The following is a 108,564-nucleotide window of genomic DNA, read 5'->3' on the forward strand; positions in this document are numbered from 1 at the left end:
GAATACGCAATCAAACTTATTGATTTAGGAGAAAGGAATGTTCAATTTTTAGTAGATGCAACAGGGTTTAATTCATTTTCATATTTTTCAACAAGTTTCAAGTCATATGTAGGTCTTTCAACGAGAGATTATTTCAAAACTTTATAGATCATTTTGTCAAAAAGTAATAATTGTGAATTCATTTTTAATAATGAGATTGTTGCTTTGAGTTGCTTGTAAAGATTTTAAACGAATAAATTAAGTTATGGGTATTTTTTTTTAAAATATTCGTCTATGCACAGTTTTATTTAATAAAACATCATAATTATATCCTCAAATGTTTAATATTTCTCGCCATTGGACGGCCTGTCAAATTTGTTTTTTGGGTAAATAGGATTCGGATTAATAAGGTAGTTTTAGGCAAGATATAAATGAATATCAAATTCAGGTGAAGGTGAAGGTGAAAATCAAATAAAACTATTTGCTTCGGGGTTCAAACAAAAATCTACAATTTTTTTTAATTCTTTTATTGCAAAAGGTTTTGTAACATAAGCCTTGGCCCCCAACTCAATACCTTTTCTTTGGTTTTCTGACTCAGTTTTTGCAGATAAAAGAATGACCGGAATGTTAGAAAAGTTAGATTTTTGATGCTCTGCAAGAAATTCATATCCATTTAAAAAAGGCATATTTACATCACAAATAATTAAATGAGGAATATTTTCTTTGGCTTTTTGTAGACCTTCTATACCGTTTTTAGCCTCTAAAACCACGTAATTTAGTAAAGAAAAAAAATCAGACATAGTTTCTCGAAGTTTTAATTCATCATCAATTATTAATATTTTTTTCATAACAGTAAATTTAATTTAGATTTTAGGCAATACTACGATTACTTTAGTTCCTTTTCCAAGTTGACTTTCTAATTTAATAATTCCAGAATTTCTCTCTACAAATGTTTTGACGATATAAAGACCTAATCCTGTGCCTACAATTCCATTTGTATTACTTGCTCTAAAGAAAGTATTAAAAAGTTTTGGTTGATCTTTTTCAGGAATTCCAATACCAAAATCTATAATTTCAATTTGAATTTCAGATTCAGTATTAATTAATTTCATTATTACATTTCCACAATCTTGAGAATATTTGAAAGCATTATTTAAAAGGTTAAAAATAGCATATTCTATTAAGTTTTTATCAGCAAAAACTTGAAATTTTTTTCCTTCAAAATAAAATTCCACATTACGATTGTCTTTATTATTGCTGAAACTAGTTTCGATGATGTTTATACAAAGCTCCTTCAAATCAAAAAGTATAGGTTTGTAATTGGTTTTTTTGGAATCATCTTTAGATATGATTAAAACCGCATTCATTAATTCAATAATTCGATCTATTTCGCCTATAATTCTATTTATTTGTTTCCTTAGTTGATTACTATTGCTACAATTTTGATCTTCAATATACATTTCAATCAATTCAGCGCTTGTTCGAATAGTGGTCATTGGTGTTCTAAACTCATGAGAAATAGTAGAAACTAAATTGGTGCGCAATTCATTTAATTCTCGTTCTTGTTTGAGTGTTTTTTCGATTACAGATTCTGCCTCTTTTCTTATTGAAATATCCCTTGTACTAGTTTGAATTTTTACAGGTATTTCATTTTCAAAAACTATTTTGGCTATAGTTTCAAGCCAAACATATTCGCCAGTTGAATTTAAATAACGGTACTGAATTGGGGTAATTAGATTTCCAGAAATAAAATCATGCATATCATTTGTCATTCCTTCAACATCATCAGGATGGGCAAAGTCCGTAGGTGTTTTCCCTATAAAATCCTCAGGATTCAAACCTAGTAATGCTTTTACTGAAGGTGACACATACTCAAATGTCATTTTTAAGTCATGTAAACACACTAAATCTATAGTATTATCAGCTAATAAGCGGTATAGATTTTTAGCTTCATTAAGTTGAATATTCCTATTTCTATTATTCTCTTCTTGCAAAAGACTGTTTTCTTTTTCAACTTTTTTCCTCTCAGTGATATCTATGACTTGTGCAATAAAATAAATAATTTCTCCATTTTTATTTCTAACAGTCGAAGCGGATAAATTTGTCCAAATAATTTTTTTATTTTTATCTAAGTATCTTTTTTCTATTTGAAAAAAAGGTATTTCATTAGCAACTAATCTTTCTTTGTTCAATAAATCATTCTCTATATCATCTGGATGAGTTAATTCCATGAATGTTAATGATTTTAATTCATCTTTAGAATAGCCTAATATATTGCATAATTGCGCATTGGCATCAATCCAAAAACCTTCATTATCTACCAAACCTATACCAATTGAAGAATATTCAAAAGCTCCTTTAAATTTCTCTTCACTACTTAACAGTTCATCTTTTAATTTTTTTTCAAGAGTAATATCACTTAAAGCCCCAATCATACGAATAGCTTTGCCTTTTTTATTTCGTATAATGTGTGCTTTTTCCTTTACATAGGAATAAGATCCATCTGCATTTCTATAGCGATATTCGTCATTCCATTTTTTTGTTGAATCTTCAAGTAAAATTAAATCTAATTTTTTGTTTACTTTTTCTAAATCTTCTGGATGAATATAACTCTCGCATTGTTGAGCTGATAAAATATTATTTTTATTGCTAAACTGATGTCCAAAAAGTTCTGTAAAATTATCCCCCATAAATATCGTATCAGTAATAAAATCCCAGTCCCAAATCACATCAGAAGTAGCTTTAGTAGCATATGTAAAACGCTCATTACTTACTTTTAATTCTTCTTCGGTCTTTTTTTGAGAAGTGATATCGTTGAAAGAACATATTACATAAAGCAGCTGTTGCTGTTCTCCAAAAACAGGTATTGCATCAACCAATAACCAAATCAAATCTTTATGAATTGGTCGATGGACACCCATTACTATGTTATTTATAGGCTTTAAATACTTTATTGCCTGTGGTACTGGGTGGTTTTCAGGTTTAAAATCAGAGCCGTCTTCATTAATAACCGACCAATATTTGTCAAATGAAGTCTTACCTAAAAGTTGATCTTGTGTTAGTCCTAGCATCTCGCATGCAGCAATGTTATTTTCTATTATTTCTGAATTAGGGCCTTGAACTAAAATTCCGACAGCTACATTTTCAATAATACTTTTGGTGAGTTGCCTACTTTTTAAAATTTCATTTTGTGCCTTTTTACTTTCAGTGATGTCCACGCTAAAACCAATCATAATTTTTAGAGTCCCATCCTCATTAAAAACAGGAGTGAATTTTCTATTATGATATGTTACTTCTCCATTAAGTTTCTTTAATTCTTCTTCCCAAGCAATTGTACTTTTATTTTGAAGTGCATTATTGAATTTATTAAACCTATCAGTAGCAAAAGTATTATTTCGATTGGTATGGATAGCATATTCAAAATCATCTTTTCCAATAATAAATTTCCTAAGTTCATTGTTTTGAATAGCTATTGGATTTAAATAAATATACTTATGTTTAGAATCGAATACAGCTACATCTGTTGGCAATCGATCCAGAATGGTTTCATAAAAATCTTTTTGCGTTTTGAGTTTATGTTCTGTTTCGATATATTCAGTAACATCCCTACAATTTCCAATATAAAACTGTTGATTGTTTTTTTCAATCAAATTAACCTTTGTAGAGTGCCAAACATAGTATCCTTTTTTGTGTAAAACTCTATAAATAATCTCTTCGTTGTTTTTTACATTTAATTTAATGTTACTTAAAAAATCATAACATTTTTCAATATCTTCGGGATGAACGAATTCTGAATTGCTTTTACCGATTACCTCATTGACTTCGTGACCTACAGATTGAGTCCAGTTATCAGAAACATAAGTAATTAAACCTTCTAAATTTAATTCATAAATAATTTCATTTGAATTGTCAACAAAAGATTCAAATTGCAATTTTTTTTCAGTTAACTGCATTTTCAATTCTAAATTTTTTAACCACAAATCAAATATTGATTCTAATTGAAGAACAGACTGTTTAATAATTTTTAATTCTTTTGGGCTAAGCTCCTTTTTCTCTTTATTTAGAATACATAGATTAATTGAAACTAGCTTATTTGTTGAGTGTATTAAAAAACGTTCAAAAAACAAAAACTCATTCTTGTAGCCTTCTAATTGAGAGTTGTAATATGAATTTTCTTCACTTGAAACTATAATTTCTTGTTTGTTAATTAATTCCTTATAGAATTCGATATCAATATAGTTATTAAAATTTTCTGCTGTATTTTTTAGTTTATTCAACTCCTCATTTTCTAATTTTATGGAAATGAACACCTCCGATAGTTCGCAAATATTAGCTAGAAAGCATAAAGTAGAATCAAATAAAAATTTAAAAGTATTTTGATTTGAATCGAACAGCTTTACTAAAGCTGAATTAGAGATTTCTTCCGAAGTTTTCATTTTTACTTATAGTTTAGTGAAATATATCCTGAATTTGTATGGCAAATAAAACGAATGATTTTTCATTTAATAAATTTATATAATTAATGTTTATACTCTATTCGCTTATACAATTATTTGAACTATTTTTTAAAATTAGGTTAAATAAATTATTAATCAATTTTTTCAATTTATCAGTCATAGACATCCTTGTATAAAAAATATAATATAATTTAGTTTCTTTTTACGGAAATTAGCATCAGAACAAAATAAGTTAAATTAAGAGTTATGGCAGTACAAGATATAAAAAAATGTTTCAATAAAAATGTACACAAAGTCAATTTCGATGATTCATTATTGAGCATAGATTTAGATAATGTTTCTAATGTTAGAATAATTAAAAAGAGAAACTTTTTTTTAAATTATTTTATAATAATCTCAACATTAACGATTTATTTTTTGATAAATTATTTATTCCTTCTTCAAGATTTAATTCAAAATATTTTGAGATTAGTAACTTCATCAATAATCTGTTCGAGTTTTTTTGTTAGTAAATATTCGTACGAAATTTTGATAAATTTTGTAGGATTGAACTTTAGAAAAATAAAACTTACGAAAAGTGAATTTGATAAATTATCTTATTTATCTTAATTTTTTTAAAAAGTTAAATTTCTAAATAATCACTTTTAATTTGACAGTTTCTTGATTAAATAAAATTAATCTAAAATTCTATTGTGAAGAATTCTTTAAAAATTTAATTTTTGATCTACAATTGTGTTCGACAATTACTGAGTTAAACCAATCTAAAAAAAGTATGAAAGTTGAATAATAATTGAATAAAAAAAAATCAATATCAACATATCAAAAGTCTGATAGAACTGAGCCCAATTTATGGTCAATGGATTATTACTAAATAATCATTTTTATTAATTATTTTGAGTAATTTCTTGAAGCTATTAGACAATTTCTAACGATTATTTCTTTTAGATTAATTCTCATCTATTAGCTATTGCCGATTTCTCTTCAAGTTGATTGTAAATTCCATCCCATAGTACAATTCTTTTTTTTAAGGATTGGATTACAGCATCTTCTACTTCTGTCCATATTTGTTCATTATCTTCACAAAGATTAGAAGTCATTTCAAGAGCAAGATGGCTGTGATTCGCACCATCAACCTCAATATGTCTTTCTATATAGTATTTAAAAATTGAAATTTCATTTGGAAAATTTTTATATACTTCATTTATAACAGATAAAAACATTTCTGGAATTAAATCTTCACGCCCAAAGGTGAATACTGCTGCCTGTAAATATGGCTTATTACTATTAATAATTTTAAATGTAAAATCAACAAATTCAGCCGCTGCCTCTTTTGTCTGAGATTCAACAAAAGCTGTATTAAAATCTAATTTTTTTTCTAATTCTTTAATAAATATATTAATACCTGATGTGTCGGCTCCACACTGTGTCATGGCATCTAAGTACAACTCAAAATGACTGATTCGTTTACCATACATATCCACATCGGATTCTTCACCAACAACAATTTCGTTTATTAAATATCTCGTTTCTGCAGAGCATTTAGGATACCAAGGCACTGATGTGCAGGTCAAGTTATTCTGTAAAGTTTTAAGTAAAGACATAAAATCCCAAACAGCATATATGTGATATTCCATGAATACTTTTAAGTCATGAATATCTTTAATCGATGAGTAAACTTTATGATTAATTATTTCTTTCCTTAAAGGCTCTATTACACTTCGCAAATGTTCTATTCTATTATTCATGTTTTTTTATCGTTTTAGATTTGTCTTGTAAATGAAAAAAATGTAATTAAGTCAGACGTTATTTTTACTTTTTAAAATTCTTGTTAAAATTAAAAGTTATCAACTCAGCCAAACCAAATAAACACAGCAGTTAAAACCATTAGGTTTAACGTCAAATTTTCTAAATTTTCAATCGAAATTATACTATGCATTAAATTATTTCAAGTGTTTTAGCCTTGTTTACTAAATCTATCAAATTGGTAACATTCATTTTTTGCAATAATTTTAATTTATAAGTACTTATTGTTTTTTCATTCAGACCCAAAATTTTAGAAATCTCTTTGTTTCTCTTACCATCACTCAAATAACGTAAAACTTCCACCTCACGATTAGACAGTTTACGATACAAGCGCTCGTTTTTGTTTTGCTTAGCTATTAGAGCAAGATTTTTCTTAACCGTTTCGTCAATAATTATCTTTCCTTCATTGACTTTCACAATTGCTTGACCCAAAGTTTCTAATTTCTCTTTCTGAGAAACATATCCTGAAACTCCTGCTTTTATTGCATTTGGCGCATATATTTGTTCTGATAAATTGCTAAAAATAACAACCCTAGTTTTAGGAAAATTCTTTAAAATATTTTTAACGTCAAAAATACTTGCTAGACCCTCTAATTCTAGATCTAAGATCAACACATCAATCTCCTTTGTAAGAAGAATATCTCTTACCATCAAAAAATTTCCAACATTGGCTACAATTGAAATATCATCTTGATCTTTAAAATATGATTTTACTCCAAAATGTACTACCGGATGGTTATTTGCGATACAAACTTTTACCATTTTTCAGATGTTTAATTATTTATAAAGTATAAACCTATTTAAAATTCCCGTAATGTCTATGATAGTTATGATAGAGTTAAAAAATATGACGTTTGCCATAAAATTTTCATTTAAGTATTAGTATTAAAAAAAACTGAAAACTAAATTAAATTTATGCTTTCAACAAAATAGATTGCTCGTTCACCTTGTTTCCAGAAAAATAAAAAACTCTCATAATCAGAATTAAATTCTGATTAGAGAGTCAATTTATTGAAAATGTATCTATTTTTAAATATAAAAAGCCATCTTAAAATCTACACAATCTCAAGTGTTTTAGCCTTGTTTACTAAATCTATCAAATTGGTAACATTCAATTTTTGCAATAATCTTAATTTATAAGTACTTATTGTTTTTTCATTCAGACCCAAAATTTTAGAAATCTCGTTGTTTTTCTTACCATCGCTCAAATAGCGTAAAACTTCCACCTCACGATTAGACAGTTTACGATACAAGCGTTCGTTTTTGTTTTGCTTAGCTATTAGAGCAAGATTTTTCTTAACCGTTTCGTCAATAATTATCTTTCCTTGATTGACCTTCACAATTGCTTGACCCAAGGTTTCTAATTTCTCTTTCTGAGAAACATATCCTGAAACCCCTGCTTTTATGGCATTTGGTGCATATACTTGTTCTGATAAATTGCTAAAAATAATAATCCTAGTCTTAGGAAAATTCTTTAAAATGTTTTTGACCTCAAAAATACTTGCTAGACCTTCTAATTCTAGATCTATGATCAACACATCAATCTCCTTTGTAAGAAGAATATCTCTTACCATCAAAAAATTTCCAACATTGGCTACAATTGAAATATCATCGTGATCTTTAAAATATGATTTTACTCCAAAATGCACTACCGGATGGTTATTTGCTATACAAACTTTTATCATTTTTTCAGATATTTAAATTATTTATAAAGTATAAACTTATTTAAAATTCCCGTAATGTCTATGATAGTTATGATAGAGTTAAAAAAAATGACGTATGCCATAAAATTTTCATTTAAGTATTATGTTTATAAAAAACTAGAAAACTAAATTTAATTAATACTTTCAACAAAATAGATTCCTCGTTCACCTTGTTTCCAGAAAATAAAAAACTCTCTAATCAGAATTAAATTCTGATTAGAGAGTCAATTTATTGAATAGTATCTTTATTAAATATAAAAAGCTATCTTAAAATCTACACAATCTCCAGTGTTTTGGCCTTGTTTACCAAATCTACTAAATTGGTAACATTCAATTTTTGCAATAATCTTAATTTATAAGTACTTATTGTTTTTTCATTAAGTCCCAAAATTTTAGAAATCTCATTGTTTTTCTTACCATCGCTCAAATAGCGTAAAACCTCTACCTCGCGATTAGACAGTTTACGATACAAGCGCTCACTTTTATTTTGCTTAGCAATTAGAGCAAGATTTTTCTTAACCGTTTCATCGATAATTATCTTTCCTTGATTGACCTTCACAATTGCTTGACCCAAAGTTTCTAATTTCTCTTTCTGAGAAACATATCCTGAAACTCCTGCTTTAATAGCATTTGGCGCATATATTTGTTCTGATAAATCGCTAAAAATGATAATCTTAGTTTTAGGAAAATTCTTTAAAATATTTTTGACCTCAAAAATACTTGCTAGACCCTCTAATTCTAGATCTAAGATCAACACATCAATCTCCTTTGTAAGAAGAATGTCTCTTACCATTAAAAAATTCCCAACGTTGGCTACAATCGAAATATCATCGTGATCTTTAAAGTACGATTTTACCCCAAAATGCACTACGGGATGATTATTTGCTAAACAAACTTTTATCATAATATTAAATTTTAGAATTGCAGTACTTACTAATGAGTAAAGTTAATAAAAAATTCTTTACTTTTTTACTAATCAATAGAAAAATACTACTTAAAATCTTTTGGAATGCAACAAACTGGTATTTCAGTCATTTTATGTTGATTTATTGTATTCAATTTCTTATAAATATCAAATACTTCTTTTTCTCGTCCAGAAAAATCATCAGAAACATTTCCTTTATCGTCTTCGAGCATGGCCCACTCTAGTTCGTCATAACTAGCTCCAAGCTGATCTTCATCTGTTCGATCATCTCCAAACAATCCATCGGTTGGTGAAGCTTGCAAAATTGAATTTGGAATTTTTAAATAACTTCCCAAAGCATAAACATCCGATTTCATTAAATCGGCAATTGGACTCAAATCGACTCCGCCATCTCCATATTTGGTATAAAAACCAACTCCAAAATCTTCTACTTTATTTCCTGTTCCAGCCACCAAAAGTCCGTGAATTCCAGCAAAATAATACAAAGTTGTCATTCGGATTCGGGCACGTGTGTTAGCCAAAGACAAATTTACTATATCCAAATTATCAACTTGAGGAACAATAGTTTTAAAAGTATCAAAAACAGCAGTCAAATCAGCCTCAACATTAGTCACATTTGAGAATCTTTTTTTCAATTGCTCAATATGTTCACGACCACGACTCACTTGACTTGGCGCTTGATGAATAGGCATTTCTACACACAAAGTAGCCAAACCAGTCTGTGCACAAAGTGTAGATGTCACTGCCGAATCAACTCCGCCAGAAATTCCAATAACAAAACCATTTACTTTTGCATTTTCAGCATAGGTTTTTAACCAATTCACAATATATGCGTTTGCATTTTCAACCTGAAGCGTACTTATTTTAGACATAATAGTTTGGGTTTTTAAAATGTAGGTATTGTATATTTGCAAAAATAATAATTTTCGGGAGCTATTATCGTTATCCTTTTTATTCTTTTCTTTTTTGTGAAAAGAAACCCATTTACATCGATATAGTTGCCAAAAAAAATAAAAATGAAAAAATTAATTATACTAATTGCACTAACATTCGCTTTCGTTTCTTGCGACAAGAAAACAAAAATCGAAAAAAAGGTCGCAGAAATCCCTTTAGAAATTAAGGTAGAACGTTTTGACAAATTGTTTTTCGAGACAAAGCCCGAAAATTTGGGACAATTAAAAAAACAATACCCTTTCTTTTTTCCGCCAGGGAATGACGATACTGTTTGGCTAGAAAAAATGCAAAATCCTTTGTGGAGAGAATTATACACCGAGGTTCAAAAAAAATATTCTGATTTTGGCCCAGTTACAAAAGAGCTAAATTCGCTTTTCAAACATATTAAATATTATTTCCCTGAGAACAAAACGCCAAAAGTAATCACTGTAATCTCTGAAATGGATTATAATAACAAGGTGATTTACACTGATAGTTTAGTCATCATTTCACTAGAATTATATTTGGGAAAAGACCATAAATTTTACCAATTTCCCAATTATTTGAAACAAAATTTCGAACCAAAACAAATTCTTCCTGATGTTGTTTCGAGTTTTTCGATACAAAAAATCGCACCAATTACCAACAAAAATTTGTTGAGTCAAATGGTTTATTTCGGGAAACAATTGTATCTAAAAGACATACTTTTGCCAGAATATAGCGATGCCGACAAAATAGGATACACGCTCGAACAAAACAAATGGTGTGTAGAAAACGAAGGGTATATGTGGCGGTATTTTCTAGAAAACCAAATGCTGTATAGCGATGATCAAAAACTAAATAATCGCTTCATAAATCCTGCTCCATTTTCTAAATTTTATTTAGAAATTGACAACGAATCTCCAGGAAGAGTTTCCACTTGGATAGGCTGGCAAATGGTGCGTTCTTTTATGAAAAACAATGATGTTCCGTTAGAAAAAATGTTGCAAATGAATGCCAAAGAATTATTTGAAAAATCTAAATACAAACCCAAAAAAGATGGCGAATAAAAACACCTCCGAAATTAAAATAAATGTCGAATTAGACGAAAATCGTGTTCCTGAAAAATTATCATGGGCTGCCGTTGAAGGTGGTGTAGAATTAGAAAGTGCAAAAGCCTTTATGCTTTCGGTTTGGAACAGCGATGAAAGAGCTACAAAATGTATCGAATTGTGGACCAAAGATATGTCGGTCGATGAAATGAAAATATTCTTTCATCAAACCTTGCTTTCTATGACCGAAACGTTTCAGCGAGCAACTGGCGATGAAAAAATGTCGGCTACAATGCAGGATTTTTGCGATTATTTTGCAGAGAAATTGGAGTTGAAGGCGAAATAAAAAAATAAAAAATCCCAAATTTCAATTTATTGTAATTGGAATTTGGGATTCATATCTTTTGGAATTTATCTTTTAAAACTCACTATTATTCTTGAAAACCTCTTGATTTACTTCATCAATAAAAGTCAAAACCTCATCTTTTCCGGTCATTTCTGTTGCTGAAGTAACAAAATATTGAGGCATTTCGGCCCAATTGTTGGCAAACATTTTCTTTTTGTAAGCAGCAATATGCGAATCTATTTTTACCTTACTAATCTTGTCGGCTTTGGTAAAAATAATGCAAAACGGAATTTCGCTTTCGCCCATATATTCCATAAATTCAATATCAATATTTTGGGCTTCGTGACGAATATCAATTAAGACAAAAGCACAAACTAATTGTTCTCTTTTTTCGAAATAATCGGTGATGAATTGCTGAAAAACAGATTTTGTTTTCTTCGAAACCTTAGCATAACCATAACCTGGCAAATCGACCAAAAACCAATTGTTATTGATTTTGAAATGATTTATCAATTGAGTTTTTCCAGGTCTTCCCGATGTTTTGGCCAAATTTTTATGATTGGTCAGCATATTAATCAATGATGATTTCCCAACATTGGATCGACCTATAAAAGCATACTCTGGCAAAAAATCCTTCGGACATTTGTCAACTTCAGAGTTGCTTACAATAAATTCAGCTGTGTTAATTTTCATTATTTGGAGGTACTATTTTTTAATGCGCTTTCAAATGGGTGTGTGTCAACCAATCTTCCAATAAACGATTAAACTCATCAGGATGCTCCATCATAGCAGCATGACCACATTTGTCTATCCAATACAAAGTAGCGTTTGGCAATAATTCGTTAAATTCTTCGGCAACATTTGGCGGCGTTACACTGTCGTTTTTCCCCCAAATCAAACAGGTTTGAACATGCATTTTTGGCAAATCTTTTGCCATGTTATGTCGAATGGCACTTTTGGCAATTGTCAATGTTTTAATCAATTTTATTCTATCATTTACTGATGCATAAACCTCGTCCACCAATTCTTTGGTAGCCATTGCAGGATCATAAAAAACCGCTTCGGCTTTCTTTTTGATGTATTCATAATCCCCTCTTTTTGGATAACTATCGCCCATAGCACTTTCATAAAGACCTGAACTTCCAGTCAATACAAGTCCAGCTACTTTTTCAGGATACATCTTGGTGTGATATAATGCGATATGACCTCCTAGCGAATTTCCCAACAAAATCACTCTATCAAATCCTTTGAAAGTGATAAAATCCTTTACATATCTTGCAAAAGCTTTGACATTGGTTTTCAAAATACTTTGGGTATAAATAGGCAAATCTGGAATGACAATTTTGTATCCTTTTTCAGAAAAATAGCTTGCAACAGCGTCAAAGTTGCTCAAACCTCCCATTAAACCGTGCAAGACCACAATTGGGGTTCCTTCTCCAGCTTCATAATAGCTATATCGACCTTCTTTCTTAAAGTATTTTTCCATACGATTTATCGCAAATTTTGAATTGCTACAAAGATAGTCTTTAAAAAATTAAAAAAAATTCTTGAAATCAAATTTTATCATTTTTTTCTTCCCACTCATCACCCAGTTCTTCTAAAATAACTCAGAACAGAATTGAAAATTAAATACTATTTTAAAGTTTTTACTTATAAAATTTACACATAAATCTATCATTCATAATCAGAGACAAAACCACAGCTAACATCTTGATTGACTAAAAACTAAGGATTCTCGGCTTGAAGTGGTAAAACTTATTAACAATGTGGTAGATAGTGGTAAATTGTGGTAATTATTTTTATATTTTTGCTCATCATCATTATAAACAAATCAATTGAACACAATTGTAGGAACATACGAATGTAAAGTCGATGCCAAAGGAAGGATTTTAATGCCCGCACCTTTGAAAAAGCAATTGGCTACTTCACTTCAAAACGGTTTTGTTTTGAAGCGTTCTGTTTTTCAACCTTGTTTAGAATTGTATCCTATGGAAGAATGGGATTTGATGATGCAAAAAATCAACAAACTCAACCGTTTCGTAAAGAAAAACAACGACTTCATCCGCCGTTTTACCGCTGGTGTAAAAATGGTCGAAATCGATGCTTTAGGAAGATTATTGGTACCGAAAGACTTGGTGGTTTTCGCCAATATTTCAAAAGACGTTGTGTTTTCGTCCGCAGTAAATATCGTTGAGATTTGGGACAAAGAGTTATATGAGAAATCAATAAGCGGCGAAGATGTAGATTTTGCAGATTTAGCCGAAGAAGTAATGGGAAACACAAATGACGACCATGGAATATCATAATCCTGTTTTACTTCATCCAACGGTTGATGGTTTGAATATCAAACCAGACGGCATCTATGTTGACGTAACATTTGGTGGTGGCGGGCATTCGAAAGAAATCATGAAAAGATTGGGACCAAACGGAAAATTATTTGCTTTTGACCAAGACGAAGATGCCTTGGCCAATGCTTTGGCAAACGAAAGATTTACGCTTATTAATGAGAATTTCAGGTTTATAAAAAGGTTTTTGCGCTTTTATGGTGTAAAAAGTGTGGACGGAATTTTGGCCGACCTAGGTGTTTCATCTCATCAATTTGATGTTGCAGAAAGAGGTTTTTCTACTCGTTTTGATGCCGAACTGGACATGAGAATGAGTCAAAAAAACGACCTGAATGCCTATAGAATTGTCAACGAATATGACGACATTAATTTGAAAAGAGTGTTTTTGGATTATGGAGAATTAAAAAATGCTCCTGCTTTGGCAAGAACAATTGTAGAAGCTAGAGAACATCACCCAATTAAAACCACAGACGAACTAAAAGACGTTTTAGCAAAATATTTACCCGAAAGAGTTCGAAATAAAATACTGGCACAAATCTATCAAGCCATTCGAATTGAAGTCAATCAAGAAATGGATGTTTTAAAAGAATTTCTCGAACAATCCTTAGAAATATTAAACCCTGGCGGAAGACTAAGCGTGATTTCTTACCACTCATTAGAAGACCGATTGGTAAAAAGATTTATGAAAAACGGAATGTTTGAAGGAGAACCTGAGCGTGATTTTTTTGGAAATTTTTCGGTTCCATTCAAAACTATTGGAAAATTGATTGTTCCAGATGATGCCGAAATCAAAACCAATAATAGAGCAAGAAGTGCCAAATTAAGAATTGCCGAAAAAATATAAAAGTCAATTTAAGATTCAAGAAAAAATTAAATAACAAAAACAAATTCCCTTTCAGGGTTCAAATTTTCAATGAAAAACGGGGTTTACAGCATATTGAAGGCAAAGTTTCTTATAGAAGATGACTCCATGAAAAACTGGCGTTTCATCATCTTTTTGATTGTTCTTGCCATTATTATGATTGCCAACACGCAACGATTTGAACAAAAAATATTCAAGATTGCTGAACTAAACAACAAGGTAAAAGAACTTCGTTCGGAATTTGTAGATCGCCGTTCAGAATTAATGAAACTAAAAATGGAATCGACAGTTTCAGCTAAAGTAGCCGAAAAACAAATTTTTCCATCGACAGTTCCGCCTACCAAAATAAAGGTTAAAAAAGTAATAGAAGATAAAAATTTCTTTCAAAAAATATGGCAGTAGAAGATAAAAAAATATCCTACAGAATTTATATAATAGCAACCATCATTTTTATGTTGGCACTAGCTATTGCCATAAAATTAACTAATATCCAATGGGTCGAAGGAGATTATTACAGAAAATTAGCCAAAGACAGAACGGTTAAAAATTTTGTGCTTCCAGCCAATAAAGGAAATATATATTCAGCAGACGGAAGCCTTTTGGCAACTTCAATTCCAAATTACGAAATACGATTTGATGCTGTTGCTCCAAAGGCAGAAGCTTTTGATAAAAATGTAAAATCATTGGCAGATTCATTATCTCTCCTATTGAGTAAACCTAGCTATTTCTATTTAAACGAATTACGAAAAGCCAGAGCCAACAAAAACAGATATTATTTAATAGCTCGCGACTTGAGTTATACCGAATTTATGAAAATTAAAGGTTTTCCTCTATTTAAATTGGGACCTTTCAAAGGTGGAATTATTGTAGAACAAGAAACCGTAAGAGAACATCCTATTGGTGAAATAGCAGAAAGAACTATTGGTTACGAAAGAAAAAATCCCAACGGAATGCCCGATGGAAAAGGAATTGAATGGGCATACCGAAAATACTTAAACGGAAAAGACGGAAAGGTTTTAAAACAAAAAATTGCAAAAGGGCAATGGAAACCTATAAGTGATGCGAACCAAATAGACCCACAAGATGGCTATGATGTAATATCAACAATAGACGTTTATATTCAAGACATTGCCCATCATGCCTTGCTAAAGCAATTAGAATTGTACCAAGCAGACCATGGTTGTGTAGTTGTTATGGAAACTAAAACTGGGAAAATTAAAGCTATTTCAAATCTAGGAAGACATGATGATAGATCCTATTTTGAAACCACGAATTATGCCTACACCGAATCACACGAACCTGGTTCTACATTCAAACTTGTGGATCTAATGATTCTTTTAGAAGATAAAAAAATTGACACAAGTACCGTTTTCAATACTTACGGTGGTATTATCAAATATTCTGGAAAATCGGTAAGAGATTCTCATGAGGGTGGATATGGCAAAATTTCATTAGCTCGCGGATTTGAAGTGTCATCGAATACCGTAATGGTTCAAGCGGTTTATAATAATTACAAAAACAATCCATCACAATTTGTAAATCACATTAACTCCTTTGGATTGAATAAAAAATTAGGATTAGAATTCAAAGGCGAAGGCAAACCATTTATACCACAACCTAGTGACAAAAACTGGTCTAACCTTTCACTTCCTTGGATGGCTTTTGGCTATGGAGTTTCTGTAACCCCTTTGCAAACACTCACTTTCTATAATGCTGTTGCCAATAACGGCGAAATGGTTAAGCCTCAAATTGTTTCCGAAATTAAACAATGGGATACATCCATCAAAAAATATGACAAAGTGGTGATGAATCCTAAAATTTGTTCTAAAGAAACCATCTTGAAATTAAAAGCCGTTTTACAAAATGTTGTAAAAAAAGGAACTGGAAAAGGACTTTATTCCAAAGACTTTTCGATGGCAGGAAAAACAGGAACAGCACAAGTAAATTATGCCAAAAATGGAGGTTCTGAAAAATATTATGCTTCATCATTTGTAGGCTATTTTCCAGCAGAAAGCCCAAAATATTCTTGTATAGTGGTGGTTCATAAACCAAGCACAATAAACAACAATTATTATGGTGCCGATGTTGCTGGACCCGTTTTTAAAAGAATTGCACAAAAAATATTTACAGATGCTCCTTCTACAAACGAAATAAAAAATATTGACAGGAAAATTCAAAAACAAGAGAAAGAATATGATGCTTTTTATACAAAATCTCAAAAACAACAACCTTCAAAAATTCCAAATGTAAAAGGAATGTCAGGAATGGATGCTGTTGCTTTATTTGGAAATTTAGGAATGAAAGTAAAAATAATTGGCATTGGTAAAGTAAAAAAACAATCTATTCAAGCCGGAGAGCCCTTAGAAAAAAACACAACTATAACACTAGAATTATCGTGATTGTTTTAAAAGAAATAATATATAAAGTCGCTATCGAAGCTGTAAAAGGTTCGACAGATATCGCTATCAATAAATTGGATTTTGATTCCAGAAAAATGGAAGCGAATGATGTATTTGTAGCCATTAGAGGTAGCATTTCAGACGGTCACGACTATATAGAAAAAGCAATCAATTTGGGGGCTATTGCTGTAGTTTGTGATACTTTTCCAGAAAACCTCATAAGTGGCATAACCTATATTCAAGTAAAAGACACTAATAAAGCATTGGCTTTCATGGCAGCTAATTATTTTGGCAATCCGTCTTCAAACTTGAAATTAGTAGGCATTACTGGAACTAATGGCAAAACAACTATTGCTTCATTATTGTATCAACTATTTAAAAAAGCAGGTTTCAAAGTAGGATTGCTTTCAACCGTAAAAATTTTGGTTGATACTATTGAATATAAAGCAACTCACACCACTCCCGATTCTATCACAATCAATCATTATTTGAAAGAAATGACAGAGGCTGGTGTTGAATATTGTTTTATGGAAGTGAGTTCGCACGGAATTCATCAAAAACGCACCGAGGCCTTGCATTTTGCAGGTGGAATATTCACCAATTTATCACACGATCATTTGGATTACCACCCCACTTTTGCTGAATATCGTGATGTGAAAAAATCTTTTTTCGACAATTTACCAAAAACAGCTTTCGCTTTATCCAATATCGACGACAAAAATGGAGCAGTAATGTTGCAAAACACCGCTGCAAAAAAACTAACATACGCTCTAAAATCATATGCTGACTATAAAGCTCAAATCTTAGAAAACCAATTGTCGGGTTTGTTATTAAAAATAAACGGAAACGAAGTTTGGGTGAAATTAATTGGAACATTCAATGCCTACAATCTTTTGGCAATCTACGGAACAGCCATTGAATTAGGATTGGAAAATTTAGAAGTACTTCGATTATTATCCGATTTAGAAAGTGTTTCGGGACGTTTTCAATTTATAGTTTCTAATTCGAATATTACCGCTATTGTAGATTATGCTCATACACCTGATGCCTTGGAAAATGTGCTAAAAACGATTAATGACATTCGTACTAAAAACGAACAATTAATAACAGTTGTAGGCTGTGGAGGCAACAGAGACAAGGCCAAACGCCCAATAATGGCCAACATCGCTACTGAGCTTAGTGATAAAACCATCCTAACTTCAGACAATCCCAGAAATGAAATTCCGGAGGAAATTATCAACGAAATGGAACAAGGGGTTGCCCCTCAAAATTACAAAAAATCATTATCAATAACCGACAGAAAGCAAGCGATAAAAACAGCTTGTCAATTGGCTCAGCCCAATGATATTATCTTAATTGCAGGAAAAGGGCACGAAACCTATCAAGAAATTAATGGAGTTCGTCATCATTTTGACGATATGGAAACAGTAACGGAACTTTTAGAAAAACTCAACAAATAACTAATTATGCTATACTACTTATTTGAATATTTAGACAAAACTATCGACTTTCCAGGAGCGGGAGTTTTTCAATACATCACCTTTAGATCGGCTTTAGCATTTATGCTTTCCTTGCTTCTATCTACTATTTATGGTAAAAGAGTGGTTGGGTTTTTAAGAAAACAACAAATCGGGGAGTCGGTCCGCGAATTGGGTTTAGCAGGTCAAAACGAAAAAGCAGGAACCCCAACAATGGGTGGATTGATTATTATTTTTGCCACTTTAATACCTGTTTTTCTTTTTGCTAAACTCCAAAACATTTACATAGTGTTGCTAGTTGTAACCACTTTGTGGATGGGAACAATTGGTTTCATAGATGACTATATCAAAATATTCAAAAAAGACAAAGAAGGATTAAAAGGCATTTTCAAAGTTTTTGGACAAGTTGGTTTAGGTTTAATTGTTGGTTCGATACTGTATTTCAACCCTATGGTTACCATAAGAACTGATACTCCAAAAAGTGAAATCTCAAGAACAGTTTCAGAAAATGTTATAAAACAAGCCCCAGTTTACGAAAAATCAACTGCTACAACTATTCCATTTTTCAAGAACAACTCTTTTGACTATGCCGAAATATTAGCCTGGACAGGAGATGGTTATGAAAAATGGGCTTGGTTAATATTTATTCCGATGGTCATTTTTATTATCACAGCGGTATCTAACGGAGCCAATCTAACCGACGGAATAGATGGCCTTGCTGCTGGAACCTCGGCAGTTTCGGTGCTAGCCTTGGGTATTTTCACTTTTGTTTCAGGTAATATGATTTTTTCAAATTACTTAAATATTATGTATATCCCCTATTCTGGTGAAATGACAGTATTTATTTCAGCATTTGTTGGAGCATTAATTGGTTTTCTTTGGTACAATTCCTATCCAGCAACAGTTTTTATGGGTGACACAGGGAGCTTAACCATAGGTGGTGTTATTGCTGTTTTAGCCATTGCAGTTCGAAAAGAATTACTAATTCCGCTATTGTGTGGAATATTTTTAGTCGAAAATTTTTCAGTGGTTTTGCAGGTTGCCTATTTTAAATACACCAAAAAACGCTTTGGCGAAGGACGAAGAGTGTTTTTGATGGCGCCACTGCATCATCATTATCAAAAGAAAGGCTATCACGAAAGTAAAATCGTAACCCGTTTTTGGATTGTAGCCATAATGCTAGCCATTTTATCCATCGTAACCTTAAAGTTAAGATAATGAGATTAGTAGTTTTAGGAGGAGGCGAGAGTGGTGTTGGAACTGCAATTCTTGGTAAGAAAAAAGGATATGACGTTTTTGTATCTGATTTTGGAAAAATAAAAGACAAATACAAAAAAGTTCTTATCGATAACGATATTGCTTGGGAGCAAGAAAAGCACACAGAAGAACTGATTTTGAATGCTAATGTGGTGATGAAAAGCCCTGGTATTCCAGAAAAAAAATCGGCAATTGTAAAAAAATTGATCGAAAAAGGTATCCCAATACTTTCAGAAATTGAGTTTGCAGCACCCTTTACAAAAGCAATCACAATAGGAATAACTGGAAGTAACGGCAAGACAACAACAACAATGCTAACCTATCACTTGCTAAAATCGGCGGGATTGAATGTCGCTTTAGGAGGAAATATCGGAAAGAGTTTTGCTTGGCAAGTTGCCGAAGATAAATTTGATAGTTATGTGCTGGAATTAAGTAGTTTTCAGTTGGACGGAATCATCAATTACAAGCCACATATTGCAATAATTACCAATATCAGTCCAGATCATTTAGACCGATATGATTACAAATATGAAAAATATATTGATTCTAAATTTAGAATCACAATGAACCAAACTGAAGAAGATTATCTCATTTATGACGCAGATGACGAAGCAATCGCAGAATGGTTAAAAAACAATAAAACAAGAGCTCAATTAATTCCTTTTTCGCTAACAAAAACATTCGAAATAGGAGCCTTTATAAAAGAAAAAACAATGGAAGTAAACATCATCAACGAGGAAGAATTCACAATGGAAACCGAAACTATGGCACTTGAAGGAAAGCATAATATGAAAAATGCAATGGCAGCAACTTCTGTAGCAAAATTGATGAAAATTAGAAATGCAACCATTAGAGAAAGTTTATCCAATTTTCAAGGGGTTGAACATCGTTTAGAAAAAGTATTGAAAATTCAAAATGTACAATACATCAACGATTCAAAAGCTACTAATGTAAACGCAACTTTCTTTGCTTTAGACAGTATGAATACCCCAACGGTTTGGATTGTAGGGGGTGTTGACAAAGGAAATGATTACAATGAATTAATGTCATTAGTTCGCGAAAAAGTAAAAGCAATTATCTGTTTGGGTGTTGACAACAGAAAAATTATAGACATTTTTGGAAACGTTGTAGATATGATGATTGAAGTTAACAATATGGAAGATGCCGTGAAAATGGCTCAAAGATTGTCTGAAAAAGGAGATACGGTATTGTTATCCCCAGCCTGCGCCAGCTTCGATTTATTCGAAAACTACGAAGACCGAGGCAATCAATTTAAACAAGCAGTTAAGCATTTGTAAAATAGGTTTTAGGCATTAGGTGTTGGACAATTCTAAAAACCCCAAGACCTAAAACCCAAAACCCAAAACCCAAAACATGAAAGAACTAATAAACAATTTAAAAGGAGACAAAGTAATATGGACATTCGTGGCTTTATTAGCTTTGTTTTCGTTTATGCCTGTTTTTAGTGCGAGTAGTAATTTGGCCTACATCGGACAAGGTACAGGGAACACTATTAGTTATTTACTAAAACATTTAGCCCACATATTTATTGGATTACTAATTATCTTTGGAATTCACAAAGTACCGTTTCATTATTACAGAGGAATCTCTTTATTTCTCCTTCCAGTAGTTTGGATTTTGTTAGCCATTACTATGATAAAAGGAACAGTAATCGCTGGTGCTAACGCCAGTAGATGGATTCAAATACCTTTTATTGGTGTATCATTCCAGACTTCAACTGTAGCAGCAATTGTATTATTTATATTTGTTGCACGCTATTTATCAAAAAAACGAGAAGAAGAAATCGATTTTAAAACATCATTAATCGAACTTTGGCTACCCGTTTTCATAACATTAGCCTTAATTCTACCTGCCAATTTTTCGACTGCGTCCTTGATATTCCTAATGGTTTTGATGCTAACTTTTGTTGGCCAATATCCTTTAAAGTATTTAGCATATATAATCGGTTTTGGAATTGCAGCCTTATTACTTTTCATTTTGCTAGCAAAAGCATTTCCAGAATCCCGATTATTTAGTAGAGTGGAAACATGGAAAAGTAGGGTAGAAAATTTCAGCAAAAACAAACCCGGCGAAGATGATTATCAAATAGAAAAGGCTAAAATAGCAATTGCATCTGGTGGAATTTACGGTCTTGGTCCTGGGAAAAGTGTACAAAAACACTTTTTACCACAATCCTCTTCCGATTTTATTTATGCCATAATCGTCGAAGAATACGGTTTAATAGGTGGTTTTGGCGTCTTGCTTTTGTATTTATTATTGTTTTTTAGATTCGTCATTGCTGCTCACAAAGCCAATACTGTATTCGGAAAACTTTTAGTAGTTGGACTCGGATTTCCAATGATTTTTCAAGCCATGATTAACATGTGTGTTGCAGTAGAATTATTGCCCGTAACAGGTCAAACATTACCCCTAATTAGTAGTGGTGGAAGTTCTATTTGGATGACGTGTATTGCCTTAGGAATCATCATCAATGTAACCAAAAAAGAAGAAGAAATTGCACAAGAAATAAGCGACAAAGCAAAAAGAGATGCTGCCTTGCAAAAATTAATAGACAAACAATTAGAAGACGAAAATAACGAGGAAAACTCCATTAGCACTGATGCAGAAACTGAAAATTATTCTATCGAGGATAATTCAGCAAATCCAATGAATGCCGTTTTGAATAAATAATCATTTTGGGTATTCCCATTAAATTTTAGGAAAAATGAAAAAATTAAAATTCATATTAAGTGGTGGCGGAACCGGTGGACACATCTACCCTGCTGTTGCGATTGCCAATGAACTAAAATCACGATTTCCTACTGCCGAATTTCTTTTTGTAGGTGCCAAAGACAAAATGGAAATGCAAAAAGTTCCTCAAGCTGGTTATGAAATAAAAGGTCTTTGGATTGCAGGTTTACAACGAAAATTGACCTTGCAAAACGCTATGTTTCCATTCAAATTAATAGACAGTTTATGGAAATCTAGAACAATAATCAAAAACTTTAAACCCGATGTAGTAATTGGAACCGGAGGCTTTGCTTCTGGCCCACTTTTGCAAATGGCAAATATGTTGCATATTCCAACACTAATTCAGGAACAAAATTCATACCCCGGAATAACCAATAAATTATTGAGCAAGAAAGCCCATAAAATATGTGTGGCTTACGAAAACTTAGAACATTTTTTTCCAAAAGAGAAAATGATTTTAACAGGAAATCCAGTTCGTCAAGATTTAATTGACATTGAAAGCAAAAAAAATCAAGCCATACAACATTTCAACTTAGATGCCAATAAAAAAACGGTTTTGATTCTCGGTGGANTCGCCGTATCATTAAAAAAATTAACCAATTAATTGAAAAAGAATTAGCTAATTTCAAAACCTTAGATGTTCAAGTAATCTGGCAATGCGGAAAATTATACTTTGAAGATTATAAGAAATACAAATCAAATACCGTTCAAGTTNAAGCCTTGGCGCAAGAAGAATTAACCAATTAATTGAAAAAGAATTAGCTAATTTCAAAACCTTAGATGTTCAAGTAATCTGGCAATGCGGAAAATTATACTTTGAAGATTATAAGAAATACAAATCAAATACCGTTCAAGTTTTAGATTTCATTGATCGAATGGATTTGGTTTATGCCGCTGCCGATATTGTAATTTCTCGAGCTGGAGCCTCATCGGTTTCAGAATTGTGCATCGTTGGAAAACCTGTGATTTTTATTCCATCACCCAATGTTGCCGAGGATCATCAAACCAAAAACGCAAAATCAATTGTTGATCAAAAAGGAGCATTAATGCTAAAGGAATCAGAATTAGAATCGCAATTCAGCATCGTATTTGAAGCCCTTTTGAAAGATAGCGGAAAACAAGAATTGTTGAGCAAAAACATCAAACAATTAGCATTGCCAAACGCAACAAAACAAATTGTTGACGAAATAGTGAAATTGATAAAATAACAATTGCAATGTCAATTTGAATAATAAATAAAAAAGCAATTTCAATTATAAATTTTTAAAATTGAAATTATTATTGAAATAAAATTTTAAATTAAATATGAATCTAAATCAAATACATAACGTCTATTTTATAGGAATTGGAGGAATTGGAATGAGTGCTTTGGCGCGTTATTTCAAAGCCATTGGGAAAAATGTATCTGGTTATGACAAAACAGAAACCGAACTTACAAAAGACCTTTCTCAACTAGGAATTGACATTCATTTTGAAGATAGAATTGATTTAATTCCAACTGATTATTACGCAGAAAACACCCTTGTGATTATCACACCAGCGGTTCCAAAATCACATTCAGAATGGAATTATTTCTTAGAACGAAATTATGAATTGAAAAAAAGAGCCGAAGTTCTTGGTATCATTACAAAAGACACCTTTTGTTTTGCTGTAGCTGGAACTCACGGAAAAACCACTACATCAAGCATTCTTGGACATATATTGTTCGAAAGTGGTGTCGATGTAACGGCTTTTGTTGGTGGAATTGTCGAAAATTATAATTCTAATTTAATTGGAAACGGAAAAACAATAACAGTTGTAGAAGCCGACGAATTTGACCGCTCCTTTTTGCACCTACATCCCGATATTGCTTGTGTAACCTCAATGGATGCAGATCATTTAGATATATATGGCGACAAAACAGCAATCGAAGCTTCGTTTACAGAATTTGCAGATAAAATTGAAGATAAATCCAAACTTTTCATAACAACCGAGTTGCCAATAAAAGGTCTTACTTGTGCAGTAAATGAAGAGGCAAATTTCACCGCTTTCAATATCAGAATTATAAACAGTCAATATGTTTTTGATGTAAAAACACCAACAGAAACATTATACAATATTGAATTTGGTTTGCCAGGAAAACACAATTTAATGAACGCGCTAATGGCATTGGCAATGGCAAAAACCTTTGGCCTCCCAACCGAAGACATTGCTAGTGCTTTGCGTTCTTTTAAAGGAATAAAAAGAAGATTCTCCTATCAAATTAAAAACGAAAGATTAGTTTATATCGATGATTATGCTCATCATCCAACCGAAATAAATGCGGTTCATCAAGCCGTTAGAGAATTGTATCCAAACCAAAAAGTTTTAGCAGTTTTTCAACCTCATTTGTTTAGCAGAACCAAAGATTTTGCCGATGAATTTGCCAAAAGTTTGTCAGCTTTTGATGAAGTGATTTTATTGGATATTTATCCAGCACGAGAACTGCCAATGGAAGGAATTACATCCAGTTGGCTAATCGATAAAGTAGAAAATTTGAACAAGAAATTAACTACAAAAGAAAATTTGATTCCATCAATTTTAGAAAGTAACGCAACCGTTATAGTAACAATTGGTGCAGGAGATATTGGAGAAATGGTAACAACAATTAAAAATTCGTTAAATGAAACTGTTTAATTGGGCAAATATTCGATTAATACTGATGTTTTCATTGGTGATTTTTCTGTATTCGTTTACTTCAAATCGAAATAATAGCAGAAAATTGACAAAATCAACCGTTGTTTTTGTAGGAGATACCGCTCCATATATTACTTCAGAAACGGTTAATAAATTGTTAATAGAAAATAATAAAGACGTAAAAAGTATAGGCAAAGATAAATTAGATTTGAATAAACTGGAAAGAGAGCTAAATGCAAACAAAATGATTGAAAAATCTGATGTGTTTGTGAGCATCGATGGCGAGTTAAAAGCAGTTGTGAAACAAAAAACTCCAATAGCCAGGATTTTTGACGGAGAAAAGTCATTCTATATTGATTATAAAGGAAATACAATGCCTTTATCATCAAATTATACGGCTAGAGTTCCGCTTGTTTCAGGGGAAATAAATAAAAAAAATAGCAAAAAATTAGCCGAATTATTTCGGATTATATATGACGATGAGTTTTTGAAAAAAAACATCATTGGTGTTCAGATTATGCCAAATGGAAGCATTAAAATGATGAACAGGAATTACGACTATCAGATTGATTTTGGTGGGACATTAAGAATGAAAGCAAAATTTAATAATTACAAAGCTTTTTTTCAGAAAGCAGTTTTAGATAGCTCATTAAATAAATACAAAACAATCGACCTAAGATTTGCTCAGCAAGTAGTATGTACTAAATAATAGATAATGGAAAAAGAGAATATTGCAGTAGGTCTAGATATTGGGACGACAAAAATAGTTGCCATGATTGGCAAGAAAAACGAGTACGGAAAATTAGAAATTTTAGGGGTTGGAAAATCCAAAAGTTTAGGTGTGGCAAGAGGAGTTGTAAACAACATTACTCAAACCATTCAATCCATTCAGCAAGCCGTTCTTGAAGCAGAAAACAAATCAGGTTACAAAATAAACGATGTTGTAGTAGGTATTGCTGGTCAACACATTCGAAGCATTCAACACAGTGATTATATTATCAGAACAAATGCTGAAGAAGTAATTAGCAATTATGACATTCAACTTCTAATAGACCAAGTAAACAAATTGGCAATGTTACCTGGAGAAGAAATTATTCATGTTTTGCCACAAGAATATAAAATTGACGGACAAGCAGACATCAAAGAACCGGTAGGAATGTACGGTGGAAGATTAGAATCTAGTTTTCACGTTGTTGTAGGGCAAGCATCTTCAATTCGAAATGTTGCAAGATGCATTCAGAGTTCAGATATCGAATTGTCAGGTCTAACCTTAGAACCTTTAGCATCTGCAAATGCTGTTTTAAGCCAAGAAGAAAAAGAGGCAGGAGTTGCATTGATTGATATTGGCGGAGGAACAACCGATTTAGCCATATTCAAAGACGGTATTATTCGCCACACAGCAGTAATCCCTTTTGGTGGTAATGTAATCACCGATGACATCAAAGAAGGCTGCTCGATTATAGAAAACCAAGCCGAATTATTGAAAGTGAAATTTGGATCAGCTTGGCCTGGAGAAAATAAAGACATTGAAATTGTTTCTATTCCAGGAATAAGAGGAAGAGAACCTAAAGAAATTTCTCTTAAAAATTTATCGAAAATAATTCATGCGCGTGTGAATGAAATTATTGAGCAAGTTTTTTCAGAAATAAAAGATTATGGACATGACGATCCTCGCAAAAAACTAATAGCTGGAATTGTATTAACTGGTGGAGGTGCCCAATTAAAACACATCAAACAATTAGTAGAATACATCACCGGAATGGATACACGAATTGGTTATCCAAACGAACATTTAGCTGGCAACTCTGACGAAGAAATTTCATGCCCATTGTATGCCACAGCAGTAGGTTTAGTAATGAATAGCATCGAAAACAAAACTCAAAGTGCTATCAAAATAGACAAAAACGCTGGACCTAAAATCGTTACACCTCCAGTATTTCAACCTCAAGAAGAGCCAATTGTTACAGAAAAAATTGAGGACTTAAACATCCCAATTGCTACTAAAAAAACAACCGAAGAAACTTCAAACAAAAAAAACTTTTTTGATTTAAGTGGTTACTTAGGAAAAATTAAAGAATTCTTAGACAACGCAGAATAAAGAATAAAAAAAATAAATTAAAAATAATAAAATCCATAAGATGATGAGCAACTCAGAATTTGGCAGCATTTCATTTGATTTACCAAAAAACCAATCAAATGTAATAAAAGTAATAGGTGTTGGCGGCGGCGGAAGCAACGCTATAAACCACATGTTCAAACAAGGTATTAAAGGCGTAGATTTTATCGTTTGTAATACTGATTCACAAGCTTTGGACAACAGTGCTGTGCCCAACAAAATTCAATTAGGAGTAAACCTAACCGAGGGACTTGGCGCAGGTGCAAATCCAGATGTAGGACAACAATCTGCTATAGAAAGCATTTCTGATATTGAAAAAATGCTTGATAGTAACACCAAAATGGTTTTTATCACCGCTGGAATGGGTGGAGGAACCGGTACAGGTGCAGCGCCAGTAATTGCTCAATTGGCCAAAGAAAGAGACATCTTAACGGTTGGAATCGTAACTTTACCATTCTCATTTGAAGGGAAAGTTCGTTTAGAACAAGCTCATATTGGAATAAAAAAATTACGCAAACAAGTCGATTCACTAATTGTTATCAACAATAACAAATTGAGAGAAGTGTATGGTAATCTAGGTTTTAAAGCTGGATTCTCAAAAGCTGACGAAGTATTAGCAACTGCCTCAAGAGGAATTGCAGAAGTAATTACACATCACTACACGCAAAATATCGATTTAAAAGATGCCAAAACAGTATTAGCCAACAGCGGAACTGCTATTATGGGATCGGCTGTCGCTACTGGAGCCAACAGAGCTAAAGAAGGAATAATTTCTGCCTTGGATTCTCCTTTATTGAACGACAATAAAATTACTGGAGCTAAAAACGTATTGTTGCTCATCGTTTCTGGTTCAGATGAAATTACAATTGATGAAATTGGAGAAATCAACGATTATATTCAAGCCGAAGCGGGACATAATGCCAATATTATTATGGGAGTTGGTGAAGATGAATCGCTTGGAGAATCTATTTCAGTAACCATTATTGCTACCGGATTTGATATCGAACAACAACACGAAATTGTAAATGTTGAGCCAACAAAAATCATTCACACTCTTGATGACGAACAAAAAAGTAATGCGTTTGATTTGACAAAAAACACAGTTACATCTTTCAATAATCCTATCGATTCACCAATTGCAAAGACAGAAGAAAGAATCGTTTTTGAATTATTAGAAGAAGATGAAATCGTTGAAGAAATCGTTGAAGAACCTGCAAAAGTTGTACTCAAAAGTGAAGAACTTATGGGTATGAATGAATTCATCAAAAACTTAGATGTTACATTCGAAATAGTTTCTCCTATAAAAGACCTTGATTTTGTTGTTTCGTCGCCAGAAGTAAAACAAATAGAGGTTGTTGAGCCAAAATTTTTCCACAAAGAAGAACAAGCTTCATTTTCATTTGATTTACCTCTTTTTAAATCAGAACCTATAAAATCAGAACCTGTACAATTAGAAGAGACCAAAACGCTTTTCGAATTAAGTAAAGAAACGCGCGACATCAAAGTGAATGAGGCTGTGCAATTTGTTCCAGTAACAGAATTGACCGACAATGGAATTATTAGACATACTCTTGAAGAATATACTGAAATAGAAAATACTTTTATGAACTCTAAACCAACTCCTGCAGTTGTTGAGGAAGTAATTCCAGAGGAATTGAACATCACAATGAAAAAAATTGATGTAATTGAAAACGCTACTTCAACACTAGAAAGTATTTCTCCAATGGACATGACCATTCAAGAATCGATGAAATTAAGAACTGAAGAAAGAAGAAAAAAATTAAAAGAATTCAACTATAAATTTCACAATAACGTTTCAAGAATTGACGAACTAGAAAGAGAACCAGCCTACAAAAGACACGGAATAGATCTTTCAAAATCACAACTATCTAGTACAAATTCTAGGATTTCAGTTGGAACAGACAGCAATGATGATCTACAATTAAGATCAAATAATTCATTTTTGCACGATAATGTTGACTAACTAATTCAAACCAAAGTTGCCTAACCCGAAAATTTATTCAATTTTCGGGTTATTTTTTGGTATCAGAACAAGGAACGCTACTATAATCAGTTGCTAATTCGATTAAATTACTATAAATTTGTGCTCCCGAATGCAACCCAATATTTGGGGTTTAAACATTCTAAAATCATAAATCTAAATCATAAATTATTATGAGCTTATCTACACAAATCATGGAGGAAATAAAAACCGCCATGAGAGCCAAAGATACCGTTGCATTAGAAGCTTTAAGAGCCATTAAATCAGAAATTCTTTTAGCTCAAACTTCATCTGGATCAAAAGAAGAAATCACCGAAGCAGACGAAATAAAATTACTTCAAAAATTGGTTAAAACCCGTAAGGACAGTGCCAAGATTTTTATCGAGCAAAATCGTATGGATTTGGCAGAACCAGAATTGGCTCAAATCGCTGTAATCGAAAAATTCTTGCCAGCACAACTATCCGAAGCCGAAGTAGAAGCCGTAATTGCAAAAATCATTGCTGAAACTGGTGCGTCAGGAATAGCCTCTATGGGAAAAGTAATGGGAATAGCCTCAGCGCAATTAGGAGGAACAGCTGAAGGAAAAACCATCTCTTCTATAGTAAAAAAATTATTGACTTAATATAATTTAGAGTTCAGATTGAATCTACAATCTGAACTCTACAATCATAAATCTACAATAAAAAGGCTTCGTAGTTCAACTGGATAGAATTTCAGATTTCGGCTCTGAAGGTTGCAGGTTCGAACCCTGCCGAGGTCACCAAAGAATCCTATTTCCTTGTGGAATAGGATTTTTTATATCCAATTCTTAATAATTCATCTAACTTTTTTGAACACTTATTTTTCTATATATTTGTGTCATGGATAAAAAAGTAGCTCTTAAAAATATTATTAAATGCTGCGAAACACGTTTTAATCGTGGTGCTTCAGACGATTGGAAACATAGCGATTTTATTGATTTTAGTCGTGAAATTCAAAAAGAAACCAAAATCAATATAAGCACCAATACACTCAAACGAGTATTCGGAAAAATAGCCGTTGAAGATGATTATTTACCACAGTATGCTACTATTGATGCACTTAAAAAATACAGCGGACATCTTCCTTGTGACAAAAATGACAATGAGTTGATTAAATCAAAATCTGATTCTAATATCTTTTTGAAATTTGGTTTTGTATGGAGCTTTTCAATTGGCTTATTGGTAGTTATTAGTTTGTATTTCTTAAGTAAGAATGAAGATATTAATTCAGGAACAATTAAAGTTTCCAATACAGAAGGTCTTTTACCCAAAACCGCTTTTTTTGATTTGCAAATACCAAAATCTGAGGATAGTATTTTCATGGATTTTGGCGATAAATCACCCCTAATTTATCTAGAGCCAGAACAAACAAAAATAACTCACGTTTATCTGTTTCCAGGGGTTTTCAAAGTTAATTTCAAAAGCGGAGCTACTGTTCTTGCCGAATCAAAAATATCAGTTTCTTTAAACAAATGGTTGGGTTTAGGATTCCTTCGCCAACGAGATATTCCAAATAATTATTATGCTTTTCCTGTTTTAAAAAATGACAAAGACAGTCTTTTTTACATTTCCAATGAACAATTGCATAAATCAGGATTAGACACTTTGAAGCCCTACTTTACCCGACTTTGTAATTTTACACCATTAAAAAATCATTCGGATAATTTTATTTTTGAAACTACTTTTAAAAAAACACTACAAAAAAAAGGGATTTCGTGTACTAGTGTACAATTTCAAATTTCGGGAATTGATAATATAATTAGGTTCAATTTTGTGAATTCAGGATGTAGTTCAAGGGTAATAAACATCGTCAGTGAGCAGATTTTTTTGGGTACAAAAAACGATTTGTCAAGATTTGTTCTTGATTTAAACCAATGGAATACCGTAAAATTAATCAACCGAAATAAAAATTTGGACTTGTTTGTAAATGGTAAATTATTGTTTCGGGGAACTTACAAACAGTCTATCGGAGATTTAAGAGGGGTTTTTGTTGAATTTAGAGGCAACGGATATGTTAAAAAACTCAGTTTGAAATCTTTAAACGAAGAAAATCTATATAGTTTTTAATTTACTGAAATACAATTAGTTATCATGTCCATAGTTTTGGATGTGTTTTGAATAAGTCAATAATTCATTCGTTATGTTAAATTCGATTAATTTTGATGCTCTATTAATACAATCGGATTTTAATTATGAACCTTCGTCCTTTTCTAGTAATTACAGTACTACTAATTAGTTTTCAAATTTTCTCTCAAGAGCAAATCAACCTGAATGGAGATTGGCGTTTTGCGCTAGCAAAAACCGAAAAAGAAGCAGAGGCGTTATCAAAATTTTACAATGACAAATTTGATAGCGGTAGTTTTAGGTTAATACCAGTACCCTCAAACTGGGCTGTTCTTGGATTTGAAGAACCCGTTTATCGTGGATTTGAAAATGATAAAGCCAGCGAAGGATTTTATTTGCTAGATTTTAAAGTACCAGCCAACTGGAGCGAAAAAAACATACAACTTCATTTTGGTGGAGTATGGTCATCAGCAGAAGTTTGGCTCAACGGAAATTTGATTGGCACTCACCACGGAGGGTACACCTCTTTTTCTTTTAGTGTAACAAACAAAATCAAAGCAGGAGAATCTAATCGACTTGCTGTTCGAGTGCGTCAAGTAAATCGAGATTACAAATTTGATGTTTATGACGACTGGACGTTAGGAGGTATTTATCGCGATGTTACACTAGAAGCAGTGCCAAAAAACAGGTGGCTCGATCATATTGTTGTAAAGACAATATTTGACAATTTATTCGAAGATGCCGATTTAAAGCTACATATAATGGTGGGTGATAGGAACAAAGAAACACTACCGGGCAATTATCCGAGCCCGGGCGAATCATACAATTTGCGAGCTACTTTATTTACAAAAGAAGGAAAAAAAGTAGATTCTCAAGAAATTTTAGTATCTGGACATACGGCTACAAATCGAGAAGTATTGATGACTATGCGTATAAAAAAACCTCAACACTGGACGGCCGAAACTCCTTATTTGTACAATCTTCAAATTGAGCTTTTGGAAAAAAATGTGGTGACACACTCTCGAACTGAACGCATCGGATTTCGCAATATTTCTACCGATGGAGGTATTTTCAGGATTAACGGTCAAGCGGTTAAGCTACGTGGTGTGAACAGGCACGACGAGCACCCTGATGTAGGCAGAGCAACTACCAAAGAACACTGGTTACAAGATATTAAACTAATGAAAGCAGCAAATATAAATTATATCCGAATGGCTCACTATCCTCATTCACAAGGGTTTATTGCGTTGTGCGACGAGCTAGGTATGTATGTTGGTGAAGAAATTTCTCTAGGAGGCGCTGCAGAACTTATGTATGACGAATCCTTTTCTGGAGCAGTATTGCAACGGTCGTATGAAACAGTTGTTCGAGACATCAATAGACCATCTGTTATTTATTGGTCTATTGGAAATGAAGACGCATTGACTGCTTTACATCTAGCATCGGTGAAATTGGTTAAAAGTATCGATTCTACTCGTCCTGTTTTGTTGCCTTGGCGTGCAGAAGAATGGCTTCCTACCGAAGTTGATATTCTTGCTCCTCATTATTGGAAACCGCAGGAATACGACCAATTAGCAAGTAAATCTAGTCGTCCGATTATTTCTACCGAATACACACATGCCTTTGGCATTGATGGATTTGGTGGTTTGGAAGCCCGCTGAAAAGCTTTGACCAAACATCCTTCTGGAGCCGGAGCCGCTATTTGGATGTGGGCCGATCAAGGAATCAAAACGCCAGTTTTAAGACCTAAAGAGAAATCTTCAAAGTTGAGTGATGGCAATGATTATCTCCGAATTGATGATGCTGGTTGGGATGGTATTGTAGATTCTTACCGCAATTTGACACGCGATTATTGGGAAACAAAAGCTGTATATGCACAAGTTTATCCAGATGTGAACAAGGTATTATTCACTCCTGGCGAAGCATCGGTAAATATACCTGTTCAGAATGATTTTGACTTTACAAATCTAAATAACATAAAAATCACTTGGTCTATTCGAGAGGACGAAAAAGAACTGGCTTCAGGTTTTGGCACAATCGAAGGGCAACCACATACTGAGTCAACCTTTAAACTACCATTGGAGAAACTGACTACTATTGGTTCAGGAAAAACGTATTATGCTTGGTTTATTTTTACTAATGCAGAAGGAACTGAAATAAACCGAAAAGCCGTTGAACTTTGTTCAAGACTAAAGCCTTTGCCAAAAGCTGTTCCGATAAGAAAAATATCTGTTATAAAAGCAGAAAACCTTACCATAGACGTTGGAGAAATACAATATATCTTTAGCCCCAAAACAGGCCAATTCATAGCTGCAGGTTTAAACGAGAAAGTACTGATCAAAGATTTGAGACCCGTAATATGGCACAAATTAGACAGAGCAGAAATGAGTGTAGTTGGCAAAAAAGAAGCTAGCGAAGCTGCCGACCTCAATCACTATAAACAATCGGTAACAGCTTGGAATATTGAAGAAAATCAATCAAATGTAGTTATCAATGCCACGGTAAATTATTTGGTGGACGGTAAAAATCAATTTACTGTCATTTATAAATATATTATTGAAGCCAATGGAAGAATGAATGTACATTACCAAATTCAGACTAAAGTAACCGCACCTTGTTTGCCAATTGTGGGAATGGCAGTCGATGCTGTGCCAGAGCTAAACCGTTTGTACTGGTTAGGACTTGGTCCATACGATGCTTATCCTAACAAGCAATCGGCACCAATTCTTGGACTATGGGGAGGATTCAGTAAAGAAAAAGAAACTACGGGAACCAAATCAATACGTTGGCTTGAACAAAGTGGCAAAATTGGTAGCGTACGCATCACGAATTTGGGTTATATGGAGCACTATGCTGCAAAACCCGAAACAGTATTTATTTTATCGAGTGTTTTAGGAAGACCCGAAAAAGGGCGCAAAGCAGATGAATCGATACCGCAACTTCGAACAGATTTGGGAGAGCCTTTTGTGGGCGAATTCAGTATTGAATTATTGACAACAAAATAGTTCAGAACAATCGTTACTTTGGTTGTTTTTTTTAATCATTTACTTTAAAAAACTGTACTTTTAGCCTTATAAAATCACTTTTAATAAGTTTATAAATATGGTATTTCCATTTTTTGTTTTATTGCTTTTTGGCTTTGTTTTGCTTACTGTTCTTGTCTTTAGGATTATTGAACCCACTTATATGTTGATTTTTCACAAGCCATTATATCTATATTTTTACTTATATCCTAAAAAATTAACGTCTGAACAAAGACAAATTCTAACAACTGAATTTCCGTTTTACAATCAACTTTCTGATAGAAAAAAAACCTATTTTGAGCATCGTGTCAAAGAATTCATCAAGCATTATCAATTTGTAGGTAAAGAAGATTTATTGGTAAAAGACGAAATGAAAATTATCATCGCTGGAACTTACACAATGCTTACGTTTGGAATGAGAGATTATCTAATAGACCTTTTTAAAACAATTATTATTTATCCTTCTGTTTATTTTTCTAATGCAAATCAACAATATCATAAAGGAGAATTTAATCCAATGATGAAAGTGGTAGCTTTTTCTTGGGAAGATTTTATACTAGGGCACAAAACCACAAACGACAATATTAATCTAGGCTTCCACGAGTTTTCGCACGTATTGCATTTTCATTGTTTGAAAAGCAATCAGCCTAGCGCCATCATTTTTTATGATGGGTTTCAGGAAGTTGTAAAATATTTTAATAATCAAAATTTGAATAATCAACTACAAGAAAATGGCTATTTTAGATTGTATGCGTTTGAAAATCAATTCGAATTCTTATCGGTAGTACTTGAGCATTTCTTTGAAACTCCTCTAGATTTTAAAAAAACCTATCCCGAATTATATGCAAATGTTTTATCTATGATAAATTTTAAAGAAAGTGATTTAATGAAAAACCCTCGTCAATTCATAGTCTGAATTAACGAGGGTTATTTATTTAAGGCAATCTTATTTCTTAATCAAACGAACCGTTTTGGCATTCTTTCCTTGAATTACAATAACATTGTACAAACCAGTTGAATAATTATTTCCAATTTTTTGATTAGCAGCCTCACTAGCATCAAATTGAAGTGATTCTACCAATTTTCCGTTCATATCATAAACTTTCACCTCAACAGGATCATTACTAATTGTTGTTAAGCCTAATTGAAAAGTGGAACTTGACGGAACTGGAAAAGCAATTACTTTAAAAGAAGCATTCATTTCTGAAGGCGTATCAATAGATAAAGTTGTATTTGGCGATACGAAAACTCCAGGTGAACCAACTTCACTGCTACTGTTTACGGCAACAAATGCTCCGTTAACACCCGCTGCACTTAATTGTGTAACCGCAGTGGTTATAGTATTCAATCCAGCCGTATTATCAAATGTTCTGAAAGTACCAGTTGGTGATGCGCCAAATAATACTGAAGCTTGAGGCGTGGCACTTGTAGTGTTGTATAAATTTACTTGATCTCCACTTCCAGACAACCCAACTCCGCTACCAGAATAGTTTCCAATTCTTAAACCTGCTGGTGGATTTGCTCCAAACCAGTTGCTTAAAAATAAAGCAGTTTTCCCAGTCAAATCATTCGTCTCCATAAATAGTACCGATTCTCCAGGATTAATACTAGTAATTCCGTTTAATGCGACTGCTGCTGCAGGTGATTGTGAGTTATCATCGACTTTCCATCCTGTAATATCAATTGCTACAGCTTTTGTATTGGTCACTTCAAACCAATCTGCTCCCACAGGACTATCTCCGCTTGACCAAGGTGCTATCTCGGAAATGAATAGTTTTCCTATTGTACCTGGAGAACCAATTTGATTTGTATCATTTTTAGCAGCAAATGCATCATTAACACCAACTTGGCTTAATACTATTATTGTTGTATTAGCTAGACCGGCTGCATTATTAAATGTTTTATTAGTTGTTGCTAAACCAAAAACAACATTCGCTTTAAGATTTCCGCCGGCATCATATAAATTTACTTCGTCACCAGATGTGCTCAAACCTATTCCGCTGCCTGTGTAACTTCCTACTTGTAAATTAGCAGGAACATTAGAACCAAACCAAGCCGATTTGAAATTAGCTATAATTGTTACTGCATTTGTAGCACTTGTCTCCAAGAAAATAACTGATTCACCCGGAGCAATACTTGTAATTCCGTTTAAGGTCAATGCTGCTGCAAAAGATTTAGAACTGTCATCTACTTTCCAACCTGTAATATCCAGAGTGGCGTTTCCGTTATTGGTTACTTCAAACCAATCGGCTCCAACTAGAGCATTACTACTAGACCAAGGCGCTACTTCAGTAATGCTCACGGCAGCAGCTTGTGTTGTTTCAACAGCTATATCTGTAATCGATAGTGTAAAGTTAACTGAAGCATCTGGAGTAGAACCAACTGTGGCATCATCTACATTTACAGTAACAGCATAACTAGTTTTAGTTTCATAATCCAATACCGTTCCCGCCTTAATATATAAAGCAGAACCGGTGATTTGAAAAAAGCTAGCATCGGCACCAGATAAAGATAATGTGTTTGTTCCTAATCCATCATCGGTAACCAAAATATCTGAAATTTTAACAGCAGATGTTGTGTTTGAATTTTCTAAAACAGAATTTGTGGTATTGGCCAAAGCAATAGCAGTTGGCGCTTGATTTGCAAGAGCTGATGGAGCATAAACCCAAAGTTGCGGATGATCAATATCGCCACCACCATTTTCGTTAACGATATATAAATTTCCATTGCGATCCATTGTCATTCCTTCGTGTTGTTGATTAGGAGCGTCTAAAGGATTTCCTGGATCTGAAACAATAGTTAAAGTGCTTGAAATGACTCCGCTTCGACTTACATTGACCACTTTGGCATTTTCTTGACTCAAAACCAACAAGTTATTATAAAGAGGTTGTCCGTTCAATGCGGGCAAATTAGACAAGGCAAACACATCGGCAACATCTGTAAAACCTAATAAAGCTGGGTCGAAAAGATTAACAGAGTTATCCGTTGTGGCAGAACCATTAGTGGCCGTTCCTGCATTAAAATCAATTCCTGTTTGAAAAATCCCCATAGGAGAGATTTCTTTTAAAACAATGTAGCCATTGGTTAATGGATCAAAAGAAAGCCCCTCTGTTCCAACATTGTTAACAAATGTTCCTAATTTTACGGTTTTTGTATTTGCTCTAGCAAGAGTTGTTCCAGCAGCATAAGTAAATAAAACCACTTGCCTATCGCGTTCTTCTGTCATTACAAATTGACCATTGCCAATATAAGTAATTCCTTCTGTATCATAAAAATCAGTTCCTTGCGGGCTGCTTCCTTGTGCCAATGTCATCGTGTCGATTAGTTGCCCTGTTTTTGATACTTGAGTAACAGCAGTACTTCCATCTCCAACAATAAATAGCGTATCGGTATCCCAATTGTAAGTTACTCCCGAGGCTTCTTGTGTTAGTAAATTATTGATTGGATGTGCAGTTCTAGTTGGTTCTGGCAAATCATATCGTCCCACTCTCACGTATGTCGAAAGATCGACAGTTTGTGCATTTGTATTTTGATTAAAACTAATTAAAGCAGTTATTGAAAACAATCCCATTGACATATTTGACATAAAGGATTTTTTCAATTTTGAAGGTAAATATTTTTTCATAAACTAATTTTTTAGATTAGCTACAAATGTATTTATCAGTTAGGATCTGAATTTGACGGAATGGTTACTTTATGATTAACTTTTGTGTGTTATTGGTTTAAGGAAATGTTTTGAAACGGTAATTAAAAACGATTTAAACAAAAAAATCCGAAGCCTAAAACTCCGGATTTCTGATATACTATTATTCTAATATATTATTTAGAAGTCAACTTTTTTAAATCAGCAATAGTTTGAATAGGATTCTCTGCATTAAATACAAAACTTCCCGCAACCAAAGCATCCGCTCCTGCTTCTACTAATTGCGCAGCGTTTTTATTGGTAACTCCACCGTCAATTTCGATTAGTGTTGAAGCGCCTTTTCTCTCTATTAATGCTTTTAATTTTCTAACTTTATCATAGGTGTTTTCAATAAACGATTGCCCTCCAAAACCTGGATTTACACTCATTAGCAAAACCATGTCTAAATCATTGATGACATCCTCTAGCAAATCAACGCTTGTATGTGGATTTAAAACCACTCCAGCTTTCATTCCTTCGGCTTTGATAGCCTGAATAGTTCGATGAAGATGCGGACAAGCTTCATAGTGCACCGTCAAATAATTGGCTCCTAAATCGGCAAAAGTTTTGATGTATCGATCTGGATCAACAATCATCAAATGAACGTCGATTGTTTTCTTAGCGTGTTTTGCAATGGCAGCCAAAACGGGCATTCCGAAAGAAATATTAGGAACAAAAACTCCGTCCATAATGTCAATATGAAACCAATCGGCCTCTGAATTATTAATCATTTCGATGTCGCGTTGCAAATTAGCAAAATCAGCAGCAAGTACAGACGGGGCAATAATAGTGTTCTTCATTAGATAGTCGTGTTTTTTTTTTGCAAAGGTAGTATAAAAAATAAAACTCCGGTAATCAGCCGGAGTTTCAATCATCAATCAAAAAACGAACAGTTAATCAGACCGTCGTTAACTTTGAAATTCCAATATTAAAAATTCCAAATTCCAAAAAATGAGATTGGAGTTTGGAATTTTATTTGGAATTTATCCTAAATAGGTTTTTAATATTTTACTTCTTGAAGTATGTTTCAATCTTCGGATGGCTTTTTCTTTAATTTGACGTACACGTTCACGAGTTAAATCGAAAGTTTCTCCTATTTCTTCTAATGTCATTGGGTGTTGATCGCCTAAACCAAAATACAAACGAACCACGTCAGCTTCTCTTGGAGTCAATGTTTCTAATGAACGCTCAATTTCGGTACGCAATGATTCCTGAATCAATTCTCTGTCTGGATTTGGAGATTCGCCTGAACGCAATACATCATAAAGGTTTGAATCTTCTCCTTCAACCAATGGTGCATCCATAGAAAGGTGACGACCCGAGTTTTTCATAGATTCTCTAACATCATTCACGGTCATATCTAATTCTTTGGCAATTTCCTCAGCAGTTGGCGGTCTTTCATTAGATTGCTCTAACAAAGCATACATTTTGTTGATTTTATTGATAGACCCAATTTTGTTTAAAGGCAAACGAACGATACGAGATTGTTCAGCCAAAGCTTGCAAAATCGATTGACGAATCCACCAAACGGCATACGAAATGAATTTGAAACCACGAGTTTCATCAAAACGTTGAGCCGCTTTAATCAAACCTAAGTTTCCTTCGTTAATCAAATCGGGAAGTGTTAAACCTTGATTTTGGTATTGTTTTGCCACCGAAACCACAAAACGCAAATTGGCTTTGGTCAATTTCTCTAAGGCTCTTTGATCACCGGCTTTTATCTTTTGTGCCAATTCTACTTCTTCATCGGCAGTGATAAGATCCACTTTTCCAATTTCCTGTAAGTATTTGTCTAATGATGCAGTTTCACGATTGGTTACCTGCTTGGTGATTTTTAGTTGTCTCATGTTTTTGTCTCCTCAATTTTTAAGTGTACGAGTGGTTATACGTGTGGAGTTACAAAAAAGTTACAAAGGATTCAAAAAAAATCAAAATATTATTCCTCAAATAAGAATTAAGCAATATTTAATCCCTTTTTACATAAAATTAGTTTGACTTAAATCTCATCTATTTTGAGAACGAAAACTGCAATCCAGTCTGAATTCCAAAGGAATATGAATTTACTGGATTACTATTTTTTTTATAATCTATTGGATGATATTTAAATAAAGGTTCAACATTTAATTTTAATTTTTTTGTCAACTTATAATACATCTCAAAACCTGCATTGATACTAAAAGTGCTTTCTAATAAATTTTTTGTTGTTCCGATATCAAAATTACTTCCGTTTGACGTTTTGATAGAAATGACATTTTCATCGACAAACAAATAACTGAATCCAACTATTGAGCTGAGTCCAAATTTTTTATCATAAAAATTATATTTTATTTCGAGTGGAATTTCTGTATAGGAAACATCTTGAGTAATTGTCATTGTCTCAGAAAAATTAGTGTCAGTATAAATAGTAGCATTGGTTGTGTTTTTGAAATAATTTATATTCCGATAATCTACTGTGTTTACTGCTGCATTTGCTGTAATAAAACTCATATTCATTTTACCAATTCCCAAACGTAAACTCCATTTATAACCTGATTCGTATCCTAAATACACTCCGTAGTTCCAATTCAACACTGTTGTTTTAGGATTATTTGTCAAACGATTGTCTAACGGAGAATTTTTAGACAGCGAACCTGAATAAGTTGGCGAGCCATAAACAAAAACATAAAGCTCACTTTTTTTATCTGATAAACTATCTTTTTTGTCTTCTAAAGCTATTTTAAGTTCTGGTTTATCTTCTTTTTTTAATTTTAGACTATCCAACATTTTGTCATTAGTTTCATTTTTGTCACTAATATTTTCTACAGCCGAAAGTGGATTGTTTTCGGATCCTTTTACAGTTGAATCATCCGTAATAGTCGAATTATTTTTTGATTCTGTCAAACCTTTTTTTAGGCTGAACTTCTTTTTATTCTTTTTTAAATTTCCTTCATTTGATGATGTCTGCCCACTTTTTTTATTTGAAATTAAATTATTAGAAGAGTCTGTTAGTATCAAACTTTCAGTGTTTACTGCGTTTTCTTTATTTGGATTACTTTTCTCAAAACTTTTTGATTTTAAGATGTCTTGATTGGATTCGTTAGGAGCAGAAAATTGTCCTTTTTCCAAAAAAGCATCAATTGAAAAAATCGAAATTAATACTACCAATGACAGTATTCCGGCTGTTTTCATCCAAAAAGGGATATAAATAATTCTCCTTTTTTTCTTTTCTTGTAGTTCGGCATGAATAGAATTCCAAACAGAATCATTTGGTTCCTTTTCAAAATCATTTAGTTTTTCTCTAAATATTTTACCTATATCTTTTTTATTTTCCATTGCTTAAATTATTTATGGAATTAATTTTTGAGGTAATCTTTTCTTTTAAAAGTAATTTGGCACGGTGTAAATTAGATTTTGATGTTCCTTCGGAAATAGATAACATTTGTGCAATTTCTTGATGAGAATAATCATCTAGTTCATACAAGTTAAAAACTATTCTATATTGATTTGGCAACTCTTGAATGATGGAAAGTAAGAAGTCTAGCGACAAATCTATTTCCAGATCTTCAACAATAATTTCTTCATAATAATCATTTTCTAATGCGGTTATTTTATACGTTCTTTTATAACTATCAATAGCTTTGTTAATCGTGATTCTTTTTATCCAACCTTCGAAAGTTCCTTTAGCATTGAAATTCTTGATGTTTGTAAATATTTCTATAAAGGCATTATGCAAATTGTCTTCGGCCTCGGTTTCATTTGAACAATATTTTAAACTCAGCCCAAAAAGATTTGCTTTATACCGGTTGTATAATTCTTCTTGTGCCTTGCTGTTTTGCTGGATACAGCCTTTTATAAGTTGGTCTTGATTCAAAAAAAGACAGAGTTAAATGATTCTAAATATAACAATTAATCTTTACGTTACTGATTACTTTTTTGACTAAGTTGTTCAATTCAAATACAACACTTTTTCGTTCTTTATAAGTTTGGTTTATCATAAGCAATGTAAGCACCTAAGATGCCTAATTGAAATTTTAAATCCGTTGGTTCTCTAAAAAAATCATAACTTATCCAACAATATCCTTTGTCTCCCCATTCCGTTCCCCATGAATTCACAACTTTAAAAGCTTTTAATTCATCATTATACCCTACAATCAACATGGCATGATTCCCGTAATTTTTCTCAAAATCATATTTTTCATAAACATACAAATTGTCCGTTTTCTTTGGAAGATTGTCAACGAAGTTTCTGTCTATTTTTATCGCTATAATTATTGGATTTCCTTGATGAATTAACGTTTTTGCAATATCCAAAAACTTATAATTTTGATTGTCCTTCACAAAAGAATTGACTTTATATGATTTTGAAATCCTATGCTTTAATGCGGATTCCATCAGAGCTACATTTGGTTTTTTGTTGCAATTAAATGGGTCGTATGGAAATTCACTCCAAGTATTTGTTCCTTTTGTTTTTAAAACATATAAAGCATTTTCTATACAAGATCCTAAGCCACAATCTCCAACGGGTTTGGAAAAATTATAAACAAAAGCTGGGCTCATAACATCATCGTATGTTATAAAATCATATTTATTTTGTACTTTTTCTTGATAGCTTTTTAAATAATATGTAGTTGCAAATGAAACACAACTACCTTGCCCTCCCTGACTTCTTACTGGTGGCATTAGTGATGACAAATCGAAGTTTTGTGGTAAATTTAAATTAGGAAGAATCGAGTCCAAAAGTTTTGGGCTTTCTACATCACCTACGCAACTCCCAACATTACATCCTGTTTTTTTTGGATCATTTATAGAGATATCTTCTTCTAACACATCGACTGGCAACATACCCACCGGCTCGTTATGACAACTTATAAAAAGAAGAAAAATTAATGCTTTAAATAGGGTTACATGATGTTTCATTTTCAAAATTTGAGTGTTGCTATAACTCATAGTCATTATAAACTAAAAAAGGTTGCGTTGAACACAAAGAATTATTTTTAATAAAAATTAAAAAACCCGTTTCAAACTAATGAAACGGGTTCTACTAAAAAAACATAAAAAAAACGCAAATTTTAAGTTAAGTCATCGATTAATTCTGATTTATTTGAATTTATCATTACCACTATTCAATATTTCATCAAAAATTTTATTCAATGACTTTATATATAACGGAATTCCAATGGCTAGAAAAAAATACTCTTTTCTAATTATTGTTATGTCTTCTAAAATTATGTATAAACTCGGAAGGATTAGCAACAACGACATTAAAACTCCAGCATATGGATTAGTTATTACTTTTTTCGAAAGTGAAATTAATTTTAACATGGGGAAGTGTGTATTTGATACTGTCATGATAATTCTAGTGTTATTTTGTTCCTCAAATGTACTTTCCTTTTCTCTTTTGGTGATTTCAATTGTCATGAAGGCAATATTTACTGTCATGAAATTTCGATTTTGGTTATAAACAAAAAATCCTCTCGGCAAGGAGAAGATTTAATGAATTATTAGGTTTGAAAAATGACTTTCGTTAAGACAAAATATTCATTTTTTTTATAAAGTCTTTATAGGTGTCGCTAAGATTTATTTTGTGATTCCCTTTCAGAATAATCAAGTTGTCGGCAAGGATGATTTCTTCAATTTTATCCGAATTCACAATAATATTTCGATGCGTTCTTATGAATTTGCTTTTGTCAAGTAAATCACTGATTTTGGTTAATGAAATTAAGATGACAAACTTTTCTTTTTCGGTTATAATGTTACAATAGCGTTCTTCAACTTCAATATAAAGAATATCGTTTAGGGCTACTTTTTTGAGGGCATTTTTCTTTTTTATAAACAAATAATCATTGCTAATTACGGTGTCCTGCTCTTCGCTAAGAAAGACATTATTTTGTTCGTAGAATTTTTCTACCGCCATTTCTAAGGCATAGAGAATTTCCAATTCGTTGAACGGTTTCATCAAAAAACTGAATGGTTTGGTCAATTTGGCTCTTTCGAAAATTTGTCGGTCTTGCGAACTGGTCAAAAACACAAAGGGTTTGGATGCGTTTGGAATAATATTGATGGTTTCGGCAAAGGTAATTCCGTCGGGTTTTCCGTCAAGAAAAACATCTATTACAATGATATCGATGGGCAGTTCGTAAAAAAGCTTAAGTGCCTCTGTATAACTTCTGGCAACGCCTACAATATTGTATTTGTTGGCCAATAATACTTTGCTAAGCGCATCACTTTGCTCTGGCGTATCTTCGATTATGAGGACATTAATATTATCCATTTTGATTTGTTTTTGGAAACGAAAGTATCATTTTAGTTCCTTTGTTTACTTCACTTTCTATCGCTAGTGTTCCGTCATTTTTCTTAATCATTTGTTTGCACAATTGCATACCAAGTCCCGTTCCTATAATCTCTGAATTACTTTTTTTAGCTAATAATTCATTATCTGCTAATAATTCATTTATAGTGTTGACACTCATTCCTAATCCAGTATCTTCGAGTACAAGTTGACAAAAATCGGTATGAGTTTCGACTGAATAAAAGCTGATTTTACCATTTTCGTTCGAAAATTTTATGGCATTGTCTAATAAATTACGAAGCACAATTTTTAGCGAATCAAGATCCACGAAGATAAAAATATTTCTGGAAACCGAATTCTCAAAAGTAATCGATTTTTCTAACAACAAAGATTTGTAGTTGTATTCTATTTGTTGCACTATCGAAAACAAATGCACCGATTCTTTATGAAAATACAATTGCTTGGTTTGCAACAATGCCCAATGCAATAAATTATCCAATAAACTGTAGGCTCCGTTAGCAATACCGCTGTTTTGAATGATTAATTGGTTCAGTTCATCGTAATTCTTGGTTTCGAGCGTTGCCGATAGTTTGGCGTTACTGGTTTTTAAGGCATTTACCGAGGAACGCAAATCGTGGCTTACGATAGAAAAAAGTTGGTCTTTAGTGGCGTTGAGTTCGTCGAGTTTGTTTTTTTGAAGCAGAATAATTTTGGCGTTTTTTACTTTTTGTGCATAAAAATAAATACCAGCTGTTAATAATAACAATAAACTGATTGCTGAGAAAAACAACCAATTTCGTTGACTATTTTTAAGCCTATTTTCTACCTCAAGTACTTTGATTTGCTTTTGCTTTTGAGCTACCGCAAACTTTTTCTCAAAATCAGCTACTGCCCATACTTTGTTTTGATCATTGAGGGAATCTTTCCATTGCTCGGATTCTTTTCTATACACTATAGCTTGTTTGAAATCGCCTCTGTTTTCTTCTACCACAGACATATTTTTTGATGCCCTATATTTTAAGTCAAATCTATTTATTTTATTAGATAAAGAATAGCCTTTTTCGAAATAAGGTATTGCTTGCTTGTCTTTAAATTGAATGTAATATAAATTGGCAATATTGGTATACAAAAGGAAAAGAGATTCTTTATTATTTTCTTTTTCTAATAGATATTTACTTTTTAATAGATATTTTTCCGCTTTTTCAAATTGATTGAGATGCAAATAACAGACTCCTAAATCAATATAAATGCCCCCTATTTTGATACCTTGATTATCTAAATTTGGCCATTTTTCTACTTCATTAAAATAATAAATGGCTTTTTTAAATTCTTTTAATTCTGAAGAAGATTCCCCAAGAACTTTGTTAACTAATGGATAATAAACAAAATTTTTAGTTACTAAATTAAGTTCTTTTTTAGCCTCTTGAAATAATTTTAAATGTCTAAAGGAATTTCCTCTTAAGTAATGACAATAATCGTCTAATTCTTTGTTTTTACCTGAGTTCAATTGTTTCATACAATAAACTAAAGTAGAATCCCATTTTTGGTTTGTAAAAAAATAGTGAGCCTTATTGAAGTTTATTTCAGTTCTAAATCTAATAGCGATTTTCTGGAGCGATTTATTAAAAACAGCATTAGTAGCTTCCTCTTGGGAAAATAGAATTGAAGGAATGATTAAATATAATGAAATTAGAAATAGTTTAAATTTGGTCATTTCAAAGTAAACTTTAGTTTTAAACGAAAGTACTATTAAATAATTACATCTTTTAATTATTTGTTAGATAATTAAAAGATGTAATTTCATGTAATCAGTTTAAAAGTTAATTAAATTAACCGCCTACTTCTGTTGATGTTCCTCTCGATGTTTCAGGATCTAAGTTTATCATATAAGACATTACATTTGTAATATTCCCTACTGTGTCTGAAGTGTAATCTACTTCTATGTAATACACATCGCAGGTTTCTGGAGTAACTTCTGAGAAATCATAGTCGTAGTTCATCGTCAAAGTATTCCCTGATTCTGTTGGTTCTTCAACTATTGGAGGAACAACATCGTCTGAATTCATATACAAAGTTGCCCTAATTTTTAGCGTCAATACGCCTCCTTCGGGAGTGTAGAATTTTGCCGAAACTAAAGGAGCTACAGGATATTTTACTGTTTCAGGACTTGAGAAAGTAAAAACCTGAGTGTTGATTTTCGTGTTTTGGATAACTTTAAATGCCATAATAAAATTTCTATTTAAGATTGATAAGGTAAAGATTTTTTTTAATAATGTATAAAATTAGTATTGTTTTTACAATTACTACTACAAAAATATTTTTTTAACAACAAAAAACCCGTTTCAAATGAATGAAACGGGTTTTCCTATAAATGAACCTTTAGTAAACTAAGATTTGATTACTCTTTTTTTTCCTCACGTGGAGGTCTTTGCAAAAGTGCTTTTCTAGATACTTTTTCTTTTCTAGTTTTTGGATCAAGACCAAGGTATTTCACTTGGAAAACATCACCCATATTCACTACATCCGAAACGTTTTCTGTGCGTTCCCAAGCCAATTCTGAAACGTGAAGTAATACTTCGTTTCCTGGAGCGGCTGTATATTCTACAACTGCACCAAAATCTAGCATTTTGATTACTTTCACTTCATAAGCTTCGCCCATTTGTGGTTTGAAAGTGATGGATTGGATTTTGGCCAAAACTGCTTCAATTCCAGCAGGATCAGTTCCAAGGATTTCGATAACTCCTTGCTCATCTACTTCGTTGATTACGATGGTTGTTCCAGTAGCTTTTTGCAATTCTTGAATTACTTTTCCGCCAGGTCCAATCAAAGCACCAATGTAGTTGCCAGGAATTGTTCTTGTAATAATTTTTGGAGCATAAGCTTTAACATCTGCTTTAGGAGCTGCCAAAGTATCTGTGATTTTTCCAAGAATGTGCAAACGACCTTCACGAGCTTGAGCCAAAGCCTCTTCCATAATGTTGTATTTCAATCCTTCGATTTTAATATCCATTTGGCAAGCAGTGATTCCGTCAGCCGTTCCAGTTACTTTAAAGTCCATATCTCCTAAGTGATCTTCGTCACCTAAAATATCAGACAATACAGCAAAACGATCTCCGTCTGTAATCAATCCCATTGCAATTCCAGAAACTGGTTTTATCATTTGAATTCCAGCATCCATTAAGGCTAAAGTACCTGCACAAACTGTTGCCATAGAAGACGAACCATTTGACTCTAATACTTCAGATACAATACGAATTGTATAAGGACAATCAGCAGGAATCATGTTTTTCAAAGCTCTTTGAGCCAAGTTTCCGTGACCTACTTCTCTTCTTGAAGTTCCTCTAAGTGGTTTTGCTTCTCCTGTAGAAAATGGAGGGAAATTATAATGCAAATAGAATTTTTCTTCGCCTTGTTCAGATGGAGAATCTATTTGGTTCGCTTCTCTAGAAGTTCCTAAAGTGGCTGTAGCCAAGGCTTGAGTTTCTCCACGTGTAAAAATTGACGAACCGTGAACCGAAGGCAAATAATCTACCTCAGCCCAGATTGGTCTGATTTCGGTAGTTTTTCTTCCGTCAAGACGTAAACCTAAATCAAGAATTACGTTACGAACCGCTTCTTTATTGGTTTTATAGAAATATTTACCCACTAAATCTCCGTTTTCAGCTAATTCTTCGGCAGTAAACAAAGCTTTAACTTCTTCTTTTACAGCATCAAATGCAGCAGAGCGCTCGTGTTTTCCAGAACCCACTTTTGCAATTGCATAGATTTTATCATAAGCCGCAGCTTTTACTTTAGCGTAAATAGCTTGGTCTTCTTTTTCTAATTCGTATGTTCTTGTCTCTTTTTTTCCAACTTGTGCTACCAATCTTTCTTGAGCAACAATTTGAACTTTAATTGCTTCGTGAGCAAATTTAATGGCTTCCACCATTTCCAATTCTGAAATTTCTTTCATCTCTCCTTCTACCATTGCAATAGAATCTGTAGAAGCACCAATCATCATATCAATGTCTGATAATTCTAATTGAGCGCGACTTGGATTGATAATGAATTTTCCATCTACACGGGCTACACGCACTTCTGAAATCAAAGTAGAAAAAGGAAGGTCAGAAATAGCAAGAGCTGCTGATGCGGCTAAACCTGCTAATGCGTCTGGCATTACGTTTTCGTCGTGAGACATTAACTGAATCATCACTTGTGTTTCGGCGTGGTAATCATCTGGGAAAAGCGGACGCAAAACACGATCCACTAATCTCATGGTCAATACTTCGCCATCTGTAGGTCTTGCTTCTCTCTTGAAAAATCCACCAGGGAAACGCCCTGCAGCTGCAAATTTTTCACGATAATCTACCGTAAGAGGCAAGAAATCCACTCCTGGACTTGCTTTTCGGGCCGATACTACTGTTGCAAGCAACATGGCATTACCCATTTGAACTACTACTGAACCGTCGGCTTGTTTGGCCAATTTTCCGGTCTCGATTGAGATGCTTCTGCCATCTCCTAAATCGATAATTTCTTTTGAAACTTTTGGAATCATACTTTTTCCTTTTTTAATTTTACATTGGTTTTCCTGCCTGTAAGCAGAATAGTTGTGTTGTTGTAGTTGTTGTGTTCCAATGAAAAACCAAACTTTTTATCTTTTAATCTGTATTCTAAAAACAAAAAGAGGCACTTGCGCACCTCTTTATATATTGATTATTTTCTAATACCCAATACTTTGATAATCTCACGATACCTGTTGATTTCTTTCTTTTTCAAGTAATCTAACAAAGCTCTTCTTTTACCTACTAATAGTACCAATGAACGCTCTGTGTTGTAATCGTGACGATTTTTTTTCAAGTGCTCAGTAAGGTGCGTAATTCTGTGGGTGAATAGTGCGATTTGTCCTTCTGCAGATCCTGTGTTTTCTGCTTTTCCTCCGTGCTTAGCGAAGATTTCTTCTTTAACTTCTTTCGTTAAATACATGCTAATATTATTTAAATGATTGTTATGTATGAATCAAGATTTTCTTAATTCGTGCGCAAAGGTAGTTTTTATTTTTTGATTAGCAAAGGAGTCTGGAAATTTAAATTACTTTTAGAATCTCTTCCGCATCATTATGTTTCGAAATCCTACTCCATTGGCTGAATAGCAATTGGCAACGAAAAGGTACATCTTACTTTTATTCCTCGGATTTCTCCTGGAGCAAAATTGGTATAAGACGAAACGACTCTTAACGCTTCTTCATCGGCACCATAACCAATGCCTTTTATGATTTCTGGATTGATTATTTGCCCTTCTTTATCAACTATAAACTTCAAAAAGATCTTGCCTCCTACTCCTTTTGGCATATTGGGTATCTTAAATTTTTTGGATACGTGTTTATAAAAATCTTCATATCCTTTTTTGGGCACCGGTCTAATTTCTACCACTTTGTAATTGCGGGAAACTTTATCCGAATCGACACTTACTCCTGAAATAAGTTTTTGATTTTCGTAATTTTCGCTAAAGGTATATCCCATTTTTTGGTCGCTACCTTGCCAAAGACCGTCTTTGTAACCCTCTTTTACTTTTCCTGAAGCAAAGAAAAATTCTGAAACTTCTTCATAATCTCCATTTCCGTCAATAACGGTTTGCTCATTTTTAGAATTCCAAAATTGCACTACTTTTAATGTTCCAAAAAATGTTTTTTCGTCCTCGATGTATTCTCCTTCGAGCTTTTTGTTTCCGTTTTCATACCATTCGGCACACTTTCCGTTGGGGCTAGATTTTACATAATGGGTCACGGCTTTTTTATATCCGTTTTCGTAGTAAAAAGTAAACTCCCCTTCCTTAGAATTGCCATCTTTGGTTTTTGAGGTTCCTTCCATTTGCAAAACACCCGATTTGTAGTAATCATTTATCACATACAAGTCTTTTTCTGAATAATAATCTTTGACTATTCGATAGTATTTATAATTTTCGGAGGTGGTTTCACTCCAAGTAGAATCTAAATACACCTTCCTGTCTATTGAAGCCGATTGAGAAAAACAAACCTTTGGAACAAGTAGGAATAACAACGAAATAAATAGTCCTTTCATAAGATGGTTTTTGATTTTTAAAAAGATGTAATCGTGTATTATTTTAATTAGAATTAATGGCAATTGGCATCGAAAAAGTACATCTTACTTTTCTTCCTCTTTGTTCTCCTGGAATCCAGTTTTCACATTTTTTTAAAACCCTTAGTGCTTCTTCACCAGTTCCATAGCCAAGGTCTCTTAAAACTTTTGGATCTATAATCCTTCCGTCTTTATCGATTACAAATGTAACATAAACTTTACCACTAAGTCCTTGTACCGAAGGGGTTCTATAATTTTTGGCGATATATTTATAAAAATTTCCCATTCCTCCTTTTGGCTCAGGTCTAATTTCTAATTCTGTATAGTTGTTAATTATTTTGTTTTCCCCCCAACTTTCACCTGAAATCAATTTGCCTTCCTTGAAGTTTTCTTTATAAGTCCAGTTTGCTTTTTTAGAATAACTTTCCCAAACTCCTTCTTTGAATCCATTTTTTATTTCTCCTTTTGAAGATTCATCGTCTTCATTGTCTTCAAAAAAACCATTCCCGTCAACCACTTTTTGCACACCATTAATGTCCCAAAATTGATTCATTTTAAGTTGTGTATTCCCTTTTTTATCCATTACAATATTTTCGCCTTCTAGCTTTTTAGTACCATTTTCATACCATTCAACATCTTTACCGCTGACATTACCATTGATATAATTAGTTACTGCTTTTATTAAACCATTTTTATGATAATAGGACACTTCTCCTTCGTATGAATAACCATTACTAGTTTTTGAAGTTCCTTCCATTCGTAGAACCCCCGTTCGATAATATTCCTGAACCGCATAACTATCTTTTCTTAATTTACCATTTTTAACCACTCGAATATAAGCATAGTCCTTTGAATTTGTCCCTATATTTGTTGAGTCGAGATACACTAATCCGTCATCAGGCGAAAGAATTAATTCGTTGGTTTTAGCAACTTGCGAAAAACCCATTTTGGGAAGAAGCAGAAATAATAATGCAAATAGAAATGGTTTCATATAATGGTTTTGATTTAGAAAATTACTTGAATTATTTTAATTTGATCCTTTAATAGCAATTGGTAGTGAATAGATAAACTTTACTTTTTGCCCTCTATATTCGGCTGGTCTAAAACCATCATAATTTGTTAAGATTCGTATAGCCTCTTGACCAGTACCATAACCAATGTCTCTAAGAACTCTAGGCTCAACAACTCTACCATCTGTATCAACTATAAACCGAACAAAGACTTTTCCTTTAGCTCCATCAGGCAGTAAATTAGGTAATCTATAATTTTTCCAGATGTATTTGTCAAAATCATCCATGTCGATTTTTGGCTTAGGTAAAATTAGAACTTTGGTGTATTTATAAGACACCTTGTTTTCATCCCAACTTTCACCTGAAATTAATTTTCCATCTTTGTACGTTTCTTTAAAAGTAGATTTTAATTTTAAGAATGAGCCTTCCCAAACCCCTTCTGGAAATCCATTTTTTATTTCTCCTTTTGAGGAGGCATTTTCTCCTTTATCTTCAAAAAAACCATTGCCGTCAACCACTTTATGCTCACCTTTTTCATCCCAAAATTGGTTTATTTTATGTTGTAAAATGTCTTTTTTTTCATTCTCAATATATTCTCCTTCTAATCTTTTAGCGCCATTTTCATACCATTGATAATCTTTACCATTTGCACGTCCTTTGACATAATTATACACTGTTTTTTTAGCGCCATTTTCATAATAATATGTTCGTTCTCCTTCAAATGAGTAGCCATCCTTGGTTCTTGAAGTCCCCTCCATTTCTAACACTCCTGAACGATAGTAATCAAGAACAACATAACTTTCTTTGTTTAATTTGTAATCTTTGATTAATCTGATATATTTAAAATCCTTTGATTTGGTTTCTAATCGCATAGAGTCTGTGTAAAGCAATCTATCATTGGGAGAAAGAGCAAATTCCTTATTTCCTAAAACTTGCGAAAAAATCATTTTGGGAAGAAGTAGAAATAATAATGCAAATAAAATTGGTTTCATAAAATGGTTTTGATTATGAAACGAATGTACTACTTTTAATACAACCCTGCAACCTCTCCATACACAAATTCCAAAAATCTTTCCTCTTCTACGGTAAAAGGATTTAGGACGTGGCTGTAAATGTTCTCCTATTGATATAAAAAACTTTCTAAGTGATAGGTTTTTTATACATCAAGTATTTTATAAAATGGCTAACAAAACGGGTTAATTGTAAAAAAGCATTAATTTTAGCACTTATAGTTGTGATTTATTGCAACCACAATTTTCTAAACTCCATTTTTTTATCATAATCACTCGCTTGTTTTTCGATATTAAAATACCGATGTCCACGAGGATCATTGCCCACTCCAGCCAAATAAGCCCAATTGCCCCAATTGCTGCACACATCATAATCAATCAATTGTTCTTCAAAATAAGCGGCTCCCCAACGCCAATCCATATTCAATTCATTACAGAAATAACTCGCCACATTTTGACGTCCACGGTTACTCATAAAACCAGTTTGCTTTAATTCGATCATATTGGCATTGATAAAATCAGAGTTAGTGGTTCCGTTTATCCATTGAGAAAGCAACTTTTCGTTCAAGGATTTTGAGTTTATTTTTTCGGATTTGATACCTTCATTCAAAAAGAATTTGGTTTGGTATTTTTTAAACATAAATCTGAAAAAATCCCTCCACAACAATTCGAAAACCAACCAATAAGTAGATTCGTTGGCACCAAATTGTGATTCGTATTTTTTAATTTCAGCATAAATGAATCGAGGCGAAATACAGCCCATAGCCAGCCAAGCCGAAAATTTAGACGAATAATCGGTACCCACCATTTTGTTTCGGGTTTCTTTGTAACTAGACAAGCATTGGGTGTCAAAAAAATAATGTTTTAGTCTTTTTAACGCCTCTGTTTCACCACCTTTGAAAACTATTGCGGCTCTTGAATCGATTTTGGTTTTCTTTAAACCCAACTCCTTTAAACTAGGTAATTTCAATTCAGGCAGTGTTGGTGAGTTGATTTTATTTGGGCTGTCAAATGGTTTTCGAATCGTAGCATCTTGTTCGGTTTTCTTTCTAAAATTAGTAAAATCATCGGGAATATTTTTTATTGAAAACGGCAAGTCTTTGGCGTGATAAAGGGTGCTCGTGCTAACCGTTTCTAATTCGCATCGCAATTTGAACAAGGCTTCACGAACCAAATCCTCGGTTTTATGCTCTTCAAAAGCGACTTCTCGTTTGGCAAAAACTTTTTGCGCTCTAAATTGTTGAACCAATTTAGGAATTTCAACTTCGGGTTTGCCTTTTACAACCACCAATCTCGACCCCAAAGCTCTTAGGTTTTTATCTAAATCGGTTAACGATTCGAGTAAAAATTGTGCTCTAAAAGAACCTGTTTTCTTGAATCCATAAACCGTAGTTTCAAAATGAGCATCGTCCAAACAATACACCGGAACAATTTGCTCGCTTTGTGTTATGGCCTTAGTCAGGGTTTCGTTATCGGCTATTCTTAAATCAGTTTTGAACCAAACTATAGTTGTTTTCATTTTTTTGAGTTTCAGGTTTCAAGTTTAATTCCTCGAAGTTTTGATTCGATTTGTTTTTTTGCCACAGATTTCCACAGATTTATTTATATAAATATGTGTAATTTGAATTTGCTAACTCCTTAGTGGCTATACCCAGAGGCCGTTTAATGTTCCGCAACTTGAAACCTTAAACTTGAAACTGTTTTTTTATAAATCATTTATGTTTTTCAAATAATAATCGGCTTGTTGTAATAATGCGACTTTATCTTCGGGTTTCATTTTGTGCCAAACATTGTACATCATTCCAATGCGGGGATTTTTGCCCAATTTATCTTCGTTTTTATCATAAAAATTCCAATACAAACTGTTGAAAGGACAGGCTTTATCGCCTGTTTTGACGGCTTTTTTATAAAAACAAGAACCGCAATAATGACTCATTTTATCGATATAGGCCGCCGAACTCACATAGGGTTTTGTAGCTACAATGCCACCATCGGCAAACTGACTCATTCCTCGGGTATTGGTAATTTCGACCCATTCGATGGCATCAATATAAATGCCCAAATACCAAGCATCAACCTCGTCGGGATGAACTCCTGCCAAAAGCGCAAAATTCCCTGTAATCATCAAACGTTGAATATGATGTGCGTAAGCAAAATTCAAAGATTGATTAATGGAATCTTTCAGACAATTCATTTTGGTTTTTCCAGTCCAGAACCAATCGGGTAGTTTTTCTTGGTTGTCAAAATAATTCATCGTAGCAAATTCGGGCATTTTGTGCCAATAAATGCCTCGCACATATTCTCGCCAGCCAATAATTTGACGCACAAAACCTTCCAATTGATGATAGGCAATTTCATCAGGGCGATTTTTCCATTCTTCGATGGCTCTGTTGATGACTTCCAACGGTGAAATCAGTTTTACATTCATCGAAAACGAAATTCGAGAATGATACAACGACCATTCGTTAGGCGTCATCGCATCTTGATAACTGCCAAAAAGCGACAAACACTCGGTGACAAAAAAATCCAATAATGCTAAAGATTGTGCTCTTGTTGTTGGCCAAACGAATTGTTTTGCATCAATAGTTCCAATGGTTTTGATATTGGTTTTATTGATTTCCGTTACAATTTCAGAAACGTTATTATCGAAAACTAACGGCGGAATTGGTTTGTGATTCTTGGGTAATTTTTTGCGATTGTCGTCATCATAATTCCATTTTCCAGTCAAAGGTTTGTCGCCTTGCATTAATACATTGTGCTTTTTTCGCATAAAATGATAGAAACTTTCCATCAAAAAGTTTTTTTTGCCTTCGAAAAAATCGCCCAACTCCTTTCTCGAACTCATAAAATGTTCAGAATCGACAGTCGAATAGGAGATGACAAGCGTTTGACAAAAGTTTTTCAACAATTCATCCAGTCGGTATTCATCGGGCAATTGGTATTCGAAATGGCTGAAATTTTCTTTTTCAATAAGATAGTTTAGGTTTTTATCGAAAGATTGAAAATTATTTGCATCACTCAAATGAAAATATATTACCTGATGATTTTTTGATTGTAATTCTTTGGCAAAATTTTGCATCGCCGAAAAAAAACTAACAATTTTTTGAATATGATGTGAGGTATAATCAGTTTCGGATCTAACTTCCATCATTACATAAGTCACCGAATCATCCGTAGTTTGAAACCAAGAATGATTGCTGTTCAATTGATCGCCGAGAATTAACCTGAGGGTTTTTGACATTTTGTTATTTTTTTGCCACAGATTCAAAAGATTAAAAGAATTTTAAAAATCTCACAGCAAAAAAAATCTGTGAAAATCATTTTAATCTGTGGATAAATTATTTTTTATTCATTCGGCATTTATCGCTACAATATTTCACTTCCTCCCAAACTTTTTCCCATTTTTTGCGCCAAGCAAAAGGTTTTTGACACACCAAACAGGTTTTATGGGGCAGGTTTTGTTTTTTTACGCTTTTCATTTTTAGGTTTATTGGGGTTTGAAATGTGTTTCTTCAAAATCCGTTTGCCTTCTTGTTTTACCTCGTCTTTTTTGCGAAAACTCCACACTATGTCGCTGGCATATTTTCGAGTTTCTTCAATATTTACAATAGGTTCTGGATAATCCAATCTGATTTTGCATTTGTAAAATTGTTGCTCCATTTCGTTCATTTTCCAAGGTTCGTGTAACAAATCAACGGGAACTTCGGCTAATTCAGGAATCCATTTTTTGATAAAAATCCCTTCCGAATCGTGCTCTTCAGAGTTTTTAATGGGATTGTATATTCGAATGGTATTGATACCTGTTGTACCCGATTGCATCTGAATTTGCGGATAATGAATTCCGGGTTCGTAGTCTAAAAATTGACGTGCTAAAAAATGCAATTCCCGCCAATCTTGCCATAAATTGAAGGTAAAAAAAGAAACGACCATCGCACGCATTCTGAAGTTGATATAGCCCGTTGCCACCAAGCATCGCATACACGCATCCACTATGGGAACGCCTGTTTTGCCTTCTTGCCAAGCTTTGATATAGGTTTCGTTTTTGGGTTTTATCAAGCTGTCATACGCCCGATTGACGTTTTCAAATTCCATTCGGCATTCGTCTTCAAATTTTTGCATAAAATGACAATGCCAGTGCAAACGGGAAACAAAATTCAGTACCGCTCGTTTGTTTTTGGCGGTTTCATAAAACTGATTCGTATATTGATAAATAGCTCGCATACTGATATTTCCATACGCTAAATAAGGAGACAATCGGCTACAACCTGTTCGGCTCAAGGCAGGTTTTGAGATGTGTTTGCTGTAATTGATATAACGTTCTTTGACAAAACTATCCAAATACCTCCAAGCCAAATCTTCGCCACCCTGTTGGAAATTTTTATGGGGAGTTGTAATTGATTCGGATAGTTTTTCTCCTTTTATAGTATCATAAAAATCCGTGTCTAAAGCAATTAAGTTCAAATCGGATTCTTTTAGGATTTTTGGTGTGGATCGCATTACGTTTTCCCAGCGTTTGTTCCAGTCGCTTCTCGATTTTAATTTTCGAATTACACCGTGGAGTTGAAATTCTTTCCAAACGATGTTATTGTCTTTAAAGAATTTTTGCATTGCAATATCTCTGTCAAAAGTCAATTTATTGCCAATTTCTTGATGTGAAAAAACCGTTTGAACGTCGAATTTTTTAATTAATTCAGTAAAAACAGGAGCAACTTCCTTTTGAAAAAAATATAATTTAGAGTTTGTTGCTTCTAATTTTCGTTGCAAATTTTGAATCGATTCGTAAATAAAACGCCAATGCCTCACATCGGCATCGTCATAATTCATAACCGATGGTTCGAAAAAATACACCAATAACAAAGGTATTCCCGATTGATGGGCGTGAAACAATGCTTCGTTATCAAAGAAACGGAGGTCGCGTTTGAACCAAACAATATTGATGGCTTTTTTGTTCAATTTTTAGGCAATAGAAGTTAATTCTTTGTCGGGTTTGGCATAACTCAATCGGTCTAATTGCACGGTTTTATGATAGCTATCTAATCCCGAACAAGTAATGGTATTCGCTTTTTCGAGGTTGATAAAACCATCTTCACCAAGGCAGTTTTCAGGAACATAAACTTCTTTAATTTCGCCAATAACCATTATGGTATTGTTGATGCTAATATCGATTCGCTCTTTGAATTCAACTCCAAATTGAATGTTACTTTCGGCAACAAATGGGGCTTTAAAATTGTTTTTGAACTCTGGTTGCAAACCCGTTATGTCAAACTCAGAAATATCCGAGTCGTATCGTGCCGAAGTTTGATGTGCTTGTTGGTATATATTTTCGTTAATGTGATTGATGGTGTAATAACCCGTTTCTAAGATGTTGCGTAACGTATCTCGCTCTGGAGGACTTGGTCTAAATATCAAAGCAATCAACGAAGGATTAGCCCCAATATGGAAAATTGAACTAAAAATCCCCAAGTTGGTTTGCCCTTGTTTATTGACAGTTCCTAGCAAGGAAACACTCTTGAATCCGCCCAAACTATTAATAAAATGAACACGTTCTTGTTTTTCCATATTCATTATTGCCTCAAAAGAAAAGTGTTTTTTCATTATTGTTTTGTATTTTGATTGATAAAAATCCATTTTTTGTCACTATTCAATAAGAAGGAACCAATATGTTCTTTGTTCCATTCTTGCGGAGAAATGATAGACAAAAAATAAGTGCTGTCGGCAGCGATATAAAGATGATATATTTCACCAACAACGGGTTCAAACGAGAATTTTGCATTGTAAATCAGTTCATTCCATTCAAATTCTTCCATTAATTTCTGATATTGAAGCCTCAATTCGTTGAATTTGCTTTCAAACTCTTTGTTTACATTTTGAATGCCTCTATTTTTCCAAGAAACAACATCATCTGTTTTGATAATTGGTGCGCCAACATTGGTAGCATAAGGCAAAATATGGGCGTTATATCCTTGTTCTTTCGAGAAAACAACATTGTCTGGAACTTCTTTTTGTATCATCGTTTGGTTATTTTGTTGTTTGAAATAGCTCTTTGTCTGTTGCACTTAAATCGGTCAATGCCTTCGATACGCTTGGCTAGATGCTTGGTTTTGCAATCTTCAACACGTTTTCGCCACAATTTGTAACTCGAAAATTTGAGTTCTTTTTTCATCAAGGCTTTCACATCGGCTTCTGCCAATCCGAATTGAAATTTAATGGCATCAAATGGGGTGAGGTCTTCCCAAGCCATTTCGATAATTCGATTAATTGCAATAGCATCTAAATCTGTTTTTGATAATGTTGACATTATTTTGTTTAATTAAAATTAAATAAAGTTAAACAAAATTAAATAATTAAATTTCAAATCCCATTATAATTACAAATAAAAAATCCGTTGCTTAAATTTAAGCAACGGATTAAATAAATAATGGAGTAGTTTTATTAAAAAAGAGTCGCCACTTGCTGGTTCACAAATTCCAAAAATCTTTCATCTTCTTCGGTAAATGGATTTAGGACGTGGCTGTCGATGTCTATTTGTCCAATGTTTTCGCCATTTACAAAAAGCGGCACAACAATTTCGGACTTTACAGTAAAACTACAGGCAATATAATTGTTTTGAGCAGCCACATCTGGAACTACAAAATTAGAGTTAGAAACCGCCACTTGTCCACAAATGCCTTTCCCAAAAGGGATAACGGTATGATCGGTTTCTGCGCCAACATACGGACCAAGATGCAGAGTTTTCGTGTCGTGATTGGCGAAGTAAAATCCAACCCAATTGTAATATTCAATAGAATTACTCAGCAATTCACAAATTTTCAATAGTTTTTCTTCTCTTGAAAGAGTGGAATTTGAGATAATTTCGGTTACTTTTGGTTTTAATTCTTCGAAAGTCATATTCAGTTATTTTTTGTAAAAGTATTTAAAAAAGTGGGAAGTTTGAAGTAGAAAGTTTGAAGTGAAAATTGTCTTCTATTTTTATATAAATTTGTTAAAAATTTGATTTTGAAAAAATATTTTATTCTCTACAAACCCTTTCTGCTGTTTTTAGGCAAGTTTTTGCTGACCTATTTGCTGTTAACCTATATCTACCAAAGCTACCTTGGTCAATTTGATGTCAAGAAATTAGAACTAGATGAATTTACTAAAACAGTAGCTCAACAAACTAAAGCCCTGATGCTTTTCTTTGATTGTGATGTAAAATCCTCTCCCAACATCAAAGAACCCGCAGTGAATTTGTTCTACAATCAAAAGCATATCGTTCGAGTTATTGAAGGTTGCAACGCCTTGAGCGTAATCATCTTGTTCGTTTCATTTATCATTGCCTTTTCTGGAAAACTAAAATCGACTGTTCTGTACATCATTGGCGGAAGCATTCTCATTCACATTCTGAACGTTTCTAGGATTGCGCTTTTGTGTGTTTTGATCTATTATTATCCAAGCCAGCAACATCTTTTGCACGGAGTTTTATTTCCTTTATTTATTTACGGAGTCGTTTTTTTGTTATGGATTATTTGGGTCAATAAATTTTCAAAATATGCTACAAAAACTGCTTAATCACAAAGCGAGAATTGCATTGGCAACGCTTTTTGCAATTGGATTAGTTGTAATACGAGCCTATGAAGACCGCTTATTTTACGACCCTTTTTTGAATTATTTCAAAACTGATTATTACAATTTGCCCATTCCAGAAATAGACAATTTCAAATTGTTTTTGGGTTTATTTTTCAGATATTTTATGAATACTGTGCTGTCATTAGCCATAATTTATGTTCTATTTAAAGATATTGACGCTATAAAATTTGCTTCGTTTTTGTATTCTCTGTTTTTTGTAATCCTCATTATTGCTCTCTTTTTTATTCTTTTAAATACTGGAGAAACGAACAAAATGGGCTTGTTTTACATTCGACGATTCCTAATTCAGCCGCTATTTTTGTTGTTATTTCTTCCTGCTTTTTATTATCAAAAACAAAAGAAATAGGCCTTTGAGTGTCTAAACGTCAAATAATATTGAAATATATTTCGTTATATTTACCAATCACCAATTACACAGCTATGTTTAAAGATTTTTTTTGTAAAATAGTATTGCTTTTCGTAGCTACTTCGACACTTGCACAAACCCAAACCGAGATTATTCCACCTTATAATATCAAAACGATATCATTCATACAAAGCAACGAAAATGTAGTTCCAATATTCAAATTAGGTGATGGATTCCAATTTCAATTTGATGATTTATTCGGAAACGAAGCCAATTATTACTTCGAAATTGTGCATTGTGATTACAATTGGATTCCCACAGACATTCCAAAAACCGATTACATGAAAGGTTTCGATGGACAAAGAATTCAGGAATACGAAAACTCCGTTAATACTTTACAAATGTATTCGCATTACAAATTACCCATTCCCAATCAGTATATGCAATTGCGCATAAGTGGCAATTATATCTTGAAAATCTTAAACGAAAGCCGAGATGTTATTTTATCTCGAAAATTCATCGTTTATGAAGATCTTGTAACCGTTCCGATGCAAATTAAAAGAGCTCGAACAGCCAATTATTTGGATTACAAACACAATGTTGAATTTTCAATCAAGTCGCAAGCTATTAATTTTCAAAACCCCTTGAAAAACATAAAAGTTTGCCTAATGCAAAACGGACAATTGAATACTGCCATCCAAAACATAGTCCCGCAATACACCATTGGCAATGATTTAATTTATAAATATGACACACAAACTCAATTTTGGGCTGGCAACGAGTTTTTGTATTTTGACAATAGCGACATCCGATCTGCTGGCAATAACATTTCTCGAGTAGATTCAAGCAGCGGAATTTATAATACAAATTTATACACGAATAATGCCAGAGCAAATTACCCTTATTCTTTAACTCCAGACGTGAATGGAAATTTTGTGGTTCGCAACATTGGTGGCACCAAAAACGAGATTGAAGCTGATTATGCTTGGGTTTATTTCAGTCTATCGGCTCCTAGTTTTATGAAAAACAAAGGCATTTATATTACTGGAATGTTCAATAATTACAGCCTGTCGCCAGAGTACAAAATGGATTTCAACAAAGAAAAAAACACTTACGAAAAAGCCATTCTCATCAAGCAAGGATTTACTAATTTTCAATATCAAATCGCCGACGACAAAGGAAATATCGACGCAGAAAATGCTATAGATGGTAATTTTTGGCAAACCGAAAATGAATATATCCTACTGGTTTATTATCGAGAAAACAACGATAGATACGAAAGAGTTATCGGAAAAGCCTCAGCCAATTCTAGAGATGCCATCAATTAAAAAAATTTCTTATAAAAGCACAATTAACTCTTTTTTTTGTAAATTTGCGATTATCAAACTCATTTGTAACACTTTGCTATCTATGGTTTCTCAAATTACAAGAGGTATAAAAATAACCGTTTTGACTAGTTTTGAAGGCACTTACTTCAAAAACTACAAAATCCATTTTGCCTTTAGTTATGAAATCACCATCGAAAACCACAGCAAAGATTCCGTTCAATTAATATCACGCCATTGGGACATTTTTGATTCCCTAAATAATGCCGAAGTAGTTGATGGCGAAGGCGTAATTGGGAAAAAACCAGTTTTAAAACCAGGAGAATTACATACTTATAACTCTGGTTGCCTACTAGCTTCACCATATGGAGCAATGAAAGGGTATTTCAATATGGTTAATTTCACCTCAACAAAAACCTTCAAAGTAATTGTGCCAACATTCCGTTTGTGTGCTCCTTTTGCCTTAAACTAATAGTTCAATTTCAATTAATCACATCTATTATCTTTTAGTTAAATTTTATATTTTTCAAACAATCCTTTGTACTTTTGTGAAAATTTTCTAATTCTCAAATAAAAAACATATGCCTAAAGGATTTTTCAATGTACCAAAAGCCGTAAACGAACCTGTAAAATCGTATGCACCCAATTCCCCAGAAAAAGCTGCCGTTCTAGCTGCTTATAAAAAAATGTGGGACTCCAAAATCGATGTTCCACTTTACATTGGAAGTGAAGAAATTAGAACTGGCAATACTCGAAATATGACCGCACCTCACGATCATAAACACGTAGTTGGAACCTATCATCTTGCCGAAAAATCACATATCGAAAAAGCGATTGCCAATGCCCTTGAAGCCAAAACCAAATGGGCGAATATGGCTTGGGAACAACGCGCAGCCATTTTCCTAAAAGCTGCCGAATTGATTGCTGGTCCTTACAGAGCCAAAATAAACGCCGCAACAATGATTGCGCAATCCAAAAATATCTTTCAAGCCGAAATTGATGCAGCTTGTGAATTCATAGATTTCTTGCGTTACAACGTTGAATTTATGACTCAAATTTATGCCGACCAACCCAAATCAACTTCTGATGTTTGGAACAGATTAGAATACCGTCCGCTAGAAGGTTTTGTTTATGCTATTACGCCTTTCAACTTTACAGCCATTGCAGGAAATCTTCCAGCAAGTGCCGCTATGATGGGAAATGTAGTAGTTTGGAAACCCAGCGACAGTCAAGTATTTTCTGCTAAAATCATTATCGATATTTTCAAAGAAGCAGGACTTCCTGATGGTGTTATCAACGTAGTTTTTGGAGATGCCTTGATGATTACCGATACTGTTTTGGCAAGTCGTGATTTTGCTGGAGTACATTTCACAGGTTCCACTCACGTTTTCAAAGATATTTGGGCAAAAATTGGAGCCAACATTCACCATTATAAAACCTACCCAAGAATCGTAGGCGAAACTGGTGGAAAAGATTTTGTTCTAGCGCATCCAAGCGCCAATGTAAAACAAGTTTCAACTGGAATTGTTCGTGGTGCTTTCGAATTTCAAGGACAAAAATGTTCAGCAGCTTCAAGAGCCTATATTCCAAAAAGTATGTGGCCAGCCCTTAAAGACCAATTGATTACTGATGTAAAATCAATGAAAATGGGATCGCCAGAAGATTTTGGCAACTTCATTACCGCAGTAATCCACGAGGGTTCTTTCGACAAATTAGCGAGTTATATTGACCAAGCTAAAAAAGATGCCGATGCCGAAATCATCGTAGGTGGAAACTATGATAAATCGGTAGGATATTTTATTGAACCAACCATAATCGTAACCACGAATCCACATTACACTACAATGGAAACCGAATTATTCGGGCCTGTCTTAACGCTTTTTGTATATGAAGATGCCAAATGGGAAGAAACTCTAAAACTGGTTGATTCTACTTCAGAATATGCCTTGACTGGTGCCATTTTCAGTAAAGACCGCTATGCAATTGAGCAAGCAACTGTGGCTTTGCAAAACGCAGCCGGTAATTTCTACATCAACGACAAACCAACTGGAGCCGTTGTGGGAATGCAACCTTTTGGTGGTGCCAGAGCTTCTGGAACCAATGACAAAGCGGGTTCAGCATTGAACTTGTTGCGTTGGGCTTCACCTAGAACCATCAAAGAAACTTTTGTAACTCCGGAAGATTACAGATATCCGTTTTTGGGAGAATAATTTTTGAAGGTACGAAGTTAGAAATACGAGGTACGAAATTTAAAAACCCACAAGAATCAAGTAATTGAGTTCTTGTGGGTTTTGATTTTTAAACCAATGAGACTTTTTTTCCTGTCCTTGCTGCCTCATAAATAGCTTGTAAAATTGTAACGTCTTTAAGTCCTTCTTCGCCTGTAATATGACTTGGTAATTTTTTATTTTCTAAAATCAATTTTCCTATTTCATCAAGTTGTGTTTGTTGTTGATTAATTTCAGGAAAATTTAAATCTCCATTGCTTGTCCTTCCTTTAAATGGGCCATAACTTATAGCTGGACTTAGCTCAAAAAAACCGTCTTCTGCTGAAGCAAATAATCTGTCAACTCCACAATTATATGAACTTGCAGAATTACAAACTGCTCCGCTAGGAAAATTCAATTGCCAAGTAATCGATTCTTCTACTTCTGCAAATTTTATTTTATTGGTAACTGGTCCAAATTGTGCTGTTACAGAAATAGGTTCTTCACCCAAAATATAACGACTGGCCTGTACACAATAAATCCCAAGATTGATAAGCGGACCTCCTCCGGATAAAGCTTTCTTCGAATGCCAATCAATGGTATCACCTGTATTATAACCCAAAGAAGTCTCTATCAAACGAACTTGACCAAACACTTTTTCTTGTCCCAATCGTTTCATTTCTAAATTATAGGGTTCATAATGCAAACGATACCCAACCGCTAATTGCACTCCGGCTTTTTTACAAGCATCCATCATTTCTTGACAATCGCTTGCCGTAATAGCCATTGGTTTTTCGACAATCACGTGTTTTCCTGCCTTTGCTGCTCTAATTGCAAACTCTTTGTGCATGGCATTTGGCAAAACAACATAAACTAAATCAATGTCTTTATTATGTATGATTTCATCGAAATTCTGGTAATTGTAAATATTTTTCTCAGGAATATTATATTTTTTTCCCCAATCTAAAGCCTTTGACGGTGTTCCTGTTACAATGCCTGCTAAACGACAATATTTTGAAACTTCTAAACCCTCTGCTAAGTAGCCTGCATAACGTCCTAACCCACAAAGGACAATATTTAATTTTTTTCCGTCATACGAATTTTTACTGTTTTCTGGCAAAGTCATAAATGATGGAAGCGATGCAATTACAGCAGTCGATCCAACCCCAAGACCAAAATCATGTACAAATTTACGTCTAGAAATTTTTTTCATATTTTTTAGTTTTACATTAGAACCTTACAGTAAGTCCATTACATCTTACCAATGTTACAAAAAAAATCGTTTAAAAAATCAAAACCCACAAGAATTCAAGTAATTGAGTTCTTGTGGGTTTTGTGTTTGTATTACATTGTCATTCCGACGAAGGAGGAATCCCAACAATCAAGAGCCCAAATAGAGATTCCTCCTTCGTCGGAATGACAAATTAAAGAGGTAACTCACGTTTATGAAGTAAACTTCAACGGCAAATGCACCACTTTCTTCGTTTCAAAAAACTCATTTTCAAAGAAGTCTGACAAATTATATTCGGTTGCTTTGGGGAAATCTTTTAATTCTTCGGTCAAATCGCCACCTTTTAGGTAGAGAATTCCGTTTTTGAGTTCATGTTTGTGTTGTTTCTTTATTTTGGTTTTTACCCAAGAAACAAAATCGGGCATATTAGTCACAGCACGACTCACTATAAAATCGAAATCACCTTTTACCAATTCGGCTCTTTTTTGTTCGGCTTTCACGTTTTTGAGTTCCAAAGCATCGACAACAGCCTGAACCACTTTTATCTTTTTAGCAATAACATCTATCAAATAAAAACGAGTTTCTGGAAAAAGAATCGCCAAAGGAATTCCCGGAAATCCCCCACCAGTACCTACATCCAAAACATAAGTTCCGGGTTCGAATTTTACGACTTTCGCAATTCCTAACGAATGCAAAATGTGTTTGGTGTATAATTCGTCAATATCTTTTCTGGAAATGACATTGATTTTGGCATTCCAATCGTGGTATAAAAAATCCAGTTTTTCAAATTGTTCTTTCTGAATATCAGTTAAATAAGGAAAATACTTTTGAATCTCGTCCATTGTTATAAATTTTAACAAAAGTACAGATTTTAGTTTTGAATATTTAACTCAAATTTACAGATTGAAAATTTTTAATAATTATCTTTGCACAATATTCAATTTTAACAATGAACAACGTTGCCCCTACATTTGCAAAGCAAGACAATCTTAAGTTCTTCAGAACGCTTAACACTCGGGTGAACAGCTACTTCAAAGAAAACAATATCGCCAAAACTGGCAACTGGAAAATCCATTTAAAAACGATAATTCTTTTTACTGTTTTCTTGGTACCGTATTTTTTGATACTCACTTTGCCTATGCCTTTTTGGGGACATTTACTCTTGACCATAGTTATGGGAATTGGAATGGCAGGAATCGGAATGAATGTGATGCACGACGCCAATCACGGTTCCTATTCGACCAAAAGTTGGGTGAATAAATTTATGGGAGGAACAATTTATGTTTTGGCTGGAAATGTTCATAACTGGCAAGTGCAACACAATGTTTTACATCATACTTACACTAACATTATTGGTCACGACGAAGATTTAGAGGCAGGTCGAATTATGCGTTTTTCCAAAGAAGCTGAGTGGCATAAATTCCACAGATTTCAACAATATTATGCCTTATTTTTATATGGTTTGTTGACTTTCAATTGGGCCATCACTACCGATTTCAAGCAAATGAGAAGTTACCTGAAAAGAAAACTATCTTATGGCGAACCAAAAAGTCCTAAAATCCTTTGGACAACTTTAATTATCACCAAACTTATCTATATAGCGATTTGGATTGTTTTGCCAATGATTATCGGAATCACTTGGTGGAAGGTTTTGGTTGGATTTTTCGTGATGCATTACACGGCTGGATTAATTTTGAGTATCGTGTTTCAATTGGCACACGTTGTAGATGAAGCTGCCAATCCAATTCCAAACGAAGAAGGAGAAATGGAAAACACTTGGGCCATTCATCAATTGTTTACCACAGTAAATTTTGCGCCAAAAAACAAAATTGTAAACTGGTACACTGGAGGTTTGAACCATCAAATTGAGCACCATATTTTTCCGCACATCAGCCATGTACATTATAATAAAATTTCAAAAATTGTAAAAGAAACGGCAAAAGAATGTCAATTGCCCTATCACGAATATAAAACTTTTAGAGCTGCAGTTGTGGCACATTTTAAACACTTAAAAGAACTGGGAATGAAACCCGCTTTACAGTAAAAACGAACAAAACCATAATATAAAAATATAAATCAAAATTACATTTCAATGAACAATTTGCTTTCAGACAGAATTAACAACTTAGCTACATCACAAACATTAGCAATGGCTGCTTTAGCCAGAGAATTAAAAGCACAAGGAAAAGACATCATCAGTTTGAGTTTAGGTGAACCAGATTTTAACACTCCTGATTTCATTAAAGAAGCTGCCAAAAAAGCTATCGACGAAAACTACAGCACTTACTCTCCAGTTGATGGATATGGCGAATTGAAAGAAGCTATTTGCAGAAAATTCAAAAGAGACAACGGATTGGATTACAAACCATCACAAATTGTGGTTTCAACAGGAGCAAAACAATCTTTATACAACATTGCACAAGTAATGCTAAACGACGGTGACGAAGTAATCTTGCCTGCACCTTACTGGGTTTCTTACTTCGAAATCGTAAAATTATCAGGCGGAGTTCCTGTAGAAGTTCCAACTTCTGTAGAGACTGATTTCAAAATCACTCCTGAGCAATTAGAAGCTGCCATCACGCCAAAAACAAAAATGATGTGGTTCTCTTCGCCTTGTAATCCATCAGGTTCGGTTTACAACAGAGAAGAATTGACTGCTTTGGCGAAAGTATTGGAAAAATATCCAAACATTATTGTTGTAGCTGACGAAATCTACGAGCACATTAATTTCTCTGGAACTTTTTGCAGTATCGGATCAATCCCGGGAATGTTAGAAAAAACAGTTACTGTAAACGGAGTTGCCAAGGCTTTCGCTATGACAGGATACAGAATTGGATATATCGGAGCACCTGAATTTATCGCAAAAGCATGTACAAAAATCCAAGGACAAGTAACTTCAGGAGCAAATTCTGTGGCTCAACGTGCTACAATCACCGCTGTAGATGCTGATCCAAGCGTATTGAATCATATGGTTCAAGCCTTCCACAGCCGTAGAGATTTAGTAGTAGGATTATTGAAAGAAATCCCAGGAATCAAAATCAACGTTCCAGAAGGCGCTTTCTACGTTTTTCCAGACGTTTCTTCTTTCTTTGGTAAAACTTTGAAAGGCACTGAAATTAAAGATGCAAATGATATGGCAATGTATCTTTTGGCTGAAGCTTGTGTAGCTACAGTAACCGGAGATGCTTTTGGAAATCCAAACTGTATCCGTTTTTCTTATGCTACAAGCGAAGAGCAATTAACAGAAGCTTTAAAAAGAATCAAAGACGCTTTGGCAGCATAGTCGAAAGTCTTTTTATATTAGTACAAGCCTCAAGAGAAATCTTGAGGCTTTTTTTTGATTAACTCAAAAAAATCATGGGTAGGACAGTACAGGATAGTATAACTTTTTTTTAAGCTTATCTTTAACGCCAACCAATCGCTTTTTTGTATTAACTACAAACCAAATAACAACTATTAACCATAATTATGCATAAAAAAATTACCCAAAACTCATTTCGAAAAATTATCTTTTTTCTAATATTCTTATTTGGAATATCCACCCAACTTTTTGCTCAACGCTCTGTTGAAAAACTCAATCGAGGTTTGGTTGCCATGCGTTTAAACAGCAGTCAGGTCTATGTTGGTTGGAGAATGTTGGGAACCGAACCAACAGATGTGAGCTATAACCTGTATTGCAACGGCGTAAAAGTAGCAGGAAGTCCTTTTACAACTACCACAAACTACACTCATACGATTACTACAAATGGAATCTATACGGTTCGCGCTATTATTAATGGTGTCGAAGAAAGCGCTTCAGAAGCTGCTTCAGTTTGGGCCAATCAATATTTAGATATCGCCATGCAAATACCTGCTGGCGGGACTACTCCAGACAATGTCGCTTACACCTATAGTGTAAATGATTGCAGTGTGGGGGATGTGGATGGCGATGGACAATATGAAATATTTGTAAAATGGGATCCCTCCAATGCAAAAGACAACTCCCAATCGGGTTATACTGGCAATGTTTACATTGATTGCTATCGTTTAAATGGAACACGTCTTTGGAGAATTGATCTAGGGAAAAACATTCGTGCTGGAGCTCATTATACCCAATTTATGGTTTACGATTTAGACTCTGATGGCAAAGCTGAAATGGCTTGCAAAACAGCCGACGGAACTATTGACGGAACTGGAGTTGTTATTGGAACTGCCAATGCCGATTACCGAAACACTTCTGGATATATTTTATCAGGACCAGAATTTTTAACCGTTTTTAATGGCGAAACTGGAAAAGCAATGGCCAGCACCAATTATTTACCTGCTCGAGGAACTGTTTCGTCTTGGGGAGATACTTATGGCAATCGTGTAGATCGCTTTATCGCTGCCGTAGCTTATCTTGACGGCGAAAAACCAAGTTTGATAATGGGACGCGGTTATTATACCAGACTCGTTCGTGTGGCTTGGGATTGGAGAAACAACACACTATCACAAAGATGGATTTTTGACAGCAATACTTCAGGAAATTCGGCTTATGCAGGAATGGGAAACCACCAAATGACGGTGGGAGATTCAGATGGGGATGGCAAAGACGAGATTTTTAATGGCTCAAGTGCCATTAATGATAATGGTACAAAATTATTTTCGAATACCTTGGGTCACGGAGATGCTTTGCATATGAGCGATATGGATCCGGATCGCCCAGGACTGGAAATATACCAATGTCTAGAGGAACCAGCAAAATATGGAACTAATGGAATGGTGTTTTTTGATGCCAAAACCGGAGTGCCCATTTGGGGAGCAGATGGCTTAGGGCTTGACATCGGACGCGCCAATGCTGCCGATATTGATCCTCGTTACAAAGGTTATGAATGTTGGGGTTCCAGAGGTGGATTATTCGATTGTAAAGGAAATAACATTACCACTTCAAGACCTTCCATCAATTTCTCCATCTGGTGGGATGCCGATTTAAATCGAGAATTATTAGACGACAATCACATCGACAAATGGAATCACCTCTCGTACAACACCACTAATTTACTTACCGCGACTGGATATTCTTCAAACAATACAACCAAAGCAACTCCTTGTTTGAGTGCCGACCTTTTTGGCGACTGGCGGGAAGAAGTAATATTGCGTAAAACAGACAATACTTCTATTAGAATTTTCACCACCAAAATACCCACAGCCAACAAGTTATATACTTTGATGCACGACACTCAATACCGAGTGGCTATTGCTTGGCAAAATTCAGGATACAACCAGCCACCACATCCCAGCTTTTATTTAGGCGTAGATATGACAGCACAAACAAAACCAAATATAGTCACCACAAATGTCAATTTGGCCACAAATGCTTTTTCAAAACAACAACCATCGGCAAATGCCATTCTTTATCCCAATCCTACATCACAAACATTTACAATTATGGCCGAAGGTAAATTTACCTATTCAATTCATAATGTCTTAGGCCAAGAAATAGGAAAAGGAAAAGCCGAAACTCAAGTAGAAGTAGGCGAAATTTCTGCTAAACCAGGAATATATATTATTACCGTAAAATCAGAAAAAGGAACATCATCTATAAAACTGATTAAGGAGTAAAATCAATACCAAAGTCCCAAGATATTCTTGGGACTTTTTATTACCTCAAAAGCTAATTAGATAGAGGATAATAGTACAGAATAGAAAATCTCATAACTTTAGCCGTTAGCTATTAAACCTTTTAACAAAAAAAATATCTAACTACTTTTAACCACAATTATGAATAAAAAAACCACTCCAAATTCATTCAAAAAAATACAGCTTATACTTTTCCTACTACTGGCAATATCCTATCAAACAAAAGCTCAACACACCGTTGAGAAACTCAATCGGGGTCTGGTGGCGATGCGATTAGATGCAAATCAAGTTTATATTGGATGGAGAATGTTAGGAACCGAACCTACAGATGTAAGTTATAATTTGTACTGTAATGGCAAAAAAATAGAAGGAAGTCCTTTTAAAACTTCGACCAACTTCACCCATAATAGCCCCACGGATGAAACTTACACCGTTCGTGCCATTATCAAAGGAATCGAACAAGCTGATTCAGAAACTGTAAAAGTTTGGGCCAATCAATATTTAGATATTGCAATGCAAATACCTGCTGGCGGAACTTCTCCTGATGGACGCAATTACACCTATAGTGTAGGCGATTCAAGTGTGGGCGATGTTGATGGAGACGGACAATATGAAATAATTGTGAAATGGGATCCGTCTAATGCCCACGACAATTCTCATAAAGGCTATACAGGAAATGTACTTATTGATTGTTACCGCTTAGACGGAACACGTCTTTGGAGAATTGACTTAGGAAAAAACATTCGTGCTGGTGCTCATTACACCCAATTTATGGTGTATGATTTAGACTCTGATGGCAAGGCAGAAATAGCTTGCAAAACCGCGGACGGAACCATCGACGGAACAGGAAATGTTATCGGTTCAGCAACAGCAGATTATAGAGAAACGACAGGATATATTTTGTCTGGACCTGAGTTTTTAACAATTTTTAATGGACAAACTGGCAAAGCCATGGCATCTACCGATTATTTACCCGCTCGTGGAGACATTAAAGATTGGGGAGATAATTATGGCAACCGAGTAGATCGTTATATTGCCGCCGTGGCCTATCTTGATGGCGAAAAACCAAGTTTAGTAATGGGTCGTGGTTATTATACAAGATTAGTTCGTGTGGCTTGGGATTGGAGAAACAATACCCTTTCTAAAAGATGGATTTTTGACAGTAATGATTCGAAAAACGCATCAGCTTTCGGACAAGGAAATCATCAAATGACTGTTGGTGATGTGGATGGCGATGGCAAAGATGAAGTCTGCAATGGTTCAAGTGCAATAGACGACAATGGAACATTATTATATGCAAACGGATTGGGTCACGGCGATTCGTTGCACATGACTGATATGGATCCCGATCGTCCGGGACAGGAAATTTGGCAATGCCACGAAACCCCATCCAAATACGGAATTTACGGTCTTGAATTTAGAGATGCAAAAACTGGAAAACCTTTATGGGGTGTTAGTGGACAAGGAACAGATGTAGGCCGTGGTCTTGCTGCCGATATTGACCCTCGTTATAAAGGCTATGAATGTTGGGGTGCCAAAGGAAATTTATACGATTGCAAAGGAAATCAAATAGGAACTTCAAAACCTTCGATGAATTTTGCCATTTGGTGGGATGGCGATTTGAGTAGAGAATTATTAAACTCTAACCGAATCGACAAATGGGATTACACTAATGGCAAAAGCGAGAATTTATTAACTGCCACAGACTATAAATCAAACAATGGCACTAAATCTACTCCTTGTTTGAGTGCCGACCTTTTTGGCGACTGGCGTGAAGAAGTGATTTTCCGCAAAGCCGACAATTCTGCTATTAGAATTTACACTACAAACATTCCTACAACTCATAGATTGTACACTTTAATGCACGACACCCAATACAGAGTGGCCATTGCTTGGCAAAATTCGGCATACAACCAGCCGCCACATCCAAGTTTTTATTTGGGGACCGATATGGCACCGCAAACCAAACCCAATGTAGTTACTCCAAAATAATTTAAAATTTCAAATAGCAAAGGCCTCAAGGAAACTTGGGGCTTTTTTTGGGCTTGACCACAAGGGTCGGGCTATCCGCTATATCTTTTGTGGAGTCCCGATTGACATCGGGACTCCACAAAAGGATGCCGCTGCTATCCCTCACGCAAAAGACTACTGAAAACTAACATTTTTTACAAGAAAAAAAGTATTTTTGATAAAATATAAAGCGAAACAAACATTCGCCAGTCTACCCATTTTTGATTTTGTAGGCGCTACTCTATAGCCCATATAAATAAAACTATGCCTAATCATACACCGAACAAACTTATGTACACATTCGAAGACAAAAATTCTGAAGCTAAATTTAAGGATTTACTCAATCAATATGAAGACTTTAAAAAAGATGATACTTCATCAGCAAAAGCAACTGAAATTTGCACAAATACTTGGCATATAATTGACTGGATTTTTAATGAATTTCCTAATATTCATTTAATGAATTCTATTGGGGATTTTAGAGATACACTTTATCCACTTTGTCCGTCTTTGAAAATTATGCACGATATCGCAAATGGATCAAAGCATTCTAAAGTTTCAAGACCAAAAGCTTCTATAAAAAAGACTAACAAACATATTGGTCCCTATTCAAATGTTTATAGTAGAGTATATGATCAAACGCTTCTTGAAATAGAAATGGAAGATGGTACAACACTATATTTTGTAGATGAAATAGAATTAGTAATAAATTTTTGGAAAGACTATTTTAGAGATATTTTGAACATCAATGACCAGGCATAACAGCCGTTACCAAAAATTGCTCGTTTTCGTTTTCGAGAACATTCATTTTCTTAACTTCATTTCGATAAAATGAAAAAAAAAACTTTCCATTCGCCATAACTTTACACATTAGCAAAACGTTATTTTTCTTTTTATAATAAAACTTCATTACTTAAGTTCCCTTTTTAACTACTTATAAAACACTTTCAAATTAAACCTAATATTTCCCAAAACAACAATTTTCCAAAAAATTCATTTCCGAATTAGAAATCTTGAATAATTTATTAGACCTTTGCACACTTTTTGAGCGAAAGCCAACAGAAACCTAAACCATTAAAAACAAAACAATTATCATCCATTCGATGAAGAAAAAAATAGAAATACTGGCTCCAGCCAAAGATTTAATCGGGGGAATGGCCGCCATCAATGCCGGTGCCGATGCGGTTTATATTGGAGCTCCTTTATACGGCGCTCGTTCCAATGCCACCAATTCGATTGAGGACGTGGCGAAATTGGTGGAGTACGCCCATTTATTCAACGTGCAAGTTTTTGTGGTGGTCAACACCATTTTGTACGACAACGAATTGGAAGACTGTCGCCAGATGATTTGGAAATTGTACGACGTAGGTGTCGATGCCCTGATCGTTCAGGATATGGCGATTATGGAAATGGAGTTGCCGCCTATCGTCTTGCACGCCAGCACGCAGGCCAACAACCGTGATGCCGACAAAATCAAATTCCTGAAAGATGCCGGAATGAAACGCGTGGTTTTGGCCCGTGAATTGAACTTGCACCAAATCAAGGAAATCAGCGACACTGCCGATGTGGAACTGGAATTTTTCGTAACGGGTGCTTTGTGCGTATCTTTCAGCGGGAATTGCTATATGAGTGTGGCCAATGGCGAACGCTCGGCCAATCGCGGTTCCTGTGCCCAAAACTGTCGTTTGCCTTACAACCTCATCGACGGTCACGGCGAAACCTTAATCAAAAACAGCCACCTGCTTTCCATCAAGGATTTTGACGTTTCGGATCAGATTCCCAATTTGATTGAGGCCGGAGTAATTTCCTTTAAAATTGAAGGGCGTTTAAAAGATATTGTATATGTAAAAAACAATGTTTCTTATTTACGCCAAAAACTGGATGCTTTCCTAGAAGGAAATGATAAATACACCAAAGCTTCATCTGGAAAATGCACTTACACTTTTGAATCGGCTTTGGACAAAAGTTTCAACCGTGGTTATACCGATTATTTCGTCAACGAAAGACACCAATCCATCGGTTCTTGGGAAAGTCCAAAATCGAAGGGACAATACATTGGTAAATTGATAAAAACCACCGGAAACGCTTACGAAATCGAAAACGGAGAATTCCTGAACAACGGAGACGGACTTTGTTTCATCAACGAAAACAACGAAGCCGACGGAATTTATGTCAACAAAGTAGAAAACGGCTTGGCCTATCCTAATGTATTGAAAGAAATCAAACCTGGAACTTTCATTTACCGAAACAACGACGCTGCTTTCATCAAAATCGTGGAACGTGAAGACAGTGCCGTTCGAAAAATCAGCACGACTTTATTGCTGACCGAAAACGAAAATGGTTTTGAATTAATCGCAACCGACGAGGACAGAAACGTGAGCAGCGTAAAATTGGTTCATCCAAAAGAAAGAACCAAAAACAACGAATCGATTGCGGAGAATTTCAAAATCAATTTGGCAAAAACAGGTTTCACACCTTACACTGCCGATGAAATCACGATTATGTTCTCCGAAAATTGGTTCCTTCCTATTTCAAAAATCAATGAAATGCGAAGAACGGTTTTCGAACAATTATCCAAAATTCGTCTCGCCAATTACAGGCGTCACGAGCACCAATTGGTCAAAACATCACATCCTTATCCGGAAACCAAACTGGATTTTATGTACAATGTTTCCAATAAATTGGCCCGTAAATTCTACGAACGTCACGGCGTTACCGAAATCGAAAAAGCATTCGAACTGCAATGGGATCCGGGAAAATCACGTGTGATGACCACCAAATACTGCATCAAATACGAATTGGAAAAATGCCCGAAATACCATCCCAATATGGAAGGCAGACTCAAAGAACCTTTGGTCTTGAAACAGGGCGAACTGGAATACAAACTCAAATTCAATTGCAAACCCTGCGAAATGGAAATCTGGGAAAAAGATGCCGAATTTGAAATCGAGGAAGACCACTTCCATTAAAATTATTTAACCACAAAGTTCACAAAGGTTTACGCAAGGTTCACAAAGATTTAAAAACAAATCTTTGTGAACCTTTTATTTTGTTTAAAAACCAGACCTTTGCGTTCTTCGTGTAAATCTTCGTGAACTTTGTGGTTAAATAAATCTAATCTGAAATATCTGAACAAGAATAAATTCAATTTATTTATCTTTACTCTCAAAAACAAAACTTAAATGGACGCTGAAAAGAAAATAACTGAATATTCTATTATTGCTGGTTTTATTGTTTGTTCTATTTTTCCGTTATTAATCTTTACAGAAACATTATTTATTGAACTTTTAATAAAAATAGCAGACTTTGGATTATTTGGAAATCAACTTTTCTGGGGAATTTTATTTCCACTATTCATTATTTTTCTTTTTGGGTATTCAGGTAAAAAAATAAGCACTTCATTAAAACAAACATCATACTTCCAAGTTTGTTCTCAATTTTCATTTCAAGTAAGTTCAAAACTCATAGCAGGGCTGTTCGCAATATATATAGTAGGGCTATTTAATAATGGAATCTCTGTTGTATTAGATTCGCAGATTTATTCTCAAATTATATTTTCATTAATAATGATTCTATTTTTATCATTTCTATTAATGATTATGACTTTTATAAGTAGTTTGATAATTGTAAAATTGAGCCAAAACCCTTAAATGTATGCCTTTAATAATAGACAATCTCTCCAAACACATTACACTGACTCCGCAAGAGCAGGAACTCTTTTTGTCTAAAACTGAAATTCGTCAATACAAAGCCAAAACCATTTTACTGAATGCTGGCGAGGTTTGTAAAACTTCTTATTTTGTAAATTCGGGTGTATTGCGCAGTTTCAACATCAATGATAATATTGTAGAACACGTTTTGAGTTTTGCCTGCACTGGCTGGTGGATTAGCGATATGTACAGTTTGCTTTCGCAAAAACCGGAAAATCTTTTCATTCAGGTTCTGGAAGATGCCGAAGTGGTTTTATTGTCTAAAGAAAATCAGGAAATGCTCTACCAAGAAATTCCTAAACTAGAACGCTTCTTCAGGATTTTAACCGAAAATTCATTAGTGGCGCATCAGGAACGATTGATGGATAATTTGAGTTTAACCGCCGAGGAACGCTTCGAAAAATTCTGCAACAAACACCACGACTTAATCCAGAAAGTACCCCAAAAACAAATTGCTTCCTATCTGGGCGTGACTCCCGAATTTTTCAGCAAAATGAAAAGTAAAATGTTGCGAAAATAATTTCTTAATCTACATTAAGTGCCTTTTGCTCACATCGAGTGTATCTTTGTATAACCAAAAACAATTAAATTTACACATTATGAAAACTACAGTTTTACACAAAGCAGATACAAGAGGACACGCAGATCACGGATGGCTAAACGCCTACCACAGTTTTAGTTTTGCCAGCTGGTACAACCCGGATAGAATACAATTCGGAATGTTGCGCGTTTTAAACGACGATACCGTGGCTGCCGGAATGGGTTTTGGAACACATCCACACGACAATATGGAAATTATTACCATTCCGTTGGAAGGCGATTTGGCCCACAAAGACAGTATGGGAAATGCCGCTACTATAAAAACTGGCGATGTACAGGTAATGAGTGCTGGAACCGGAATTCAACACTCCGAATTCAATCCAAATGCCGATCAGCGCACCAAACTTTTCCAGATTTGGGTATTCCCAAAATACAGAAATGTGGAACCTCGTTACCAACAAATCACATTGGATGTTGCGGAACAAAAAAATAATTTCGCCCAAATATTGTCTCCAAATCCTGACGATGCTGGAGTTTGGATTCATCAAGATGCTTGGTTTCATTTGGCCGATTTCGAAACTGGATTTGAAAAACAATACGAATTAAAAAAAGAAGGAAATGGACTTTATGCCTTTGTAATTTCGGGAACAATAACTATTGATGGTCATGAATTGGAAACCCGTGATGGTTTAGGTATCGCCGATTTCAAAACTTTAGACATTAAAGCTTCTACTGATGCCAAATTTCTATTAATGGAAATTCCGATGAAACAATAATTTAAAAAGGGTTCTAAGATTCTGAGTTACTAAGTAAAAAAGGCATATTTAAAAATTCAGGATCTAAAAAACTTTGAAACTCAGCGCCTCAGTAACTTAGAAACTAAAAAAAATGAACGAAGAAGTAAAATTGGAAATAAACGACAGAAAAGGTTTTTTCCATATCGATATTAACGGCAAGACTGAAGGCAAAATGACTTTCGTTTTTGCAGGCCCTGATAAAATTATCATAGATCATACCGAAGTAAACGAAGGCAACAACGGCAAAGGTTTTGGCAAAAAAATGGTAGCCAAAGCCGTAGAATATGCCCGAGAAAAAGGCATTAAGATTATTCCGCTTTGTCCTTTTGCCAAAAAAGTGTTTGATAAAACTCCCGAATTCAGGGACGTTTTATAAACTTAAATTCAAAAATTATGAATCCTAACGATATCCAAAAAGAATATACCAACGGCGAAGTGACCGTGGTATGGCAATCCGGCAAATGCATTCATTCTGCCAATTGCGTTAGAAACAATCCCGACGTTTTTCATCCCAAAGAAAAACCTTGGATAAAAATTGATGGCTCATCTACGGACAAAATCATCGAAACTGTGCAAAAATGCCCGTCAGGCGCTTTGACATTCTACAAAAACGAATAAAACACAAAACCCATTCATTTAAAAACCGGAAAACTAAATTAGTTCTCCGGTTTTTCGTTCTTAATCTAGGTTAAGTGCTCCATCGGTAGTGCCGTCGTAAATTTGCCTTATCAAAATAAAACAACAATTAAAAAATAAAAATTATGGCAACTACAAAATGGGCAATTGACCCGACACACTCAGAAATTGGTTTTAAAGTTAAACATATGATGTTTACCAACGTTTCAGGAAAATTTGGCACTTATGATGCAACTATCGCCACAGAAGATGACAACTTCGAAAATGCAAGTTTCGAATTCTCGGCAGATATCGATTCTATCAGCACCAACAACACTGATAGAGACAATCACTTGAAAAGCGGCGATTTTTTTGACGCAGAAAACCATCCAAAACTAACTTTCAAAGCCACTTCTTTTGCCAAAGATGGCGATGATTATGAATTGACTGGCGATTTGACTTTAAGAGGTGTAACCAAATCGGTAAAATTCCCTACTGAATTCAGCGGATTGATGAAAGATCCTTGGGGAAACACCAAAGCAGGATTGAATATTTTGGGTAAAATAAACCGTAAAGACTGGGGATTGAACTGGAACTCGGCTTTAGAAACTGGTGGCGTTTTAGTCGGCTAAGAAGTAAAAATGAATATCGAATTGCAGTTGATAAAACTATAAATCAATTTTAATCAAAGACAAACGGCTAAATTTCACAATGAAGTTTAGCCGTTTTGCTTTCGTTTTATCTTTTCAAATAAATCCTAAAAAAGTACTATTTTTGCAAACGGTTTTTAGTTTCCTCTTGGAGAAAACTTTAAACTTTTAAACCTTAAACTTTTAAACTAAAATAGATGAAAGCATACGTATTTCCGGGTCAAGGCGCACAATTCATAGGAATGGGTAAAGACTTATACGAAAACTCGGCATTAGCCAAAGAATTATTCGAAAAAGCCAATGAAATCTTAGGTTTCCGCATTACCGACATTATGTTTGAAGGCACTGCCGAAGAATTGAAAGAAACCAAAGTAACCCAACCGGCTGTTTTCTTGCACTCGGTAATTTTGGCCAAAACCTTGGAAGATTTCAAACCAGAAATGGTGGCAGGACACTCTTTGGGCGAATTTTCAGCCTTGGTTGCCAATGGCGTTTTGTCTTTTGAAGACGGATTGAAATTGGTTTCACAAAGAGCTTTGGCAATGCAAAAAGCCTGCGAAATCAAACCTTCGACTATGGCTGCCGTTTTAGCTTTAGCAGATAACGTTGTTGAAGAAGTTTGCGCTTCTATCGACGGAATTGTGGTTGCTGCCAATTACAACTGTCCAGGTCAATTAGTGATTTCGGGAGAATTATCGGCAGTAGAAAAAGCTTGCGAAGCATTGAAAGCCGCTGGTGCCAAAAGAGCTTTAATTTTGCCAGTTGGTGGTGGTTTTCACTCGCCAATGATGGAACCTGCAAGAGAAGAATTGGCAGCAGCCATTGAATCTACTACATTCTCTACTCCTATTTGCCCAGTATATCAAAACGTAACTGCAACTGCGGTTTCTGATGCAAACGAAATCAAGAAAAACTTGATCATACAATTGACCGCTCCTGTAAAATGGACACAGTCTGTACAACAAATGATTGCTGATGGAGCAACTTTGTTTACCGAAGTGGGTCCTGGAAAAGTTTTGACTGGATTAATTGGAAAAATCAATAAAGAAGCTGCAACGGCAAATGCTTAAAAAATTCAGATTGCAGAAGGCAGATTTCAGAATCCTCATAAACTTATGTTTGTGGGGATTTTTTGTTTTCCTAAAATACTGCCTTTTGTGATTGTCTTAATTTTTATAGTATTCGTCTATTTTATACTTTTTAATTGTAGTTTTCCATTTATTCTTAATCAATTCTTTCGCCGTTACTTTAACAACTTCTCCGTCAGTAGCATCTTCTTCAAATATACATACCAACTTTAACCCTTTCTTCGGTTCAACTATATATTCTGATTTTTTATGCCAACAACAACCAGATTTGGAATAAGTAATTATTCTATTTCTTTTACTATCGGTTTCAAACATTCCTAAATTTTCTGAAGCAAGTTTAGTTAATTCATCACTAAGGAAAAACTTTGTTTTTGAAACGTTACTGACATAAACATCGTATGAAGGCCCACCATAACTGCTATTATTTCCATTTCTAATTGCTAAATCTTCGGTTCCATCAAAGTTGAAATCATCAAAAATTAATGGACTTTGTTCATCATAGAGTTGTATAATATTTACAGTAGGATTTTGATTTTTATCAAAGTAAAAATATAAATTTTTAGAAGTAAAAGTTTGAACTATTTTTTTAGTTACTTTATTAATTAATTTAACAACTCCATTACCTTCACAATTTTCTTTAAAACAATTTTCTACATTAATTTCTACATCAAATATCTTTGAACCATTTTTAATTTCAAATCTATTTTGTCCAAAGGAAAAACTAAAAAGAAAAAACAATAATAGAAAATAGATAAACGACAATTTCATTGATAACGAGTTTTTTTATAAAGCAACAAACTTTGACAGTTTAGTTTTTTTTTTACTGAACACTAAAAACTGAAAACTGATTACTAACTCCTAACCTTCTGTTCCCATTTCCAGGCGCTTTCTATGGCTTGATCTAATGTTGATTGCGCTGTCCATCCCAGAACATTGTTCGCTTTATCGGTATTAGCATAAGCAGAAATAACATCGCCTTCTCTTCGAGGCACAATTTTATAAGGTAGTTTTTGTCCGCTCACTTTTTCGAAAGAATGAATCACTTCTAAAACCGAACTTCCGGTTCCTGTTCCCAAGTTAAAAATCTCGATTTTCTCCAAATTCTTTTTTTCCAATAAGCGTTGCATCGCGATGACGTGGGCTTTCGCCAAATCGACTACGTGAATATAATCGCGAATACAAGTTCCGTCTGGCGTAGGATAATCACCTCCAAAAACGGATAATTCTTGTCGCAAACCAAATCCAGTTTGTGTGATAAAAGGCACTAAATTCTGCGGCACTCCCAAAGGCAATTCGCCAATTTCTGCTGATGGATGCGCTCCAATCGGGTTGAAATAACGCAACAAAATCGCATTAATATTGGTTACTTTAGCTGTATCTGTTATGATTTCCTCTCCTATTTGCTTGGTATTCCCGTAAGGAGACATTGCGGTTTGAATGGATGCGTTTTCAGTAATGGGCATCACTTCGGCTTGACCATAAACCGTGCAAGAGGAACTAAAAATAAAGCTTGCCTCTGATTTTTGTTGCAATTCTTGCAGCAAATAAACCAACGTATTAATATTATTTTCATAATATAACAACGGATTTCCAACGCTTTCGCCCACTGCTTTCGAAGCTGCAAAATGAATCACTCCCGAAATATCTTGATGCTTTTTGAAAAATTCCTGAACTTTTGCTTTCTCACGCAAATCCAACTTTTCGAATTCTGGTGTTTTGTTCGTGATGGCAGTAATTCCTTTTAAAACATCTTCTGATGAATTGGATAAATCATCAATAATCACTACATCAAAACCTTGATTTTGCAATTCAACTACGGTATGCGAACCGATAAAACCCAATCCTCCTGTTACTAGTATTTTCATATTTATTTTTATGTTGTAGGTAATTTATATGCTTGTCTGGCAATGAGCAACCATTTGTTTTTTTGTTTTTGCCAAACTAGCATTATACCAATTTTTATATCTTTATCCAATCCGCCATCTTTGGTGTGCGCTACTAAATTGTGACGAACAATCGCAGCATCTCCCACAATTTCAATAGTTTGATTTTGAAACTCAATGGTCACAAAATCCGATTCTCCAGTAACGATTTTCTCTATAAAAGTAGCTTGATTCTGAATATTCCCACTGGAATGCCCGTAACTCAAACCAACAGAAGTCAACTCTTTCAATTTGGCTCCATCGGCATCAATCATTGCTTGACGCAAAGTTTCCACACGAGCGGCAACTGCTGTTTTGTCTTTAGAATTATTCTGTCCAAAAACAGAAAACTGGAATAAAACTACCACAAAGATTGTGAAAATATATTTCATCCTAAATTTATTTTAAAAATTCTAAAACGCTATCCGTAATAAATTTAATTTGTTCATCGTCTAATTCGGTGTGCATTGGCAAAGCTATCACTTCTTTTACCAATTGATTCGTCACTGGAAAATCTTCTTCTTTGTAACGAGCATCCGCATACGCTTTTTGCGAATGCAACGGAATTGGGTAATAAATGGCACAAGGAATTCCTTTGTCTTGCAAATGTTGCATCAAAGCATCACGATCTGCATCTAAAATTCGCAACACATATTGATGAAAAACGTGGCAATCACATTGCTCACAAATGGTGGGTGCAATAATATTTTTATGCCCTTCAAAAGCCGCTGAATATTTTCTAGCTGCATTTTGACGTGCTACATTATATGAGTCAAGAAGTGGCAATTTAGCATTCAAAACCGCAGCTTGAATACTGTCTAAACGCGAATTAACTCCCACCACATCGTGATGGTAGCGTTCGTACATTCCGTGGTTTACAATTCCTCTAATTTTGTGAGCCAAGGCATCATCATTAGTAAAAATAGCTCCACCATCGCCATAACAACCTAAGTTTTTAGATGGGAAAAACGAAGTCGCCCCAACGTGGCCAATCGTTCCTGCTTTCTTTTTTGTTCCGTCAGCAAAAGTATAATTGGCTCCAATGGCTTGTGCATTATCTTCAATAACATACAGATTGTGTTCTTTAGCAATCGCCATTATCGCATCCATATTAACAGTACGACCAAATAAATGTACTGGCACAATGGCTTTGGTTTTTGGTGTAATCGCTTTTTTAATAGCCTCGATAGAAATATTCATATTCACCATATTCACATCGACCAAAACTGGGGTTAATTGCAACAAAGCAATTACTTCTACAGTTGCAGCGAATGTAAAATCAGCAGTAATTACCTCATCTCCGGGTTTTAAATCCAGCCCCATCATGGCAATTTGCAAAGCATCAGTTCCGTTAGCGCAAGGAATTACATGTTTTACGTCGAGATATTCTTCGAGATTTTTTTGAAATTGATGAACTTGTGGTCCGTTTATGTAAGTGTTGGTGTCGAGAACTTCTTGAATGGAAGTGTTTACGGTCTCTTTAATTTTATCATATTGACTTTTTAGGTCAACCATTTGCAATTTTTTCATTTTAATCTTTTGTTTAAAGTTCATTCCAAACAAAGTTTTACCAAGATTTCATTAAACCTGACTTGTTTAAAATTCAGAACAAAAATAGGGATTTTAGGAGAATGATTTTATAGATGTTTAAAAGAAAACGTATTTTTGCCACAGAAATTTTTCAATATGCTATTTCTCTACAACATTATTGTTCAAATTGCGAATTTTTCATTAAAAATCATCGCTACATTCAGTCCAAAAATCAAACTTTTTGTCGATGGCCGCAAGCCTGTTTTTGACATTTTAAAAGACAAAATCAAACCAACCGATAAAACGATTTGGTTTCACGCTGCTTCTCTTGGCGAATATGAACAAGGTTTGCCAGTAATTGAAAAAATAAAAGAAAAATTCCCCAGTCATAAAATCGTGGTTACTTTTTTCTCGCCTTCGGGTTATGAGGTTCGGAAAAACAATACGGTTGCAGATGTTACCGTGTATTTACCTTTGGACACCCAAAAAAATGCGCAACAATTTCTTAAACTCGTTCATCCTGAAATGGCTTTTTTCATCAAATATGAATATTGGCCGAATTATTTGAACGAAGTTCGAAAAATAAAAACCCCTACTTATTTGATTTCTGGAATTTTTAGAGAAAAGCAAATGTTCTTCAAATGGTATGGCAGATTTTACAGAAAAGCATTAGACACCTTCACTTACTTTTTTGTACAAAATGAAAGTTCTAAAAAACTGTTGTTGCAATTAGGCAAAGCCAATGTAGCCGTTTCTGGTGACACCCGTTTTGATCGAGTGGCCGCTATTTTAGAAAAAGACAATTCTCTAGATTTTATTGAAGCCTTCAAAAACGATACCTTAACAATTGTAGTTGGAAGTTCTTGGCCAAAAGATGAAAATTTATTGGTTGATTTCATCAATCAAACTTCCGAAAACGTTAAGTTTATCATTGCACCACACAATATTAAAAGCGAGCAAATTCAAGAATTGAAAAATTCCATTTCGAAAAAAGTGGTATTGTTTTCTGAAAAAGAAACTAAAAATCTAGCCGATTTTGATGTATTCATCATCGACACCATCGGAATTTTGACCAAAATTTACAGCTATGCCGACATTGCTTATGTGGGTGGCGGTTTTGGCAATCCAGGCGTTCATAATATTTTGGAACCAGCCACTTTTGGAGTTCCAATTGTGATTGGTTCTAATTTTTCTCATTTTGCCGAAGCCACAGCATTGGTCAATATGGAAGGCTGCATTTCTATTGCCAATAAAAACGAACTTCTTGACGCTTTTTCTAATTTGATTCGAAATGACGACATCCGAAACGAAAAAGGTCACATTTGCAGCACTTTCGTTCAGATGAACAAAGGAGCAACCAACATTATTTTAAAACAAATTTTAAACGATTGAAAATGAAATTACAGTCCAAATCAATTACAATGAAAATTTTAAAAGCATTCTTATTTTTCTTTGTCATCCAATTACAAGCGCAACAAGGCGGTATGTGGATTCCTTCTCTATTGCAAGGAATGAATGAAAAAGAAATGAAAAATTTAGGGATGAAAATGTCCGTAAAAGACATTTATGATGTCAATCAATCGAGCTTGAAAGATGCTGTTCCACATTTTAATGGCGGTTGTACTTCCGAAGTTATTTCGTCGAAAGGCTTAATTTTAACCAATCATCATTGTGGATTTGATGCCATACAAAATCATTCAACTGTAGAACATGATTATTTAACAAATGGTTTTTGGGCCTATAAAATGGACGAAGAATTGCCCAACGAAAACTTGGTAGTAACTTTCATCGTTAGAATTGAAGATGTTACCACAAAAGTTTTGGAAGGCACTTCAAATTTAACTTCTGAAGCTGAAAAACAAAAGAAAATTCAAGATAATATTTCAGCTTTAAGCGTTTCATTACCCAAAGAAGCTTGGCAGGAAAATAAAATTAGAACGTTTTTCGAAGGCAATCAATATATGCTATTTATAACCGAGACTTTTAATGATGTTCGATTGGTTGGAGCTCCGCCATCGTCAATCGGAAAATTTGGAAACGACACTGACAATTGGGTTTGGCCTCGCCACACGGGAGATTTTTCTTTGTTTAGAATTTATGCCGACAAAAACAATCATCCTGCCAGTTATTCAAAAGACAACATTCCTTACACTCCCAAACATTTTTTACCCATTTCGTTAGACGGAGTTGCTGAAGACGATTTCACGATGGTTTTTGGCTATCCCGGAAAAACAAATGAGTATTTGCCAGCTGTTGCCATTGCACAAATTGCCAACGAATTGAATCCTGCAAAAATTGAGATTAGAGATCACGCATTGAAAGTTGCCGATGGATTTATGAGAAAAGACAATGCCATCAAAATTCAATATGCTTCGAAATATGCCAGTATTGCCAACTATTGGAAGAAATGGATTGGAGAAACACAAGGTTTGAAAAAATCGGATGCTGTGACCATCAAAAAAAATCAAGAAATTGCGTTCCAAGAAAAGGTGTTAAAAGCTGGAAAACAAGCTGAATACGGCCATTTACTTTCTGATTTTGAAAAGGATTATACCGAAATTGCTCCTTATGCCTTGGCGAGAGACTATTTTACGGAAGTAGCACTAAGAAATACTGAACTCTTGAGTGTTGGTTTTAAATTGTATCAATTAGAACAAGTTTACAATTCCAAAGGAGATCAAGCGTTTACTGACAGAAAAAACAATTTAATAGCTGGTTTAGCTGATTTTTATAAAGATTTTAATCCAACTGTTGATGAAAAAGTCTTTGAACAATTGATTGATTTGTATGCCACAAAAGTGCCTAAAGAATTCTTGCCAACCAATTTATCGAATATAAATGCAACCCATTTAGCTACTGAAATTTACTCACAATCAAAATTAGTTGATTATAAAAGTCTAAAAGAATTGCTTTCGGGCGATTCAAAAACGGTTTTAACTCATTTAAATGAAGATAAAGGCTTTTTGTTAATCAAAGGAATGTCTGATAAATTTCTTAAAGAGGTGGCACCAAAATATGAAGAAATCAATTTGAGGATTACAGCTTTACAGCGAACTTATATGAAAGCTCAATTAGAATTGAATAAAGACACCCGAATTTTTCCAGATGCCAATAGCACTCTAAGAGTTACCTATGGAAAAATAAAAGGATATGCTCCAAAAGATGCCACTCTCTATACACCAATAACCTATTTGGATGGTGTTATGGAAAAATACATTCCAAGTGATTATGAATTTGATGTTCCAACAAAATTAATCGATTTGTATAAAACCAAAAACTACGGAGTATATGGCGAAAACGGCAAAATGCCCGTTTGTTTTATCGCCACAAATCACACCACTGGAGGCAATTCAGGAAGTCCAGCAATTGATGCTAAAGGCAATTTGATAGGACTGAATTTCGATAGAGTTTGGGAAGGAACAATGAGCGACATTTATTATGACCCTAGCATTTGCCGAAATATTATGGTAGATGCTCGCTATATTCTGTTCATCATTGACAAATTTGCTGGGGCAAAAAACATAATTGATGAATTGAAATTGGTTCATCCAAAAAAATAAAATTCAGATAAAAAACATCAAAAAAACACCCTTTAAAATAGTCGATTGGGTTTGTCAGATATTTATTAATCAATGGAATTAAAGTCAATATGACTATTAATTCAAACTGTGGTTGAACAGAGCAAAATATTTTTTTTAAAAAAATAATGAAAAAATATTTTAACTATTAAAAAATTTATATCTTTGCCCCGAATTAATAATTAACCTTTTATAATTAAGTAAGATGAAAAAAGTACTTTTAAGTTTAGCCGTTGTTGCTGTTTTGACTGTTGTATCATGTAAAAAAGCTGAAGAAGCTCCTGCTGCTGAAGCTGTAGATACTACTGCTGTAGCTGTTGATACTGCTGCTGTTGTAGCTGATACTGCTGCTGTTGTAGCTGATACTGCTGCTGCTGCTGCACCTGCTGCTGAAGCTCCAGCTGCTAAGTAATTCTAAATTACAGTAAAAAAATAAGCTACGCATTGCGTGGCTTTTTTTATGCTCATTTTATAACAAACTTCAAATATTTCCTATAAATGTTTAAAACATATTGTAGAAAACAAAAAAAGCCATACACTCAATAGTGCTATGGCTTTTTTTATTTGATAAATTTAAAATCTTAATTCGATCAAAAAAGTGATTCGGCTTTAATAAAATTTATTAATATGATAACAATTTAAAATAAATAAAAAAACCGCAAAGAATTAAAAATTAATTCTTTACGGCTTTCTTTGTACTCAGAGCGGGACTTGAACCCGCACGAACATTGCTGTTCACTGGATTTTAAGTCCAGCGTGTCTACCAATTTCACCATCCGAGCATTTTGCCTTTAAATGTTATATTCTAAATTTTTAGAAAAAATTAATTAAACACAACACCATCCGAGCATTTTACTTTTTAATCTAATTAAAAATAATTAAATTTACTAAGCGTATGGTTATGAGCGAAAAACGGGGCTCGAACCCGCGACCTCGACCTTGGCAAGGTCGCGCTCTACCAACTGAGCTATTTTCGCATTTACATTCTAAAAAGAACTCAATACTTGTTCCGTATTGCGGATGCAAATTTAATACATTAATTCAATTACACAAGCCTTTTTTGCAAAAAATATACAGACAAAATATAACCTTCTGATAACCCTAACTTTAAACACAAAGAAACTATTTCTTGGTCAACATTCTTTTGATTTCATTGAGTTTCATCAAAGCTTCCATTGGTGTAATGGTGTTGATGTCTAAACTCAATATCTCGTCTTTGATTTCTTCTAATAATGGATCGTCCAGATTAAAGAAACTCATTTGCATTTCATCCTTAGACGATTTGATTCCGTTCAAAGCTTCATTGGAATGGTCTTTTTCTAATTTCTTCAAAAGCTTTTGCGCTTTCAAAATCACGATTTGTGGCATTCCCGCCATTTTTGCCACGTGAATACCAAAACTGTGAGCACTTCCTCCTTTTACCAGCTTTCGAATAAAAAGCACTGTATCTTTTAATTCTTTGACCGAAACATTGTAATTCTGAATTCGAGTCAACGATTCACTCATTTCGTTCAACTCGTGATAATGCGTCGCAAAAAGCGTTTTGGGTTGCGATGGATGTTCGTGCAAAAATTCGGCAATCGCCCAGGCTATGGAAATTCCGTCATAGGTACTCGTCCCTCTTCCGATTTCATCTAGCAAAACCAAACTTCTATCAGAAATATTGTTCAAGATAGAAGCCGTTTCATTCATTTCGACCATAAACGTAGATTCTCCCATCGAAATATTGTCCGAAGCTCCCACTCTGGTAAATATTTTATCGATAATCCCCATTCTCACGCTGTCTGCCGGAACAAAACTTCCCATTTGAGCCAAGAGCACAATCAAGGCGGTTTGACGCAAAATAGCCGACTTTCCAGACATATTGGGTCCGGTAATCATTATCAACTGTTGAGTCTCTCTATCCAAGAAAACATCATTGGCAATATACGGCACACCCACTGGCAATTGTTTTTCGATCACAGGATGCCTTCCGTTTTTGATATTCAATTCGAATGTTTCGTCGAGTTCAGGACAAACGTATTTATTTTCGATAGCCAATTGGGTAAAAGAACACAAACAATCCAATTGCGCCACCAAATTGGCATTCATTTGAACTGGTTTGATGTAAAGTGCAATCCAGCTTACCAATTGTTCGAATAGCTCGACTTCTATTTTATATATTTTTTCTTCGGCACCGAGGATTTTGGTTTCGTATTCTTTTAATTCCTCGGTAATATAACGCTCAGCACTGACCAATGTTTGTTTCCGAATCCATTCTGCTGGTACTTTGTCTTTGTGCGTATTTCGAACTTCGATATAATAGCCAAAAACGTTATTAAAGGAAATTTTCAAAGACGAAATTCCCGTTCTTTCGGATTCCCTTTTTTCGATTCCTTCGAGAAATTCTTTGCCCGATGTAGAAATGGCTCGTAAATCGTCTAATTCTTCATTAACTCCTTTAGCAATCGCATTCCCTTTGGCAACAGCCACAGGCGCATCTTGATTTAAAACCGTTTTTATTTTTTCACGCAATAAGTCGCAACTATTAAGACTATCGCCAATAATTTTCACTGCTTCTTGCGGACTTGCTAACGCTAAAGTCTTTATTGGAATAATCGCATCCAAAGACTCTTTCAAATAAACCACTTCACGAGGCGAAACTTTTCCAGCTGCGATTTTCGAAATCAGACGCTCTAAATCGGAGATTTGTTTGATTTGCTTTTGAATGTTTTTCAAGACCTCTTGATTCTCTTTCAAATACGAAACCACTTGATGGCGACCTTGAATTTTATGAATATCTTTCAACGGCAATGCCAACCAACGTTTCAACAAACGTCCTCCCATTGGCGAAAGCGTTCTATCAATCACATCCAAAAGCGTAACCGCATTGGGATTGTAACTATGGTATAATTCGAGATTTCGAATCGTAAATCGATCCATCCAAACATAAGCATCCTCTGCAATACGTTGAATAGCCGTAATGTGTTGCACTTTATTATGTTGCGTTTCCGACAAATAATACAAAATGGCTCCCGAAGCAATAATTCCTTCTTTCAATTCTTCGACTCCAAAACCCTTTAGAGAAGTCGTTTGAAAATGTTTGGTTAAAGTCTCGAAAGCATAATCTTCTTTGTAAATCCAGTCTTCCAAATAAAAACTATGAAAATCCTCTCCAAAAGTTTCTCGAAAATTATTCTTATTGTTTTTTGGAACTAAAACTTCACTTGGATTGAAATTCTGCAATAGTTTATCTATATATTCTGCATTGCCTTGTGCCGTTAGAAATTCGCCTGTTGACACATCTAGAAATGAAATTCCGATGGATTTATTGGCAAAATAAACAGCCGCCAAGAAGTTATTCGATTTTGATTGCAAAACCTCATCGTTCATAGAGACCCCAGGAGTCACTAATTCGGTAACACCACGTTTCACAATGGTTTTAGTCATTTTTGGATCTTCGAGCTGATCGCAAATTGCCACCCGAAGTCCCGCTTTGACCAATTTTGGCAAATAGGTATTGATGGAATGATGTGGAAAACCTGCCAAAGCCGTTTCAGTTTCGGAACCTGCCCCACGTTTGGTCAATGTTATCCCTAAAATTTTGGAAGCACGAACAGCATCTTCGCCAAAGGTTTCATAAAAATCTCCAACCCGAAACAACAAACAAGCATCGGGATACTTCCCTTTGATGTCGTTGTATTGCTTCATTAACGGTGTTTCCTTGGCTACTTTTTCTTTAGATGACAAAATGTATTTTTTTAAATTTTACAGTTAGCGAATTTATAGATTTTATGGTTAATAATTGCGTTGCTGTAATTTAAAAATAGTTTTAAGAAAAAATTAAGTATCAGTTTTATTTTTTTATATAAATTTGTCACTCAATTTAAAAAAATTTGACAATGAAAAAATTAATTACACTTTCGATAGCACTTTTGGCATTTACTTTTTCTAATGCACAAGAAACTTCTAAAAAATCAAAAAAAGTAACTGCAAAAACTTCAAAAGTAACAGCTCCTGCTTTACCTAAAGTAGAAGGCGCTGGGATGGTTTTTGTGAACGAAACAATCGATTATGGCACAGTTGCTCACAATGCTGATGGAAAACGCGAATTTGTTTTAACTAATAATGGCAATAAACCCCTAATTATAACTAATGCCGTTGGATCTTGTGGCTGTACTGTTCCAACTTTTCCGAAAGATCCTATTCTTCCTGGTGCAAAAGCCGTAATTGGAGTAAAATATGCAACAGATAGAGTTGGTGCTTTTACTAAAACTGTAACTGTAACATCTAATGCAGCAGGAATTCCTTCAAAAGTACTTACTATAAAAGGAACTGTTTTAGGAGACGACGCTCCAAAAAGCTAAATTTTAAAATAATCTTATAAAAAAGCTTCCCTCTTTTTGGAAGCTTTTTTTATTTAAATACACTTCAAAACCATATGAGAAAGCTTGAAAACAGTGAACTCGATCGAAAATCTATTGAAGATTTTAAACAATCCGAAAAAACACCAATTATCATTGTTTTGGATGACATTCGAAGTTTGCACAACATTGGGTCGGTTTTTAGAACAGCCGATGCTTTTTTGATTGAAAAAATATATTTGTGTGGCATCACGGCTACGCCGCCTAACAAAGAAATTCACAAAACGGCTCTTGGCGCTACAGAAACTGTGGCTTGGGAACATAACAAAGACGTTCTTGAAGTGATTCAAAATTTAAAAAACGAAAAAGTTAGTGTACTTGCCATTGAGCAAGTAGAAAGCGCCGTTTTTCTTCAAGATTTTGAAATTGAAAAAGATAAAAAATACGCCTTAGTTTTTGGAAACGAAGTCTTTGGAGTAGCACAAGAGGCCGTTGAACTCTGTGATGGCTGTATCGAAATTCCACAATTGGGAACCAAACATTCTTTGAACATTTCGGTAAGTGCTGGAATAGTCGTTTGGGATTTATTCAAAAAAATGAAATGGAATTTGTAATTATATTTTTATCAAATTAATTTGAAGTTTTTTTATATCTTAGGCAACCTTTTCTTTAGAAGAAAACCTAAGCTATGAAAAAACTTTTTTTACTGTTTATCCTTTTGTCCAGTTTTTTTGGGCAAGCCCAATATACTACAATTCCAGATGTGAATTTTGAGAAAGCATTAATTGATTTAGGTATTGATAGTGGAGCTATTGATGGTAAGGTTCTGACAGCAAATGTGAGTGGAATTACTAATTTAGATGTTTCAAAGAAAGCTATTACTAATTTATCAGGAATACAGGATTTTACATCATTAGAATATTTACTTTGCATTGATAATCAATTAACTAGTTTAGACGTTACTAAAAACACAGCTTTGATCAGCTTAAGTTGTATTCAAAATCAATTAACCAGTCTGGATGTTACCAAAAATACAAATTTGAATCATTTAAGCTGTAGCTATAATTATATAATTAGTATAGATGTTACTAAAAATACGGCTTTAACTCATTTAAACTGTTTTACTAATCAAATAAGTAGTTTGGATGTTACAAAAAATACGGCTTTAACTTTTTTAGATTGTAGTAATAATCAAATAACAAGTTTGGATGTCACCAAAAATACGGCTTTAACTCATTTAAATTGTAGTAATAATCAAATAACAAGTTTGGATGTTACTAAAAATACGGCTTTAACTTTTTTAAGCTGTTCTACCAATCAAATAAGTAGTTTGGATGTTACCAAAAATACTGCTTTAACTCTTTTAGATTGTAGTAATAATCAAATAACAAGTTTGGATGTCACCAAAAATACGGCTTTAACTTTTTTAAGCTGTTTTAATATTAAAATAAACAGTTTAGATGTTTCTAAAAACATAGCTTTGACTGATTTATATTGTTCTTCGACTCAAATAAGTACTTTGGATGTTACTAAAAATACATTTTTAACTGCTTTAGACTGCAGTTCTAATCAAATTAGTGTTCTGGACTTGACTAAAAATACAGCTTTGACATATTTAAAGTGTGACACTAGTAAGATAAGTAGTTTAGACCTTACGAACCATAATGCTTTGACTTATTTTGATTGTAGTAAAAATTTTCTAACCTTCCTTAATTTAAAAAACGGCAGTAATACAAAACTCCTAGTTGTTAATTTTAAAAGCAACCCCAACCTAACCTGTATACAAGTCGACAACAAAGCGTATTCAGATACCAATTGGTCTTCCAAAAAAGACGCCGCAGCAAGTTATTCTGAAAACTGTAGCAAAACAACTGCTACTATAACACCTCCTGTAATCACAGCAACAGGAAATCAAATTTATTGCGCGGGAACTTCATTAAAAATAGTAACAGGAGTAACCATAACTCACGATCCATCCGATACAGGTACTGATGCCATTTATATTCAAATTTCATCGGGATATGTTGTAGGGCAGGATTTATTAGCATTGGCTAATCCGCTTTTGCATCCCACAATTACTACATCTTGGAGTGCATCAGAAGGAAAACTAAAACTGTATAGCCCAACCGGAATTCAAGTTACCTATACAGATTTTGAAGCTGCTATTAAAGATGTAACATATACTAATTCGTCCGCATCACCATCTGGAACTCGTGATTTTTCTATTAATTTGGGTTTCGGTTCTGCTAATTATTTGCCATCAAACGGACATTTCTATGAATATGTGGCAAGTCCAGGTATTATTTGGACAGCTGCAAAAGATGCAGCCGCCGCAAGAACTTATTATGGCTTGCAGGGTTATTTAGCTACATTAACAGCTGCTGACGAAGCACAATTGGCTGGAGCACAAGCGCCAGGAACGGGATGGATTGGCGGTAGTGACGCACAAATTGAAGGTACTTGGAAATGGGTAACTGGACCAGAAGGGCTTGCCAATGGAGGAACTGGAATTACTTTTTGGACTGGAAAAGGCAATGGCACAACCAGTCCTCCTTTTAATTATGCCAATTGGAACTCACCTAATGAACCTAATGACTCTGGAAATAACGAAGATTATGCCCATATAACTTCTCCAGCAGTTGGAAACCTAGGAACCTGGAATGATTTGCCAGTACAAGGCAATGCTATAAATGTAGCCAATGGTAATTACTTCCCTCAAGGTTATATTGTAGAATATGGAGGAATGCCTGGCGAGCCAACACTTCAAATTTCGGCGAGTACTAAAATCACTATTCCAAAAATAACAAGTTCAACTCCAAGTGCTATCTGTGGTTCTGGAAGTCTGATACTACAAGCAACTGCCACTGATGGCACAGTAAATTGGTACACAACCCCAACTGGAGGAACATCAATTTATACAGGAAATTCATTTACAACTCCAGTTCTAACTACTACCACTTCTTATTATGTAGATGCATCAAATGGAAGTTGCCCAAATGGTCCTAGAACTGAAATTATTGCTACTATAAAACCTTTACCCAATTTGCCACAAATCGCAATTTCTTCGACAAGTCCGGTTTTATATTGTTTGAATGCTACAGCAATCCCATTAGCAGCAACAGCAGACAGTAACTGCAAATTAAATTGGTACACCCAAGCAGTTGGAGGTATTGCTTCAGCTACAAGTCCAACACCAATTACAACAACAGCAGGATCGACAACCTATTATGTGAGCCAAACCAATACTTTAAGCAACTGCGAAAGCCTTCGTGCTGCAATCATAGTAACGGTCAATCCATTGCCAACGGTTCCCACTGTAAACAATATTTCCTATTGCAATAATGAAACTGCTGTTCCTTTGACAGCTATTGCTACAGCAAATTGCACTTTAAATTGGTATCCAACTGCTACAGGAGGCACGCCGAGTGCAACAAGTCCAACGCCTTCTACAATAGTAGTTGGTACAACATCTTATTTTGTCAGTCAAACCATAACTTCAACGGGTTGTGAAGGACCTAGAGCCGAAATAGTAGTCACCGTTAACCCATTGCCTACAGCACCCATTGTAAGTAATATTGCTTATTGCAATCTTGAAACTGCAATTCCGTTAACGGCAACAGCATCCCCAAATTGTACTTTAAATTGGTATTTAGCTTCAGCAGGTGGAACTTCTAGCGCAACAAGTCCCACGCCATCGACAGCAACTGTTGGAACCACAAAATTTTATGTAAGTCAAACCATTGTGGCTACTGGATGCGAAAGTCCAAGGTCGGAAATTTCAGTTATTGTAAATCCATTGCCGATTGTAAACGATGTCACTATTATTCAATGCGATGCTGACTTAGTTGTTGACGGTAAGACGCTATTTAATTTGACCGTAAACAATGCTCAAATTTCATCCAACTTTGCCAATGAAAATTTTACTTATTACACCTCTTTAAACGGAGCAAAAAATGCTATTCCAGCCGATTTGATTCCAAATGAATTGGCTTTTCAAAACACAACTCCAACACAAATGGACGTTTGGTCGCGAATTACCAATAAAACAACAGGCTGTTTTAGTGTTGCCAAAATAACCTTGAAAGTTCCTGCTACGAATATCAATCCGAATACAAAAATTCCTTTTCCTGCTGTTTGTGATGATTTTTTAGATGCCAACGGAAATAATAACGCCAATAACAACAATCGAGATGGAATTACAACTTTTGATTTTTCTTCGACAAAAGCAATAATACAAGCCCTTTTGCCTCCAACCGATGTTTACAACATTAATTATTATCGAAACCAAGCAGATGCTTTGGCCGAACTCAATGTTATCTCTGACATTTCAAATTATCGAAACATTGGTTACCCTAATTCTCAGGATATTTGGGTACGAATTGATAGTAATCTGGACAATGCTTGTTACGGTTTAGGACCTTATTTGACTTTAAATGTTGAAGCTTTGCCAATCGCAAATACAGTAACCATTCCGAGACAATGTGACGACAATACCGATGGAATATTTACTTTCAATACTTTAAATCTTGAGTCAACCCTACTAAATGGGCAAATAAACAAAACGGTTACTTATTTCGACCAAGCCAATAATCCCCTGAAAGATGCCAACGGAATTTTGATTAAAAGCCCATTCCCAGCCACTTTCACTTCAACATCCCAAACGATTAAAGCCGTTGTGACCAATAACAGTCCGCAACATTGTTATGACGAAACAAACATTCTATTTATTGTTGACCAATCGCCAGTAGCATTTGCAGTCCCTTCAAATTTGACAACAACTTGTGATGACGAACCCAATCCAATAGACCAAGATGGAAAATTTGCTTTTGACACCTCTACTTTCGAAAGCACAATTCTTGGCGGACAAACTGGAATGATTGTCAAATATTACGACCAAAACAATATGCTTTTGCCAAGTCCGTTGCCGAATCCATTTGTAACCAACACACAAAACATTACAGCACAAGTTCAAAACCCATTAAACACAACTTGTACAGCTTCAACTGTATTTAATTTTGTTGTCAATCCAATTCCAAATATTGATTTGAATCTCGATGGTAGTGCCAATGAATTAGTATGTCAGAATGATTCGGCCTTTTTTGTAACCTTAGATGCAGGTATAACAGACGGTTCGTCAACTACAAATTACGATTATATTTGGACAAAAGATGGAGTTCATACCGGGACAAACTCACCAACATTAGACGTAAATGCCGAAGGAGTTTATACCGTTGAAGTCACCAATCATTCGGGTTGCAGTCGAATTCGAACATTGACCGTTACAGCATCAAATGTTGCATCGATTACCTCTGTTGATGTAGTAGATTTAACTGAAGTGAATACAATAACAGTTAATGTCACTGGGCCAGGAGTATATGAATACAGCTTAGATGAACCCAATGGGTTCTGGCAGGATTCCAATTTTTTCAACAATGTTCCTGCTGGAGTTCACGTCGTTTATGTGAATGATAAAAATGGCTGTGGTTCCGTTCATCAAGAGATTGTACTTGTAGGTGTTCCTAAATTTTTCACACCAAACGGTGATGGTTATAATGATTATTGGAGTATAAAAGGAGTGAATGAAACCTATAATTCAAATTCCATAATCTACATTTTTGACCGATACGGAAAACTCCTAAAACAATGGGTTCCTTCTCTAAATCAAGGTTGGGATGGCACTTTCAACGGCGTTCCTTTACCTGCCGATGATTATTGGTTTACTCTAAAACTGGAAGACGGTCGAGAAACAAAAGGACATTTTTCTTTAAAAAGATAATTTTCTAAATTAGTTACTAATTTTTCGCCGAATTTCGTCCAAAATATAAAGATAATCTTCCTGGTTTTTCACAAAATCACGGTCTGAAACATCGATAATCAAGACATTCAAATTCGTTTGCGTTTTGATGTAATCCAGATAACCGCCATTGATTTTATCTAAATAGTCGGCAGGAATATTTTGCTCGTAACTTCGGCCTCTTTTCTTGATATTTTCCAGCAAACGCTCCGTATTTTGGTATAAATAAACATACAAATCCGGTTTTGGCATTTCCCGATACACAATATCAAACATCGTTTTATACAATCGGAATTCGTCTTCCTGAAGCGTTACTTTGGCAAAAATCAGGGATTTGAAAATATGATAATCGGCTACTATAAAATCCTTGAACAAGTCGAATTGGGCCAAATCATCCGACAATTGTTTGTATCTATCGGCAAGAAACGACATTTCCAACGGAAAAGCATAACGGTTTTGATCTTCATAAAATTTAGGAAGAAAGGGATTGTCGGCAAAGCGTTCTAAAACAGTTTTGGCATTAAAATCCTCCGCAATTTTGGTAGCCAATGTTGTTTTTCCAGCTCCAATATTGCCTTCAAAAGCGATATAATTGAATTGCTCCAAAGGAATTTCATCCAATGGTTTTTTTAAATTTTGAACTGGGGTACAAACACTTTCGTCAGGAGAAATTTCGAATAATTCAGCCGTTTTTTTATGCAAAACAGGATGAATCCAATTCAAATTCAAATCCAACATGGGCAATAAAACAAAATTTCTATTTTGCAATAAAGGATGTGGGACTTGAAGATCTTCACTATCAATAATTTCTTCGTTAAAAGTGATTAAATCAATATCAATAATCCGTGATTGGTATTCTTGAGTCGTATTTCGAATGCGTCCTAATTGTTTTTCAATGCTTAAAATTTTTGTCAAAATTGCATTCGCTGACAAAAAAGTGTGCAAAACCAAAGCGCAATTATAAAAAGCATCACTATCAAAACCCCAAGACGGAGTTTCATACAACTTTGATGTTTTGATAACAGTTCCAACTTCTTGATGAATCAATTCAATAGATTTTTCAATGTTTTCTAGACGATTGCCTTGATTGGTTCCTAGCGATAAAACGACCTGATTTTGTGATTTCATAATAAGCACAAATTAACTAAAACAATTTTAGAATTGAACTATATTTGCCTCGCTGTTGATAACTTAAATTTGTAACATATCAACTCTTTTTGCTACTTATAAAAAAACTATTGTTATGAGATTTTTAGGAAATGTTTTAGCAACCATAGTGGGGTTGTTCGTTTTTATAATGTTATTCGTTTTTGGAATTGTATTAATCGGAATGTTATTTGGTGGTGAATCGGATGAAATTTCTGTAAAAAGCAATTCGGTTATCGAATTAAAATTAGACGAAATAAAAAACGATTATGCTGGAAAATACAACAACCCTTGGGTTACGGAATTTTCTAAAGGAGGAAAAGTAGGACTATCAGACGTTATCAAAGCTATTGAAGCCGCTAAAACCGATTCAGACATCAAAGGAATTTCTATTTTGAATGATGAATCTGAACTGGGAATGGCACAAAGAAAAGCTTTGCGCAACGCCTTAGAAGACTTCAAGAAATCAGGAAAATTTGTGATGGCTTATGCCAATTCCTATTCACAAAAAGAATATTATTTGAATTCTGTTGCCAATACAATTTACATCAATCCCGTTGGTGATTTCGATTTCAAAGGATTATCTGCCGAATTGATGTTTTTCAAAGATCTTCAAGAGAAATCGGGTATTAAGATGGAAGTCATTCGACACGGAAAATACAAAAGCGCCGTGGAGCCTTTCTTAGAAAATGGAATGAGCGATGCCAATAGAGAACAAACCACATCATTACTAAACGCGGTTTGGAGTTCTGTTTTAGCTGATATTTCCAAAAGCAGAAATATATCGGTAGCCAAATTAAACGAAATCGCCTCTGGTCTTCTTGCTCGAACTCCAGAAATGGCAAAGTCCGAAAAATTAGTTGATGTCATTGCTTATGAAGATGAGTATCACGATGCCATCAAGAAAATTCTGAAAGTTGACAAAGATGAAGATTACAACAAAACAGCCATTTTAGACTATGCTCAAAAAGTAGCCACTACTTCTGAAAGCAATGATTCTAATGATAAAATTGCCATTATTTATGCGCAAGGAGAAATTATGAGTGGCGAAGGCGACATCAACACCATTGGCGAAATCTCTATGAATCGCTCCTTGATTGAAGCCCGAAAAGACAAAGATGTAAAAGCTATTGTACTTAGAATTAATAGCCCTGGCGGAAATGCCTTGACATCGGATTTGATTTGGAGAGAAATTGAATTAACCAAAAAAGTGAAGCCCGTAGTGGTTTCGATGGGGAATTATGCCGCTTCTGGTGGTTATTATATTGCTTGCAATGCCAACAAAATTTTTGCCGAAAACAACACCATTACAGGTTCGATTGGCGTTTTTGGAATCTTACCAAATTTCACACAATTGGCAACCAAAATTGGAATCCACACTGAACAAGTAAAAACCAACGAAAACGCTTCTGAATACAGTCCGTTTGTTCCGATGGATGAGAAATTCAAAGCCGTAACTCTTGAAAGTGTGGAGCACATTTACAAAACATTTGTGTCACACGTTGCAAAAGGACGCAAAATGACGATTGCTCAGGTAGATTCAATCGGACAAGGAAGAGTTTGGTCGGGCTCACAAGCTTTAAAAATTGGGCTTGTAGATAAAATTGGAGGTTTAGATGCCGCTATTAAAGAAGCCGCACTCCTTGGCAAAACCAAAAAATACAGCACTCAGAACTTTCCTGAATTCGAAAAAGACATGAGTGATCTTTTGAAAAATTTTCCTTTTGCAAAATCTAAAGAATCGTTCATCAAAGAAGAATTGGGTGAAGAAACCTATCGTTTGATGGAACAAATTAAAAAAGTGCAAGCTCGTAAAGGCGTTCAAGCTATGATGCCTTTTGAAATCAATATTCAATAATTTTTTTTAATAGTTGACCCTTTTAGTCCTATGCCATTGGATTGAAAGGGTTTGTTTTATATTTCAATCCGTACTTCATACCCTTCTGAACCTCGAACATTAAAAACGGTGCCATCTTCAAAAATGAGATATTGTCCTTTTATTCCAGTCAATTTCCCTTGAAAATTAGGAGTTTTATCCAAGTTCAAACTGTTTATTTTTTTGGGATATTCTAGGACAGGAAAGTGCATTTCATACAAATCATTTTTCTCTGAGTAGAAGTATTCCTGAACTTCGGCTGGAATCCAATTTTGAACTTTGATTTTTTCGGCGATTAAATCTACTTGCACAACATCATTTTTAAGCATTTTTTGCCAATTGGTTTTATCGGCAAAATGATTTTTCAAGGCTACTTCAGTAATTCCAGCCAGATAGCGATTGGGCACTTCTACAATCGAAATGGCTTGGGTTGCGCCTTGGTCAATCCATCGAGTGGGCATTTGCGTTTTTCTAGTCACGCCTACTTTTACTTCGCTTGACAAAGCTAAATAGACAATATGGGGTTGCAATTGTACTTTTTCTTCATAAACCAAATCTCGATCTTGAATGCCAAGATGTGCGGTACTTAATTCGGGTTTCATAATCCAATCGCCAACAGCTGGACTCGAATAAAAACAATCATAGCAGAATCCTTGTCGGTAGATTTTCTTCTTTTTACCACAATTCAAACATTGATACCCCACAAAATTGATTTCCAAATTCTTGTTCAGTAATTGATTTACATTCAAAAAACTATTCTCAAAAACCAAATAATATTGAATAGGATTGGCAAATTCGGTTTGCATTTTTGTAAGCGTGCCTTCGTAAGTCATTTTATCTAAAGTTTCAGATTTAAAGGTTCAAGTTGAACAAATTTTGTTATTTTTGGTAAAGTTATCACTCCTAATTCATAATTCATAATTTAAAAATGCCAATAGCTGTAATCAATTCGTTTGCTTCTTGGGTTCTCAAACAAAGAATTCATCAAATAGAACTTTTCCTGAAGTACCCGAATGAAGTTCAGGAAGAATTGCTAATGAATTTGATTAAAGCTGCCGAAAAAACGGTTATAGGCCAGCAATATGATTATGAATCTATAAATTCATATGCTGCTTTTGCCGAAAGAGTTCCTGTTTCGACCTACGAAGAATTACAACCCTTGATAGAAAGAACCCGACAAGGCGAACAAAATGTTTTGTGGGAAACTCCGATAAAATGGTTTGCCAAATCCAGCGGAACGACCAATGCCAAAAGCAAATTTATTCCTGTAAGTCCTGAAGCATTGGAAGATTGCCATTACAAAGCCGGAAAAGATTTGTTATGTATGTACTTGAACAATAACGAAAATTCGGAAATGTTTTTAGGAAAAAGTCTTCGTCTTGGTGGAAGTGCTCAAATCTATGAAAACAACAATACTTCGTTTGGCGATTTATCGGCCATTTTGATTGAAAACATGCCACTTTGGGCTGATTTTAGCAGTACACCAAATAAAGATATTTCATTGATGAGCGATTGGGAAACTAAAATTCCTGCCATAATCAACGAAGTTAAAAACGAAAATGTAACCAGTTTTGCCGGAGTTCCTTCCTGGCTTTTGGTTTTGATGAATAAATTATTAGAAGAAACTGGCAAAGGAAATTTACTCGAACTTTGGCCCAATCTCGAAGTCTATTTTCACGGTGGCGTAAACTTTGAACCCTATCGAGAACAATACAAAAAAATATTACCTAAAAAAGATTTCAAATATTACGAAATATACAATGCATCCGAAGGATTTTTTGCCATTCAGGATTTAAATTATTCAAGCGATTTATTGCTGATGTTGGATTATGGGATTTTTTATGAATTTATTCCAATGGACACTTTTGGCACTCCCAGTCAGAAAACCATTCGATTATCGGATGTAGAACTTTTTAAAAATTATGCCATTGTCATCACAACCAATTCCGGTTTATGGCGTTATATGATTGGCGACACCGTTCGATTTACTACCTTGAGTCCCTACAAAATCAGAGTAACAGGAAGAACCAAACACCATATTAATGTTTTTGGCGAAGAACTGATGGTAGAAAATACGGATCAAGCCATTGCCAAAGCCTGTCAAATTACTGCAACAGAAGTTGTAGATTATACCGTTGCTCCCGTTTTTATGAAAGACAAAGAAAAAGGGGCTCACGAATGGATCATTGAGTTCAAGAAAAACCCTATTGATATTGAAACTTTCCAAAAAGTATTGGACGAAACATTGCAGTCTTTGAATTCTGATTATGAAGCCAAACGGCACAACAATATGACTTTAAATCCTTTACTTTTAAACATCGCAAGACCTAATTTATTCTACGATTGGCTGAAAGAGAAAGGAAAGTTAGGCGGTCAGCACAAAATTCCAAGATTGTCTAATGAAAGAGATTATTTAGAACAATTGAAAAATATGCAAACCTCTTATAATTGTTCTATTTAAGGAATACAAATTCATTAAGAAAAGTTAAATATTTCTTCGCTGTAAATCACTTCCACTTCAAAGTTTCCATCAAACGTTGCATATCGTTTCGGACGAAGCTTGCTGCGGGCATAATGGAATCATAATTGGGTTTTGCATAGAAATAAACTGAGCCTGTCACAAAATGTTTGACACTATCGGTCACATAAAACTGCGAATTAGTGGCCGCATTTCCATCTACTTGATAAAACATTCCATACACTTTCTTGGTCGGATTCAAAAAGGGTTGCTCTAGAATATCATCGGCTTTGATGACGTGTTCATAGGTTAGTTTTTGAGCGTCGTGTAACAATTTATTGATGTCGTTATTTACGGGTTTGTACGTCAAATAAATCGTGGCTTTCATTTTTGGATACGTAATCGTAAATCCACAATCTTTCTCTCCTTTTATGATTGCATCCGAATTCATTTCGAATGTAAAAGGGCATTTGCTTTCGAAATTAGCATATTTTGCTTCTGGATAATCCAAACGCAAATAGCTTGCAGGCTTGGGCAAAACTTCTTTTTTACAACTAAAAATAGAAAATAGCACCATCAAAAGTGCAAATATAGAAAGCTGATTTTTTGACATTTTATAATTATTCTACGGTGACTTTTATTTGTTTTACTCTTTTCTTATCTACCGTTTCAATGGTAAACATACAGTTTTCGAAAGCGATTTTTTGATCTTTTTTTGGAAAATTACCTAAAATTTCGAGAATGAATCCGGCCAGTGTTTCGGCTTCTCCTTTTGTTGATTCGAATATTTGTTCATCAACCTCAACCACTCTATAAAAATCTTTGAGGTTTGTTTTGCCTTCAAAAAGATAATTTTTATCATCAATTTTAGTGTAATTGGCGTTAACACCATCAAATTCATCGCTAATATCGCCCACGATTTCTTCGATAATATCTTCTAAAGAAACCAATCCCGAAGTTCCACCATATTCGTCCACCACAATGGCCAAATGGCTTTTCATTCCTTGAAAATCTTTGAGCAAATTGTCTATTTTTTTATTTTCAGGTACAAAAAATGGTTTTCGCAACAATGTTTTCCAATCAAATTCTTCTTTATCAAGATGCGGAAGCAAATCCTTTACAAACAAAACGCCTTCTATTTGATCTATATTGTCTCGATATACAGGAATTCTAGAAAAACCCATTTCAATAATTTTAGGACAAATGACAGCAAAAGACTCTTCGATTTCTAGTGCAAAAATATCCATTCTCGGACTCATAACTTGCTTGGTATCGGTGTTTCCAAAAGAAACTATTCCTTCTAATATTTTTTGCTCTTCAGATGAGGTTTCCTCAGTATCGGTAAGTTCTAATGCTTGCGACAATTGATCTACCGAGAAATTTGTCTTTTGTTTTCCTAATTTATTATGCAAATATATAGTTGCTCTCCTCATAGGCAAACTGATTGGCGAAAGCAAAGTGTCAAGACCCGAAATGGGATAAGCGACCCATTTGGCAAACTTGATATTGTTTCTGCTGGCATAAACTTTGGGCAAAACTTCGCCAAACAATAAAATCAAAAAGGCAACAATAATTAGCTCAATACCAAATTTTAATAAAGGAGAATGGATAGTCGAAAATAAATTTTGTCCCATAAATGAAAACAAAATTACCAGTCCAATTTTGATAAAATTATTAGCAACAAGAAGTGTAGCAAGCAATTTTTTGGGCTTTTCTAGAAGTTTAGAAATGATTTTTCCTTTTGAAGGATGTTCTTGCAAAGTGTTGTCAATATCTTTTTGCGACAATGAAAACAGGGCAACTTCGGCACCAGAAACCAGAGCAGAACAAAACAATAACGCAAAAATTGCGATAAAACCAAATACTAAATTGGCATCTAAGGTATAAGCAAAAAGAAAACTGGGCTCTGGGTCCAAATTGAAAAAAATTAGTTAGACAATTGTGACGGTAAGTCGTTTTCAGGCAAACCGATATTTTTCGAGTCAAAGTTAGTCTCTTTTGGAGAATCGATAGATTTATTCTCTTTTTTTGTGGTCAGAAAAGTAAAATCTATGGCTTGAATTTCGGTAATGTATTTTGTAGTTCCGTCTTCGGCCTGCCATTGACGTGATTTTATGCGACCTTCAACATAAATTTTATCTCCTTTAGACAAGTATTTTTCGCATAATTCTGCCGCTTTATTTCTTACAACAATATTATGCCACTCGGTAGAAGTGATTTTTTCGCCCGTTTCCTTATTAATATAGGTTTCGTTTGTTGCCAAAGAAAATTTGCCAATGCAAGAATCAGCTTTGAAATAGTGCATCTTAACATCGTCGCCCAAATGACCTATGAGCATTACTTTATTTAAAGTCGAATTCATAAATGGTGTTTTCTACTTTCAAATGTACAAATTTTGAGTTAGCTCAAAAAATCCTTTTCGATAAAATTATGAATAACGATGGGAAAAGGAAATGTTTTTAAAGTAACAGCATCAATTCCGTTCTCTATAATTCCTGCAACCCGAACCTTCCAAAATTGGATATGCAAATGCTGATGCGACAATTTATGGATGATATTTTTCTCACTATCTTCTTCGACACTTATTAAAGGATTATTTTTAAAAAAACCGTCTTGAATCGTTTTGGAAATAAAATCAAAATCTTCGGGAGCATCAGTTTCAATTAGTGGAAATTCGTAAAGATTATGCCAAATTCCTTTGGCAGTCCTTTTTTGAATTATAGTGTTTTCATCATCATCAGCAACCACTAAATAATTAAAAAACCGATTTCGTACCTTCAACTTCTTAGATTTTACTGGCAATTGATCCACTTTCTTCTTTTGTAGAGCGGCACAACTGCTATTAAAAACACAAACACCACAATTGGGACTTTTAGGAACACATTGCAAAGCACCAAATTCCATTATAGCCTGATTGAAAATAGCCGGATTATCTTTGGGCATCAATTCGAAAGCCAAAGCCGCGAACTCTTTTTTGGCAGATGCCGCAGCAATATCAGTTTCTACATCAAAATAGCGAGACAAAACCCTAAAAACATTTCCATCAACAACAGGAACGACTTCATTGTAGGAAAAAGAAGCAATTGCAGCAGCGGTATATTCGCCAACACCTTTTAGTTTCAATAAATCATTATAGTTGTCTGGAAATTTTCCTGATAATTCTGTAGCAACAAACTGAGCCGTTTTGTGCAAATTTCTGGCTCGAGAATAATAACCCAAACCTTGCCATAGTTTTAAGACTTGTTCCTCATTGGCATTGGCCAAATCAAAAACAGTTGGAAAATTGGACACAAAAGACAAGAAATAAGGCGTTCCTTGAGCGATTCGTGTTTGCTGGAGCATAATTTCTGAGAGCCAAATCAAATAAGGATTATCGGTTTTTCGCCACGGCAAATCGCGTTTATTTTCTAAATACCACCTTATCAGTATGTTGGAAAAGATCATTGTTAAATTTTAGTTTACAAAAGTAAAAGTTTATGTTGTTAAAATTTAATGAATTAGCTTGAATAATTGTTTTTTTTATTCCTATATTTGCAACCTCAAAAAATTAGTACACATTTATAAATTACGAATTAAAATGACAAAAGCAGATATCGTTGCAAAAATCGCAGACAAATTAGGTCTTGAAAAAGGAGATGTTCAAGCAACCGTAGAGACCTTTATGACTGAAGTTAAAACTTCTTTAGAAGAAGGAGACAATGTTTATTTAAGAGGTTTTGGAAGTTTTATTGTGAAAACAAGAGCTGAAAAAACAGGAAGAAATATTTCAAAAAATACTACTATCAAAATTCCTGCTCACAACATTCCAGCATTTAAACCAGCAAAAGTTTTTGTTGAAGGAGTAAAGACAAATAACGAAGCAAAATAAAAATATTATTAATCACAAAATCACCAGATTATGCCAAGTGGTAAAAAAAGAAAGAGACATAAGGTAGCAACGCACAAACGCAAAAAAAGAGCGAGAGCTAACCGTCACAAAAAGAAAAAGTAGTTTATAACTACTTTTTTCTTTTTAAACGTTCATTGAAATTTGGATTTCAGACTTCAGATTTCAGACTTCAGATTGCGGCCTAAACTGCAAACTGCTCTCTGAATACTGCAAACCGACTTCCTCCCGGGTTCAATACCTGTTCAAATTATTGTTTAATCCATCCGAACATTTAGGTTTTGGGTTTTGGGTTTTAGGTCTAACACCTAAATACCTAATGCCTAACCACCCATAAGTGCGGATAAAAATTTACAGAGTGAATAAAGAATTAATCATTAGATCTAGTTCTGAAGCCGTAGATTTTGCCTTATTAAAAGATGGAAAACTAATTGAATTGCACAAAGAACAAGAAACAAGCAACTTTCAAGTTGGCGATATTTTTATTGCCAAAATCAGAAAACCTGTTGCAGGACTAAATGCAGCTTTTGTAAATGTAGGCTACGAAAAAGACGCCTTTTTGCATTATCACGATTTAGGTCCTAATCTTGCTTCCCAACTGAAATTCATAAAACTTGTAAGCGCAGGTAAAATAAAAGATTTCTCCCTAAAAAACTTTCAGTTTGAAAAAGAGATAGACAAAGATGGATCGATAACAGATATTATCAATTCCAATCAGTCTATTTTAGTACAAGTTGTCAAAGAACCAATATCTACCAAAGGACCAAGAATTAGCGCAGAGCTTTCCTTGGCTGGAAGATTTATTGTTTTGGTTCCGTTTTCTGACCGAGTTTCTATTTCACAAAAAATAGAAGACAAAAAAGAAAAAGAACGTTTGAAAAGACTCGTACAATCTGTCAAACCAAAAGGATTTGGTGTTATTGTTCGCACAGTAGCCGAAGGCAAAAGCACAGTAGAATTAGAAAAAGATTTGCAGAACCTCATAGAGAGATGGACTGCAATGTGTAAAAAATTACCAACCGCTCATCATCCGTCCAAGGTATTAGGAGAGCTCAATAGAGCTTCATCAATATTAAGAGACGTCTTCAACGACACCTTTAGTGGTGTCCTAATAGATGACGAAGAGTTGTACAACCAAACGAAGGATTATTTACAAGAAATAGCCCCTTCCAAAACATCGATTGTTAAGTTTTATCAATCCAAAGACACTCCAATTTTCGAGAAATACAATATAGAGAGACAAATCAAGACCTCCTTTGGAAAAACAGTTTCTATGAGCAAAGGTGCTTATCTTATTATCGAACATACCGAAGCTTTGCACGTTATAGACGTGAATAGCGGAAACCGTTCTAATAAAGCATCTAACCAAGAAGATACTGCAATGGAAGTCAATATGATTGCCGCCGCCGAAATCGCCAGACAATTACGTCTTCGTGATATGGGCGGAATAATCGTAATCGATTTTATCGATATGTCAAATCCAGAAAATCGCAAAGTCCTGTTCGACTTCCTGAGGGAAGAAATGAGCGATGATAAAGCAAAACACAAAATCTTACCTCCAAGTAAGTTTGGCTTAGTCCAAATTACTCGACAAAGAGTAAGACCCGAAGTCAATATCAAAACTAGAGAAGAAGATCCAAACAATGGAAACGGCGAAATTGAAGCGCCAATTCAAATCATTGACAAAATTGCTTTAGATCTAGAAAGACATTTAAAAACCCACAATAAGGTTGTCCTTAATGTACATCCATTTGTGGCTGCTTACCTCAGTCAAGGTTTTCCATCATTGCGTTCAAAATGGTTTTTTGAGCACAAAAAATGGGTGAAAATCATACCACGTGACGCTTACACGTACTTAGAATATCATTTCTTTGACAAAAAAGGAAATGTTATTTCAGAATAAAAAATGATTCTGAAATAAATTCAGAATAAAAAACCGCCTTTCGAGAGATTGGCGGTTTTTTTGTGCTTTTTGTCTTGTCCTGAAATAACGATACACAAAATTCATCGTTATGGAAAACGCCCAAGAAAGCCGCTATGTAAAGCGCACCCAAAAGGACTACACAATGTCTTTTAAATTACAAATTGTTCAAG

Annotated in this window: 93 protein-coding genes, 3 tRNA genes and 2 pseudogenes (1 of these 98 cut by a window edge); 51 read left to right on the forward strand and 47 right to left on the reverse strand. The window is 34.3% G+C overall.

All coding sequences use genetic code 11. The features are described 5' to 3' along the window. Positions 1-147, forward strand: the 3' end of a protein-coding gene (locus C3L50_RS02625; protein ID WP_243400319.1) for a response regulator transcription factor. It extends 630 nt beyond the left edge of the window; 147 of the gene's 777 nt are visible here — the last part of the coding sequence; the start codon falls outside the window, past its left edge; the stop codon is at positions 145-147. Positions 148-446: 299 nt separating this feature from the next. Here C3L50_RS02625 and C3L50_RS02630 read toward each other — a convergent pair whose 3' ends face one another. The 7 genes from C3L50_RS02630 to nadE form a co-directional block, all read right to left on the reverse strand. Next, the gene (locus C3L50_RS02630) at positions 447-827 is read right to left on the reverse strand and encodes a response regulator transcription factor (RefSeq protein WP_103804570.1); all 381 of its coding nucleotides are present in this window, start codon (positions 825-827) and stop codon (positions 447-449) included. 15 nt (positions 828-842) lie between these two features. Continuing rightward, positions 843-4,415, reverse strand: a complete 3,573-nt coding sequence (locus C3L50_RS02635) for a PAS domain-containing sensor histidine kinase (RefSeq protein WP_103804571.1) — start codon at positions 4,413-4,415, stop codon at positions 843-845. Between the two features lie 974 nt (positions 4,416-5,389). Then, a complete protein-coding gene (locus C3L50_RS02645) occupies positions 5,390-6,181 on the reverse strand; it encodes a DUF3050 domain-containing protein (RefSeq protein ID WP_103804573.1) in 792 nt (263 codons plus the stop codon). 190 nt (positions 6,182-6,371) lie between these two features. Further along, positions 6,372-7,001 (reverse strand): response regulator transcription factor, encoded by a 630-nt coding sequence (locus C3L50_RS02650; RefSeq protein ID WP_103804574.1) that lies wholly within the window; start codon positions 6,999-7,001, stop codon positions 6,372-6,374. Between the two features lie 293 nt (positions 7,002-7,294). After that, a complete protein-coding gene (locus C3L50_RS02655; RefSeq protein WP_103804575.1) occupies positions 7,295-7,924 on the reverse strand; it encodes a response regulator transcription factor in 630 nt (209 codons plus the stop codon). A 292-nt stretch (positions 7,925-8,216) separates the two neighbouring features. Then, positions 8,217-8,846, reverse strand: a complete 630-nt coding sequence (locus C3L50_RS02660; RefSeq protein WP_103804576.1) for a response regulator transcription factor — start codon at positions 8,844-8,846, stop codon at positions 8,217-8,219. Between the two features lie 86 nt (positions 8,847-8,932). Then, positions 8,933-9,739: an NAD(+) synthase gene (gene nadE, locus C3L50_RS02665; RefSeq protein WP_103804577.1), complete on the reverse strand. Its 807-nt coding sequence runs from the start codon at positions 9,737-9,739 to the stop codon at positions 8,933-8,935. A 144-nt stretch (positions 9,740-9,883) separates the two neighbouring features. On the opposite strand from nadE, the gene gldB reads away from it, so the two are divergent. Together gldB and gldC are read left to right on the forward strand one after the other, a co-directional pair. Continuing rightward, positions 9,884-10,849 carry a gliding motility lipoprotein GldB gene (gene gldB / locus C3L50_RS02670; protein ID WP_103804680.1) on the forward strand — a complete coding sequence of 322 codons (966 nt, stop codon included), beginning with the start codon at positions 9,884-9,886 and terminating at the stop codon, positions 10,847-10,849. After that, positions 10,839-11,177, forward strand: a complete 339-nt coding sequence (gldC, locus tag C3L50_RS02675) for a gliding motility protein GldC (RefSeq protein ID WP_103804578.1) — start codon at positions 10,839-10,841, stop codon at positions 11,175-11,177. Before gldB ends, gldC begins: the two co-directional genes overlap by 11 nt. A gap of 72 nt (positions 11,178-11,249) precedes the next feature. Here the strand turns inward: gldC and yihA are convergent, their stop codons facing one another. Continuing rightward, positions 11,250-11,870, reverse strand: coding sequence for a ribosome biogenesis GTP-binding protein YihA/YsxC (gene yihA, locus C3L50_RS02680; RefSeq protein WP_103804579.1), 621 nt, complete (start codon positions 11,868-11,870; stop codon positions 11,250-11,252). A 19-nt stretch (positions 11,871-11,889) separates the two neighbouring features. Beyond that, complete coding sequence (locus tag C3L50_RS02685; protein ID WP_103804580.1) at positions 11,890-12,663, reverse strand: alpha/beta fold hydrolase; 774 nt, start codon at positions 12,661-12,663, stop codon at positions 11,890-11,892. A 349-nt stretch (positions 12,664-13,012) separates the two neighbouring features. Here C3L50_RS02685 and mraZ point away from each other — a divergent pair, with 349 nt between their 5' ends. From mraZ to C3L50_RS02780, 20 genes and pseudogenes are all read left to right on the forward strand, one after another. After that, positions 13,013-13,483, forward strand: a complete 471-nt coding sequence (mraZ, locus tag C3L50_RS02690) for a division/cell wall cluster transcriptional repressor MraZ (RefSeq protein ID WP_103804581.1) — start codon at positions 13,013-13,015, stop codon at positions 13,481-13,483. Beyond that, positions 13,461-14,366 (forward strand): 16S rRNA (cytosine(1402)-N(4))-methyltransferase RsmH, encoded by a 906-nt coding sequence (gene rsmH / locus C3L50_RS02695; protein WP_207764294.1) that lies wholly within the window; start codon positions 13,461-13,463, stop codon positions 14,364-14,366. Before mraZ ends, rsmH begins: the two co-directional genes overlap by 23 nt. A 69-nt stretch (positions 14,367-14,435) precedes the next feature. Beyond that, on the forward strand, positions 14,436-14,786 hold the full coding sequence (locus C3L50_RS02700; RefSeq protein WP_103804582.1) for an FtsL-like putative cell division protein: 351 nt from the start codon (positions 14,436-14,438) through the stop codon (positions 14,784-14,786). Further along, positions 14,777-16,783, forward strand: coding sequence for a penicillin-binding protein (locus C3L50_RS02705; protein WP_103804583.1), 2,007 nt, complete (start codon positions 14,777-14,779; stop codon positions 16,781-16,783). The genes C3L50_RS02700 and C3L50_RS02705 overlap by 10 nt, the downstream gene beginning before the upstream one ends. After that, positions 16,780-18,243 carry a UDP-N-acetylmuramoyl-L-alanyl-D-glutamate--2,6-diaminopimelate ligase gene (locus C3L50_RS02710; protein ID WP_165783955.1) on the forward strand — a complete coding sequence of 488 codons (1,464 nt, stop codon included), beginning with the start codon at positions 16,780-16,782 and terminating at the stop codon, positions 18,241-18,243. The genes C3L50_RS02705 and C3L50_RS02710 overlap by 4 nt, the downstream gene beginning before the upstream one ends. Before the next feature lie 6 nt (positions 18,244-18,249). Beyond that, positions 18,250-19,479, forward strand: coding sequence for a phospho-N-acetylmuramoyl-pentapeptide-transferase (mraY, locus tag C3L50_RS02715; RefSeq protein WP_103804584.1), 1,230 nt, complete (start codon positions 18,250-18,252; stop codon positions 19,477-19,479). After that, positions 19,479-20,816, forward strand: coding sequence for a UDP-N-acetylmuramoyl-L-alanine--D-glutamate ligase (gene murD / locus C3L50_RS02720; protein ID WP_103804585.1), 1,338 nt, complete (start codon positions 19,479-19,481; stop codon positions 20,814-20,816). The genes mraY and murD overlap by 1 nt, the downstream gene beginning before the upstream one ends. Positions 20,817-20,892: 76 nt before the next feature. Then, entirely contained in the window at positions 20,893-22,209 is a 1,317-nt protein-coding gene (locus C3L50_RS02725) for an FtsW/RodA/SpoVE family cell cycle protein (RefSeq protein WP_103804586.1), read from the forward strand. Between the two features lie 34 nt (positions 22,210-22,243). Then, a pseudogene (locus C3L50_RS02730) lies at positions 22,244-22,840 on the forward strand (UDP-N-acetylglucosamine--N-acetylmuramyl-(pentapeptide) pyrophosphoryl-undecaprenol N-acetylglucosamine transferase); the annotation flags it as partial. A 145-nt stretch (positions 22,841-22,985) separates the two neighbouring features. After that, positions 22,986-23,477: pseudogene (locus C3L50_RS02735) on the forward strand (UDP-N-acetylglucosamine--N-acetylmuramyl-(pentapeptide) pyrophosphoryl-undecaprenol N-acetylglucosamine transferase); the annotation flags it as partial. A gap of 97 nt (positions 23,478-23,574) precedes the next feature. After that, positions 23,575-24,924, forward strand: a complete 1,350-nt coding sequence (gene murC, locus C3L50_RS02740; RefSeq protein ID WP_103804587.1) for a UDP-N-acetylmuramate--L-alanine ligase — start codon at positions 23,575-23,577, stop codon at positions 24,922-24,924. Then, a complete protein-coding gene (locus tag C3L50_RS02745) occupies positions 24,911-25,633 on the forward strand; it encodes a cell division protein FtsQ/DivIB (RefSeq protein WP_103804588.1) in 723 nt (240 codons plus the stop codon). The genes murC and C3L50_RS02745 overlap by 14 nt, the downstream gene beginning before the upstream one ends. 6 nt (positions 25,634-25,639) lie before the next feature. Next, a complete protein-coding gene (gene ftsA, locus C3L50_RS02750) occupies positions 25,640-27,022 on the forward strand; it encodes a cell division protein FtsA (RefSeq protein ID WP_103804589.1) in 1,383 nt (460 codons plus the stop codon). Between the two features lie 40 nt (positions 27,023-27,062). Further along, positions 27,063-29,024: a cell division protein FtsZ gene (gene ftsZ / locus C3L50_RS02755; protein ID WP_103804590.1), complete on the forward strand. Its 1,962-nt coding sequence runs from the start codon at positions 27,063-27,065 to the stop codon at positions 29,022-29,024. 191 nt (positions 29,025-29,215) lie between these two features. Then, positions 29,216-29,665, forward strand: coding sequence for a GatB/YqeY domain-containing protein (locus C3L50_RS02760; RefSeq protein WP_103804591.1), 450 nt, complete (start codon positions 29,216-29,218; stop codon positions 29,663-29,665). A 64-nt stretch (positions 29,666-29,729) separates the two neighbouring features. After that, a tRNA-Arg gene (locus C3L50_RS02765) sits at positions 29,730-29,806 on the forward strand. 97 nt (positions 29,807-29,903) lie between these two features. Further along, entirely contained in the window at positions 29,904-31,130 is a 1,227-nt protein-coding gene (locus C3L50_RS02770) for a hypothetical protein (RefSeq protein WP_103804592.1), read from the forward strand. A gap of 125 nt (positions 31,131-31,255) precedes the next feature. Then, positions 31,256-32,788, forward strand: coding sequence for a glycoside hydrolase family 2 protein (locus tag C3L50_RS16405; protein ID WP_207764295.1), 1,533 nt, complete (start codon positions 31,256-31,258; stop codon positions 32,786-32,788). Between the two features lie 6 nt (positions 32,789-32,794). Next, a complete protein-coding gene (locus C3L50_RS16410; protein ID WP_207764296.1) occupies positions 32,795-34,132 on the forward strand; it encodes a beta-galactosidase small subunit-related protein in 1,338 nt (445 codons plus the stop codon). Positions 34,133-34,229: 97 nt separating this feature from the next. Beyond that, entirely contained in the window at positions 34,230-35,066 is an 837-nt protein-coding gene (locus C3L50_RS02780) for a zinc-dependent peptidase (RefSeq protein WP_103804593.1), read from the forward strand. Positions 35,067-35,096: 30 nt separating this feature from the next. Here C3L50_RS02780 and C3L50_RS02785 read toward each other — a convergent pair whose 3' ends face one another. The 23 genes from C3L50_RS02785 to C3L50_RS02895 all read right to left on the reverse strand — a co-directional run bounded on the left by C3L50_RS02785 (position 35,097) and on the right by C3L50_RS02895 (position 59,082). Further along, positions 35,097-37,775, reverse strand: coding sequence for an SdiA-regulated domain-containing protein (locus C3L50_RS02785; RefSeq protein WP_103804594.1), 2,679 nt, complete (start codon positions 37,773-37,775; stop codon positions 35,097-35,099). A gap of 194 nt (positions 37,776-37,969) precedes the next feature. Further along, positions 37,970-38,632, reverse strand: coding sequence for a ribulose-phosphate 3-epimerase (gene rpe / locus C3L50_RS02790; protein WP_103804683.1), 663 nt, complete (start codon positions 38,630-38,632; stop codon positions 37,970-37,972). Between the two features lie 183 nt (positions 38,633-38,815). Next, positions 38,816-39,679 carry a sigma-70 family RNA polymerase sigma factor gene (locus tag C3L50_RS02795; RefSeq protein WP_073368514.1) on the reverse strand — a complete coding sequence of 288 codons (864 nt, stop codon included), beginning with the start codon at positions 39,677-39,679 and terminating at the stop codon, positions 38,816-38,818. Between the two features lie 160 nt (positions 39,680-39,839). Beyond that, positions 39,840-41,144, reverse strand: coding sequence for a hypothetical protein (locus tag C3L50_RS02800; RefSeq protein ID WP_103804595.1), 1,305 nt, complete (start codon positions 41,142-41,144; stop codon positions 39,840-39,842). Then, on the reverse strand, positions 41,134-41,682 hold the full coding sequence (locus tag C3L50_RS02805; RefSeq protein ID WP_103804596.1) for an RNA polymerase sigma factor: 549 nt from the start codon (positions 41,680-41,682) through the stop codon (positions 41,134-41,136). The genes C3L50_RS02800 and C3L50_RS02805 overlap by 11 nt, the downstream gene beginning before the upstream one ends. Positions 41,683-41,786: 104 nt before the next feature. Then, the gene (locus C3L50_RS02810; RefSeq protein ID WP_165783956.1) at positions 41,787-42,728 is read right to left on the reverse strand and encodes a C1 family peptidase; all 942 of its coding nucleotides are present in this window, start codon (positions 42,726-42,728) and stop codon (positions 41,787-41,789) included. Positions 42,729-42,908: 180 nt separating this feature from the next. Beyond that, positions 42,909-43,250 (reverse strand): hypothetical protein, encoded by a 342-nt coding sequence (locus tag C3L50_RS02815; protein WP_243400320.1) that lies wholly within the window; start codon positions 43,248-43,250, stop codon positions 42,909-42,911. Positions 43,251-43,335: 85 nt separating this feature from the next. After that, complete coding sequence (locus C3L50_RS02820; RefSeq protein WP_103804598.1) at positions 43,336-44,082, reverse strand: LytR/AlgR family response regulator transcription factor; 747 nt, start codon at positions 44,080-44,082, stop codon at positions 43,336-43,338. After that, positions 44,075-45,814 carry a tetratricopeptide repeat-containing sensor histidine kinase gene (locus tag C3L50_RS02825; protein WP_165783957.1) on the reverse strand — a complete coding sequence of 580 codons (1,740 nt, stop codon included), beginning with the start codon at positions 45,812-45,814 and terminating at the stop codon, positions 44,075-44,077. Before C3L50_RS02825 ends, C3L50_RS02820 begins: the two co-directional genes overlap by 8 nt. A gap of 115 nt (positions 45,815-45,929) precedes the next feature. Next, complete coding sequence (locus C3L50_RS02830; RefSeq protein WP_103804599.1) at positions 45,930-46,325, reverse strand: hypothetical protein; 396 nt, start codon at positions 46,323-46,325, stop codon at positions 45,930-45,932. 173 nt (positions 46,326-46,498) lie between these two features. Continuing rightward, positions 46,499-48,634, reverse strand: coding sequence for a polyribonucleotide nucleotidyltransferase (locus tag C3L50_RS02835; RefSeq protein ID WP_103804600.1), 2,136 nt, complete (start codon positions 48,632-48,634; stop codon positions 46,499-46,501). Between the two features lie 158 nt (positions 48,635-48,792). Further along, complete coding sequence (rpsO, locus tag C3L50_RS02840; protein WP_103804601.1) at positions 48,793-49,062, reverse strand: 30S ribosomal protein S15; 270 nt, start codon at positions 49,060-49,062, stop codon at positions 48,793-48,795. 146 nt (positions 49,063-49,208) lie between these two features. Then, on the reverse strand, positions 49,209-50,156 hold the full coding sequence (locus C3L50_RS02845; protein ID WP_103804602.1) for an energy transducer TonB: 948 nt from the start codon (positions 50,154-50,156) through the stop codon (positions 49,209-49,211). A 43-nt stretch (positions 50,157-50,199) separates the two neighbouring features. Then, a complete protein-coding gene (locus tag C3L50_RS02850) occupies positions 50,200-51,165 on the reverse strand; it encodes an energy transducer TonB (protein WP_243400321.1) in 966 nt (321 codons plus the stop codon). Positions 51,166-51,201: 36 nt separating this feature from the next. Next, on the reverse strand, positions 51,202-52,176 hold the full coding sequence (locus C3L50_RS02855) for an energy transducer TonB (protein WP_103804603.1): 975 nt from the start codon (positions 52,174-52,176) through the stop codon (positions 51,202-51,204). 247 nt (positions 52,177-52,423) lie between these two features. Beyond that, on the reverse strand, positions 52,424-53,713 hold the full coding sequence (locus tag C3L50_RS02860; RefSeq protein WP_103804604.1) for a DASH family cryptochrome: 1,290 nt from the start codon (positions 53,711-53,713) through the stop codon (positions 52,424-52,426). A gap of 186 nt (positions 53,714-53,899) precedes the next feature. Continuing rightward, positions 53,900-55,435 (reverse strand): cryptochrome/photolyase family protein, encoded by a 1,536-nt coding sequence (locus tag C3L50_RS02865; protein ID WP_103804605.1) that lies wholly within the window; start codon positions 55,433-55,435, stop codon positions 53,900-53,902. 97 nt (positions 55,436-55,532) lie between these two features. Continuing rightward, positions 55,533-55,673 (reverse strand): DUF2256 domain-containing protein, encoded by a 141-nt coding sequence (locus C3L50_RS02870; RefSeq protein WP_103804606.1) that lies wholly within the window; start codon positions 55,671-55,673, stop codon positions 55,533-55,535. Then, a complete protein-coding gene (locus tag C3L50_RS02875; protein ID WP_103804607.1) occupies positions 55,639-57,147 on the reverse strand; it encodes a cryptochrome/deoxyribodipyrimidine photo-lyase family protein in 1,509 nt (502 codons plus the stop codon). Before C3L50_RS02875 ends, C3L50_RS02870 begins: the two co-directional genes overlap by 35 nt. A gap of 3 nt (positions 57,148-57,150) precedes the next feature. Continuing rightward, complete coding sequence (locus C3L50_RS02880; protein WP_103804687.1) at positions 57,151-57,789, reverse strand: flavin reductase family protein; 639 nt, start codon at positions 57,787-57,789, stop codon at positions 57,151-57,153. Further along, positions 57,789-58,205, reverse strand: coding sequence for a DUF2452 domain-containing protein (locus C3L50_RS02885; RefSeq protein ID WP_165783958.1), 417 nt, complete (start codon positions 58,203-58,205; stop codon positions 57,789-57,791). The genes C3L50_RS02880 and C3L50_RS02885 overlap by 1 nt, the downstream gene beginning before the upstream one ends. Continuing rightward, the gene (locus C3L50_RS02890; protein ID WP_103804608.1) at positions 58,202-58,492 is read right to left on the reverse strand and encodes a TIGR03643 family protein; all 291 of its coding nucleotides are present in this window, start codon (positions 58,490-58,492) and stop codon (positions 58,202-58,204) included. Before C3L50_RS02890 ends, C3L50_RS02885 begins: the two co-directional genes overlap by 4 nt. A 134-nt stretch (positions 58,493-58,626) precedes the next feature. Next, complete coding sequence (locus tag C3L50_RS02895) at positions 58,627-59,082, reverse strand: GAF domain-containing protein (protein ID WP_103804609.1); 456 nt, start codon at positions 59,080-59,082, stop codon at positions 58,627-58,629. A 108-nt stretch (positions 59,083-59,190) separates the two neighbouring features. Between C3L50_RS02895 and xrtF the strand changes: the two genes are divergently transcribed. From xrtF to pruA, 5 genes are all read left to right on the forward strand, one after another. After that, positions 59,191-59,742 carry an exosortase family protein XrtF gene (gene xrtF / locus C3L50_RS02900; protein ID WP_103804689.1) on the forward strand — a complete coding sequence of 184 codons (552 nt, stop codon included), beginning with the start codon at positions 59,191-59,193 and terminating at the stop codon, positions 59,740-59,742. After that, positions 59,723-60,166 (forward strand): exosortase F system-associated membrane protein, encoded by a 444-nt coding sequence (locus C3L50_RS02905; RefSeq protein ID WP_103804610.1) that lies wholly within the window; start codon positions 59,723-59,725, stop codon positions 60,164-60,166. Before xrtF ends, C3L50_RS02905 begins: the two co-directional genes overlap by 20 nt. Positions 60,167-60,240: 74 nt before the next feature. Further along, positions 60,241-61,494, forward strand: a complete 1,254-nt coding sequence (locus C3L50_RS02910) for a type IX secretion system plug protein (protein ID WP_103804690.1) — start codon at positions 60,241-60,243, stop codon at positions 61,492-61,494. 82 nt (positions 61,495-61,576) lie between these two features. Beyond that, positions 61,577-61,963: a Co2+/Mg2+ efflux protein ApaG gene (apaG, locus tag C3L50_RS02915; protein ID WP_103804611.1), complete on the forward strand. Its 387-nt coding sequence runs from the start codon at positions 61,577-61,579 to the stop codon at positions 61,961-61,963. A gap of 109 nt (positions 61,964-62,072) precedes the next feature. Beyond that, entirely contained in the window at positions 62,073-63,701 is a 1,629-nt protein-coding gene (gene pruA, locus C3L50_RS02920; RefSeq protein ID WP_103804612.1) for an L-glutamate gamma-semialdehyde dehydrogenase, read from the forward strand. Positions 63,702-63,789: 88 nt separating this feature from the next. Here pruA and C3L50_RS02925 read toward each other — a convergent pair whose 3' ends face one another. Then, on the reverse strand, positions 63,790-64,911 hold the full coding sequence (locus C3L50_RS02925; RefSeq protein ID WP_103804613.1) for a Gfo/Idh/MocA family protein: 1,122 nt from the start codon (positions 64,909-64,911) through the stop codon (positions 63,790-63,792). Positions 64,912-65,141: 230 nt separating this feature from the next. Beyond that, entirely contained in the window at positions 65,142-65,771 is a 630-nt protein-coding gene (rsmG, locus tag C3L50_RS02930; RefSeq protein ID WP_103804614.1) for a 16S rRNA (guanine(527)-N(7))-methyltransferase RsmG, read from the reverse strand. A 107-nt stretch (positions 65,772-65,878) separates the two neighbouring features. Here rsmG and C3L50_RS02935 point away from each other — a divergent pair, with 107 nt between their 5' ends. The 13 genes from C3L50_RS02935 to fabD all read left to right on the forward strand — a co-directional run bounded on the left by C3L50_RS02935 (position 65,879) and on the right by fabD (position 79,919). Continuing rightward, entirely contained in the window at positions 65,879-66,973 is a 1,095-nt protein-coding gene (locus tag C3L50_RS02935; RefSeq protein WP_103804615.1) for a fatty acid desaturase family protein, read from the forward strand. 48 nt (positions 66,974-67,021) lie between these two features. Then, positions 67,022-68,212 carry a pyridoxal phosphate-dependent aminotransferase gene (locus C3L50_RS02940; protein ID WP_103804616.1) on the forward strand — a complete coding sequence of 397 codons (1,191 nt, stop codon included), beginning with the start codon at positions 67,022-67,024 and terminating at the stop codon, positions 68,210-68,212. Between the two features lie 185 nt (positions 68,213-68,397). Continuing rightward, entirely contained in the window at positions 68,398-70,509 is a 2,112-nt protein-coding gene (locus C3L50_RS02945) for a rhamnogalacturonan lyase family protein (protein WP_103804617.1), read from the forward strand. Between the two features lie 159 nt (positions 70,510-70,668). After that, complete coding sequence (locus C3L50_RS02950) at positions 70,669-72,519, forward strand: rhamnogalacturonan lyase (RefSeq protein ID WP_103804618.1); 1,851 nt, start codon at positions 70,669-70,671, stop codon at positions 72,517-72,519. Positions 72,520-72,828: 309 nt separating this feature from the next. Next, the gene (locus C3L50_RS02955; RefSeq protein WP_165783959.1) at positions 72,829-73,299 is read left to right on the forward strand and encodes a hypothetical protein; all 471 of its coding nucleotides are present in this window, start codon (positions 72,829-72,831) and stop codon (positions 73,297-73,299) included. A gap of 341 nt (positions 73,300-73,640) precedes the next feature. Continuing rightward, positions 73,641-75,506: a peptidase U32 family protein gene (locus C3L50_RS02960; protein WP_103804620.1), complete on the forward strand. Its 1,866-nt coding sequence runs from the start codon at positions 73,641-73,643 to the stop codon at positions 75,504-75,506. A 213-nt stretch (positions 75,507-75,719) separates the two neighbouring features. Beyond that, positions 75,720-76,187, forward strand: a complete 468-nt coding sequence (locus C3L50_RS02965; RefSeq protein WP_103804621.1) for a hypothetical protein — start codon at positions 75,720-75,722, stop codon at positions 76,185-76,187. Positions 76,188-76,191: 4 nt separating this feature from the next. Then, complete coding sequence (locus tag C3L50_RS02970; protein ID WP_103804622.1) at positions 76,192-76,767, forward strand: Crp/Fnr family transcriptional regulator; 576 nt, start codon at positions 76,192-76,194, stop codon at positions 76,765-76,767. Positions 76,768-76,846: 79 nt separating this feature from the next. After that, positions 76,847-77,563 (forward strand): pirin family protein, encoded by a 717-nt coding sequence (locus tag C3L50_RS02975; RefSeq protein ID WP_103804623.1) that lies wholly within the window; start codon positions 76,847-76,849, stop codon positions 77,561-77,563. Between the two features lie 112 nt (positions 77,564-77,675). Then, a complete protein-coding gene (locus C3L50_RS02980; protein WP_103804624.1) occupies positions 77,676-77,960 on the forward strand; it encodes a GNAT family N-acetyltransferase in 285 nt (94 codons plus the stop codon). A gap of 17 nt (positions 77,961-77,977) precedes the next feature. Continuing rightward, complete coding sequence (locus C3L50_RS02985; RefSeq protein WP_103804625.1) at positions 77,978-78,202, forward strand: (4Fe-4S)-binding protein; 225 nt, start codon at positions 77,978-77,980, stop codon at positions 78,200-78,202. A gap of 143 nt (positions 78,203-78,345) precedes the next feature. Then, complete coding sequence (locus tag C3L50_RS02990; RefSeq protein WP_103804626.1) at positions 78,346-78,831, forward strand: YceI family protein; 486 nt, start codon at positions 78,346-78,348, stop codon at positions 78,829-78,831. A gap of 215 nt (positions 78,832-79,046) precedes the next feature. After that, the gene (gene fabD / locus C3L50_RS02995; protein WP_103804627.1) at positions 79,047-79,919 is read left to right on the forward strand and encodes an ACP S-malonyltransferase; all 873 of its coding nucleotides are present in this window, start codon (positions 79,047-79,049) and stop codon (positions 79,917-79,919) included. A gap of 96 nt (positions 79,920-80,015) precedes the next feature. Here fabD and C3L50_RS03000 read toward each other — a convergent pair whose 3' ends face one another. The 4 genes from C3L50_RS03000 to C3L50_RS03015 all read right to left on the reverse strand — a co-directional run bounded on the left by C3L50_RS03000 (position 80,016) and on the right by C3L50_RS03015 (position 83,389). Next, positions 80,016-80,705 carry an XAC2610-related protein gene (locus tag C3L50_RS03000; protein ID WP_103804628.1) on the reverse strand — a complete coding sequence of 230 codons (690 nt, stop codon included), beginning with the start codon at positions 80,703-80,705 and terminating at the stop codon, positions 80,016-80,018. Positions 80,706-80,788: 83 nt separating this feature from the next. Beyond that, complete coding sequence (gene galE / locus C3L50_RS03005) at positions 80,789-81,802, reverse strand: UDP-glucose 4-epimerase GalE (RefSeq protein ID WP_103804629.1); 1,014 nt, start codon at positions 81,800-81,802, stop codon at positions 80,789-80,791. A gap of 8 nt (positions 81,803-81,810) precedes the next feature. Next, the gene (locus C3L50_RS03010; RefSeq protein ID WP_103804630.1) at positions 81,811-82,251 is read right to left on the reverse strand and encodes a nuclear transport factor 2 family protein; all 441 of its coding nucleotides are present in this window, start codon (positions 82,249-82,251) and stop codon (positions 81,811-81,813) included. A 7-nt stretch (positions 82,252-82,258) separates the two neighbouring features. Then, positions 82,259-83,389 (reverse strand): DegT/DnrJ/EryC1/StrS family aminotransferase, encoded by a 1,131-nt coding sequence (locus C3L50_RS03015; protein WP_103804631.1) that lies wholly within the window; start codon positions 83,387-83,389, stop codon positions 82,259-82,261. Positions 83,390-83,545: 156 nt separating this feature from the next. Here C3L50_RS03015 and C3L50_RS03020 point away from each other — a divergent pair, with 156 nt between their 5' ends. The 3 genes from C3L50_RS03020 (at position 83,546) to C3L50_RS03030 (ending at position 87,379) form a co-directional block, all read left to right on the forward strand. Beyond that, positions 83,546-84,781, forward strand: a complete 1,236-nt coding sequence (locus C3L50_RS03020; RefSeq protein WP_103804632.1) for a 3-deoxy-D-manno-octulosonic acid transferase — start codon at positions 83,546-83,548, stop codon at positions 84,779-84,781. Positions 84,782-84,810: 29 nt separating this feature from the next. Next, positions 84,811-86,949, forward strand: coding sequence for a S46 family peptidase (locus C3L50_RS03025; protein WP_103804691.1), 2,139 nt, complete (start codon positions 84,811-84,813; stop codon positions 86,947-86,949). A 223-nt stretch (positions 86,950-87,172) separates the two neighbouring features. Further along, positions 87,173-87,379: a hypothetical protein gene (locus C3L50_RS03030; RefSeq protein WP_103804633.1), complete on the forward strand. Its 207-nt coding sequence runs from the start codon at positions 87,173-87,175 to the stop codon at positions 87,377-87,379. Positions 87,380-87,663: 284 nt separating this feature from the next. Here the strand turns inward: C3L50_RS03030 and C3L50_RS03035 are convergent. From C3L50_RS03035 to mutS, 3 genes are all read right to left on the reverse strand, one after another. Then, positions 87,664-87,749: transfer RNA gene (locus tag C3L50_RS03035), tRNA-Leu, on the reverse strand. Between the two features lie 122 nt (positions 87,750-87,871). After that, positions 87,872-87,944 (reverse strand) — tRNA-Gly (locus C3L50_RS03040). A gap of 145 nt (positions 87,945-88,089) precedes the next feature. Continuing rightward, a complete protein-coding gene (mutS, locus tag C3L50_RS03045; protein ID WP_103804634.1) occupies positions 88,090-90,696 on the reverse strand; it encodes a DNA mismatch repair protein MutS in 2,607 nt (868 codons plus the stop codon). Between the two features lie 152 nt (positions 90,697-90,848). Between mutS and C3L50_RS03050 the strand changes: the two genes are divergently transcribed. The 3 genes from C3L50_RS03050 to C3L50_RS03060 all read left to right on the forward strand — a co-directional run bounded on the left by C3L50_RS03050 (position 90,849) and on the right by C3L50_RS03060 (position 97,086). Then, positions 90,849-91,313 (forward strand): DUF1573 domain-containing protein, encoded by a 465-nt coding sequence (locus C3L50_RS03050; protein ID WP_103804635.1) that lies wholly within the window; start codon positions 90,849-90,851, stop codon positions 91,311-91,313. A 74-nt stretch (positions 91,314-91,387) separates the two neighbouring features. Next, a complete protein-coding gene (locus C3L50_RS03055; RefSeq protein WP_103804636.1) occupies positions 91,388-91,924 on the forward strand; it encodes an RNA methyltransferase in 537 nt (178 codons plus the stop codon). Between the two features lie 74 nt (positions 91,925-91,998). Beyond that, entirely contained in the window at positions 91,999-97,086 is a 5,088-nt protein-coding gene (locus C3L50_RS03060; protein ID WP_103804637.1) for an Ig-like domain-containing protein, read from the forward strand. 9 nt (positions 97,087-97,095) lie between these two features. On the opposite strand, the gene folK is transcribed toward C3L50_RS03060, so the two are convergent. Further along, positions 97,096-98,232, reverse strand: coding sequence for a 2-amino-4-hydroxy-6-hydroxymethyldihydropteridine diphosphokinase (folK, locus tag C3L50_RS03065; RefSeq protein ID WP_103804638.1), 1,137 nt, complete (start codon positions 98,230-98,232; stop codon positions 97,096-97,098). 115 nt (positions 98,233-98,347) lie between these two features. Here folK and sppA point away from each other — a divergent pair, with 115 nt between their 5' ends. Continuing rightward, on the forward strand, positions 98,348-100,108 hold the full coding sequence (gene sppA / locus C3L50_RS03070; protein ID WP_103804639.1) for a signal peptide peptidase SppA: 1,761 nt from the start codon (positions 98,348-98,350) through the stop codon (positions 100,106-100,108). A gap of 56 nt (positions 100,109-100,164) precedes the next feature. Here the strand turns inward: sppA and C3L50_RS03075 are convergent, their stop codons facing one another. Beyond that, a complete protein-coding gene (locus C3L50_RS03075) occupies positions 100,165-100,959 on the reverse strand; it encodes a DUF2797 domain-containing protein (protein WP_103804640.1) in 795 nt (264 codons plus the stop codon). 95 nt (positions 100,960-101,054) lie between these two features. Between C3L50_RS03075 and C3L50_RS03080 the strand changes: the two genes are divergently transcribed. Continuing rightward, positions 101,055-102,587, forward strand: a complete 1,533-nt coding sequence (locus C3L50_RS03080) for a GH3 auxin-responsive promoter family protein (RefSeq protein WP_103804641.1) — start codon at positions 101,055-101,057, stop codon at positions 102,585-102,587. A gap of 46 nt (positions 102,588-102,633) precedes the next feature. Here C3L50_RS03080 and gldD read toward each other — a convergent pair whose 3' ends face one another. Genes gldD through mutY form a run of 4 tightly spaced genes read right to left on the reverse strand, consistent with a single transcriptional unit; the run spans position 102,634 to position 106,028 of the window. Further along, complete coding sequence (gene gldD / locus C3L50_RS03085; RefSeq protein WP_103804642.1) at positions 102,634-103,197, reverse strand: gliding motility lipoprotein GldD; 564 nt, start codon at positions 103,195-103,197, stop codon at positions 102,634-102,636. 7 nt (positions 103,198-103,204) lie between these two features. Further along, complete coding sequence (locus C3L50_RS03090) at positions 103,205-104,500, reverse strand: gliding motility-associated protein GldE (protein WP_103804643.1); 1,296 nt, start codon at positions 104,498-104,500, stop codon at positions 103,205-103,207. An 11-nt stretch (positions 104,501-104,511) separates the two neighbouring features. After that, complete coding sequence (locus C3L50_RS03095; RefSeq protein ID WP_103804644.1) at positions 104,512-104,946, reverse strand: single-stranded DNA-binding protein; 435 nt, start codon at positions 104,944-104,946, stop codon at positions 104,512-104,514. Between the two features lie 38 nt (positions 104,947-104,984). Then, a complete protein-coding gene (gene mutY / locus C3L50_RS03100) occupies positions 104,985-106,028 on the reverse strand; it encodes an A/G-specific adenine glycosylase (RefSeq protein ID WP_103804645.1) in 1,044 nt (347 codons plus the stop codon). Between the two features lie 133 nt (positions 106,029-106,161). On the opposite strand from mutY, the gene C3L50_RS03105 reads away from it, so the two are divergent. Together C3L50_RS03105 and C3L50_RS03110 are read left to right on the forward strand one after the other, a co-directional pair. Beyond that, a complete protein-coding gene (locus tag C3L50_RS03105; RefSeq protein WP_103804646.1) occupies positions 106,162-106,452 on the forward strand; it encodes an HU family DNA-binding protein in 291 nt (96 codons plus the stop codon). 376 nt (positions 106,453-106,828) lie between these two features. Next, entirely contained in the window at positions 106,829-108,373 is a 1,545-nt protein-coding gene (locus tag C3L50_RS03110; RefSeq protein ID WP_103804647.1) for an Rne/Rng family ribonuclease, read from the forward strand. Positions 108,374-108,564 lie beyond the last annotated feature (191 nt).

It is taken from the genome of Flavobacterium alvei (genome assembly GCF_002920895.1).
Lineage (GTDB): Bacteria > Bacteroidota > Bacteroidia > Flavobacteriales > Flavobacteriaceae > Flavobacterium > Flavobacterium alvei.

Coding starts and splice junctions, on each gene's coding strand:
- C3L50_RS03095 (WP_103804644.1), bottom strand. CDS start 104,946: ATGAATTCGACTTTAAATAAAGTAATGCTCATAGGTCATTTGGGCGAC.
- C3L50_RS03050 (WP_103804635.1), top strand. CDS start 90,849: ATGAAAAAATTAATTACACTTTCGATAGCACTTTTGGCATTTACTTTT.
- C3L50_RS02950 (WP_103804618.1), top strand. CDS start 70,669: ATGAATAAAAAAACCACTCCAAATTCATTCAAAAAAATACAGCTTATA.
- apaG (WP_103804611.1), top strand. CDS start 61,577: ATGGTTTCTCAAATTACAAGAGGTATAAAAATAACCGTTTTGACTAGT.
- C3L50_RS02825 (WP_165783957.1), bottom strand. CDS start 45,814: ATGACCAAATTTAAACTATTTCTAATTTCATTATATTTAATCATTCCT.
- C3L50_RS03025 (WP_103804691.1), top strand. CDS start 84,811: ATGAAAATTTTAAAAGCATTCTTATTTTTCTTTGTCATCCAATTACAA.
- C3L50_RS02975 (WP_103804623.1), top strand. CDS start 76,847: ATGAAAACTACAGTTTTACACAAAGCAGATACAAGAGGACACGCAGAT.
- C3L50_RS02865 (WP_103804605.1), bottom strand. CDS start 55,435: ATGTCAAAAACCCTCAGGTTAATTCTCGGCGATCAATTGAACAGCAAT.
- C3L50_RS02725 (WP_103804586.1), top strand. CDS start 20,893: ATGAAAGAACTAATAAACAATTTAAAAGGAGACAAAGTAATATGGACA.
- yihA (WP_103804579.1), bottom strand. CDS start 11,870: ATGAAAATTAACACAGCTGAATTTATTGTAAGCAACTCTGAAGTTGAC.
- C3L50_RS02990 (WP_103804626.1), top strand. CDS start 78,346: ATGGCAACTACAAAATGGGCAATTGACCCGACACACTCAGAAATTGGT.
- C3L50_RS02860 (WP_103804604.1), bottom strand. CDS start 53,713: ATGAAAACAACTATAGTTTGGTTCAAAACTGATTTAAGAATAGCCGAT.
- ftsA (WP_103804589.1), top strand. CDS start 25,640: ATGGAAAAAGAGAATATTGCAGTAGGTCTAGATATTGGGACGACAAAA.
- pruA (WP_103804612.1), top strand. CDS start 62,073: ATGCCTAAAGGATTTTTCAATGTACCAAAAGCCGTAAACGAACCTGTA.
- C3L50_RS02830 (WP_103804599.1), bottom strand. CDS start 46,325: ATGGCATTTAAAGTTATCCAAAACACGAAAATCAACACTCAGGTTTTT.
- C3L50_RS02870 (WP_103804606.1), bottom strand. CDS start 55,673: ATGAAAAGCGTAAAAAAACAAAACCTGCCCCATAAAACCTGTTTGGTG.
- C3L50_RS02770 (WP_103804592.1), top strand. CDS start 29,904: ATGGATAAAAAAGTAGCTCTTAAAAATATTATTAAATGCTGCGAAACA.
- C3L50_RS02645 (WP_103804573.1), bottom strand. CDS start 6,181: ATGAATAATAGAATAGAACATTTGCGAAGTGTAATAGAGCCTTTAAGG.
- C3L50_RS03010 (WP_103804630.1), bottom strand. CDS start 82,251: ATGAAATATATTTTCACAATCTTTGTGGTAGTTTTATTCCAGTTTTCT.
- C3L50_RS03075 (WP_103804640.1), bottom strand. CDS start 100,959: ATGACTTACGAAGGCACGCTTACAAAAATGCAAACCGAATTTGCCAAT.
- C3L50_RS02880 (WP_103804687.1), bottom strand. CDS start 57,789: ATGAAAAAACACTTTTCTTTTGAGGCAATAATGAATATGGAAAAACAA.
- C3L50_RS03015 (WP_103804631.1), bottom strand. CDS start 83,389: ATGAAAAAATTGCAAATGGTTGACCTAAAAAGTCAATATGATAAAATT.
- C3L50_RS02955 (WP_165783959.1), top strand. CDS start 72,829: ATGTACACATTCGAAGACAAAAATTCTGAAGCTAAATTTAAGGATTTA.
- murC (WP_103804587.1), top strand. CDS start 23,575: ATGAATCTAAATCAAATACATAACGTCTATTTTATAGGAATTGGAGGA.
- C3L50_RS16405 (WP_207764295.1), top strand. CDS start 31,256: ATGAACCTTCGTCCTTTTCTAGTAATTACAGTACTACTAATTAGTTTT.
- rsmH (WP_207764294.1), top strand. CDS start 13,461: ATGACGACCATGGAATATCATAATCCTGTTTTACTTCATCCAACGGTT.
- sppA (WP_103804639.1), top strand. CDS start 98,348: ATGAGATTTTTAGGAAATGTTTTAGCAACCATAGTGGGGTTGTTCGTT.
- C3L50_RS02985 (WP_103804625.1), top strand. CDS start 77,978: ATGAATCCTAACGATATCCAAAAAGAATATACCAACGGCGAAGTGACC.
- C3L50_RS02835 (WP_103804600.1), bottom strand. CDS start 48,634: ATGATTCCAAAAGTTTCAAAAGAAATTATCGATTTAGGAGATGGCAGA.
- rsmG (WP_103804614.1), bottom strand. CDS start 65,771: ATGGACGAGATTCAAAAGTATTTTCCTTATTTAACTGATATTCAGAAA.
- C3L50_RS02635 (WP_103804571.1), bottom strand. CDS start 4,415: ATGAAAACTTCGGAAGAAATCTCTAATTCAGCTTTAGTAAAGCTGTTC.
- C3L50_RS02885 (WP_165783958.1), bottom strand. CDS start 58,205: ATGATACAAAAAGAAGTTCCAGACAATGTTGTTTTCTCGAAAGAACAA.
- C3L50_RS02810 (WP_165783956.1), bottom strand. CDS start 42,728: ATGAAACATCATGTAACCCTATTTAAAGCATTAATTTTTCTTCTTTTT.
- C3L50_RS03055 (WP_103804636.1), top strand. CDS start 91,388: ATGAGAAAGCTTGAAAACAGTGAACTCGATCGAAAATCTATTGAAGAT.
- C3L50_RS02935 (WP_103804615.1), top strand. CDS start 65,879: ATGAACAACGTTGCCCCTACATTTGCAAAGCAAGACAATCTTAAGTTC.
- fabD (WP_103804627.1), top strand. CDS start 79,047: ATGAAAGCATACGTATTTCCGGGTCAAGGCGCACAATTCATAGGAATG.
- gldC (WP_103804578.1), top strand. CDS start 10,839: ATGGCGAATAAAAACACCTCCGAAATTAAAATAAATGTCGAATTAGAC.
- gldB (WP_103804680.1), top strand. CDS start 9,884: ATGAAAAAATTAATTATACTAATTGCACTAACATTCGCTTTCGTTTCT.
- C3L50_RS02965 (WP_103804621.1), top strand. CDS start 75,720: ATGGACGCTGAAAAGAAAATAACTGAATATTCTATTATTGCTGGTTTT.
- C3L50_RS02685 (WP_103804580.1), bottom strand. CDS start 12,663: ATGGAAAAATACTTTAAGAAAGAAGGTCGATATAGCTATTATGAAGCT.
- nadE (WP_103804577.1), bottom strand. CDS start 9,739: ATGTCTAAAATAAGTACGCTTCAGGTTGAAAATGCAAACGCATATATT.
- C3L50_RS02940 (WP_103804616.1), top strand. CDS start 67,022: ATGAACAATTTGCTTTCAGACAGAATTAACAACTTAGCTACATCACAA.
- C3L50_RS02855 (WP_103804603.1), bottom strand. CDS start 52,176: ATGAAACCAATTTTATTTGCATTATTATTTCTACTTCTTCCCAAAATG.
- C3L50_RS02925 (WP_103804613.1), bottom strand. CDS start 64,911: ATGAAAAAAATTTCTAGACGTAAATTTGTACATGATTTTGGTCTTGGG.
- C3L50_RS03030 (WP_103804633.1), top strand. CDS start 87,173: ATGAAAAAAGTACTTTTAAGTTTAGCCGTTGTTGCTGTTTTGACTGTT.
- C3L50_RS03020 (WP_103804632.1), top strand. CDS start 83,546: ATGCTATTTCTCTACAACATTATTGTTCAAATTGCGAATTTTTCATTA.
- C3L50_RS02795 (WP_073368514.1), bottom strand. CDS start 39,679: ATGAGACAACTAAAAATCACCAAGCAGGTAACCAATCGTGAAACTGCA.
- C3L50_RS02910 (WP_103804690.1), top strand. CDS start 60,241: ATGTTTAAAGATTTTTTTTGTAAAATAGTATTGCTTTTCGTAGCTACT.
- rpsO (WP_103804601.1), bottom strand. CDS start 49,062: ATGTATTTAACGAAAGAAGTTAAAGAAGAAATCTTCGCTAAGCACGGA.
- C3L50_RS03080 (WP_103804641.1), top strand. CDS start 101,055: ATGCCAATAGCTGTAATCAATTCGTTTGCTTCTTGGGTTCTCAAACAA.
- gldD (WP_103804642.1), bottom strand. CDS start 103,197: ATGTCAAAAAATCAGCTTTCTATATTTGCACTTTTGATGGTGCTATTT.
- C3L50_RS02660 (WP_103804576.1), bottom strand. CDS start 8,846: ATGATAAAAGTTTGTTTAGCAAATAATCATCCCGTAGTGCATTTTGGG.
- murD (WP_103804585.1), top strand. CDS start 19,479: ATGAGATTAGTAGTTTTAGGAGGAGGCGAGAGTGGTGTTGGAACTGCA.
- folK (WP_103804638.1), bottom strand. CDS start 98,232: ATGAAATCACAAAATCAGGTCGTTTTATCGCTAGGAACCAATCAAGGC.
- C3L50_RS03000 (WP_103804628.1), bottom strand. CDS start 80,705: ATGAAATTGTCGTTTATCTATTTTCTATTATTGTTTTTTCTTTTTAGT.
- C3L50_RS02970 (WP_103804622.1), top strand. CDS start 76,192: ATGCCTTTAATAATAGACAATCTCTCCAAACACATTACACTGACTCCG.
- C3L50_RS02890 (WP_103804608.1), bottom strand. CDS start 58,492: ATGTCAACATTATCAAAAACAGATTTAGATGCTATTGCAATTAATCGA.
- C3L50_RS02845 (WP_103804602.1), bottom strand. CDS start 50,156: ATGAAAGGACTATTTATTTCGTTGTTATTCCTACTTGTTCCAAAGGTT.
- C3L50_RS02785 (WP_103804594.1), bottom strand. CDS start 37,775: ATGAAAAAATATTTACCTTCAAAATTGAAAAAATCCTTTATGTCAAAT.
- C3L50_RS02745 (WP_103804588.1), top strand. CDS start 24,911: ATGAAACTGTTTAATTGGGCAAATATTCGATTAATACTGATGTTTTCA.
- mutY (WP_103804645.1), bottom strand. CDS start 106,028: ATGATCTTTTCCAACATACTGATAAGGTGGTATTTAGAAAATAAACGC.
- C3L50_RS02760 (WP_103804591.1), top strand. CDS start 29,216: ATGAGCTTATCTACACAAATCATGGAGGAAATAAAAACCGCCATGAGA.
- C3L50_RS02960 (WP_103804620.1), top strand. CDS start 73,641: ATGAAGAAAAAAATAGAAATACTGGCTCCAGCCAAAGATTTAATCGGG.
- C3L50_RS02655 (WP_103804575.1), bottom strand. CDS start 7,924: ATGATAAAAGTTTGTATAGCAAATAACCATCCGGTAGTGCATTTTGGA.
- C3L50_RS02700 (WP_103804582.1), top strand. CDS start 14,436: ATGAAAAACGGGGTTTACAGCATATTGAAGGCAAAGTTTCTTATAGAA.
- C3L50_RS02650 (WP_103804574.1), bottom strand. CDS start 7,001: ATGGTAAAAGTTTGTATCGCAAATAACCATCCGGTAGTACATTTTGGA.
- C3L50_RS02780 (WP_103804593.1), top strand. CDS start 34,230: ATGGTATTTCCATTTTTTGTTTTATTGCTTTTTGGCTTTGTTTTGCTT.
- C3L50_RS02980 (WP_103804624.1), top strand. CDS start 77,676: ATGAACGAAGAAGTAAAATTGGAAATAAACGACAGAAAAGGTTTTTTC.
- C3L50_RS02630 (WP_103804570.1), bottom strand. CDS start 827: ATGAAAAAAATATTAATAATTGATGATGAATTAAAACTTCGAGAAACT.
- C3L50_RS02820 (WP_103804598.1), bottom strand. CDS start 44,082: ATGGATAATATTAATGTCCTCATAATCGAAGATACGCCAGAGCAAAGT.
- C3L50_RS02850 (WP_243400321.1), bottom strand. CDS start 51,165: ATGAAACCATTTCTATTTGCATTATTATTTCTGCTTCTTCCCAAAATG.
- mraY (WP_103804584.1), top strand. CDS start 18,250: ATGCTATACTACTTATTTGAATATTTAGACAAAACTATCGACTTTCCA.
- C3L50_RS03060 (WP_103804637.1), top strand. CDS start 91,999: ATGAAAAAACTTTTTTTACTGTTTATCCTTTTGTCCAGTTTTTTTGGG.
- rpe (WP_103804683.1), bottom strand. CDS start 38,632: ATGAAGAACACTATTATTGCCCCGTCTGTACTTGCTGCTGATTTTGCT.
- galE (WP_103804629.1), bottom strand. CDS start 81,802: ATGAAAATACTAGTAACAGGAGGATTGGGTTTTATCGGTTCGCATACC.
- C3L50_RS03105 (WP_103804646.1), top strand. CDS start 106,162: ATGACAAAAGCAGATATCGTTGCAAAAATCGCAGACAAATTAGGTCTT.
- ftsZ (WP_103804590.1), top strand. CDS start 27,063: ATGATGAGCAACTCAGAATTTGGCAGCATTTCATTTGATTTACCAAAA.
- C3L50_RS02905 (WP_103804610.1), top strand. CDS start 59,723: ATGCTACAAAAACTGCTTAATCACAAAGCGAGAATTGCATTGGCAACG.
- C3L50_RS02945 (WP_103804617.1), top strand. CDS start 68,398: ATGCATAAAAAAATTACCCAAAACTCATTTCGAAAAATTATCTTTTTT.
- C3L50_RS02705 (WP_103804583.1), top strand. CDS start 14,777: ATGGCAGTAGAAGATAAAAAAATATCCTACAGAATTTATATAATAGCA.
- C3L50_RS02895 (WP_103804609.1), bottom strand. CDS start 59,082: ATGACTTTCGAAGAATTAAAACCAAAAGTAACCGAAATTATCTCAAAT.
- C3L50_RS02815 (WP_243400320.1), bottom strand. CDS start 43,250: ATGACAGTAAATATTGCCTTCATGACAATTGAAATCACCAAAAGAGAA.
- C3L50_RS02800 (WP_103804595.1), bottom strand. CDS start 41,144: ATGGAAAATAAAAAAGATATAGGTAAAATATTTAGAGAAAAACTAAAT.